The 115343-nt window shown below is 51.6% G+C and carries 102 protein-coding genes and 1 pseudogene (2 of these 103 cut by a window edge); 68 read left to right on the top strand and 35 right to left on the bottom strand.

Annotation, left to right across the window (positions count from 1 at the left end; all coding sequences use genetic code 11):
- Window positions 1-1229, bottom strand: the 5' portion of a protein-coding gene (locus F3J40_RS08015) for a hydantoinase/oxoprolinase family protein (RefSeq protein ID WP_167013514.1). It extends 874 nt beyond the left edge of the window; 1229 of the gene's 2103 nt are visible here — the first part of the coding sequence; it begins with the start codon at window positions 1227-1229; the stop codon falls past the left edge of the window.
- A 367-nt stretch (window positions 1230-1596) separates the two neighbouring features.
- Here F3J40_RS08015 and ydiJ point away from each other — a divergent pair, with 367 nt between their 5' ends.
- The 3 genes from ydiJ to F3J40_RS08030 all read left to right on the top strand — a co-directional run bounded on the left by ydiJ (window position 1597) and on the right by F3J40_RS08030 (window position 6314).
- Window positions 1597-4653, top strand: coding sequence for a D-2-hydroxyglutarate dehydrogenase YdiJ (ydiJ, locus tag F3J40_RS08020; RefSeq protein WP_167013516.1), 3057 nt, complete (start codon window positions 1597-1599; stop codon window positions 4651-4653).
- A 637-nt stretch (window positions 4654-5290) separates the two neighbouring features.
- Complete coding sequence (locus tag F3J40_RS08025; RefSeq protein ID WP_167013518.1) at window positions 5291-5890, top strand: hypothetical protein; 600 nt, start codon at window positions 5291-5293, stop codon at window positions 5888-5890.
- Between the two features lie 205 nt (window positions 5891-6095).
- Window positions 6096-6314, top strand: a complete 219-nt coding sequence (locus tag F3J40_RS08030) for a DUF7661 family protein (RefSeq protein WP_167013520.1) — start codon at window positions 6096-6098, stop codon at window positions 6312-6314.
- A 79-nt stretch (window positions 6315-6393) separates the two neighbouring features.
- Here F3J40_RS08030 and F3J40_RS08035 read toward each other — a convergent pair whose 3' ends face one another.
- From F3J40_RS08035 to F3J40_RS08045, 3 genes are all read right to left on the bottom strand, one after another.
- Entirely contained in the window at window positions 6394-6825 is a 432-nt protein-coding gene (locus tag F3J40_RS08035) for a GNAT family N-acetyltransferase (RefSeq protein ID WP_205297248.1), read from the bottom strand.
- A 166-nt stretch (window positions 6826-6991) separates the two neighbouring features.
- A complete protein-coding gene (locus tag F3J40_RS08040) occupies window positions 6992-7381 on the bottom strand; it encodes a YciI family protein (protein ID WP_369410927.1) in 390 nt (129 codons plus the stop codon).
- Window positions 7382-7598: 217 nt separating this feature from the next.
- A complete protein-coding gene (locus tag F3J40_RS08045) occupies window positions 7599-7814 on the bottom strand; it encodes a DUF6500 family protein (protein ID WP_167013833.1) in 216 nt (71 codons plus the stop codon).
- A 683-nt stretch (window positions 7815-8497) separates the two neighbouring features.
- On the opposite strand from F3J40_RS08045, the gene F3J40_RS08050 reads away from it, so the two are divergent.
- The 4 genes from F3J40_RS08050 (at window position 8498) to F3J40_RS08065 (ending at window position 14325) form a co-directional block, all read left to right on the top strand.
- Window positions 8498-9700, top strand: a complete 1203-nt coding sequence (locus F3J40_RS08050) for an AAA family ATPase (protein ID WP_017345980.1) — start codon at window positions 8498-8500, stop codon at window positions 9698-9700.
- Window positions 9701-9735: 35 nt separating this feature from the next.
- Window positions 9736-10671: a ParB family protein gene (locus tag F3J40_RS08055; RefSeq protein ID WP_167013834.1), complete on the top strand. Its 936-nt coding sequence runs from the start codon at window positions 9736-9738 to the stop codon at window positions 10669-10671.
- Between the two features lie 936 nt (window positions 10672-11607).
- Window positions 11608-12660 carry a RepB family plasmid replication initiator protein gene (locus F3J40_RS08060; protein ID WP_017345982.1) on the top strand — a complete coding sequence of 351 codons (1053 nt, stop codon included), beginning with the start codon at window positions 11608-11610 and terminating at the stop codon, window positions 12658-12660.
- 1032 nt (window positions 12661-13692) lie between these two features.
- On the top strand, window positions 13693-14325 hold the full coding sequence (locus F3J40_RS08065; protein ID WP_167013522.1) for an acyl-homoserine-lactone synthase: 633 nt from the start codon (window positions 13693-13695) through the stop codon (window positions 14323-14325).
- Here the strand turns inward: F3J40_RS08065 and F3J40_RS08070 are convergent.
- Window positions 14297-15046 (bottom strand): LuxR family transcriptional regulator, encoded by a 750-nt coding sequence (locus F3J40_RS08070; protein ID WP_167013524.1) that lies wholly within the window; start codon window positions 15044-15046, stop codon window positions 14297-14299. The genes F3J40_RS08065 and F3J40_RS08070 overlap by 29 nt on opposite strands.
- A 674-nt stretch (window positions 15047-15720) precedes the next feature.
- On the opposite strand from F3J40_RS08070, the gene F3J40_RS08075 reads away from it, so the two are divergent.
- Entirely contained in the window at window positions 15721-15993 is a 273-nt protein-coding gene (locus tag F3J40_RS08075) for a DUF905 family protein (protein ID WP_167013526.1), read from the top strand.
- A 48-nt stretch (window positions 15994-16041) separates the two neighbouring features.
- Here the strand turns inward: F3J40_RS08075 and F3J40_RS08080 are convergent, their stop codons facing one another.
- From F3J40_RS08080 to F3J40_RS08095, 4 genes are all read right to left on the bottom strand, one after another.
- Window positions 16042-17673 (bottom strand): GMC family oxidoreductase, encoded by a 1632-nt coding sequence (locus tag F3J40_RS08080; RefSeq protein ID WP_167013528.1) that lies wholly within the window; start codon window positions 17671-17673, stop codon window positions 16042-16044.
- Between the two features lie 17 nt (window positions 17674-17690).
- Window positions 17691-19115 carry a cytochrome c gene (locus F3J40_RS08085; protein WP_167013530.1) on the bottom strand — a complete coding sequence of 475 codons (1425 nt, stop codon included), beginning with the start codon at window positions 19113-19115 and terminating at the stop codon, window positions 17691-17693.
- 137 nt (window positions 19116-19252) lie between these two features.
- Window positions 19253-19819, bottom strand: coding sequence for a sorbitol dehydrogenase family protein (locus tag F3J40_RS08090; protein WP_167013532.1), 567 nt, complete (start codon window positions 19817-19819; stop codon window positions 19253-19255).
- A 414-nt stretch (window positions 19820-20233) separates the two neighbouring features.
- Window positions 20234-21160: a LysR family transcriptional regulator gene (locus F3J40_RS08095; protein ID WP_167013534.1), complete on the bottom strand. Its 927-nt coding sequence runs from the start codon at window positions 21158-21160 to the stop codon at window positions 20234-20236.
- 92 nt (window positions 21161-21252) lie between these two features.
- Between F3J40_RS08095 and F3J40_RS08100 the strand changes: the two genes are divergently transcribed.
- The gene (locus F3J40_RS08100) at window positions 21253-22074 is read left to right on the top strand and encodes an MBL fold metallo-hydrolase (RefSeq protein ID WP_167013536.1); all 822 of its coding nucleotides are present in this window, start codon (window positions 21253-21255) and stop codon (window positions 22072-22074) included.
- Window positions 22028-23419 (top strand): amidase, encoded by a 1392-nt coding sequence (locus tag F3J40_RS08105; RefSeq protein WP_240155339.1) that lies wholly within the window; start codon window positions 22028-22030, stop codon window positions 23417-23419. The genes F3J40_RS08100 and F3J40_RS08105 overlap by 47 nt, the downstream gene beginning before the upstream one ends.
- A 150-nt stretch (window positions 23420-23569) precedes the next feature.
- Here the strand turns inward: F3J40_RS08105 and F3J40_RS08110 are convergent, their stop codons facing one another.
- From F3J40_RS08110 to F3J40_RS08120, 3 genes are all read right to left on the bottom strand, one after another.
- Complete coding sequence (locus F3J40_RS08110; protein WP_167013538.1) at window positions 23570-23965, bottom strand: acyl-CoA thioesterase; 396 nt, start codon at window positions 23963-23965, stop codon at window positions 23570-23572.
- Between the two features lie 232 nt (window positions 23966-24197).
- Window positions 24198-24374 carry a hypothetical protein gene (locus tag F3J40_RS08115; protein ID WP_167013540.1) on the bottom strand — a complete coding sequence of 59 codons (177 nt, stop codon included), beginning with the start codon at window positions 24372-24374 and terminating at the stop codon, window positions 24198-24200.
- Window positions 24375-24492: 118 nt separating this feature from the next.
- Window positions 24493-25719 carry an RNA-guided endonuclease InsQ/TnpB family protein gene (locus tag F3J40_RS08120; protein WP_167013542.1) on the bottom strand — a complete coding sequence of 409 codons (1227 nt, stop codon included), beginning with the start codon at window positions 25717-25719 and terminating at the stop codon, window positions 24493-24495.
- A 380-nt stretch (window positions 25720-26099) separates the two neighbouring features.
- On the opposite strand from F3J40_RS08120, the gene F3J40_RS08125 reads away from it, so the two are divergent.
- A complete protein-coding gene (locus tag F3J40_RS08125; protein ID WP_240155341.1) occupies window positions 26100-26489 on the top strand; it encodes an undecaprenyl-diphosphatase in 390 nt (129 codons plus the stop codon).
- A gap of 60 nt (window positions 26490-26549) precedes the next feature.
- Here F3J40_RS08125 and F3J40_RS08130 read toward each other — a convergent pair whose 3' ends face one another.
- A complete protein-coding gene (locus F3J40_RS08130) occupies window positions 26550-26765 on the bottom strand; it encodes a YdgH/BhsA/McbA-like domain containing protein (protein WP_167013544.1) in 216 nt (71 codons plus the stop codon).
- 850 nt (window positions 26766-27615) lie between these two features.
- Here F3J40_RS08130 and F3J40_RS08135 point away from each other — a divergent pair.
- Window positions 27616-28356, top strand: a pseudogene (locus F3J40_RS08135) (carbonic anhydrase).
- A 349-nt stretch (window positions 28357-28705) separates the two neighbouring features.
- On the opposite strand, the gene F3J40_RS08140 reads toward F3J40_RS08135, so the two are convergent.
- From F3J40_RS08140 to F3J40_RS08150, 3 genes are all read right to left on the bottom strand, one after another.
- Window positions 28706-29098, bottom strand: a complete 393-nt coding sequence (locus F3J40_RS08140; RefSeq protein WP_167013546.1) for a putative quinol monooxygenase — start codon at window positions 29096-29098, stop codon at window positions 28706-28708.
- Between the two features lie 32 nt (window positions 29099-29130).
- Window positions 29131-29535, bottom strand: a complete 405-nt coding sequence (locus tag F3J40_RS08145) for a nuclear transport factor 2 family protein (protein ID WP_167013548.1) — start codon at window positions 29533-29535, stop codon at window positions 29131-29133.
- A gap of 129 nt (window positions 29536-29664) precedes the next feature.
- Window positions 29665-30582 carry a LysR family transcriptional regulator gene (locus F3J40_RS08150; protein ID WP_167013550.1) on the bottom strand — a complete coding sequence of 306 codons (918 nt, stop codon included), beginning with the start codon at window positions 30580-30582 and terminating at the stop codon, window positions 29665-29667.
- A 139-nt stretch (window positions 30583-30721) separates the two neighbouring features.
- Between F3J40_RS08150 and F3J40_RS08155 the strand changes: the two genes are divergently transcribed.
- The 3 genes from F3J40_RS08155 to F3J40_RS08165 all read left to right on the top strand — a co-directional run bounded on the left by F3J40_RS08155 (window position 30722) and on the right by F3J40_RS08165 (window position 32634).
- On the top strand, window positions 30722-31276 hold the full coding sequence (locus F3J40_RS08155) for a VOC family protein (protein WP_167013552.1): 555 nt from the start codon (window positions 30722-30724) through the stop codon (window positions 31274-31276).
- An 11-nt stretch (window positions 31277-31287) separates the two neighbouring features.
- Window positions 31288-31743 (top strand): nuclear transport factor 2 family protein, encoded by a 456-nt coding sequence (locus tag F3J40_RS08160; RefSeq protein ID WP_205297249.1) that lies wholly within the window; start codon window positions 31288-31290, stop codon window positions 31741-31743.
- A gap of 63 nt (window positions 31744-31806) precedes the next feature.
- Window positions 31807-32634, top strand: coding sequence for an alpha/beta fold hydrolase (locus F3J40_RS08165; RefSeq protein WP_167013554.1), 828 nt, complete (start codon window positions 31807-31809; stop codon window positions 32632-32634).
- Window positions 32635-32700: 66 nt separating this feature from the next.
- Here the strand turns inward: F3J40_RS08165 and cysS are convergent, their stop codons facing one another.
- Window positions 32701-34083, bottom strand: coding sequence for a cysteine--tRNA ligase (cysS, locus tag F3J40_RS08170; RefSeq protein WP_167013556.1), 1383 nt, complete (start codon window positions 34081-34083; stop codon window positions 32701-32703).
- Between the two features lie 65 nt (window positions 34084-34148).
- Between cysS and F3J40_RS08175 the strand changes: the two genes are divergently transcribed.
- The 4 genes from F3J40_RS08175 to F3J40_RS08190 all read left to right on the top strand — a co-directional run bounded on the left by F3J40_RS08175 (window position 34149) and on the right by F3J40_RS08190 (window position 36343).
- Window positions 34149-34568 (top strand): TraR/DksA C4-type zinc finger protein, encoded by a 420-nt coding sequence (locus F3J40_RS08175; protein ID WP_017346002.1) that lies wholly within the window; start codon window positions 34149-34151, stop codon window positions 34566-34568.
- A 359-nt stretch (window positions 34569-34927) separates the two neighbouring features.
- Complete coding sequence (locus F3J40_RS08180; protein ID WP_167013558.1) at window positions 34928-35179, top strand: DUF1427 family protein; 252 nt, start codon at window positions 34928-34930, stop codon at window positions 35177-35179.
- A gap of 2 nt (window positions 35180-35181) precedes the next feature.
- Window positions 35182-35427, top strand: a complete 246-nt coding sequence (locus tag F3J40_RS08185) for a DUF1427 family protein (protein ID WP_167013560.1) — start codon at window positions 35182-35184, stop codon at window positions 35425-35427.
- 265 nt (window positions 35428-35692) lie between these two features.
- Complete coding sequence (locus F3J40_RS08190; protein ID WP_167013562.1) at window positions 35693-36343, top strand: carboxymuconolactone decarboxylase family protein; 651 nt, start codon at window positions 35693-35695, stop codon at window positions 36341-36343.
- 68 nt (window positions 36344-36411) lie between these two features.
- Here the strand turns inward: F3J40_RS08190 and F3J40_RS08195 are convergent, their stop codons facing one another.
- From F3J40_RS08195 to F3J40_RS08210, 4 genes are all read right to left on the bottom strand, one after another.
- A complete protein-coding gene (locus F3J40_RS08195) occupies window positions 36412-37005 on the bottom strand; it encodes a MurR/RpiR family transcriptional regulator (RefSeq protein ID WP_167013564.1) in 594 nt (197 codons plus the stop codon).
- Between the two features lie 189 nt (window positions 37006-37194).
- A complete protein-coding gene (locus tag F3J40_RS08200) occupies window positions 37195-38535 on the bottom strand; it encodes a glycoside hydrolase family 28 protein (RefSeq protein ID WP_240155344.1) in 1341 nt (446 codons plus the stop codon).
- A 243-nt stretch (window positions 38536-38778) separates the two neighbouring features.
- Window positions 38779-39198, bottom strand: a complete 420-nt coding sequence (locus F3J40_RS08205; protein WP_255464847.1) for an aldo/keto reductase — start codon at window positions 39196-39198, stop codon at window positions 38779-38781.
- 90 nt (window positions 39199-39288) lie between these two features.
- Window positions 39289-40221, bottom strand: coding sequence for a LysR family transcriptional regulator (locus F3J40_RS08210; RefSeq protein WP_167013566.1), 933 nt, complete (start codon window positions 40219-40221; stop codon window positions 39289-39291).
- Window positions 40222-40320: 99 nt separating this feature from the next.
- On the opposite strand from F3J40_RS08210, the gene F3J40_RS08215 reads away from it, so the two are divergent.
- The gene (locus tag F3J40_RS08215; RefSeq protein WP_167013568.1) at window positions 40321-40755 is read left to right on the top strand and encodes a DMT family transporter; all 435 of its coding nucleotides are present in this window, start codon (window positions 40321-40323) and stop codon (window positions 40753-40755) included.
- A 9-nt stretch (window positions 40756-40764) separates the two neighbouring features.
- Window positions 40765-41256, top strand: coding sequence for a DMT family transporter (locus F3J40_RS08220; RefSeq protein WP_167013570.1), 492 nt, complete (start codon window positions 40765-40767; stop codon window positions 41254-41256).
- A 78-nt stretch (window positions 41257-41334) separates the two neighbouring features.
- On the opposite strand, the gene F3J40_RS08225 is transcribed toward F3J40_RS08220, so the two are convergent.
- Together F3J40_RS08225 and F3J40_RS08230 are read right to left on the bottom strand one after the other, a co-directional pair.
- On the bottom strand, window positions 41335-42711 hold the full coding sequence (locus tag F3J40_RS08225; protein ID WP_167013572.1) for an MmgE/PrpD family protein: 1377 nt from the start codon (window positions 42709-42711) through the stop codon (window positions 41335-41337).
- An 11-nt stretch (window positions 42712-42722) separates the two neighbouring features.
- On the bottom strand, window positions 42723-44234 hold the full coding sequence (locus F3J40_RS08230) for an MFS transporter (protein WP_167013574.1): 1512 nt from the start codon (window positions 44232-44234) through the stop codon (window positions 42723-42725).
- 167 nt (window positions 44235-44401) lie between these two features.
- Between F3J40_RS08230 and F3J40_RS08235 the strand changes: the two genes are divergently transcribed.
- Complete coding sequence (locus F3J40_RS08235) at window positions 44402-45040, top strand: TetR/AcrR family transcriptional regulator (RefSeq protein WP_017346016.1); 639 nt, start codon at window positions 44402-44404, stop codon at window positions 45038-45040.
- Here the strand turns inward: F3J40_RS08235 and F3J40_RS08240 are convergent.
- Both F3J40_RS08240 and F3J40_RS08245 read right to left on the bottom strand, forming a co-directional pair.
- Window positions 45007-46164, bottom strand: coding sequence for an ABC transporter substrate-binding protein (locus tag F3J40_RS08240; protein ID WP_205297250.1), 1158 nt, complete (start codon window positions 46162-46164; stop codon window positions 45007-45009). The genes F3J40_RS08235 and F3J40_RS08240 overlap by 34 nt on opposite strands.
- Window position 46165: 1 nt before the next feature.
- Window positions 46166-48205, bottom strand: coding sequence for a TonB-dependent siderophore receptor (locus F3J40_RS08245; protein WP_167013576.1), 2040 nt, complete (start codon window positions 48203-48205; stop codon window positions 46166-46168).
- 243 nt (window positions 48206-48448) lie between these two features.
- Between F3J40_RS08245 and F3J40_RS08250 the strand changes: the two genes are divergently transcribed.
- The 11 genes from F3J40_RS08250 (at window position 48449) to xylB (ending at window position 61421) form a co-directional block, all read left to right on the top strand.
- Complete coding sequence (locus tag F3J40_RS08250; RefSeq protein ID WP_167013578.1) at window positions 48449-48670, top strand: hypothetical protein; 222 nt, start codon at window positions 48449-48451, stop codon at window positions 48668-48670.
- 294 nt (window positions 48671-48964) lie between these two features.
- Entirely contained in the window at window positions 48965-50572 is a 1608-nt protein-coding gene (locus F3J40_RS08255) for an AMP-binding protein (RefSeq protein WP_167013580.1), read from the top strand.
- Complete coding sequence (locus F3J40_RS08260; RefSeq protein ID WP_167013582.1) at window positions 50572-51300, top strand: thioesterase II family protein; 729 nt, start codon at window positions 50572-50574, stop codon at window positions 51298-51300. Before F3J40_RS08255 ends, F3J40_RS08260 begins: the two co-directional genes overlap by 1 nt.
- A gap of 45 nt (window positions 51301-51345) precedes the next feature.
- Window positions 51346-52374 (top strand): pyridoxal-phosphate dependent enzyme, encoded by a 1029-nt coding sequence (locus F3J40_RS08265; protein ID WP_167013593.1) that lies wholly within the window; start codon window positions 51346-51348, stop codon window positions 52372-52374.
- 29 nt (window positions 52375-52403) lie between these two features.
- Entirely contained in the window at window positions 52404-52958 is a 555-nt protein-coding gene (locus F3J40_RS08270; protein WP_167013595.1) for an allene oxide cyclase barrel-like domain-containing protein, read from the top strand.
- A 41-nt stretch (window positions 52959-52999) separates the two neighbouring features.
- Entirely contained in the window at window positions 53000-54175 is a 1176-nt protein-coding gene (locus F3J40_RS08275) for an FAD-dependent oxidoreductase (protein WP_167013597.1), read from the top strand.
- A 15-nt stretch (window positions 54176-54190) separates the two neighbouring features.
- The gene (locus F3J40_RS08280; protein ID WP_240155346.1) at window positions 54191-57088 is read left to right on the top strand and encodes a beta-ketoacyl synthase N-terminal-like domain-containing protein; all 2898 of its coding nucleotides are present in this window, start codon (window positions 54191-54193) and stop codon (window positions 57086-57088) included.
- 14 nt (window positions 57089-57102) lie between these two features.
- Window positions 57103-58137, top strand: a complete 1035-nt coding sequence (locus tag F3J40_RS08285) for a Glu/Leu/Phe/Val dehydrogenase dimerization domain-containing protein (protein WP_167013599.1) — start codon at window positions 57103-57105, stop codon at window positions 58135-58137.
- A 50-nt stretch (window positions 58138-58187) separates the two neighbouring features.
- Window positions 58188-59288, top strand: a complete 1101-nt coding sequence (locus F3J40_RS08290) for a hypothetical protein (RefSeq protein WP_167013601.1) — start codon at window positions 58188-58190, stop codon at window positions 59286-59288.
- An 88-nt stretch (window positions 59289-59376) separates the two neighbouring features.
- Entirely contained in the window at window positions 59377-59772 is a 396-nt protein-coding gene (locus tag F3J40_RS08295; RefSeq protein WP_167013603.1) for an H-NS family histone-like protein, read from the top strand.
- A gap of 125 nt (window positions 59773-59897) precedes the next feature.
- Window positions 59898-61421, top strand: coding sequence for a xylulokinase (gene xylB / locus F3J40_RS08300; RefSeq protein WP_167013605.1), 1524 nt, complete (start codon window positions 59898-59900; stop codon window positions 61419-61421).
- Window positions 61422-61440: 19 nt separating this feature from the next.
- Here the strand turns inward: xylB and F3J40_RS08305 are convergent, their stop codons facing one another.
- Complete coding sequence (locus F3J40_RS08305) at window positions 61441-62220, bottom strand: DeoR/GlpR family DNA-binding transcription regulator (protein WP_167013607.1); 780 nt, start codon at window positions 62218-62220, stop codon at window positions 61441-61443.
- A gap of 297 nt (window positions 62221-62517) precedes the next feature.
- Between F3J40_RS08305 and gatZ the strand changes: the two genes are divergently transcribed.
- Genes gatZ through F3J40_RS08335 form a run of 6 tightly spaced genes read left to right on the top strand, consistent with a single transcriptional unit; the run spans window position 62518 to window position 67932 of the window.
- The gene (gene gatZ, locus F3J40_RS08310) at window positions 62518-63813 is read left to right on the top strand and encodes a tagatose-bisphosphate aldolase subunit GatZ (protein ID WP_167013609.1); all 1296 of its coding nucleotides are present in this window, start codon (window positions 62518-62520) and stop codon (window positions 63811-63813) included.
- The gene (gene gatA, locus F3J40_RS08315) at window positions 63806-64264 is read left to right on the top strand and encodes a PTS galactitol transporter subunit IIA (RefSeq protein WP_167013611.1); all 459 of its coding nucleotides are present in this window, start codon (window positions 63806-63808) and stop codon (window positions 64262-64264) included. Before gatZ ends, gatA begins: the two co-directional genes overlap by 8 nt.
- Before the next feature lie 33 nt (window positions 64265-64297).
- Window positions 64298-64582, top strand: coding sequence for a PTS galactitol transporter subunit IIB (gene gatB / locus F3J40_RS08320; protein WP_167013613.1), 285 nt, complete (start codon window positions 64298-64300; stop codon window positions 64580-64582).
- Window positions 64583-64586: 4 nt separating this feature from the next.
- Complete coding sequence (locus F3J40_RS08325; RefSeq protein WP_167013615.1) at window positions 64587-65969, top strand: PTS galactitol transporter subunit IIC; 1383 nt, start codon at window positions 64587-64589, stop codon at window positions 65967-65969.
- A gap of 41 nt (window positions 65970-66010) precedes the next feature.
- Complete coding sequence (gene gatD, locus F3J40_RS08330) at window positions 66011-67075, top strand: galactitol-1-phosphate 5-dehydrogenase (RefSeq protein ID WP_167013617.1); 1065 nt, start codon at window positions 66011-66013, stop codon at window positions 67073-67075.
- The gene (locus F3J40_RS08335) at window positions 67075-67932 is read left to right on the top strand and encodes a tagatose bisphosphate family class II aldolase (RefSeq protein ID WP_167013619.1); all 858 of its coding nucleotides are present in this window, start codon (window positions 67075-67077) and stop codon (window positions 67930-67932) included. Before gatD ends, F3J40_RS08335 begins: the two co-directional genes overlap by 1 nt.
- A gap of 111 nt (window positions 67933-68043) precedes the next feature.
- On the opposite strand, the gene F3J40_RS08340 is transcribed toward F3J40_RS08335, so the two are convergent.
- From F3J40_RS08340 to F3J40_RS08355, 4 genes are all read right to left on the bottom strand, one after another.
- Window positions 68044-68715: a PP2C family protein-serine/threonine phosphatase gene (locus tag F3J40_RS08340; RefSeq protein ID WP_167013621.1), complete on the bottom strand. Its 672-nt coding sequence runs from the start codon at window positions 68713-68715 to the stop codon at window positions 68044-68046.
- Window positions 68702-69589, bottom strand: a complete 888-nt coding sequence (locus F3J40_RS08345; RefSeq protein WP_167013623.1) for a nucleotidyl transferase AbiEii/AbiGii toxin family protein — start codon at window positions 69587-69589, stop codon at window positions 68702-68704. The genes F3J40_RS08340 and F3J40_RS08345 overlap by 14 nt, the downstream gene beginning before the upstream one ends.
- Window positions 69590-69603: 14 nt before the next feature.
- Entirely contained in the window at window positions 69604-70497 is an 894-nt protein-coding gene (locus F3J40_RS08350) for a type IV toxin-antitoxin system AbiEi family antitoxin domain-containing protein (protein WP_167013625.1), read from the bottom strand.
- A 320-nt stretch (window positions 70498-70817) separates the two neighbouring features.
- Complete coding sequence (locus F3J40_RS08355) at window positions 70818-71687, bottom strand: aldo/keto reductase (protein WP_167013627.1); 870 nt, start codon at window positions 71685-71687, stop codon at window positions 70818-70820.
- Window positions 71688-72344: 657 nt separating this feature from the next.
- Here F3J40_RS08355 and F3J40_RS08360 point away from each other — a divergent pair.
- The 12 genes from F3J40_RS08360 (at window position 72345) to F3J40_RS08415 (ending at window position 86899) form a co-directional block, all read left to right on the top strand.
- Window positions 72345-73664, top strand: coding sequence for an NAD(P)/FAD-dependent oxidoreductase (locus tag F3J40_RS08360; protein ID WP_167013629.1), 1320 nt, complete (start codon window positions 72345-72347; stop codon window positions 73662-73664).
- Between the two features lie 54 nt (window positions 73665-73718).
- Window positions 73719-75050 carry an MFS transporter gene (locus F3J40_RS08365; RefSeq protein ID WP_167013631.1) on the top strand — a complete coding sequence of 444 codons (1332 nt, stop codon included), beginning with the start codon at window positions 73719-73721 and terminating at the stop codon, window positions 75048-75050.
- 598 nt (window positions 75051-75648) lie between these two features.
- Entirely contained in the window at window positions 75649-76419 is a 771-nt protein-coding gene (locus F3J40_RS08370; protein WP_205297289.1) for a transporter substrate-binding domain-containing protein, read from the top strand.
- Window positions 76420-76544: 125 nt separating this feature from the next.
- Window positions 76545-77318: an amino acid ABC transporter ATP-binding protein gene (locus tag F3J40_RS08375; protein WP_167013844.1), complete on the top strand. Its 774-nt coding sequence runs from the start codon at window positions 76545-76547 to the stop codon at window positions 77316-77318.
- A gap of 12 nt (window positions 77319-77330) precedes the next feature.
- Entirely contained in the window at window positions 77331-78002 is a 672-nt protein-coding gene (locus tag F3J40_RS08380; protein WP_167013635.1) for an amino acid ABC transporter permease, read from the top strand.
- A 10-nt stretch (window positions 78003-78012) separates the two neighbouring features.
- Window positions 78013-78678 carry an amino acid ABC transporter permease gene (locus F3J40_RS08385; protein WP_167013637.1) on the top strand — a complete coding sequence of 222 codons (666 nt, stop codon included), beginning with the start codon at window positions 78013-78015 and terminating at the stop codon, window positions 78676-78678.
- Window positions 78679-78704: 26 nt separating this feature from the next.
- Window positions 78705-79583, top strand: a complete 879-nt coding sequence (locus tag F3J40_RS08390) for a dihydrodipicolinate synthase family protein (RefSeq protein ID WP_167013639.1) — start codon at window positions 78705-78707, stop codon at window positions 79581-79583.
- A 66-nt stretch (window positions 79584-79649) separates the two neighbouring features.
- The gene (locus tag F3J40_RS08395; RefSeq protein ID WP_167013641.1) at window positions 79650-80915 is read left to right on the top strand and encodes an NAD(P)/FAD-dependent oxidoreductase; all 1266 of its coding nucleotides are present in this window, start codon (window positions 79650-79652) and stop codon (window positions 80913-80915) included.
- The gene (locus F3J40_RS08400; RefSeq protein ID WP_167013643.1) at window positions 80912-82393 is read left to right on the top strand and encodes an aldehyde dehydrogenase family protein; all 1482 of its coding nucleotides are present in this window, start codon (window positions 80912-80914) and stop codon (window positions 82391-82393) included. The genes F3J40_RS08395 and F3J40_RS08400 overlap by 4 nt, the downstream gene beginning before the upstream one ends.
- Window positions 82394-82491: 98 nt before the next feature.
- Window positions 82492-83214 (top strand): GntR family transcriptional regulator, encoded by a 723-nt coding sequence (locus F3J40_RS08405; protein WP_205297251.1) that lies wholly within the window; start codon window positions 82492-82494, stop codon window positions 83212-83214.
- 153 nt (window positions 83215-83367) lie between these two features.
- The gene (locus tag F3J40_RS08410; protein WP_167013645.1) at window positions 83368-84120 is read left to right on the top strand and encodes an SDR family NAD(P)-dependent oxidoreductase; all 753 of its coding nucleotides are present in this window, start codon (window positions 83368-83370) and stop codon (window positions 84118-84120) included.
- 397 nt (window positions 84121-84517) lie between these two features.
- Window positions 84518-86899, top strand: coding sequence for a membrane-bound PQQ-dependent dehydrogenase, glucose/quinate/shikimate family (locus F3J40_RS08415; RefSeq protein WP_167013647.1), 2382 nt, complete (start codon window positions 84518-84520; stop codon window positions 86897-86899).
- Between the two features lie 182 nt (window positions 86900-87081).
- On the opposite strand, the gene F3J40_RS08420 is transcribed toward F3J40_RS08415, so the two are convergent.
- Entirely contained in the window at window positions 87082-88194 is a 1113-nt protein-coding gene (locus tag F3J40_RS08420; protein WP_167013649.1) for a nucleotide disphospho-sugar-binding domain-containing protein, read from the bottom strand.
- 570 nt (window positions 88195-88764) lie between these two features.
- Here F3J40_RS08420 and F3J40_RS08425 point away from each other — a divergent pair.
- The 13 genes from F3J40_RS08425 to F3J40_RS08485 all read left to right on the top strand — a co-directional run bounded on the left by F3J40_RS08425 (window position 88765) and on the right by F3J40_RS08485 (window position 100758).
- Window positions 88765-90264: an MchC protein gene (locus F3J40_RS08425; protein ID WP_240155351.1), complete on the top strand. Its 1500-nt coding sequence runs from the start codon at window positions 88765-88767 to the stop codon at window positions 90262-90264.
- Window positions 90264-90698: a toxin-activating lysine-acyltransferase gene (locus F3J40_RS08430; protein WP_167013651.1), complete on the top strand. Its 435-nt coding sequence runs from the start codon at window positions 90264-90266 to the stop codon at window positions 90696-90698. The genes F3J40_RS08425 and F3J40_RS08430 overlap by 1 nt, the downstream gene beginning before the upstream one ends.
- Window positions 90699-90772: 74 nt before the next feature.
- Entirely contained in the window at window positions 90773-92047 is a 1275-nt protein-coding gene (locus F3J40_RS08435) for an HlyD family secretion protein (protein ID WP_167013653.1), read from the top strand.
- Complete coding sequence (locus F3J40_RS08440; RefSeq protein ID WP_205297252.1) at window positions 92040-94139, top strand: peptidase domain-containing ABC transporter; 2100 nt, start codon at window positions 92040-92042, stop codon at window positions 94137-94139. Before F3J40_RS08435 ends, F3J40_RS08440 begins: the two co-directional genes overlap by 8 nt.
- A gap of 44 nt (window positions 94140-94183) precedes the next feature.
- Complete coding sequence (locus F3J40_RS08445) at window positions 94184-94366, top strand: hypothetical protein (protein ID WP_167013656.1); 183 nt, start codon at window positions 94184-94186, stop codon at window positions 94364-94366.
- Window positions 94367-94389: 23 nt separating this feature from the next.
- Window positions 94390-94701, top strand: coding sequence for a hypothetical protein (locus F3J40_RS08450; RefSeq protein ID WP_167013658.1), 312 nt, complete (start codon window positions 94390-94392; stop codon window positions 94699-94701).
- 127 nt (window positions 94702-94828) lie between these two features.
- Window positions 94829-95131, top strand: coding sequence for a hypothetical protein (locus F3J40_RS08455; RefSeq protein WP_205297253.1), 303 nt, complete (start codon window positions 94829-94831; stop codon window positions 95129-95131).
- A gap of 52 nt (window positions 95132-95183) precedes the next feature.
- Window positions 95184-95618: a hypothetical protein gene (locus tag F3J40_RS08460; RefSeq protein ID WP_167013660.1), complete on the top strand. Its 435-nt coding sequence runs from the start codon at window positions 95184-95186 to the stop codon at window positions 95616-95618.
- A gap of 475 nt (window positions 95619-96093) precedes the next feature.
- Entirely contained in the window at window positions 96094-97170 is a 1077-nt protein-coding gene (locus tag F3J40_RS08465; protein ID WP_167013662.1) for an ABC transporter ATP-binding protein, read from the top strand.
- Complete coding sequence (locus F3J40_RS08470; protein WP_167013664.1) at window positions 97163-97792, top strand: ABC transporter permease; 630 nt, start codon at window positions 97163-97165, stop codon at window positions 97790-97792. Before F3J40_RS08465 ends, F3J40_RS08470 begins: the two co-directional genes overlap by 8 nt.
- Window positions 97792-98460: an ABC transporter permease gene (locus F3J40_RS08475; RefSeq protein WP_167013666.1), complete on the top strand. Its 669-nt coding sequence runs from the start codon at window positions 97792-97794 to the stop codon at window positions 98458-98460. Before F3J40_RS08470 ends, F3J40_RS08475 begins: the two co-directional genes overlap by 1 nt.
- 41 nt (window positions 98461-98501) lie before the next feature.
- Window positions 98502-99401, top strand: a complete 900-nt coding sequence (locus tag F3J40_RS08480) for an ABC transporter substrate-binding protein (protein WP_370659859.1) — start codon at window positions 98502-98504, stop codon at window positions 99399-99401.
- A 46-nt stretch (window positions 99402-99447) separates the two neighbouring features.
- Window positions 99448-100758 carry an NtaA/DmoA family FMN-dependent monooxygenase gene (locus F3J40_RS08485; protein WP_167013668.1) on the top strand — a complete coding sequence of 437 codons (1311 nt, stop codon included), beginning with the start codon at window positions 99448-99450 and terminating at the stop codon, window positions 100756-100758.
- On the opposite strand, the gene F3J40_RS08490 is transcribed toward F3J40_RS08485, so the two are convergent.
- The 4 genes from F3J40_RS08490 to F3J40_RS08505 form a co-directional block, all read right to left on the bottom strand.
- The gene (locus tag F3J40_RS08490) at window positions 100682-101500 is read right to left on the bottom strand and encodes a phosphate/phosphite/phosphonate ABC transporter substrate-binding protein (RefSeq protein ID WP_167013670.1); all 819 of its coding nucleotides are present in this window, start codon (window positions 101498-101500) and stop codon (window positions 100682-100684) included. The two genes, F3J40_RS08485 and F3J40_RS08490, sit on opposite strands and share 77 nt — an antisense overlap.
- Entirely contained in the window at window positions 101497-102543 is a 1047-nt protein-coding gene (locus tag F3J40_RS08495) for a fatty acid desaturase (RefSeq protein ID WP_167013852.1), read from the bottom strand. Before F3J40_RS08495 ends, F3J40_RS08490 begins: the two co-directional genes overlap by 4 nt.
- 199 nt (window positions 102544-102742) lie before the next feature.
- Entirely contained in the window at window positions 102743-105682 is a 2940-nt protein-coding gene (locus F3J40_RS25280; RefSeq protein ID WP_167013672.1) for a salicylate synthase, read from the bottom strand.
- A 48-nt stretch (window positions 105683-105730) separates the two neighbouring features.
- Window positions 105731-107911, bottom strand: a complete 2181-nt coding sequence (locus F3J40_RS08505) for a TonB-dependent siderophore receptor (protein WP_167013674.1) — start codon at window positions 107909-107911, stop codon at window positions 105731-105733.
- Window positions 107912-108065: 154 nt separating this feature from the next.
- Between F3J40_RS08505 and F3J40_RS08510 the strand changes: the two genes are divergently transcribed.
- The 4 genes from F3J40_RS08510 to F3J40_RS08525 form a co-directional block, all read left to right on the top strand.
- Entirely contained in the window at window positions 108066-109610 is a 1545-nt protein-coding gene (locus F3J40_RS08510; RefSeq protein WP_167013676.1) for an ABC transporter substrate-binding protein, read from the top strand.
- A gap of 5 nt (window positions 109611-109615) precedes the next feature.
- Entirely contained in the window at window positions 109616-110572 is a 957-nt protein-coding gene (locus F3J40_RS08515; RefSeq protein WP_205297254.1) for an ABC transporter permease, read from the top strand.
- Window positions 110572-112962 (top strand): ABC transporter ATP-binding protein/permease, encoded by a 2391-nt coding sequence (locus tag F3J40_RS08520; protein WP_167013680.1) that lies wholly within the window; start codon window positions 110572-110574, stop codon window positions 112960-112962. Before F3J40_RS08515 ends, F3J40_RS08520 begins: the two co-directional genes overlap by 1 nt.
- 130 nt (window positions 112963-113092) lie before the next feature.
- Window positions 113093-115343, top strand: partial view of a non-ribosomal peptide synthetase gene (locus tag F3J40_RS08525; RefSeq protein ID WP_167013682.1) — the 5' end (the start) only. The gene runs 5195 nt beyond the window's last position; the window shows 2251 of its 7446 coding nt (coding positions 1-2251); it begins with the start codon at window positions 113093-113095; its stop codon lies beyond the right edge, outside the window.

A 115343-nucleotide genomic window follows, 5' to 3' on the forward strand; every position in this document is an offset into this window, starting at 1 on the left:
TCAGCCGCGGCAGTGCTTAACCTGATGGCTCCCCCGGCGAAGTTATCCGCATCCAGACGACCCAGGATTAAATCGGCATCCGTTACTGCTGGACGTTTACCGCCACGCTGATAACAAGCCGGCCCCGGCTCTGAAGCCGCACTTTCAGGCCCGACGCGGATCTGGTTCATGCTGTCGACGCTGGCTAACGAGCCACCACCGGCCCCGATCTCAACCATTTCGATTACCGGGATTGAAATTGGCATGCCGCTGCCCTTTTTAAAACGGTAGCTGCGGTCGACTTCAAATGTTTTTGCCGTCTTCGGGCGACCCTGCTCGATCAGACAGATTTTTGCGGTGGTACCACCCATATCAAACGAGATAACCGAATCGAGACTGAAACGGTTGGCAATATCAGCGGCAAACATGGCTCCGCCTGCCGGGCCAGATTCCATCAGACGTACCGGGAAGGCCGCAGCGTTCTGCACGCTGATGATGCCGCCGCCGGAGTGGATCATAAACACCGGGCAGGCGATCCCGGTCTCTTTCAGACGATCAACCAGCGAGTGAAGATAAGACTCCATGACCGGACGGACATAGGCGTTGGCGCAGACGGTGTTGAAACGCTCGTACTCGCGCATTTGCGGTGAAACTTCAGATGAAATGCTGACCGAGAGTGAGGGATTACGGCGCAGCAGGATATCGCGCACCCGAGCTTCATGTTCACCGTTCAGGTAGCTGTGCATAAAGCCAATTGCCACGCTGGTGTAACCGCCCTGCTCGATGACGCTGGCCAGCGTCTCTGCTTCATCCAGATCCAGTGCTTTCAGCACCTGACCTTTGGAACCCACACGTTCGTTCAGAGTGTAACGATCGGGACGCGCAATCAGCGGTTTAGGCAAGGTGATATTGAGATCGTACTGCTCAAAGCGGTTCTCAGTACGCATTTCTAATACGTCCCGGAAACCTTCTGTCGTAATAAAGGCGGTTTTAGCACCACGACGTTCAATCAGTGCGTTGGTTGCCAGCGTGGTGCCGTGGATCACCATGTCGATATCACTGAGGTGAATATCGGCATCTTTTACCACCGTCAGAATACCGTCCAGAATAGCCTGCTCGGGGGCTGAGTAATTGGTTAATAACTTCGTCGAGAAAATTTGCGTGCCAATTTCCAGCGCAATATCGGTGAAGGTTCCCCCAATATCGACCCCAATCCGCACCGCCTGCTTTGTATTATTACGTTCGATCATTTCTCATATCCAGTTTCATCAGACCAGCTGGTTAACAGCATGGTGAAGTATCGGTAAGTGCCAGCTCACACTCGGTTTGAGTCACTACGAAACTACATTGTCACATCCTTATAACATGAGATAAGATGTCTGACAACTGACGTCATGATAGGGTTTTCTTATCGATCACAGTTTTGCGAAAAAAAATTATTTTTCATTTAACAGCCTGATAAATCGTGTTTTTTATTCAATTCAGCATTATTCAAATTCCAACCCCGACTCTGAAACAGGTTGTGCCGCCGCTTCATACGGTTGAAATCCGGGTGCAAATACCGGGTGCAATCACGTGAGGTGTGATCTGCACTCCATTTAGGTGAGCAAATTAACAATGATTCCAGGACTTAATGACGTACCCGGCATTCCCCCTGAAACAAAGCGCTTTCTTGCGGAACTTCGCGTGCGGGGTTTTAGCGGTGATATTGCGGATCAATACAGTGACAGGCTGACTCTCGCCACGGATAACAGTATTTATCAGTGTTTGCCGGAAGCGTTATTATTCCCACGCCATAGCGCTGATATCGAATTACTGACCCGTGTGGCAGATGAGTCCTTCCCTACCATCACTTTCACGCCTCGCGGTGGAGGCACCGGCACCAACGGTCAGTCGCTCAACCATAATGTCATCGTTGATTTATCCCGCTATATGAATCACATCATCGAAATCAATATCGAAGAGAGGTGGGTGATCGCGCAGGCGGGCGTGGTGAAAGACCAGTTAAATGACTATCTCAAACCGTTTGGCTTCTTTTTTTCGCCTGAATTATCTACCAGTAACCGTGCCACCCTCGGAGGAATGATCAATACCGACGCTTCAGGCCAGGGATCGCTGGTCTATGGTAAAACCTCCGATCACGTCATCGGCATCTCCGCCGTGCTGGTGAATGGTGATGCGATTGAGACGGGCCCGATGTCAGCGGCAGAAGCCACCACGCGGGGAATGGCCAGCAGCCGCGAAGGCCATATTTATCGTACCGTGGTGGAGCGCTGTCGTACCCAACGCGCCCTGATCCTGGAAAAATTTCCCCAACTCAACCGCTTTCTGACCGGGTATGACCTGCGGCATGTGTATAACGATGACTTAACGGAGTTTAATCTCAGCCGTATTCTGGCCGGGTCCGAAGGCTCGCTGGCTTTGATCACCGCCGCAAAGCTCAATATCACCCCGATTCCGCAGGTCAGACGCCTGATTAACGTCAAGTATGATTCGTTTGATGCGGCGTTGCGCAATGCGACCTTCATGGTAGAGGCCAATGCGCTCTCTGTGGAAACTGTAGATTCGACCGTGCTGAATCTGGCGCGCGAAGATATTGTCTGGCACTCGGTGAGTGAATTGATCACTGATATTCCCGGCCAGCAGCTGCTCGGCCTCAATATGGTTGAGTTCGCCGGGGACGATAAAGAGGAGATTAATCAGCGTGTGGCAGTGATGTGCGAGCGTCTTAATCAGTTTATTACTGCCCAGCAGGCCGGGGTGATTGGCTGGCAACTCTGCACCGAAGTGGACGAAATCGAACGTATTTACGCCATGCGTAAAAAAGCCGTGGGTTTGCTCGGCAATGCCCGTGGACGTGGTAAGCCGGTGGCTTTTGTCGAAGATACCTGCGTACCACCGGAAAAACTGGCGGATTACATCGCAGAATTCAGGGCATTGCTCGACAGACATGAACTGCGTTATGGCATGTTTGGTCATGTGGACGCTGGCGTTTTACATGTCCGACCGGCACTGGATCTGACCGATCCCCGACACGAAATACTGCACAAACATATCTCTGATGAAGTCGTGGCGCTGACCGGGAAATATGGCGGGCTGCTCTGGGGCGAACACGGTAAAGGTTTCCGCGCCGAATACAGTCCGGAATTTTTCGGGCCTGAGCTGTATCAGGAACTCAGGGGCATTAAAACCGCTTTCGACCCGCTCAATCGTCTTAATCCCGGCAAGATATGCCCGCCACTCCAGACTGATGATCGCGCGATGTTTCGTGTCGATGCGGTAAAACGCGGGACTTACGATCGGCAGATCCCGGTGAACATCCGTACCGACTGGCGTGGGCCGTTAGAATGCAACGGCAATGGACTGTGTTTCAACTACGATACCTTTAGCCCGATGTGCCCTTCCTGGAAAATTACGCAAAATCGCCTTCACTCCCCGAAAGGCCGCGCCACAATGGTAAGAGAGTGGCTACGTCTGCTGGCGGAGAAAAACGTCGATCCGGCAACAGTGGAGACGTCCCGTCCGGGGTTTATGCTGCGCTTACACCACACGCTGGCCGCCAAAAGGGGGCGTTATGACTTTTCTCATGAGGTCAAAGCGGCGATGTCAGGCTGCCTCGCCTGTAAAGCGTGTTCCACCCAGTGTCCGGTAAAAATAGACGTTCCCGACTTCCGCTCACGCTTTTTACAGCTTTACCATACGCGCTATCTGCGCCCCCTGCGCGATCATATTGTCGCCGCAGTAGAGAGCTACACCCCGCTACTCGCCCGGATCCCGCGTTTGACCAACCTGTTCCTGCGCAGAAAACTCGTTCATCAGATAGTCAGTAAAACCACGGGAATGGTTGATCTCCCGCTGTTGTCCGTGCCGACATTAAAGCAGCGTGTCGCATCACATCCCACGGCACTGACGCCTGTAAACCGGCTGCTCCAGCTCGATGAACAGCAGAGAAAACAGTACGTGGTGTTGATTCAGGATCCTTTTACCAGTTTTTATGATGCGAAGGTGGTTGAAGATGCGGTTAAGCTGATTACGCATTTAGGTTTCCACCCGGTTATCCTGCCCTTCACGCCTAATGGCAAAGCGCAACATGTGAAAGGGTTTTTACAGCGTTTTGCTCACACCGCCGGCTTGACCTCGGAGCGTTTGAATCAGATTGCCCGGTTGAATATTCCGATGGTGGGCGTTGACCCAGCGCTGGTGCTCTGTTTTCGCGACGAATACCAACGAGTGCTGGGCGACCAGCGCGGCCATTTTACCGTGGCGCTGATGCATGAGTGGCTGCGCAGCGTGCCGTTTCAACCCGCCGTCGTGCAACCGAAATCCCCGCCATGGTATCTGTTTACCCACTGCACTGAAGCCACGGCGCTACCAGGATCGGCTCAGGAGTGGGCCGTGATATTCGCCCATTTTGGCGCACGGTTGGAAGCGGTAAACCTCGGGTGTTGCGGCATGGCCGGAACCTATGGCCATGAGCGGATTAACCTGGAAAACTCGCGCGGTATTTATTCGCTCTCCTGGCAACGCAAGCTGGAAAGTCTGCCTGCAGAGCGTTGTCTAAGCACCGGCTACTCCTGCCGCAGCCAGGTGAAGCGATTTGCTCACACCACGTTGCTTCATCCGCTACAGGCGCTGCTGGAAATTGTCGCCGCGCAGTCCGGGGGACAGGCGTAATTTTCCAAGCCATAAACGGTTTTCCCTGCCCCAATGAAGGGGGCATATCCACGCCCCCTCAGGCAACAGTGTTGGCAGTGTTGGCAGTGTTGGCAGTGTTGGCAGTGTTGGCAGTGTTGGCAGTGTTGGCAGTGTTGGCAGTGTTGGCAGTGAGTGAAAATAACGAAAACACACCAGACAAAATCACCCGCAACATCATGAACCGTATAGGGTTTTTATAAATTTTCAGGCTGAAAATCGCCAGATTTTCACATGAAAAGAGATATGAATCGTGAAAGAGTGTTGGGCGGTTCTGCTGGAGGACGATTGGCACCTGAGGAGTATGTCTGGATCCAAAGCCGTTACATATCCAGAATGCCCTTACTCGACACTCCCCACTCGACACTCCTCACTCCTCACTCCTCACTCCTCACTCCTCACTCCTCACTCCTCACTCCTCACTCCTCACTCCTCACTCCTCACTCCGGGTTTATCGCACCTGCCCGGTACAGGCAACCACTCAGTGAGAATTTGACGCGGGGAGTCTCAAGAGTGATGATGGTGTGTGTTCCAGGCACCGGTGATTTTACCGTGCAGAGCACGATGCAATTCTCGCAGAACGAAATGAGAAATGCGCTACACATTCAAGGAGAGAAGCATGCCGTTTTTAGGGTTTATCAGCGCGCAGGCCTGTCGACACTGGCAAGATGCATCACCGTTTTTACCGATATTCAGCTTTCATGAAAAACATCAATCAGCCCCACTCAACGCCCTACCCGAGTCAATTATTCACGCAGTGCAGACATTGGATATGCACGAAGACCCGCTGATTAAGCATTTACTGGCGCTGCGTCAACTACCGGATCGGCTACGCCGCAGAATAGCACCCGCCCCATCCTTTAGCCTGGACAGCTTTACTTTGCTGCATCAGGACAGCGACGAACTCTCTTTTGGGCTGGTTGGCCGCTTCTGGCAGTCAGCGCTGATGTTTCCCAAACCAGAGGATGCCCAACAATTTCTCCAGTTCGCTGACCCGAATGCTGCCAAGCTGGTGCTGCGTTTTAAGGTCATCACCGATTCCGCTGGAGAAACTCGCTTATGCACTGAAACCTTTGTCTACTGTCCCACACCGGGAGTAAAAGCACGCTTTAGCTGCTACTGGCTGCTTATACGCCCAGCCAGCGGTTGGATCAGACGCCGTACACTGCGTCTGGTACAGCGTAAGCTGGCAGTAGAGGTTTCATCACCAGAAACGTGATCGCTTCCTGCCCTACCCTAAATTTACGGCACCGTAAACCAGAGGTGAAAATCGATGGAAATTCGTGAAAACACACCAGAAGAAAACACCCATAACATAATGAATAATATGTATTTTTCTAAAATTTTCAGGCTTAAAATCGCCATTTTTTCACGTTGTTTTACCACAACATTCCAGTTACTCAGTTCCTGAGAGGGTGCCAATAATGCTGATCTATAACGTCTTTGGACGACATATTGGGATAAAACGTGAGGGTGAACGCTGGCTGGTCTTCCGTGCAGATCTGACGGAACGAAAATTTTCCCGGCTTTATGACATCGTTATTCCCGACGCGATGGCAGAGGAAGAGATACCAGGCTGGCTGGGCGATATTTTTCATGAGGCCGCAAGCGCGCGTCATCCTGATGTGGAACGCATCGAATAAGACATGTATACGTATCTGTCGGCAACGGCGATTTTACATCTTGTCTTTTAAAGCATGGCCGGATCGTTTTAATGTGTATTTACTTAAACTTCTCCAGAAGCAGGACCGGTTTATCATAAGTGGCATTACACCATTGATGTTTTTTACTTACGGCCTGAGGAACCTTGTCCATGTGACTCACAGCTTTAAATCCCATTGAACCATAAAAGCCTTCTAACTCAGCAAAAGGCAGGCAGTAAAGAACGGTGCTCTCAGCATTTCTGATAAGAAATTCCACTATTGTACGGGCGATTCCTAACCCCTCATTTCCCGGGAAAACGTAAATTCCACCGAGTTCGCTGCTATCAGCGTCTACTTTTGTGACTCTGCCTTGCCCAGCAATTCTCTCGCCACGATATGCCAAGACGATAAGCTCTCCTTTATTTGAAGGCACAAAACCGACTTCAGCGTAACTCTCGTTCACAGTTGCCATGTCGTTGGGCGTGGCTAATCGCAATAAAATTTCCATCATTAATCCTGTACGATATTTTTAACTTCAAGAATGAATATAAGGTCGTGAACAAGGGCTGCTTTAAAAATGTCAACGTGTGATATGGAGCTGTAGCAAAGATGCCCGTTCCTGGCACAGGGCGAACGGCTGATGGAGATGAGGCTCCGCTGTGAGCAAGGAACAGATATTAATCTTTAAGCATGTCCTCAAAGGCCAGGCTCCACGATAAAACCTCAACCGATGCTCGCAAGCCATAGACCCAAAAAGGGTCTTCAGAAAATATAGATAAAGCCTCTTCTTGATGCTTCGCCTTTACGATCCATAGCGCTCCGACGGGTTGATCGTTATGTTCTTCACGCAGTGAACCAGCTGCAAGGACTATTCCTTGTTTTTGCTTTAACCACTCTAGATGCGAATTGAGATATTGTTTTCTGACATTATATTCACCTGGGTGATCGGTGAACCTTATTGCGAAAAGCATTTCTCCTCCTTTAGCGGCATTATAGTTGGCGATCCCTGGAGGATAATAAGCATCGAATATGGCTTTTTGGTCAAGCGATAACATCCACTTTTGCACATAACAAATCTTGCCCCTGAACTGACACCTGTTAAGAGAGTACGCTTTCTCTGGAGTGATTGCCTGGTTTTGAACCTGAAAACAGAGAAAACCCACCAAGAAGAAATCCACATATCTATTTGAAATATATAATAAAAAATGAATTTTTCAGGCTGAAAAACACCATGTTTCGCATCCCTTTACGGTAATTGAACACGATTGCCCTGTGGGATGATGCCTACAGGTCTGAGATCAATGCTTTAATCTTTTCTGCTTTCTCGAAATGGTCTAGTTTCATATCCCTAATCCACCACTGGGCCACCTCCATCAACAACTCAGGATCGTCATTTTTGTTGGCAAAGAACGCATAAAAAGATAAGCCTACATTGCTGCCTTTTTGCCTGATTTTGGCTTCACAAATACGGATAATTTTTTCCTTCATTTCTGGCCGCAGATCATTTCCTTGTTGATAGAGGGATCGCTGGTTTCTGTTTACACTAAAGTTCGAGGTTATTTTTACACAGATATTCTCGTTATCAGCAGCTTCATAGCTTTCACGCTACCATCTCAATAGCTAAGGCTAATCTGAAATCGAAATAGCATAATCTTTTGCTTTGATATCCTCTCCGCCGAAGATATGAATGCTCCCGCAAAAATACCTGGTAAACTCATAAACTGCGTCATGCCGAGGGATAATACTTCTTCTCGCAAAGTATCGCCCGAATGATCTTATTTAGCGTTCCAGAGAAAATTTTCACAGTGTGTTTGTGACGTTGGAGTAGGGCAGGGGGTTAAAATCATGCACCCGACATTAAAAGCGTCGCCATGCATTTTTTCACTAACGGTGTGATCTGCATATTTTAAGGTGCTTTTTCAGACTTAAAATGGCTATACACACTTTTATCTGAAATTCCGATATTGGCATTTCTCTCAATAACTGCCAATATAGTGTTCAAAAACCACCCAACAAAAACAACCCTCATAACATATTGATTTTAAATCACTTTAGTAAAATCACTTTGTATCATCATCATCGATAATTCTTAAAAAAAGCCAGTTTTATGTATTTTTACCAAAAAACTGGCTTGTGGAGATTTTTTTAGTAAAATAACGGAAATCATTACTATTGAGGTGCTTATGAAGCGAGATTACGGTGATGTGTTTGATATCGCCAACCGGGCTAACGGAATGCTGCACGGTCTGAGCAGCCACATAGAGCAACAACGCCAGGAATTTAACCAGCAAGGCTACTACTACACCTTCACGCGTAATGCGGTGGCCAACCTGCCGTTGCTCAGTAAGCATGCTGTCGCTGCCGCCATCAGCGAGATGGAAGAGGGCGGTTATGAATTTGGCAGACGGCAAACGGGCAGCACCTCGCAATACGCCATGAGCATCCAAAACGTTGTCGATATTTACAAGCATCGAAAAGTGCCTAAGTATCGCGATAAGCATAAAGAACCGTTTGTTATCTTCGTGGTGAACCTGAAAGGTGGGGTCTCTAAAACGGTTACGACTGTTACCCTGGCACATGGTTTACGAGCCCATCCGGGTTTACTCCACAACGACCTGCGTATTCTGGTTATCGATCTCGACCCCCAGGCTTCAAGCACCATGTTCCTGAGTCATACAAACAGCGTGGGTTCTGTGCTGGAAACTGCTGCCCAGGCGATGCTCAATGACGTCAGCACTGAGCAACTGCGCGAACAGTTTGTGAAGCCAACCGTGATGCCCGGTGTCGATGTTATGCCTGCATCCATTGATGATGGCTTTGTTGCCAGTGACTGGGAGGCCTTAGTCGCGGAGAATCTGCCTGGCGTAGCGCCTTCAGAAGTCCTGCGTCGCAACGTGATTGATCGTCTGGCCGGTGACTATGATTTCATCTTCATCGATACCGGGCCGCATCTGGATGCGTTTATGTTGAACGCCATCGCTGCCAGCGATCTGCTCCTTACCCCAACACCACCTGCACAAGTCGATTTTCACTCGACCATGAAGTATCTGACACGCCTGCCTGAAATGCTCGAACGCATCGAGAATGAAGGCATTGAGCCGCGCCTGAAAGCAAATATCGGTTTCATGTCGAAGATGACCACCAAACATGACCATGTCACCTCCCACAGCTTCGCACGGGAAGTTTTCACCAAGTCGATGCTGGATGCGGTTCTGCCGCGTCTGGATGGCTTTGAACGCTGTGGCGAGTCATTCGATACCGTTATCAGCGCTAATCCCGCGTCTTATCCCGGCAGTGCTGATGCGCTCAGAAAGGCTAAGCAGGAAGCAGAGAACTTCTCACGCGCGGTTTTCGACCGAATTGAATATATCAGGAGTACCAAGTGACCGATCAAAAATCACTCAAGCGCATTGGCCGCACTATGGGGCAATCCCAGATGTCGAGCTTTATTAACAGCGGCAATCAGTCACGCGTTTTCACGTTAAAATCCGGAAGTACGGCAACGTTTGTTCGCCAACTGATCCCAAGTGGCGAAGTTGAAGCCCGCACGTTTGTTGATGCAAAAGTAAATGGCCGCGATCAGGCAGCATTAACCGAAGAATCGGTGAAAGACATCACGCGTACTATTGAACTGCAACAGTTCTTCCCGGCGATCGGGAGAGTGGTGGATGGGCGTATTGAGATCATGGACGGTTCACGTCGTCGTGCCGCCTGTCTGTACACACACACCGGCTTAGAAGTGCTGGTGACCGAAGATGACATTGATATCAGTGATGCCCGTCAACTGGCTGCTGATATCCAGACTGCAAAAGAACACAACCTACGTGAACTGGGACAACGTTTCCTGATGATGGAAGCGCAGGGCATGAATAAAACGGAAATTGCGAAGGCTGAAGGTATCTCGAACGCTAAGGTTACTCGTGCTTTTCAGGCTGCCTGGGTTCCGGCAGAGTTTATTGCGTTGATACCGGTGGTTTCCGATCTCAGCATCCCGGATTACAAACTCCTGCTTGATGTGGCAGAAGAGGCAAAGTGTGAGGGTGTTGGCCTTCAGGATCTTGTTGATCAGGTGAAAGTGCGGATTAGCGAAGATCAGGCCCTGAATAAGCTCGCTTCTGACGATCAGAAAACCCGGATTTTGTCATTTTTCACCACCGCTAAGAAGCAGTTAGTTAAACCTGCAAAGAACAAAAGCGTGATGACTGAAAAATTTGGCCATTTCACTGACCGTGCAGCTTACGCTAAGCGGAAAACCAACGTTGAAAAGCGCCATGTGCAGTATGAGTTCCATCGCTTGCCATCAGGCACGCTTGAAGAGATCGATGCGGCGATCAAAGCGATTCTGAGTAAAGCCTGATATTAACCTTCGTTTTTGAGATGGACGTGAATCTTGCGTCCATAATCATCACCTATCCTCCAGCTTAAAGCCCAATTCAATCTGTTACATACGGATTCAAACGCTCTCAAACGCCTTCTAAACGATTTTATAAAGAAATGCTAATCAGGGTTATCTGGATCCATAACGTCGCCAGAAAACGCATACAGACGTTTTATGAGGTGCTGTTCTGCATTTTTGACAGTAGCGAGAAGGGCTGTGACATTTTGATCAATGTTATACATCCAAAACGATCGTTATCAAGAAAGAGCAATGATCGCTGAATCACTGCATGGATTAAGGAAAATCACCGCTGATGCTGGCTTTCATTTTGATTTTTATCCCCTTTATCCACAGGCTCGATCCAATTACTCGATCATAATGAGATCCCACTGAGATCAAAGAAGATCCCGGATCGCTGTAAGCCTTGATATTACTGGCTTAAAAGGCTGTCAGTAACCGCTATGGTGAGTAGAGTAACCTCTATAGAGAGTGGAATAACCGATGAAATGAGTAAAACAACCGATGAAGAGAGCGCTCAATAACCGCTGTAGTGAGTAGAGTCGTCTGTCTTCTGTGGTTAACTCGCGAGCTTGTGGATAATTTTTCTTCAGATGAACAGGTTTAGTTGATGATTCTGGGTGAGTTTTCAGCAAATTTTATCCCCGTTATTCATTGCTTAGATCAAAAAACAGATCACTAAGAGATCAAATAAGTTCCTAACAGATCCCCGGCAGCGCTGAGGCCTTGTGACACAAGCCCTGAGAGGCGATCAGTAACCGCTATAGTGAGTAAACCAACCGCTATGGAGAGTAAATTAACCTCTATAGAGAGTAGTCTAACCGATGAAGTGAGTGCTAGTATCCGCTATAGAGAGTAAACGCGATACATCACTGTGTATAAACCGGATCCTCGAAAATGTCTGAAAATGAGATAAAAAACAACAAGGTAGTCGAAGCCTTTTCAGAAACTGATAAGCGAACAGGCGAACTGGTTGTACTTACCCCCAACCGAGATAACACCGTTCAGCCGGTCGCGTTAATGCGATTAGGCCTGTTTGTGCCCACGTTGAAATCCACCAATAACAGAAAAAATGAGACAACGGCGGTAACGGATGTCACCAACGAACTAAAACTTCTTTCTATAGTAAAATCAGAAGGTTATGAGAGAATTAAAATCATTGGCCAGCGGCTGGATATGGACAATGATTTCAAAACCTGGGTTGGGATCATTCATGCATTCGCTAAGTACAATGTGACCAATGACAAAGTCGTTTTGCCTTTTGTTGAGTTCGTAAAACTGTGTGGCATTCCTTCATCGCGATCCTCAGCCAAGCTAAGACAGCGGCTTGAAGCCTCGTTGATCCGTATCGCCTCTAATACCATTCAGTTTGGCACTGCCGACAAAGACGAACTCTACGTTACACACCTGGTGCAATCTGCGAAGTACAGCGTAAAAAAAGATACTGTTGAACTGCAGGCCGATCCCAAACTCTTTGAACTCTATCAATTTGATCGCAAGGTCTTGCTGCAACTGCGAGCCATCAACGCACTTGCGCGCAAGGAGTCTGCTCAGGCGCTCTACACGTTTATTGAAAGCCTGCCGCCTAACCCAGTGCCTATCTCCATGGCACGCCTCAGGCAGCGTTTAAACCTGACATCCCGCCCCATTACCCAGAACGCGACAGTGCGCCGCGCCATGGAGCAGCTAAAGGATATTGGCTACCTGGATTACACGGAATTGAAACGAGGTAACTCGGTGGTATTCCATATCCACTATCGTCGGCCAAAGCTTAAGCCCGCTGAGTTGCCACTTAAACTGCCTGATATTCTTGAGGATGAGCTGGAACTCGATGATCCGATCGAAACCAACGAGGTTGTCCCAGCCAGCGAGCCACAGGGTGAGATGGTGATGCTGTCAAAAGCGGAACTGAAGATCCTGGAAGAAATTCGCAAAGGTAAAGTGAAATAACCCTCGGTAACTCCCCTGATTAGATAACCGCTATAGAGAGTAACCACTCTCTATAGCGGTTATTCATCGCCATGGTCCTCTCCCGATCTGCTTCTGATACTGATTTTACGGGCATTTGTGACCTTGTAACCGCTATGGAGAGTAAGTGAGTACTCTCCATAGCGGTTATGCCCAAATCACGTATTTACCTTTCCCTGTTGCGGCTTCTCCCTACTTCTACATGGCTCCGGGCCCGGTGGAAGGGGAGGGCGCTCATGTCATGCCCTGTCGCTGTGGGCTTCGTGCGGATCATCTGGCAGTAACCACTATAGAGAGTAGCGATTTGCTCTCTATAGTGGTTATTAGAAAGAAGTGACGTTGTGACGTCTATTTGACTGATTTGCCTCGATATTAATAGATATTTGACGCGCGGTATGGGGTTTTTTGAGAGCCCCAGGTTACTTTTTATGTTTAATAAACATGAGTTTATGAGATTTAGTGGCATTGAGAGCACGTCAAGGGCTGCTATCCGCTGTAGACAGTAGCTGCTCTCTATAGTGGATAGTTCAGCTGAACTTTCTCAGGTGCGGAGTCACCATAAGAGGCTGAATCTGTGGGAACTGCGATCGCGATCGCACGAATAACCGCTATAGAGAGTAGATCTTTATCAGCCTGTACCGCCGGGCATGCGAAAGATCATCACTGGATCATGGATGCCAGGGATCTAACAACCACTATAGAGAGTAACTGCTCTCCATAGTGGTTGTCAGGGAGTATGCAAATAAGCTCCTTCTCGGATCCTTCCGGGCAGAGGTTCTGGTTGTGGCTGCCACGGCTGCTCTTCAAGGGAGATGGGCAACGCGATCCTGCAATCCCGGTTGCAGAAAGCATAATTCTCCAGTTTGTTTCCCCTTCAACGCTAATGATCTGCACTTGTCAGATTCTGCTCCACAGAAATTAATTAATTACCTTTAATAGTCTGAAAAAATTAATGAAAGTTTGTAATATTGGCAGGGTCATGACCGAGTGACGGTTTTTTTTTAGGAACAGTAAATGCTTGAACTTATAGATGTAAGCTACGAGGAACTTAAAACCACCCGCGCAACCGAACTCTACCGTCTGCGTAAGCAGACCTTCAGTGACCGGTTAGGCTGGGATGTGGTCTGCAGTCAGGGGATGGAGTCAGATGAATTCGATGTGCCTGGGACACGTTACATTTTGGGCATCTACGAAGGGCATCTGATTTGCAGCGTAAGATTTATTGCACTGTCCCAACCTAATATGATCACCCACACGTTCCGTGAGTGCTTCGATACCGTTGAACTGCCCGCGGGTGGGACGGAGTCAAGCCGCTTCTTTGTTGATAAAGAGCGCGCACGCAGCCTGCTAGGCAAGGACTACCCCGTCAGCCAGGCGCTGTTTCTCGCGATGGTTAACTGGGGCAGGAAGAATCATCACACCAACATTCATACAATAGTCAGCCGGGCTATGCTGAAGATTCTGCGTCGTTCGGGCTGGCAGATTGAGGTATTGAAAGAAGCTTACCTGACGGAAAAAGAGCGAATCTATCTGCTGGATCTGCCTGCCGGTAAGAAAGACCAGGAGCAGCTCGCCGGATCGGTATTGCAACATACCGGCTCGACGGAATCCGCTGCATTTACCTGGCCGCTGATGCTGCCGGTCTGATAAGGTCAAGTTCAACGCCCAGCCGGATTGCCTGTCGGGCGTTGCTGACACCGAGCTTAGAGACCACGTTTTTAATGTGGAACTTGACGGTGCTCACTGAGATCCCAGTGATGGCTGAGGTTTCAACATAGGTTTTTCCCATGCTGGCCCAGTAGAGCACTTCATTCTCTCTCAGGGTAAAGATGGCCGAGTTATCACTGTCGGCCTCTGGGCTCCACTTCTCCGTCATCGCTCCCGTGAGGCGATACATCTGCTCGTTGAAATCAATCAACTGGATTTGCAGCGCACCTTTTTCTGCCGCCAGTTTCTGCTCCAGGACATCAAGATCGGTTCCCTTAATAATCAGCGAAAGCAGCGCAAGATTGTTCATGTGGTCATGAAGCACGAAAGTGAACCCATTGACGATATCGTACTGTTTCGCCAGGGTGAAAATTTTGGTAAAGCGCAAATCAGACATCAACGTGATGTTTTCATCCCACGTAAAAGGTGAGGTCCTTTTAAACGCAGTGAGGATGACGGGATCGGTCAACTGAAAGTTGTTCTCGCGGTAGAGCCTGACCCATTCGTCAGGATAACTGGAAACAATAAGAACTTCTGAAGGATTTTTCTTATTTACGACGGTATACGCGTAATCCGGTGAACCATACGGCTGCAATTTTCGTTCGATATACGTTTGCAGCGTTTCTGAAATCATTCTATTTGCACAAAAAAAATCAAACATCGTCACTCCATAACCTGTTTTTTGCTCGTTTTGTGAGCAAACCTATACTTTAGTACAGGTGAGATAACACTTAAGAACAACTTACATATAAACCATCTCCGGGTACAATCATTTTCAGCTGTTAGAGCGGAAAAAGACCTGACCTTCCGGTCAGGTTGCTAAAACAGCTAACACCAGGGAATAACGGCCAGACGGTACACGAACTATAAAGTCACCGCTGGCCGTACTCACACATTAGCATTTTTGTTATATATCAGGCAAACGCCGGGTTAACAGGAATGCATCTCGCTTCAGCAGGACTCAGGGATGTACTGCGGTTGCGCTGACCTCTCGGTCAGGGAAGAGGGTAGCGATACGCATAAACTCTCCCCTCATATCTCCATTTTCTCTTTGGTATTCCCTGCTTACGCGAGTTACACCGGAATCCAGCAGCCTCTGTTGCAGCCATTACACCAGAAAGGGTGATGTGCGCGCACATCGTCTGCACGCTTCACCTTCGGGCCTTCACCAGGGAAACCGATCGATAAGCGTTGCTGCATAAGACCATGCTCGATTTACCTCGGATTCAACGCAGCATCAGTTGCAATGGACGACGCCAGACGCCGCCATTCGCCACCCTCTTTCAGACAGTGAGTTCCTGTCTAGCAGGACTCTGACCGGGAGCCGCTTAAAACATGAAAACTGTACCCGCCCTGCCAGAGGGTGAATTTACACGTGGACAGGCCAGAACCATCGCAGCAGCCTATCGCAACGTCACGGTAGAGAACGATCTAGATTTTCATTGTCAGTTGGTGATCCGCGATCGCAAGGGGAAGATCCTCTGGCGAACGTTCAATTTCGACGATCACGCCGGGTTTTGGGCCAACAAATACCTGCAACGTTACGGTGACCTGATTCGCCGAGAGGCCAGGAGCAGAAAAAAGCAGGTACTGGAGTCCATGAATTAGCGGCGAACTAACGGATAAGACGCCTGCAGTATGCAGGCGTTCAGGCTATCAAGCGTGTTGGTGATCGCTAATAATGCTATCGCAGGCTCGCAGGGAGAGCGCGACCATACTCAGCGTCGAATTCACCGTACCTGCTGCGGCCATGGCACCCCCCGAGGCGATATACAGGTTCTGGTGGTCGTGAGTACGCATCCACCCATCGACCACCGAGTCTTTCGCATCATGACCCATGATCGTGCCGCCCATAATATGGTTGTTAGGATTGAACCACGGCGTCATCTCAATTTCGGTTGCGCCAAACAGGCCGGCAATCGTCATCAGATGTTGACGGGAAAATACGGCGGACCGTCGCACATAGTCGCCCACATCATAAGTGACATGGGGGAAGGGAATACCTAACTTATCCTGTCGGGTTTTACTCAGGGTCAGTCGGTTATCCGGGTTCGCCAGTACGTCATGGTTGACATAAATATCCATGCCGCAGGCCGCACGACGACGAATTTCGGCATCCAGCTTCTTGCCTACCAGCCCCATTTGCAACGCTTTTACTCCGGCTTTATGGTTCTGAGAAGTGTTATTCATACCGATCTGAATAGCAGCATGCTCATGGCGGAAATCACCGTCACGGAAGTTGGTAATTGAACTCATCTGCACCGACCCGCCGCCGGTCCACACCGGTTCTGCCGACTGGAAACTCATCAGAATGCCGGGGTGATCCATCATATTACGGCCCACCTGATCGGAACTGTTAGCAATGCCGTTTGGATTACGATCGTTGGCAGCCAGCAGCAACAATTTTGGCGTCTCAATACCATTACCCGCCAGCACAAAGGTTTTTGCCGTCACTCGGTGTGAAACCTTATCGGGGTCATAATAGTGCATGGCCGTGATGTTATTTTTTTCATCGGTATCAATCCGATATACCACTGCGTTTTCGACGAATTTCGCCCCGGCTTTTTCTGCTTTCAATACGCTGTGAATGCCGTTGAACATCGCACCAATCGGGCAGATGGGCATACAGTTGTTGTTGCCGCAGCACTGCGGACGACCATCATAGGGCCGACTGTTACGCCCCTGGGGTACTGGCGTATTGATATAGCCACTTTGCGCTACCACTTCGGTAAAGCGGCGGTCTGCCGGGCCGTAGGGCATTGGCTCCATCGGAAAGGGTTTTTTGCGTGGTGCGACATATTTCAGGGACGTATCATTGGGTCCGTTGACGCCAATTAACACTTCAGCCCGATAGTAATAATCCTCCAGTTCATCGTAGGTGACTGCCCAGTCGCGGCCGACGCCGTAAGTACTTTTTAACTGCAGGTCAGCGGGCAGGAAACGCCAGCATGACGCTGCCCAGTGCCAGGTTGTGCCGCCAACCCCGCGCACCATACCTTGACGGAACGCTGAGGCATCCGGGCCTGACACTTCAGGATACGAATTATAGGGATTAAGCTGTGGGTGCATGGCCCAAGGTGCGGCAGGATAGGGGGTGGCATAGTCGGATTCGGCCTTGTTGACCGGCGGCATGCTGCGCCAGTTTTCGACCACTTCGCCACGTTCCCAACGCGGGCCCGCCTCCAGTACCAACACCGACAGCCCCGCTTCGGCCAGCTCTTTGGCAACAGTGCCCCCACAAATACCGGCACCTACCACCACAACGTCTGCGCTATATTGCTCTGACATAACAACCTCTAAAAATATTAATGATCCTGACGACGTTTACGTAACGCCCGGAGACTCAACAGCAGGACAATCAGGATCGCCACCACGCCAGCACCCAGGGTGGCAGGTGCGGCAATACGGGTCAGCAGTGGCTGATCCCCCCCTGTTCGCAGACTTTCTACCTGCTCAGGCGTCACTTGCAGCGCGGGGTTGCCGTACTGGTGAAAAACAAAGTTGCTCAGCGTGGCGATTTGCTGGTCCGATAATGACTGGACCTGGGAGCCAGGGCCGAAAGCGGGCATTAACACCTGTTTGCCGTTAACTTCTCGCTCCACACCAAACAAAATGGTCGACACCAGGTTGTTTGGACTGCTTCCGCCGGTAGCACTGTTATTGGTCAGTGAAGGGTAGAAGTGATCGGCACTTCCTTTACCGTCCGGCTGGTGACAACTAGAACAGGCCGTGTCATACAGCGTGGCTCCACTCAGGTTGTCGGGCAGATGGCTGCCCAGCGGTTGTGTGCTACGAATCTGGCTATCAACATTGGTATCGGTTCCATTTTTGTCGATACTTTTGTTGGGCTGGGCCTGCAATGAAGCGGGCAGGGCTTTCAGGTAGGTAATGATCGCATCAATATCGTCATCATGCAGATACTGCAAGCTGTTGGTGACGGCTTCTGCCATTGGGCCTGCGGCCTGCGCTTTTCCTGGCACATCACCGGTTTTCAGATACTGTTTCAACTGGTCTCGCGTCCAGTTGCCTAAATTATCTGCGGTTAAATTCGGCGCATACCAACTGCCCAGCGCTGCGCCTGTCAGGGCATCTTTGCCCTGCATCTGCGCCATCATCATATTGCGAGGCGTGTGGCATTCGCCGCAGTGCTCGAGGTTATCCACCAGATATTTACCCCGATTCCAGGCATCACTTTGCGAAGAATCAGGCTGGAAAGCACCGTTTTTCAAGAACAGCAGGTTCCATCCCCACATCATCTGTCGGATGTTAAACGGAAAACTCAGTGCCGTTTCAGGTGTAGCCCCCTCCTGGGGTTGCACGTCATGCATAAAGTAGAGATAGAGTGCATGCACGTCTTCATCGGAGAGTCCCGCATATGAGGCATAAGGCATGGCCGGATAGAGATGACCGCCATCGGCACGAATGCCGTGACGCACGGCTTGTTCGAACTGATGTTCGGTGTAATTGCCAATGCCAAACTGTTTCGATGGCGTGATGTTGGTGGAGTAAATAACGCCCATTGGGGAATGGATGGGGTAACCGCCGGCAAAGGTGCGTTTGGTCGCCGGATTGGTGTGGCAGGCCGCGCAGTCAGCGGCAATCGCCAGATATTCACCGCGCGCAATATCACTGTTTTGTACCTGCTTAACGCCCGGTGGGCTGACCGGGACTTCCTGAGCGGCAAACAGGGAAAAGGACGATAGCAAGCCGATACTCAGGGTGGTTGCCATCAAGTGCCTGGCTACCCTGTTGAGCGAAAAAGCAGGCGAGGGTTGTTGTCTCACATTAACTCCATTGCGTATTACGCGGAAAGTTACCGGTAACATTAAAAGGTAAAAAAAACCTGTAGGAATAGGTGTTATTACGCTCAGAACGTCAGCAGACGGTCGACAGGCGGCGGTTCACTGGTCCAGTAGTCCGGGCCGTTATGGGCATAGGTGGGGATCACCATGCCATCTCGTGGCACCTGATACATCAGCGCATTTTGATAGGCATAAACCCTGGCATGGTGGCTGTCATCGGTTACGCCGAGATACCAGCCGCGAATCACTGCCATCATCACATCGTGCAGTGGTTGTCCTTTGATCAGGGTATCCAGTGCTTCGACATCAGGCAGTTTATGCTGACCGATCAGATTTTGTAGAACATCCATCTGGCTGGAGAACCCGGCAGATTGCTGAGTAAATGCCGTCCATAACCGCTCACCTAAGGTGGTATCCAGGTTTTGATGGCCGGTCAGAAAGCGGGATAGCTTAAGAAACTGATTGAGGGTCGTCGCATCCGTTGGGGCGGGTTGTGCCGCTACAGCCGTTGTTGTGTTCAGCGATCCAAGGGCAAACGTTGCAACCACACTACCAGACTGACCAAAAAAACGCCGTCTGCTCACCCCTGTCTGCGTCAAGTCATTGGGCAGTAAATGATTATCTTTTTTCATGAGTCCTATTCTGTTGATATAAGTGAATGTAAATAGTCCGTCAAATCACGCAACAGGATGGTAACTGATAACTCACGATAAGTAAGGTTTTTATTGACGAGGATCACAAATTCATACATTTTGTATAATCTGCGCTTTGATAAGGTGGCAATGCAGACAACTGGCTGATTTATTGCATGATAGTGATTTTCCTCTGTTTCCGGCGCTGTAAATCTCAGTACCATGGGCTGACAGTTCGACTGCCGAAAGCCTGTACTTCGCGGTAAATACCCCTCTTTAGATGACTGTTATTGTTCGTAATAAAGTGCAGATTAATTTAACTTATCGGACCGCTCAGTGTGGTGGTCACAAGAGAATTATTGATGCGTCCATACTCCAACAGTTTGCACGCGACAGCCTCAGTAGAGGCGCGATTTATCGCGCTTTTTCTACTAATAGCGCACGCAGTCTGTCGCGCAGCCAGCGCTGAGCAGGATCATCGTGCTGCGCGTTGTGCCACAACAACGAAAGCTCATAGTCCGGCATATTGACGGGTACAGGGGCAGCTTGAAGGTTATAACGCGCACGCCATGAAGAAATCAGACCTTGCGGCACGGTGGCAAACAGCGGCAACTGCTTTAACAAGACCGGTAAGCTGGAAAAGTGTGGGGTCACGTAACGTACATGCCGGGTCTTTCCCAACCGTTGTAATTCATGATCCAGCGCACTTTCGCTGGCACCGCGATACGACACCAGCGCATGGTCGAAACGAACAAATTGCGCCAGCGTCAATTTATTCACCGCAATTTGCTGTGGGCTCCACAGTGTGCGGAACCCTGCTCGAACAATTTTTTCGCGCGTTAAATCTTGGCTAATTTCATCCCCGACGGTGACCACTACATCGGCCTGTTGCTGTTCCATCAACGGAATCGCATTCCAGGGATCGGCGGCGACCACTTTGACCTTACTGTTTGGTGCTGCAACAGCCAATTCTGTCAGCAGGTCTGGCATTAGCCACTGTTCCAGCCAATCGCTCATGCCAATGCGGAAGGTGCGGTTATCACTTTGTGGATCAAACGACATGGGCGAAAAGATCATCTGATGCAGATCCCGCATCAGTGGCGCAAATTGCTGTACCAACTGCTCTGCGCGTGGCGTGGGTGTCATGCCCTGTGACGTGCGGACAAACAGCCTATCGTTGAACATTTCACGCGCTCTTTTGAGTGCCGCACTGACCGCAGGTTGCCCAAGGTACAGCCGCTTTGCAGCTAGCGTCACACTACGCACCTCAAACATCACTAACAGCACGATAATGAGGTTGAGATCTACGCGCGAAAAATCATTTTCATTGATGGTTTTCATGATTTTAATCGATTTAATTAATTCAGATAGCATCAGTATAGTGGTTAACAACTTGTCGTCACCCGACAAACGCTAACTAATCTGGAGAGAAGATGAAAATTCGCGTAGGCGATTGCCTGGTTGAAAAAGTAGCAGAGCAAACGGCAGGCTTGCCTTACGGCGAGCTTTATCCGGCGCATCGGGCTGAAATGACGCATGATTTTGCTGCACAAACTGCGGAAGTCTCTATTCACAGTTGGGTGGTTCGCACAAGTGAAGATGTGGTGGTGATTGATACCGCTACGGGCAATGGGCGCAACCGCGATAACAAGCCTCTGTTCCATCAATTAAACACCCCTTATGCCAGCAATCTGGCACGCGCGGAGGTAGACCCTGAGGCGGTTACGCTCGTGCTTTTGACGCACATTCATACCGATCATGTTGGCTGGAACACGCATTGGCACAACGGTGAGTGGCAACCTATGTTTCCAAACGCGCGATATATCTGTTCGGCGAAAGAGTTAGAACAGTGCAGACAGAATCCTGCTGCACAGGAACTGTACCGCGACAGTATCTTGCCGCTGATTGAACGTGGTCAACTGGAGGTGATCAATGTCGGGGAATCTCCGCTGTTTGCTGGCGTATTGCGCTATATCACTACGCCGGGCCACAGTGTTGACCATGCTTCTATTGTACTGGAGAGCAACGGAGAATCAGCCATTTTTACCGGGGATTTGATGCATCATCCCGTGCAGTTTCAGTATCCCCATTGGAACTCCGTTTTTTGCGAGAATTTATCGCTCGCCACTGCTTCACGCCAACGGGTTATAGACTGGTGTAGGGAGCATCGGGCAATCTGGTTCAGTTCTCATTTCCACAGCAGCTCATATGGCCGTGTTACACACGGCGGCCAATGGATCTTCCTGGAGGCTTAACCGGATGCACTACGCTGACTATCTCACCGCGTCGCTCTTTGAGTTGCAATACGCACTCCAGCGCAGGGAGATCACCTCGCGTCAACTCACAGAGTATGCGCTACAACGTATTGCGGAGGTTGATCGACCGCGCTACAACGCGATAACGTGGTTATTTGCTGCAGAAGCCTTAGCAGCAGCAGACACGGTAGATGCACGCCGTCAGCGCGGAGAAACCGTTGGCTTACTGGCTGGTGTTCCCGTACTGATTAAAGACAACATTGACGTGAAAGGGTGGCCTACCAGCGCCGGTTCAGTGATGCTACGTGACGTTATCGCTAGCGAGGATGCGCCGTTAGTGACCACGCTGCGCAATCAGGGGGGCATTCTACTCGGGAAAACCGCTATGCATGAGTTAGCAGCAGGTATTACCGGTGCTTCTTCACTGACCGGGTATACGCACAACGCCTGGCGTGAAGGGCGATCGCCTGGCGGGTCGAGTAGTGGATCGGCGGTGGCCGTTGCCGCTGGATATGTGCCGCTCGCTATCGGCACGGATACCGCTGGCTCAGTGCGTATTCCTGCCGCATTTAATGGTTTGTTTGGCCTCCGCATGACAAAAGGGGCGCTCAGTAGCGAAGGGATTGTGCCACTTTCTCCCACGCAAGATATTCCAGGTCCTTTGGTGCGCAGTTCAGCCGACCTTCGGCTCGTCAGTGAAATATTGCGCGGCCAATGTTTCGCCGCTGAGGGTGAATCCCTGCGAGTTGGCCTATGGCAAGAGGGCTTTGCTGACGATGAGGCAGAGATAAACCAGGCCGTACAAGCGACAGTCAGCGTACTGGGATCTCAAATCGTAAGCTGGCCGCAGCTGGAGAACCTGGCTGCGGAAGCGAATATTATCGGCTATGAATTTGCTGATGCACTGGCCGAATTTTTAGCGGATAAGCCGCATGCGCAGTTTCACACCCTGCAAGCGATTGCTGCGTCTGGGCTTTATCATCCGCAGTTGGCGACGACTTTCAAGGCTCGCGCGATGCATCCCGGCATCACTAGCGAAAGCTATACGGTGGTACAACAACGCCAGCACGATCTTTATCAGCAGGTAGAAGCGATGTTCAGCCAGTACAACATCAATTTGCTGGCTTATCCGGTGGTGCGCCGTGCGCCTGTGCTGCACGGTGAAATGCAGGAGGGGAGTAATGCGTTAGTCTCTGCGGTGACGGGGGCACCTGCGATCAGTATTCCAGCAGGATTCAGTGATGATGGGATGCCGATTGGCCTGGAGTTATTGGCGTTGCGAGGGCGTGAGGACTTATTGTTACGGGCCGCCGAGGATATCCAAAAACGCCTCCAACAGGGATGATGTTCCTGTCAGTTGGCTGGGTGTATCAGGGGTGATGTCCAATAAAATATGTTTCAAGCACTTTGCTGCACACCGGGCGGGAATATGATGAAACTGGCTGTGATTTTGTGAAGCTCAAGACAACCAGTTTGGTTATTCAGTGCCGGATAATTAAGCGGTTAATGCCTCAAGTGCCTTGCGAACCGCATCGGGAACAACCGGTCTGCCGTTCGCCAGGCATGTGGCAACAAATACCGCTTCGGCATAGACGGTGTCGTTCACCAGGATTTGTTGAATAAAGTTAACCCGATTGCGTTTCTCGTTCGCCGCGAGAGCACAAGTAACGGTCACTTCATCGCCTTTCACAAGGCTTTTTCTGAAGCGCAAATTGTACTCGAGGATCATGTGCATACGGCCTTCAGCAAACTCTTGCTCCAAATCCAGACCTAAAGCTTCCTTCATATAGGCGTGACGTGTCCATTCCATGTAAAACGGATAGTAAAGTCCGTCGACGACGCCCTGAAAATCAATGTGTTGTTCATCTACGCTATAGATTTTTTTAAACATTACAAACCCTTAAAGTCATTTTGACGTGAAAAATGCGGTGTGGTTCGGCAAGCTGCTTGAACGGTACTACAGTTTTTCCGGCGTTGAAAAGCGCCTGTGTCTTGTCAGAGGATAAAAATGCGAAAAGCCCGTCACTGAGAAGGGGGGATACCTCTTTCGTATCGCGTCGGGCCAAATTCCGGCTTAAGCCTCTGTTAAGGTTTTATTAATCTTCTCCAGTCAGAATGCGGTTTTACTGTTTAACCTGACCGGAGATCGTCATCCTATGATGAATTCCCTGGAATCCCTCAATCAGCAAGGCTTTCTGCTGTTCAATGCCGTGCCCGGAACATCCGAGGGCTGGATAGCCTTCGCCACGTTTTGCGCGCAATATACCTTGCCCGTTATCCCATTGATCCTTCTGGGCCACTGGTTTCTTGGCGGAAAAACTGGCCACCGTCTCGCGTTGTCGGCGCTGGTGACAATTTTAGTGGCATTGACATCCTCCCCCACCTTCACGCTACGCGACTCAGGTGGGGAATTCCCGTTTACAGGGTGGCTACCTGATTACTCAGTCGCCGGGTTCCTGCTGCTGACGGCATTAGCGCACCGTTCACTTCACAGGCTAAAACAGCATGTCCTGCCGCTAAAATATTACGCGCGCCGTTTATATCCGCGTTCTCCTGGTAACCGCACGTAATACAAATAAAGCGCGATTGAGACTGACGGTTATCTTTATGCGTATGACCACAACAGGCGCACTTCTGGCTGGTATAAGCCGGGTTTATCGCTAACACCTGACCGCCCAACCATGACTGCTTATATTCAAGCTGGCGTCTTAACTCATACCAGCCCTGATCGAGTATTGAACGGTTTAAGCCTGATTTAGCGTTAACGTTACGCCCATGCTTTTCTTTCGTGCCTTTCGCTGACTTTGACATACTGGACACCTTCAAATCCTCAATCACTATCATCGCGTGGTTTTTGCTGATGGTTGTGGTGACTTTGTGAAGGTAGTCGCGTCTGATATTGGCGATATGCACGTGTAAGCGGGAAATTTTCGCCTTCTGTTTCTTCCAGTTCGCGCTGAATTTCACTTTCCTGGCCAGCTGGCGCTGTAACCGCGCCAGCTTCGCCTGGTTATTTTTAAAGCTGTTTACCGGCTCAAAGACCGTGCCGTCGGACAGCGTGGCCAGCTTGCTGATACCCGCATCCAGTCCGATAGCGGACGTTGACGGGTGTACGGGCATTTCGACCTCCGTTTCGACCTGAAACGAGATATACCAGCCGCCAGCGTGCTGGCTGACGGTCGCGTTTTTGATTTTGCCCACAACAGCACGAGACTGACGGAACTTCACCCAGCCTAGCCCGGACGGCAATTTAACGCGTTTGCGGTCAAGCTGGCAGTATTTGTCAAAGTTGACGAACCGGATGGAATCGTTGCCTTTGCTCTTGTGCTTAAAAACAGGCTTTTTAGCCGCCAGACGCTTATCAAAGCACCGTTTCCATGCCTCGTGCAGGTCTTTCAGTTTCTGCTGGAGGTTGTCGGTGTACGCTTCAGACAGGAACGCCAGCTCAGGCAACCCCTTCCACGCGGTCAGCATCTTATTCAGCGCAAAGGCGGTGGGCAGTTTTTGCCCGGCATCCAGCATACGCTGCGTTTCTGCCAGGCCATAATTCCAGATGAAACGCGCACAGCCGCACATCTGACGCAGTCGTTGCGCCTGTGCGTTCGTGGGTTCCAGCCGGTATTTAAACGCCTTTACGATAAGCATGTGCATGCAGTGCCCGGTAAACAAATGCTGGATAAATAACCATGTGTTTAATCTGAAGTCAAGCGTGCTGGAGGTTTTTAAAAAAACAGACATATCGGCTTTTTGCTGCATGTTCACCGCGTTTTTATCACGACATATCGTCGACTGGTTTTTGGGGACTGACACCTTACGCGCATCAGTTAGCGCGTGGCTGAAATGTGTGGTGACCTCGGGCCGGAACTGAAAGCATGTGATGGCGAGGCGGCTCATGAGGAGGAGCGACGCCTGAAGTTGTGATGAAGTCCTTTCAACACCCGCGAGGCTTGAGAATATTTGACGCTACCACGTCAATTCAAATTCCCCTCCCACCTCCTTCGGTGGGAGTACCCTTTGAGAAAAAGATGGGGTTGGGCTTTATCTGCTCGATGTTATGGCCGCATCCGCGTCCGTTTATGATTTCGCTGGGTCATACGTGGATTTATCATGCAGCGGACAACTCATTCCCCAGCGATCACGGGACGTTGTTCTTCAGTGCAGGGCTGTCACTGTTGCTGTCAGGCGCAAAAAGAAGTGGCATCTTCATACTGATACTCGCAGGCTTTGTTGCCTGGTCACGCGTGTTTCTTGGCGTGCATTTCCCCCTGGACATGGTGGGTGCTGCGCTGATGGCTGTGCTGGCTTGTGTGGTCGTCCGGCCGCTCTGGGCTCGCTGGGGAGATGCATTGACCACGCTCTGTGAAAGCCTCAGCATCCGTCTTTTCTCCTGGTTACCAGCCAGATTAACTCCCTAAAAGCGAAAAAGGCCGCCCCTGGGGGCGACCTCTTCCGGCACTTCCTTTTGCGACCATTCCTTATTTGTACAGCTCAGCGGTCATGTGTACGAAGTTGTTGTTGCTGGCTTCGGTAATTTTGTAGTGTTCACCGTTCTGTTTTGCCTGAGCGGCGATTTTGGCTTCCGCACCGTCCAGGGTAGAGGAGGTAACAGATACGCTCTGAGCAAAGGTTGCAGCAGACATCAGTGAAAGAGCGGCTACAGCGGCGATAGACATTGCTTTGATAGTTTTCATGGTCTTAATCCTTAGTGGGTATGGTTGAAAGCCTGTTTGCTTTCGATGTGATAATGATACCCATAGTTACTATTAGCAGATTAACAATAAATGCGGATATTGTTATCATGGTAACTATCACGGCGATAGGCGAAACTTTTCGCAAGGATGTTTTCCAGTTGAGAAGGCATCAGTGCGTGTGACACATGCCGTTCTTTTGGAAGGGAAGGGTGGAAATCGACGCGACTACGCTATAATCCTGCTTCCGGCATTCATCTTAGTTACAACACACGTTAGTCGTTCTACTAACTTTAGCCGGTTCCAGCAGTGATTTTGCCCCTCTCAGCCGAGACCTGCGCTGAATCATGACGGATCAAGCCCAATTCCACCCTGAAAGGCGGCCCGCGTGCCCCCGAAGGGGGCATTGGTATTGAGCAAAATTTATGCATGGTGTAACTATTTTAACCAGCTTCTGCATATGTTTTACCCAAAGCCAAGCCCTGTGATACAGCAAAGCGCCAGGCAGGGCGCTTATTAGCGCCGGTTGTTTCTCAAGTTCTTCAAGGAGCGCATCGTTCACCCTGCGAGAAAAACAAGACATCGACCATAGCGCATCTGGCTTCCATACAGGATTATCCAGGCTTAGGAGGCAATTTTACCTTTCTGCTGCTCGCTGTAAGAGCTCGAAATCAGCATGAGCCTCTGACCAAATTAAATGCAAATCAATAATGCTGCCGGTTAACAATAGTCCTGATACTCCCTTAACCAGCACTCAACAAGACAGATTCGTAGATCCTGACAAGCCTTTTATTAATTTTTTTAAATTTAGCATCACTTTAAACTTAAGTAATTCAATAACCAGGAGCAAATTTTGGAACAAAAACAATCAGCCCGGCTTTCACGCAGGGCAATACTAAAACGAACATTCGCTGTTTCTACACTTTCGGTCACCGGGTTGGGAGCCTTATCAGTACCCTCCCTGTCTTTTGCTGCGTCACTTAGTAAAGAAGAGCGTGACAGTATGACGCCGCAAGCTGTGATTGAACATTTTAAACAGGGCAACCTGCGCTTCCGGGAAAATAGACCGGCTAAACACGATTATCTGGCTCAGAAGCGCAACAGTATTACGGGTCAATATCCTGCAGCAGTGATCCTTAGCTGTATCGACTCACGTGTGCCGGCGGAAATTGTGCTGGATGCAGGGATTGGCGAGACGTTTAATTCCCGCGTAGCGGGTAATATCAGTAATCGCGATGTGCTGGGCAGTATGGAATTTGCCTGTGCTATTGCCGGTGCGAAAATTGTGCTGGTTATGGGGCATACCCGCTGTGGTGCAGTTCGAGGCGCTATTGATAATGCAGAGCTAGGTAACCTGACGGGCCTACTGAATGAAATTAAACCTGCGATTGAAAAAACAGAGTACAGCGGAGAACGTAAAGGAAGCAATTACGATTTTGTGGACGCAGTAGCCCGGAAAAATGTAGAGCTAACCATTGGAAATATTCGCAAAAACAGCCCGGTACTGAAATAACTCGAAGACCAGAAGAAAATTAAAATCGTTGGCGGTATGTATCACCTTATGGGTGGAAAGGTTGAGTTTTTCGAAGTATAACTAAAGCCGTGTGAATGCGAAAACAGCCAGCCTTATCTTAAGTCAATAGATCATTAAATTTTCTCCTGGATGCTAATGATTTTTTTAAGTAAACCTAAATAATCAGTCCGGTGAGACAGTTTTTATCATTATGACTTTTTACGGCTATTTACGCGTTCCACCAGTGACCAGGAGCAGACATATACTCACTGCGCTGTCAGGAGAGAACAAACCTTTGACATCCTCCTCGCCCTTTTGGAAGAGCCATTCATTCAGGGCGGGGAGAATGTCTAAAAGGAATATGCGACCCAGGGCAATCAATGCATGCACCCAGGCGCAAAAATATTTTTTAGCAGTGGAGCGAGCGGCGCTAGCCAGATACTTTCCCACGCGGGTCGTCAATATGCTGCTTCGCCACATCATAACGAATGCCTTCGCGATGTAAGATCCGCACCTGTTGCACCACGGTCGCCAACGCGGTTAAGAAGGTTTCTGAGTGCTCATGCCGTTCGTAGGCCTCAATATCTGCCCAGCCTTCAGACAGATGGAAAGCATCGGGGTTAACCAGATCTTGCGAGAAGGCATAAAACAGACAGCCTGGCAGTTGTTGGGCTGCCTGCATTTCCGGTTTCACGGCATTGATAAAGGTTTCACGATCATCAGGATGCACTCGATAGTAAGCACTCACTATGATTTCAGTGGGCTGTGTTTTATCGTGATCGCCTGCTGTTGAAATGCGTGCATCAAAGGTATTCAGACTCATGGTTTATCTCCAGAAAGGGAATAAAGGGAAGATCAGGCGGCGTGCTCGCCGTTAAAAGCGCGCCATGCGGCCAGCGTATCCAGGGATTCACGCAGCAGTTTTATTTTTCCGTCCTCAGCGACCAGACGGCCAGCATAGGTCTGTTTATAGACCCGGTCTGTCCCGACGAGAGGGGCTTCTACGCTGTACTCTCCGAAGGCCTGGGTTGGGGTGTCGATAAAAAACTGAATATTACGGAAGCGAAAATCAGGCACTTTCACCAGCAATCCGGTGATAAAGGCTTCGATTTCAGCAGGTCCCTGCACGCGGTGAGGCAGACCCAGTGTTGCCAGATAAGGCAGCTCCAGCACGCCATCGGTGGCGAAGAAGGCCGCGGCGGCTTTAGGTTCCTGGATATTGTCGAGATAGCTTTGCAGTAGCTGTATGGCGGTTTTCATCAGAATGCTCCTGTCATTGTCGGTGTCGGGCCGGTATCGGCGACATGAGACAACAATAGGGAAAATCAGGAGCACACAAAATAGCAAAGAATGAAACTCATCATTTCATTATTGTAATGGATGGCTTGATTACTGCGGCCAGCGCCATTCCGGATTGCCAAGATGTCTGGCAAAAAAGTCTGACAGCACTTTTACTTTTAACGGGCGACTCCGCGAGGTTGGCGTGACAAAGTAGAGGCCGCCCTGCGTCATCGACCACTCATTCAGCAGGTGGACCAGACGACCATCTTGCAGATACTCCGCAACCATAAACTCAGGCAGCTCTGCAATTCCAAGCCCTGCCAGCAGCGGCGGTATCAGCGCGTCAGAGTTTGTCACACGAAGCGGGCCACTAGGCACAATATCTTCATGTGCGCCAGACTGGTGAGTAAATCGCCATACCTGACTGCGCGCACGATAGGCATAGCTGAAACACTGCCGGGCCGAAAGCTCACGCGGATGCTCAGGCATCCCGTGCTCAGCAAGGTAAGCGGGAGAGGCAACCAGATACTGTGTGACGGAACATAACTTACGCGCCACCAGAGAGGAGTCCGGCAGTGCCGCAATACGTAATGCGGCATCAAAGCCTTCTGCAATCAGATCAACCGACGCATCTGACAGGTGTAAGTCGACACTGAGTTCGGGGAACTGGCGAATAATCTCTGGCATCAGCGGGGCAACCCAGCGTAAGCCAAACGACATCGGCACCGCTAAGCGCACCTGGCCGCGCGGCTGTACAGACAGTTCATGGGCTTCACTCTCTACTTCCTCCGCCTGGCGATACATTTCTGAGGCTTTGGCCGCCATACTTTGACCGAACTCGGTTAACGCAATCTGGCGTGAGGTGCGGTTAAACAGCCTTCCGCCCAGACGCTCCTCCAGACGGGCCACTGCGCGGGACACGGTAGGCACGGAAACGCCCATGACGCGGGCTGCCGCCGCAAAAGATCCTTCCTCTGCCACTTTCGCAAACATCGCGAGTCCTTCGAAATCGGGGAATTTTGTCATTTCAAATCTGCAATGATGAGTTTCAAATCATTCTATTTTGAAAATCACTTTCCGTCGATATGCTTCTTCCATCGCAACAACGCTGGCTGTCGCAAATAACACACAGCCATTTGCACATGGACATGACAGGACTATCGCTATGAAAAACCAACACATCGCTTCTGCACTTTTCGCTTCTTCACTGTTAGTGGGCGCAGTCAGCCTTTCCGCACCGGCCTTCAGTGCGACTCAGACACCGCTGGTCACCGTTGCTGGACTGGATCACGTAGGGATCAACGTGCCGGATCTGGACAAAGCCATCAGCTTCTTCCAGACGACTTTTGGTGCCCAACTCGCGTCAGACATTACCCCCGGCGCTATACCGGATGCGTGGAAAACGGCTTTTAACTGGCGCACCTCCAGTGAGCTAAAGCGTTTTGTCATGATGCGGCTGCCGAATGGCACCGGAGTAGAACTGTTCCAGTACCGCGGCGCGCAAATTAGCCATGAGCGCCCGCATCAGGATGATGATGCAGAAACGCATATCGCGCTGAGCACCAATGACGTCGCCACCAGTTATCAGGCCATCAAACAAGCGGGTCTGAAAACCCTGAATGAGCCGGTGACTAACGCCGATGGCACCCAATGGTTTTACTTCCTGACGCCTTGGGGTGCGCAGATTGAGCTGGTCGGTAAAGTGAAAACAGCGCAGTGAAAAGAGGCGATATGAACAAGCACATCACCCGAGGTTTACTCCTGGTAGCGCTGCTGACAGGCACCCATAACGTATTTGCGGAGAAAATCACCATGAGCGTGACAACCACTCAGGCAGCACCTGTGGGACTGCAACAGCTTATCGATCGCCACTTTGCCATCTGGAACAACACCGATGCCGCAGAACGGGCGAAGGCGTTCGCCGGGGTTTACACACCAGACTTTTTCGTCGCTGATCCCGGCGGCCTGAATGAAGGCATAGAGCAGGTTAATGCCACTATCAGTCACGTGCAGTCACAGCATCCGGGCTTCCGTTTTACCCCCGCACCGGTGGAGTGGAACCACGGCATAGCCCGTGTGACCTGGGGCTACGGCCCGAAGAAGAACCCGGTTCAGGTTCGGGGTGAGGATATTTTTACCGTCAGCCACGGCAAGCTTTCGAGCGCCCGGGTGTTCCTCAGCCAGTAACGTCGTCAGCGTTGAAGTCAGATAAGTATTCCCCCTAAAAACAGAATTAATGGAGATATCACCATGAGCTTTATTACCACATCAGACAGCACCCGCATCTTCTATAAAGACTGGGGCGATAAAAATGCCCAGCCGGTGATTTTTTCCCACGGTTGGCCGTTGAGTTCAGACGCCTGGGACGGCCAGATGCTGTTTCTGCTGCAACAGGGTTACCGTGTTATTGCCCACGATCGACGTGGACACGGCCGCTCTGATCAACCGGCGTATGGTAACGATATGGACACTTACGCGGATGATTTAGCAACACTGCTGAATGCGCTGGAGATCAAAAACGCGGTGCTGGTCGGGCACTCCACCGGGGGCGGCGAAGTGGCACGTTATATCGGACGTCATGGAACCGACCGTGTGGCAAATGCCGTGCTGGTGGGTGCCGTACCGCCAGTGATGGTGTCTACCGAACAGTGGCCAGGCGGCACCGATATCGCGGTCTTTGACGGCATTCGTCAGGGAGTAATTGAGAACCGTTCAGACTTCTACCTCAATCTGGCGATCCCGTTCTTTGGCATGAACCGTGAAGGCGTCGCAATTAACGAAGGGCTGCGCCAGAGTTTCTGGCAGCAAGGTATGGCCGGATCGATTGTCGGGCAGTACGCCTGTATCAAAGAGTTCTCGGAAGTGGATTACACCGAAGACCTGAAAAAAATCACCGTGCCTGCGTTGGTGATCCATGGCGATGACGATCAGATTGTGCCCCTCGGCCATTCCGGTGTTTTGTCTGCCAGCCTGATCCCGGAGGCCGAACTGAAGGTTTATCCCGGTGCGTCCCACGGTCTGGCTGCGACACATCAAAGCCAGCTGAATAATGACCTGCTGACATTTATTCAGCAGTAACAGTAAACAGAACCTGACGGCATGTTGCGTCAGGTTCCTGTTCACGTCCTCTCGCTACGAGAGCGGTTATTTAACCTTCCAGGATGTCCTGCCGTTTTGATCTTCCAGTTCTATGCCTTGTGCTTCAAGCCATGCCCGGATCTCATCTGCACGCTGCCACTCATGATTTTGACGAGCGTCCTCTCGTGCCTGCACCTGAGCTGTGATGTACTGCATTTTTGCCTCATCCCACCGGGGGTTTGATTGCAGGTAGCGTTCAGGTTCCTGATAAAGAAGTCCGAGCACCTGGCCCAGATGTTTAAGCGTGGTGGCAAGGGCGGCCGCTTCGTCGGGCTCCTCTTTTAATTTCTGATTAGCCACTCTGGCAAGGTCAAACATCACTGCTAACGCCCGTGGCGTATTAAAATCATCATCCATCGCCAGCCTGAACCGTTCTTCCCATGCGGCGTGATCGCGGGACTCAACGTCACTGGCAAAACAGCAGACAGAATAGAGGCGAGCCAGGGCAGCTCGGGCAGAATCCACATTATCCGGCGTAAAGTTCAGCGGCTTACGGTAGTGACCGGAGAGATAAAACAGCCGCAGGACTTCGCCGTTGTAGCGCTGGAGCATGTCGCGCAGGGTAAGAAAGTTATTCAGCGATTTCGACATCTTCTCCTGGTCAACAGTCACCATGCCGGTATGCAACCAGTAATTCACATAGGGGCCGTCATGTGCGCTGGTTGACTGGGCTATCTCATTTTCATGATGCGGAAAGATAAGATCGGCACCGCCACCGTGAATATCAAAATGCGTACCAAGGTGATGGCTGTTCATCGCAGAGCACTCAATGTGCCAGCCAGGCCGTCCCGCTCCCCAGGGCGAATCCCATGAGGGTTCACCCGGTTTCGCTGCTTTCCACAACACAAAATCAAGCGGGCTCTGTTTCTGCTGGTTAACGGCGATGCGCGCTCCGGCCATAAGATTTTCGATATTCTGCCCGGACAGCCTCCCGTAGTCTTTTGCTGACGCGGTAGAGAACATCACATCCTGCTCTTCGGTCAGATAGGCATGACCACGGGCGATTAACCGTTCGATCAGGCTGATTATCTCGGGAATATGCTCAGTGGGCTTGGGCTCAACATCGGGTGGCAAGATATTCAGCGCAGCGAAATCCCGATGCATTTCAGCCGTCATACGGGCGACAAGTTGCTGCCATGCTTCACCCGTTTGACTGGCGCGGTAGATAATTTTGTCGTCAATGTCAGTGATATTACGGACAAATTTGACGTTATAACCTGAATGTCGCAGGTAGCGCACGATGGTATCGAAAGCAACAAATGTGCGCCCATGACCCAGGTGACACAGGTCATACACGGTGACGCCACAAACATAGATCCCAATCTGGTCCGCGTTGATGGGAATAAATGCCTGTTTTTCCCCACCCAACGTGTTGGTTAGCTTAATCAATGAAACTGCCCTATATAATGTGTTATGTTATAACATATCAAATAAAATTTACCGGGGCCATTTCTATGACCAAACCCACCGTCGCTGAGCAGAAAAAAATCCTGTCGATGCCCGCTGAAGACTACATGAATGATGCACAATCCGACTTCTTTAACCGACTGCTACAGCACGAACGCAGTGAACTGATTGGCCATCTTGCCTATCTGCGTAGCCAGCTTGAGCGCAGCGAACAACACGGCGATGAAGCAGACAAAGCCATTCGGGAAGAAGAGCTGCGTTTACTGTTTCGGCAGATCGACCGTGAAACTCGACTGGTACCAAAATTCGATGCGGCTTTAAAGCGGATAAAGCAGGGCGAGTATGGCTTTTGTCGTGAAACAGGCGATCCGATTGGCCTCGCGCGTTTGTTGCTGCGGCCGACCGCTGAACTCTCGATTGATGCAAAAATTAAACAGGAACGCGTTGAAGCGCAATACCGAAAATAGAAGCTTTGAGCGTTCTGGGCTGGTTTTTTAGCGACCGATACGTAAACGCTTGAAAAACGCGCTGATTGGGTGAAAACGTTGTCAGACAGCGAAGTGGTAAAAGCCCTATCTGCGCGGTAAGGGTTAAAAACCAAAGCAGCGGGATGTTGGTCATAAAACCCGGCGAACGTCTAGCTATACATAAAGATAATAGTGCCAAAATGAAAAGGTTCTTACACTGCGGTCAGGAAGCTATGCACCGGAACAGCAGCACACGCGACGCAGGGTAAACCAGAATAACTGATGTTGCAGCGCTGCCAGATCATCGTTATTGACCAGCACGCCCAATTGGCGTGAGGGACGAAAAACAAGGAGGACCTGTGAGTCCTTTATTCATTTCTTTGGGCGCTGGCGCGCTGATTGGCCTGATCTACTCGCTGCTTAAAGTCCGCTCACCCGCGCCACCGGCGGTGGCGTTAGTGGGATTGCTCGGCATGGTTATTGGCAGCACTTTAGGGGGAAAGTGGTTTCACAGTGATACGCCGGTCCTGGTTCCGTCAAATAGCCAGACTCAGCCAGGTGCTGTAAAGCAATCCGCCTCACTCACTCTTAACGCGAAACAGGCAAACTGAACATGCTAAAAACGTACTCTGTCTCGTTGCTTGTCGGTCTACTCGCTGGCTGTATTTATGCGGTGATGGGTGTTAACTCGCCTGCACCGCCGGTGATTGCTCTGGTCGGGCTGACCGGCATGCAGATAGGTGAACATGCTATTCCGATGATTAAAAGGCTGGTTCAACGCCAGCCGGTGAACCTGCATTGGTTTCGTCATGAGTATCACCACAAAATCGGCGATGACCGTTCGTCTCCAGAGGAATGATCGGTGAAATTTTCACCTATATCTCGATAAATGCCAGCAAGGCTACTTACTGACGGCCGTTTCCTGGCTGGGAGTGTACAGATCATTACGGTCTCCTGTTGCGATTGTTGAGCTGTGCTCACAAGGCCATTCTCATTTCACCTGCTAATTCCCCCTTGTTTCGCGTTATACACTCAGGAATGCACGACCAGCATCCATCAGGTGTGGTGCATTCACCTCTATAGCGTATTTCTCTGAAGAACCTACCGATTCGGAACAGAAGACAATGACGGCATTTATGCAAAAACAAACCCATCCTTTAAATGAGCAACAAAAACATCTCGCCCTGATAGCTGCTTTCGCTGCGACAGGCGAGCTCCCTCATTTGGGCGCTGCATTGGAAAATGGCTTAGATTGTGGCCTGACCATCAGTGACTGCCGCGAAGTGCTGGTGCAGCTCTATGCCTATGCGGGTTTTCCGCGTAGCCTCAATGCACTGGGGATATTAATGAAAACCGTTGAGGCACGTCACCTGAACGGTAAAAGCGATCGGGAAGGCAGCCAGCCAGGTCCGATGCCATCCCCGCAAGAGATGCTAGCGGCGGGCACACAGAATCAGATTGCGCTGGTCGGAAGTCCGGTGAAAGGCGCTTTGTTTGATTTCGCACCGGCTGCCGATCAGTACCTCAAAGCGCACCTCTTCGGCGATATTTTTGCGCGAGATAATCTCGACTGGAAAAGTCGTGAACTTGCAACGGTAGGCGCGCTTGCGGCTTTGTCTGGCGTAGAACCCCAGCTCAAGGCGCATCTGGGGATCAGTATCAATGTGGGGCTGAGCGCTGACCAACTCCAGGAACTGGTGCCTTATTTTAAAGCCAGGGGCGCGGAAAAGGCCGCGCAGCGGCTTGAAAACGAGCTTAACACCTTAACCGCGTGACAGCGCTGATGGCCGTGCCGGGTGCATCGCACGGCCTTCAGGGACGGAGCAGGGCAGCAGGTTACCGATCAATCATGATCATGCCTTTTCTTGTGCGGACGATTAATCGCAGTATTGAGTTCATGCAAACGGTTGATGGTTTTTATCGGCACGGTCGGTTCTGTTGCCGCTAATGCGAGCACCAGCACTTCTAAGCAGATCATAGGCGTACCATGCACCGGGATCCGCTCCTCTGCCGCACTGCGCGGAATGAAAATTGTGCAGTCAGCATGGTGCGAAAACAGCGAGTTACGCGAGCCCGTAAGTAAAATGACCTGAACGCCAAAGCGGCGCGCTTCCTCCAGTACCGTTGTCCCTTCGCGATGCGGACTGCGCTGCACCATCATGATCAACACATCACCAGCACGCATATGAATCAGCTGTTCGCTCAAAGATGAACCGGTGCGGTTCAAAACATAGGCGGGTTTGCCGTAACGATTAAACAGACGGCTGACGTAATCAGCCAGCAGGGCTGACGCGCCAAGACCAAAAATAGCGATGCGCTCTGCGTGGTGTAGCATCCCGGTGGCGGCGGCTATCGCCTCTCGGTTGTCCTCATCGAACATCAAATCGCAGGTCATGCGATAGCTGTCCACCTTCAGATTCACCGTGAATAATGTCACTGATAAACGCTACTGGAGCGCAGCGGGCAGTGGTCAGCTTGCGGTAGGCATGCCGAGAACCTTCGTGCTTTCAACTTCATTCGCGTTTTGATCTCCGGACGGCACAAGGCTTGCCTTATCACGGGGCAAATTGGTCACGCCTGAACAGCCAAAGCGAAAGGGGCCGGAAAACACCGGCTCCGACCTTGGTCACTCTATCGCGTTGGCGGTTGTGAGATTGACGCCCGGACCTCTCGCCAGGGATGCCCCCGCAGACGCGTGAACCGTAACATAATTCAAGGCACCGCTGACATATCTGGCCTGAATGCCATGCAGGGAGGAGATCGAGACCGAATTTAGTTTGAGATCGCGCACTGGTGCTTCGGGTAAGCCCGATAAAATCATGGCATAGCGTGCGCCGGTCGCGGTGAGATCCGTCACTGAAACGCCGGAAATCAGCGGTGTGGTGGGGGTTATTTTCTCCGGTGGAATCGCTGAAACCAGCGAATTTCCGGCTGAGCCCGCCTGGCCGCTGTAGCTGTCCGTTATCAGCAGCGGCGTAGCGACATTGTGCATGCGCACATGACTGACATTGAAAGGGCCGATAAGACTGCCACGATCCCGGCCCGATTTGATCCGGATGCCGTTTTCCGCATCGATAAAGCTGACGCGTGACACCGACACGTTACCAATGCCATTGATGGTTTCACTGCCAATCGAGATGCCATGTCCCTTGCGCATAATGGAATCAGAAATAGTAATATCACCGGAGGACGCGTCCGCAGCGGCAACGATGCCAGATTTAATCGAGATATGGTCGTCACCGGTGGAGATATCCGCATGGGCAATGTGAATGTCAGCGGAAGAGACAATATCAATACCATCGGTGTTGGGCGAGTCGGGCGGGTTGGACACGGTCAGGTGGTTCACCTCGACGTTGTGGCTGTGGCGGATGACCAGATTCCACATGGGGGAGTTGGTCAGCTTCACGTTATCAATCTTAACAAACGCACTGTTATTCAACTCAAACAGCCAGGGACGCGGCATGCCATTGGCGATCGGCACATCTTTATACCGCGCAGTAAACGCTTCTGGATGGCCCGAACGAACCTGTTTACGCAACGACATGGCGTCTGGCCACCAGGTTTGCTGCCCGCTTCCATCAAGGGTGCCACCTCCGGTCACGGCAATGTCGTGGACGTTATTCGCCAGGATCAATGCTTCTCTGTTTTGGGCCGCCCTGCCAATGAAAGCCGCTACGAAAGCTTTTTGATCATCCACGGCCTGCAACACGCTTCCCTTGTCGATCACCAGATGGATGTGATTTTTCAACATGATCGGGCCGGAAAGCCAACGCCCCCCGCTGAGTATCACCCTACCGCCACCCTGCGCAGCACAGGTATCAATCGCCTGTTGGATCGCCGTGGTATTAAGGGTGTGCCCATCGGCTTTGCCGCCAAACTGTTCAGGATGGCACGTCAACTCGCTGGCCCAGCTACTCGCAGGGGAGCACATTAAAAGCATGATGATCGCCGGAAGTGTTTTTTGCATGGTCATCCACAGTTGGTTTTATGCTCAGGGAATATGCGCAATAGACGCACAGGTGAATCACTATCATGCCGATAAGTGATTGTTTTTATAAGGGATGATGTTTGATTTTGGCGCGTTAATTGTCAGAAGATGTTGCGCCAGGTTATAGCCGGTAAGCCTGTCGCTGAGACATACATCCCGTGCTTTTACTTTTTTCTGACATCACCCGTTGAGGCAGTTGGCATTCACTTTGTAGGGTAATCCTCAACGTTGAGATCGCATCCAGGCCTGTTTCACGTTTTTCGTTTGCGGCGTGTTTTGCGCCATCATCCCCGTCAGAGCGTGCGGCTGGTATGCTTCTTCCAGAAACAGGATTTCCTCCGGGCTCAGTTGAAGATTCACTGCGTTTACCGCGCCATCAACATGATCTTTTTTTGTGGCGCCGACAACAGGAGCCGTGACTTTTGTCAGCAGCCATGCGAGTGAGATTTCCGTCATGGACACCTGATGCCGTTCGGCAAGCTCGGCTACGCGCTCAATAATGACGCTATCCTGTTCTGCCGTGCTGTCATATTTCCCGCGAGCATAGTCATCTTCAGTGGCTCGCCGTGTCTGGCCTCCCATGCATCCCATGCAGATGCGCGATACAAGCAAGTCACTTTTACCGAGTCGGGTGTACTGCATCTTTATTCTTCCTCAGGTTTAGTCACTAACGGGATAAGCTACTCCTGTAGCCTTTCTCCGATGATAGTGCTCACCGCACAGACCCGTACCTTAAGTTTGCCAGTAAAGCGGCGAGCCAAACGCCTCAATATAATAGTCAATAACGGCCCTGACGTTCAGTGGAGGGTGTCGGACATTGGGATAGATTGCGGCGATATGCTGTGGCTCGGTTTTGATAGACATCTCCAGTTCGGGTAACAGCGCGATCAGTTCGCCGCTTTTCAGTCTCTCCCCAATTAGCCAGTCAGGAAACAGCACGATCCCCATTCCCCCGAGCGCGGCAATCAGCAGCGTTTCGGCATTGTTGGAGGACATCAAAGGAGAGACGTGAAAATGCACCCATTCTTCACCCGGACGCCGCAGCAACCAGCGGTTGGGGCCGGACGAACCGCGATAGACAAGACATTTGTGCCTCGTGAGATCTTCAGGCGATTCAAGGATGCCGTACCGGTGAAGATAAGCCGGTGACGCGGCAAGATGATAGAACTGCTGGCCAAACGCGCGTGCGTGAAAAGAGGAGTCCGTCAGAACACCAATTCGAAACATGACATCAGCGGGGTCCCGGTGCGGATCGATGTAATCATCCGTTAGCGTGAGCTCAAGGCTGAGCCGCGGATAGCGCTCAATAAGGCCAGGTAAGGCTGGCGCAACATGCCGCTGCCCAAAGAAGACCGGTGCGTTGATGCGAATCATGCCGGAGGGCTCAAGCGTTCTTTCATTCAGCTCGCGCCGCGCCTCTTCAAGACTTCCCGTCATGGCACGGGCATAGCGCACAAAGAGATGCCCGCTTTCCGTCGGAATGACCGCTCGGGTGTTGCGGTAAAAAAGCTGCTGACCCAGCGCGTCTTCAATCTGATGAATAATGCGCGAGACCTGGGAAGCGGATATGCCCTCCCGGCGGGCCACAATTGAGAAATTCTGTGTCTCATACACATCGGTAAAAATCATCAGGGCGCGGATGCTGATGTTTTCGGGTTCACTCATTGATGCATATCCTGCACAGGTGTTTATCTGATTATGGCATTTTTCTCATCCATGGTAAGGCGTAATCTTCGGCACCAAAACAACTGGAGACTGATTGTTATGCAACTGATACTCATTTTAATGGTCATTGCCGGAGGCATGGGACTGTCCGTAGAGGCAGGATTGCTCGGGCCACTGGGGGGCGAGGTCGGGGACTTGTGGGCCACTTTCAGCGTATTTGGTGTGGGCGCAGCGCTGACTTTTCTGTTAATGCTGTTTTTCAGCCCGCGTAACAGCCCGTCGTTCTTTGCTCAGCCTTCCTGGCAACTTATTGGCGGCGTACTGGGTCCGGTTTACGTCATCATTTTGACAGTGGCAACACCGGCAATCGGCATTGCCATGACCATGATCGGCATCCTGGCAGGCCAGGTCTTCAAAAGTTTGATCATCGATCACTTTGGGCTGCTGGGAACACCGCACAGGAAAATCGACAACAAACGCATCATCGCGCTGGTTTTTATCATTGCAGCGCTGTTTATGGTTGCACAGAGGTAAGGTAACGTTATGACAATTATCATGATTCTTCTCGCCGTGGTCGGCGGTGCCATGCTGAGTATTCAGGCGGCTATCAACGGTCAACTGGGCAGTAAGGTGGGCGTGTTTAAAAGTGCGTTTCTGACGTTTTCGGTTGGTGCGCTGGTAACGGGGTTGCTGATTTTCTTCTTTGAACCCAGACATGCCCTGACCCTGATGGATGTGCCTAAATGGCAGTTGCTGGGCGCGATGTTTGGCGTACCGTATATCGTGATTATGGTGCTGGCCGTACAACGTATCGGTGCTGCGGTTGCCACCGTAGCCGTGATCTTTGGCCAGCTCACCATGAGCATGTTGATCGATAATTTCGGCTGGCTGGGCAATCCGCCCATTCCGTTTTCCGTGAGCCGTCTCGGTGCCATCGTCTGCCTGGGGATTGCACTCTTCTTTATTTATTCAAGCAGTAAGTCTAAGGCTGCACCGTCTGAGAAAACCCTGCGCCAGCCAGCGGTCAGCGAATAAGGTTTGCCCGTCTTGAGGAGTGCCGGAAGCGTGCCCGGCACTTCATCGCTGCCAGCCGGGCAGAGGTTGTTAGGTTATTCACCTGAGCACGTGAAGCAACGGCATCACGGAAGGTGCTTCGGCAAATTGCTCAATGTGTTGCAGTACCACGTTTGCGTTTTCCCGGAAAGTTGTGCAGGGGGATAGCTGGCAGCAAATCATAAATTTATCGCGAATTTCCTGCATGTTAGCCGCATTCTCTGGCCATCCTCGGCCATAGGCTGAGGCGAGAGTAAGCTCATCTCCGTCCGCTGCCCACAAGGTCAGTTCAAAGCGGTCAAACCTGTCAAAAGCCGCAACTTCCTCAATTTCTATGCGTTGAGCAAACGCAATGACCAGGGGATCTTGTGCTGCCACCGCGCTGAACTCGTTTGGCGTAGCACGACCTCTGAGCAAAGCATTAGCAATGATATAACGGGCACTGAACTGTGCATCGATTTCGGGAGTCAGGCTTGGGCTGTAAGACGAGCCACACACCATGCGCATCGTTGGAGACGCTTTCAGCCTTAAACGGGTTCGTGGATCAAGCCGGTATTTTTCAGGTACAGGAGTGTTAAGCAGCGTATCCGTCATTGCCAGCAAAATACTGCAATGCGGATAGAGTTTAAAACAGGTGGCTTCTTCCCCAAGAAAATCGACGCCAAGACGTTGAGTCAGGATATTGAGATCGGGTTTTCCCGGCGCATATAAATTGAAAAAACCATTTTCACCGCACAATACCCGGCGTGGTCCACTGATGCCTTCCTGAGCAAGCATGGCTGCTTCGAGGGCATGGCGAGCAACCAACCCCTGACCAAAGCGGACGGCGAGGGTTTTATCCTGATAGTGCTGGAAAGTGCCAATGCCGTAATCAAATGCCAATCCCACGGCATCACGAAATTGCTGCAAATTCAGTTTTAACAATCTTGCGGCAATCACGACACCTGAAAATAGCCCAAGAATATTAGAGTCAAACCCTCGGTAGAAAAAACCATTTGCCTGTGCTGCCAGGTTGATTCGCTGACCAAAATCCTGGGCTACAGCCAGGGCGGCCAGTGTTTCTAATCCTGAGGCTGCGCTGAGTTCAGCTGCTGCCAGGGCCACGGGAATATCCGATGAACCCGGATGCCAGCCAGGTGACAATACATCGCAAAAATCGAGTGCGCGTGCACGCACTGCATTAACAAAGGCGGCCTGAGGCGCGGCGAGTTTTTCCTGACTGCCCAACACATGTGCTTCGCCACATCCACTCCAGCGACGGGCAAGTTTAAGCGCAGCGTTGACGCCACTCTCCTTATAACCTGCTGCCATACACCCCAAATTATCCAGCAAGCGCTTGGTCTGAAACCCCAACACTTCGGGAGGGATCATGCAGGCATCAACGCGTGAAGCAAAGGCGATCAATTCTTCAATCGGATCATGTTCTGGCTGAGACATAAAAACTCCTGTTATTTACGCGACAAAGCTGCTGATTCCTGGGTTAACTGAAAACGTGGATGAAGCATGACCCCTAGCCAGAGCGTCATCGCCAGGCTGACCACACCGGCCCAAAGCATCGCGATGGAAAAACCGCTCGCCACCGCAGCGTGAGTCAGTTCCACTAGTTGCGGTACGCCAGCGGTGAAGGTATGTTCTGCGATCGCACTGCGGGCAATGCTGCTGGCGTGCAGAATATTTTGGCTGCTCAATTGTGCGTTCAAAGACTGCTCTGCATGAAGACTCATGAGGGTGCCGAGGAGGGCAATGCCCACAGTCATTCCTGTCTGACGCACGGCATTCATGGTTGCAGAGGCCATACCGGATCGTTGGGCAGGAACACTTCTCATCACCAGTGCACTGGTTGCCGGCATACCCAGCCCCATGCCGATCCCCAGCAGAGCCAGGAATAATGCAGTATGCAGGTATGCGCTTTCTGCCTGAAGTTGAGCCAGAAGTAACAACCCAACCCCAATGAGACCATAACCCGCAATCGCCAGTGCGTTGACGCTGAAGCGGGCGGTTAACCGACCAAATGACGTTGCCGCCAACGCCATGGCGATAAATTCCGGTGCCATACGCCATCCTGTCTCCAGCGGGCTCCAGCCCTGGGCCTGCTGGAGAAAGAGCGAAACAAAAAACACGCTGCTATACGATGAAAAACCCAGCACGGCAGAAGCCAGGTTATAACCGGCAAAATTAGACTGGCGGAAAAGGTGGAGTGGAAGCAGAGGGCGTGAGACTTTTCTCTCAACGGCAATAAACAGGAGAAATGTCACCAGTGCAGCAAGCAATGACCAACGTGCTTCGGGGCTCTGCCATCCCTGATCTCCTGCCGAAATAAGGCCAAACGTTAAAGCCCCTAGCCAGAGAATGCTCAGTATCTGCCCGATGGGATCCAACGCCGCATGGTCCGGATGCGCGCTCTCCTTGAGGCCAATCGCCCCGAGCACCAGCGCGACGATCCCAATAGGGATATTGATCATAAAAATGCTGGGCCAGCCTGCTGTGTGTACCAGGACCCCTCCCAGGATTGGCCCGACCACCAGAGATAAGGCGTTGACTGAAGACCAAATGCCGATGACGCGAACCCGCTGCTGCTCATCCGGAAAAGCATGCGCCAGCAGTGATAAAGCGCCGGGAATCACGGCAGCGCCAGCGATACCTTGAATGATTCTCCCTGCAAGCAGCCCTTCCAGTGAGGTGGATAAGGCGCAGAGCAACGAGCCTGCGGTAAAGAGCGCGACGCCACAGAGCCAGATACGTTTGCGACCAAACCGGTCTCCAAGTGGTCCTGATGAGAGGATCAAGGCTGAAAGGCAAAGCGCATAAGCATCAACCACCCACTGTAGCCCCGACATGGTGGTATTGAGTGATGAGAGCAGGGTGGGCAGCGCCACATTGACAATGCTGATATCCAGTGAAGCCATAAATGTGCCAAGGCAAATCGCAGTCACTAACGCTACGCGGTGAAATTTCTGCATGAAAACCCCTGTGATAAGAATACCGTGTTATTGAGAATGTTTATCAACATAGATCACGACTGACCGTCGGTCAATTGTTATGTATATTTATGTATGCCTGAATGGGGCGTCTGGTCAATGGGAATAACATTCGCTACGATGACCACAAAATCCGGAAGGGAGATGAGATGAACAGCACCGAAAAACCGAACAAATCACAGCCTCGCACAAAACCTGCTGAGGTTCGCCTGGACGAATTAATGGATGCAGCACAGCAGCTATTTATTGATAAAGGCTTTGAAGCGACGACGGTCAGTGACATTGTGCGTGATGCCAATGTCGCGAAGGGGACGTTCTACCATTACTTTACTTCGAAGAATGAAATGCTTGCTGCTTTACGTGAGCGTTTCACCCAGCATTTTATTGCAAGTATTCAAAAAGCGGTCGATACGTTTCCTGTGGAGGACAGTGTTGCGCGGTTAAAAGCCTGGTGTGATGCCGGTGTAAAGGCCTATATCGATGGCAGGCTGCTGCATGATGCGTTATATCACGATCATCATCACCCAACGCGAGGGAATCAGGATCGTAATGCGGTACTCGATCAGGTGCTGCATATTCTGGAGGAGGGAGTCCGTATCGGCTCCTGGACGCTGGAGAATCCAAGGCTCACCGCGATACTGATGTATCACGGCATGCATGGTGCAGTGGATGACATTCTGGCAGATGAAACCAAAAGCAGCGCCACGCTGGGTGGGGATCTTGCCCGGCAGTTTATGCATCTTTTAGGCTGCCTTCAGGTTGATTCCGTATCCAGAGAGACCCAGTAACCCGGTTCCCAGGGAACGGGCAGGAAACGGGCAAAGAGCTCGGAAAAGGTGTGATCGGCAGAGATATCGTTGAACAGATGTGGATGAAACCACTTTGCCAGTTGCAAGACAGCAATAAAACTGAACGGGTGATCGTAGAAAGGGTGCCAGATTGCATACACTTTACGCTTTTTAGCGGCGCTCAACGTTCGGTATGCAGGCCTTTGCATTAATCTCTCAAGCTTCTCCTTTGCCAGCGCCAGGTCTGCATTGGGCCCCAGATTAACCCAGTTTCCATTTGGCGAGTATTGCGACCAGTTGCTGCCCGTTACCAAAATTTTGTCGGGATTTGAAGCGATAATCTGCTCGGGGCTTAGCGCCCCGTAAGTATTATGAATGATACTCGCGGCAAGATTGTTTCCCCCTGCAGCTGTCACTAGTTCGCCAAAGTTCGCATTTCCCCATGAGAGGCAGCATTCATCGTACAATCCCGCTGCCCGCTCCATTAAAACGCGAGGCAACAGAGGATGCTCCTGCATAAGGCGTTGAGTAATTATGCCCAGATGATAGTCGCGATACTGATTTAACAACGCGGCACGTTCGGTCTGGTCAAATAGTTGCCCCATCAACGTAATACTGCGAGCGGTGTTGGCCATGAGATGAATACTCATATCGACATAGGCGATCGGTATGTTGGCGGCGTTGAGTTTTGCTGCCAGGCCGCTGGTTTCAACCATTGAACGCGTGTTGAGGTTTAGCACCATAATATCGGGGCGCAGACCAATCAGCTTCTCAAGATTAAACTGTAACTGCTGAATGCCGCTAAAGGTGGGCAACCGCGCCAGTTCCGGGAAGTAACGGCAGTAAAGATGATAGCTATCCAGATCTGCTGTGCGGAAATTATCACGCCATCCTATCAATTTTTCTAATGGGTTTTCGCGACACAGTGCTGCCACGGTATAGAAAAGATTGCCTTCGCCTAAAAAAATACGCGCTGGTCTGTGCTTTAGCGTGACCTTCCTGCCTGCAACATCCTCAAAAATGAATGGCGCAGTAACCTGAGATAACGCCTGGCTCACAGGCATCAGGGCGGCACCGCCTAACGCCAGTGCCTTGTGTATGAATCCTCTGCGTTGGTGATTCATGTTAAAAATTCCAACTGACAGAACCCAAAATGCTGCGTTCAGCACCGATACTACAATAGGGGGCACTGGTACAGCTGGAGACCCACGACTTGTTCATGACATTGGTGACAGTCAGACCCAGCTCGAGATTCCATAACTGGGGATCCCAGTGCCCCGGAGAATAGCGCACCGAGAGATCACCCAACCAGTTAGCCGGAACCTTAAAGGTATTGTTACTGTCTCCCCAACTTGCGCCTAGATAACGAACCCCACCCCCCAATAGCAATCCCTGAAGTGGGCCACGGTTGAAGCGGTAATCCACCCAGAGTGAGGCGTTTTGTGCCGGGACGCCGACGGGATGTTTACCCAGTGTACTATCCGTCGCCGAGGTGACCACGTTGTTAACCCATGCATAAGAGGCCAGCAAACTGAGACTTTCAGTCATCATCGCCCGGCCTTCAATTTCAATACCCCGGGATCTGACGGCGCCAGTCTGGGTGTAATAGCTAGGATTGAGCGGATCAACGGTATTCACATCACGCTGAGTTAATTGATAGAGCGCGATGCTGCCAATAAGTGCGCTACCCTCGGGTTGAAATTTCATGCCGGTTTCGTACTGGACTGCTCGGGTAGGTTTGAACGGCTGACCACTGGCATTGGTACCGGTTAACGGAGAGAAAGAGGAAGAGGTACTTACCCAAGGTGACAACCCGTTAGAGAAGGGATAAGTGACCCCTGCCCGGTAGCTCCATGCTCTGTCATCGGTGTCCATGCGGGTATGGGAGAGCCGGTTGAGAGTGTGAATCTGTGACCAGTCATGGCGCCCACCCAAAAGGAGATGCCAGTTTTGCCAGATAAGCTCATCTTGAGCATAAACTCCGGTTTGATTCAGGTGTTGGGTGGTGGCGGTACTTGGCGTCAGAACCGGCGTAAAGTTTGGGCGGTAATTGGCAGAGTAGGGATTAAAGGTCACGGTTTGTGACACCCAGAGATTCTTATCCAGTTTTGCCAGTTGATAATCAAGGCCAGTTAAAACACGATGCTCAACCGGTCCGGTATGGAACACGTCAGAGAGTTGGTTATCCATAGCCAGACTCTCCGCTGTACTCGGTGCATCCTGATATTGTGCCGTTAGCTGTGACAGGTCGGCAGTGGCTGCGCGGGTGAAGTCGCGACGCACCGCAGAGTTAACATAGGAATAGCGTAGGTTCTGTTTTAGTGTCATACCGTTATTGAAAGTATGTGAAAACAGCGATGTCACATCGTACTGGGTACGGGAAGAGTGCTCATGGTCAGGATTACTGTAGTTTTTATCGGTATCAATACGGCCATAGGGATTGGGCAGCAATCCGAGCATTTGCGCTGGCAGCGTATTGTAATAACCAGAACGGGGTTCCCGCAGATAGTGCATAAGTAACGTCCAGCGGGTTTTTTCATCCGGCTGGAAGGTGATGGAGGGGGCGAGATAGAGCCGTTTCTGCCGGGTATCTTCAATTTGCGAGCCTTGGGTTCCGGCCAAAGCATCAAACCGATACAACCAGCGCTCATCATCAGTCAGTGCGCCGGTCGAGTCCAGGCTAAGAGAGGTGGTTTGGTGATTACCCGCTTCAAACTTAAGCTGGTTCGAGGCTACAGTCGACGGACGTCGTGAAACCATGTCGATAATACCCCCTGCACCGCTCTGCCCATAGAGCATAGAAGAGGGGCCATGCAGGACCTCCACACGTTCTAATCCCCAGGTTTCAATCTGTGGGCTCCATATTCCGCTATTACCCAACACTTTTAAGCCATCGAGATAGCTATCGGCATCAAACCCACGAATGCGCGCAAAGTCTACATTACTGGCGAAGGCCCCAAACCTCTCCACGGCGACGCCGGAGTTATAGCGTAATGCCTGACTCAACGTCGTGGCATTTTGCACATCCATCTGGTCTCGCTTAACCACAGAAACAAACTGCGGCGTGTTTTTAAGCGCGGTAGGTGATTTGGTAGCGACTTCTGCTTCCGTAGCAACATAGCCCGTAGATGTTGCTGCGGCACTATTTTCAGATCCGTTAACCATAAGCGTCTCTTCATTAGCAAAGACACGCGGAGAATATGAAAGTGAGGTAGCCAAAAACAACATTATGGTGCCGGACCCAGCCGTGATTAGAGAAAATTTAGCGTTCATACCCCGTCCAAATAATAAAGTTTTATTAATGTTTATTTGTTTGCGTTCCGTTAAGAATTAAGGCGAAAATACGCTCCGACCGACCATCGGTCAATGTAAATAATTATCAATACCATTTTTTGACGGGGACATGAAATGACATTTGAACGCTTTATCGCCTTACTCGTCCAGGTTGGCATTCCGGAAGAAATTCTGAATGACGCAGATGAAAGCTGGCAGATAAGACATGATCTTGCGCTGACTTCCGCAGAAACAGTGGCACTTCAGGCAAAAATCGAGCATCTGGCCCCTCTCGGTTTTTCGCTATGGGGTGCAGAAGATTACTCACTAGGCGAAATAATTTCTTTGCTGCGATAGCGCCTGTTCTCGCCATGATTAGGCGATTGATTAACAACATCTATTTTTGATAATACGTCTCATTTAAACAAAATTCGCGAAAAAAATTAACGATTAAGCAATTGACTGTCGGTCAGTCATGTTGTTAAGTGTGCCGGGCAATCTAATTAATACAGGTAAGTAATCTGTTCCACTCGCGGCTGGAGTGCAGCAAAACAGGGTAGGGTGCCGTATTCGTTTCGGCCTGATACCGAAGGGGTTTTAATCAAAATCCTCTCAGTGTTTTGAGATGGATTAGAGCATGAGGGCGTGCATATGCCAGACTTCAGCGCATCATTGAATCAAAACTTGCTGCAGGGATTGACGGCGTTTAGTCTTCGCCCTGCTTTGCATGACCAGAATGAGACACTCACTTTTGCACAGCTTGCAGATCGGGTTGCTTCATGCAGTCATCGACTCAGGCTTCGGGGGGTCAACAAAGGGGATCGCGTCGCTTTACAACTCCGTAATAGCCAACAGGCGGTGATCTTAATGCTTTCAGCATTGATGATTGGCGCCATACCCGTTCCCATTTTGCCCTCTTACCGGGAAAAAGAGCTTCTCCATATTCTGCAAATGACCCAACCCAAAGTGCTTGCCCTTTATCGTAGCAGCCGCCGTTACAGTCCTATGGCCTCGCTACAGTCCTTTGAACAGCAAGGCATTCATGTCGACATTGTCCTGGTGGAAGACCTTGAGGATCAGAAAAGGCAAACGCGTTATCTGAACCTTCAGCAATTTTGTTCCCCCATGGAGACGCCCCCGGCACAACATCTTGAGCCCATGTCATCCGACGACACGGCAATGATGTTGTTGTCGAGTGGAACGACCGGATTACCCAAAGCGATTGCGCGTAAAAACGGTGGCTACACCTATATGATTCAGTGCGGGTGTGACATTTTTGGTCTTAACAGCCAGTCTGTCTATTTTGCCGTTATGCCTGTTTCTCACGGCTTCGTCATCAATTGCCCTGGTATACTGGGAACACTCAGCCGTGGTGGCGCGGTTGTGCTGGCGGATCAGCCGACAGCGGCACATGCATTAAACGAAGTTGCGCGCTGCGGTGTTACACACACGACGCTGGTCCCGGCGCTGTTGGCACAATGGGCTGAAGTACAGCAAACCGCGCCTCGCGCTATTGACTCGTTATGGCATGTTCAGGTTGGTGGCGCTCGAGTGGCACCTGAACTTGCTGCATCGGCTAGCGCAACCCTCGGCATCAAACTGCAACAGTGTTACGGCATGAGTGAGGGGCTACTCTGCTTCAATGCGATAGATGAAGTTGACAGCATACGCTTCCAGTCGCAGGGAAAACCGCTGAGCCCAGAAGATGAAGTGCGTATCGTCGACGATCGTGGCCAGCCGGTTGCCATTGGACAAAGCGGTGAATTGATCACTCGCGGCCCATACACCATCACCGGGTATTTTCAAAACCCTAAGGCTGACCTGGCTGCATTCACGCCAGAAGGGTTCTACCGAACCGGCGATCTGGCACATGTTGATGCTGAAGGCAATGTGTACATTGATGGGCGCGTCAATGATTCGATTAATCGCGGGGGTGAGAAATTTTCTCCCAACGAAATTGAAGAACTCGCCCTGCATCATCCCGACATCCAGCATGTCGCCTGTGTAGGGGCGGCTGATGCTTTATATGGTGAAGTTGCCTGCTTATTTGTGGTCACGGATCGGCAGGACATCACATTGGGTGAGTTGCGCCGCTATCTTGCCGAGCAGGGATTGGCATCATTCAAAATTCCGGAAAAATTGATATTGCTTGAAGCCATCCCAATGAAAGGCATTGGCAAAATCGATCGGCTTACACTGCGTGCTATGGTGGCAGAAACATCCAGTGATATCGCTGATGTCGTCACAGGGCGGGAATAATGATGATGCACTCTTCTTCCAGCTTTAATGCCGCCATTATTCGATATAGCCGATACACCGGTGCGCCCATCAGACAGCAGTTGGTTGTTTTTCCCCATGCCGGTGGTACTGCCAGCTTCTATAAAGGTTGGCGCGAACAATTACCGGATGACTGTGACCTTTTTGTCGTGCGTTATCCAGGCCGCGATGAACGTCACGCAGAAAATCCCTGGCAAGATGCACAGCAGGCAATCGAAGCATGCTGTCGGGGATTACAAGAGATGCTGGGTATTGCCCCAGTAACCTTATTCGGTCATAGCATGGGGGCGATTCTCGCATTACAGACCGCACTGGCTTTGAGAACCTCGCGTTTCCGCTTGCAGAAGGTCGTGATCTCTTCACAACGAATCCCGGCTTCATTACTGAATCTTCAACATGAGCCTCAGAGGCAATCACTGCTGTCGGCGATACTTCGCCAGGACAGTGGAATGGCGTTGGATGAGCTCACTCGGCCGACGGTTGAAAAAAATATTTTGCAGGATCTGACGCTGCTCGGCCAGTTAGCGGCATTGCCCGTGGACGACATCAGGCTACATGTCATCGGTGGAAATGATGACCCTCTGGTGAGTGACTCAGATCTAAAAGCCTGGACTGCTATATCAACGTCAGCGCAGGTATCGCTCAGGGCCGGTGGGCATTTCTATTTTCAGCAAAACACGAATGACTTTTTGCGCCAACTTATACAGTAATACTGATCTCATTCCTTCCATTGCTATTCAGATAAGGAGTTTGTGATGAACTTTGAACTGTTTAATCCTCAGACAGCTGCACCAGATACAGAAAAAGCGTTTACGTTATTTCCACAGCTGAAAAAATTTTATGCAAAGCTAGGAAAAACCCCTCTGATACCTGTTCCCAGCCCCAAAGGCGGTGCAACCATCTTAGCCAAGTATGAGTTTCAAAATCCTTTTGGCTCAGTAAAAGATCGCACTGCTTTTGGCCTCTTTTGTGATGCCATCAATCAGCATGACTTTAAGCAAGGTGAATTAAAACTGCTCGATTCATCGGGTGGAAACATGGCAAAGGCACTGGCGAAACTGGGCAATATGTGTGGCATTGCTGTACAGGTTGTTATTCCTGACTCTTCTTCCGAACAGTTGATTGATACCTTAAAAAGTGACAATGCACAGGTCACTTTAGTGGACCGTAACCAGTTTCTGCTCGGTGTTATTGCACGAAGCCAGCAAATTGCCCGCGATGACACCCGCTGGACGCTGCTGTCGCAACATCTGAACTTAGTTAATACGGCCGTACATCAGTATCAGACCGGGGAAGAAATTCGTTATCAACTCAACGGCACACAGGCTGATGGCTGGGTTTCTGCCGTGGGAACCGGTGGAACACTTTCGGGCGTTTATGCTGCTCTGTTACGTGATAACAAACACCTTGTTGTCTGGGGAAGCACCCCGGCCGAGTTGCCTTACGGAACCCTTGACGCGCCTAACGGTAATGCAAAGTTCGCGGGTGCCGGTGGACTCGGGTTCGGCTTCCGCCAGCCTTTTATCGATCGTCTAATGCCGCAAAACCTGCCTTTTAATCCTGTCACTTATGCTGAAGCCTTGAGCGCGATGTTCGAGTTTTGGCAGATGACAGGGGTGAAAATCGGTGCATCTTCCGCTGCTAACTGGAAAACTGCGTGGAAAATGGCAGAAACAATGGAACCAGGAAAGCAGATTGTCACGTTATTTGCTGACGCTGGCAGCGATGCAGAAAGAGAAAAAGGTCAAATCTGGTTTAAACAAACAGAAAGTATTGAGGCATAACTTCACATCCTCCTCTTAAGGGAAATGAAATGGAAATCATCCAAGGCAATAATAATGTTTTGTCAGAGTTAATTTCGCTTGCAAATTGGGTGCGAGAAGAAATTGAAAAAGGGACTGGCATTCATGATATTGAGCGTAATCTTGCTGTAAATAAAAAGTACGAAAATGCCACTATTGTTAATGTTACTGAAATGGCCAATATTAATTTTAATGCTAAAACAAAATCTGGCCCAACGGTGGGTGATGCGAATTCACATGTCGATCAGTTTATCGATGAGAATGGAAATCAAGTAGGCAGCATGACGGGGAGTGGTTGGAAAATCGCAGCACTGCCTGATAATAGCGTTGTATCTTATTATCACGAAACGGCTGAAACTGCGGTAGGGCGCATTGAAACCTCGGGTATCTGGAACTCCAGCGCCATCTGGGCATCGCAATGGCAATCCTTATTGGCCGTTGGGGTAAGTGGCGATGTTATGGGGAAGATCGGTATACGCCAGCTTTTTCAGGAGATACCACGCGAAAAATACCGCACCCTGATTGTTCTGGTTCCGCTGAATCAAATTAAGTCACTCCTTCAATAAAATCTGGCGCTGTTTTTATTTAAAACTCATATGGGGTAGGTATGCACACGAATCAACAATGGGATCTCATTATTATTGGTGCGGGCCCAGTAGGATTATCAACAGCATGGAATTATGCGAAAAACAATCCAGATAATAAGGTGTTAGTTCTGGATAAATATACTTTGCTTACGCAACTTGCAGGTACCAGTGGAGAGGAACGCCATTGGCGGTTGCAATATAGCGAACTTGATATTTTCCGTCTGACACTGGAGGCGGACAAACTGTGGCAGGATTTGGAGAAACAGGCCGATCGGAAGTTGATTCATCGCACCGGGAGCTTGTGGTTTGGTGATGCCGATGTCTGGACCAATGAAGGTCAGATCACACAGACCATGAAATCTATGGATGAAATGTCCTTGCCCTATGAACGCCTGAATATGGCAACGATTGAGCAGCGTTATGGTTTTACACATTTCGACCCTAACTATGAGGGTTTTCTGCAAAAAGATGGCGGTGTCATTGATGTAAAAGGCACCTTGTCTACTCTGTATTCCCTCGCCAATGACCTTAATGTGACGTTTCAGTTTGGTGAGAACGTCACAGCCATAGAGCCTGATTCAGAAGGGGTGAGTGTCTTTAGCGCGGAGCAGCGTTACCGTGCGCGTAAGGTGCTTATTGCCAGCGGACCAGGAAGCAAAGCACTGGTCGCGCAACTGGATATTGACCTGGCGCTTTCAACTTATGAAATGGCATGTATCAGCATGCTACGGAGTCAGCGCACCGGGGCTAACGATCCTTTCTGGTTTGCTTTCCAGCAGCCGATAGAAACAGACAGTAACCTGTTCTACGGCTTCCCACCTAATCCGTGGTCTGTTAATGGCTTTGACCGTCTTGGTACGGATTTTGAAGTGGATCCGATTACCGACACCCACAAACCGGACTTTCGTGCTAATCCCCAACACGTCGATCGCGCGATAGAGTTTGCCCGACGTCATATGCCGTTCCTGAACCCCGACCGTGAATGTTTCTCCAGCAGTTGTCTTGCTGTGTTGCCTGATAACCCCGAGCGACTGTTTTATCTCGATACCGCCAAAGGACGCTGCCACGGCGGCGAAAACGTGGTGATTTCAGCCGGCGGCTGGGCCTTTAAGTTTACACCTTTGCTGGGGCAAGTCTGCGCGGACTTATTAAATGATAAAACGCCGCGCTGGGATATCAGTGCTCTGCGTTTTTAAGTCGGGGAATCGATTATGCAACGGCAAATGAGTGCAAATCATCAGATAGCCCTGGTGGGGATGGCATGTCGCTTTCCGGGCGCGCAGGACATTGATACCTACTGGCACAACCTGATTAACGGTGTTGAATCACTCGCGGCCCTGGATAAACGCCCTGAGGAGGCTGGCTACATTCCGGTTGCTGCACCGCTCACGCAGGATATCGCGCGTTTCGATGCCGGATTCTTCGGCTTAAGTGCCCGTGATGCTGCCTTAATGGATCCGCAGCAACGACTCTTTCTTGAGTGTGCCTGGCATGCACTGGAGAGCGCAGGCGTTACTCCCGGTAAGCTTACTGATACTGCTTTATTTGCCGGATGCAGCAGTTCGGAGTATCTGCGCCAGTGTGCTAATGATGCACGTTTTCGCGATTTGGCTCCCTCTGCGTTTGAACAGCAGATCACCAATGATAAAGATTATTTGAGTAGCCGAATAGCCTGGCACCTGGGGCTGGAGGGGCAAGCGGTCAATGTTCAGGCTGCATGCGCCACGTCGCTGGTGGCGGTGGCGGAAGCGGTATATGCCCTTCGTAGTGGTCGTTGCCGTCTGGCAATGGCTGGCGCATGCACTTTGCGCTTTCCCCAGGATGAAGGTTATGTGAGCCAACAGGGTATGGTCTTTTCAACAGATGGACACTGTAGACCATTCTCAGCGGAAGCCAGCGGAACGGTATTTGGCAGTGGGGTTGGTGTTGTTGTCATGAAACGCCTGGAAGACGCTCTCGCTGATGGTGATGAAGTGATTGCCGTTATAGAGGGGGTTGCCGTCAATAACGACGGTGCTGACAAGGTCAGTTTTACCACCACCAGCCTCTCTGGACAACAGAGGCTTCTACGGGAAGCCCTAACAGATGCGGCTATGACGCCGACATCATTACGGGCCATTGAAGCCCATGGCACGGGAACCCTCGCGGGTGATCCTATCGAGTTTTCCGCCCTCGAAAGCGTGTTTCGGGAGTACACCGATAAAACACAGTTTTGTACTTTAGGGGCGGTTAAAGCCAATGTGGGCCATCTTGAGACCGCAGCCGGTATGGCGGGATTTATCAAGGCGGCCTTGCAAATCAAATATGGCTGGTTAACGCCACAAATTAATGTTGAAACACTCAATCCAACGGTGGGATGGCAGGGCAGCCCGTTTGAAATCATTAAAACGGCGGAGCCCTGGCCGGAGGAGGATGCACGCCGTGCGATTGGCGTGAGTGCATTTGGTATTGGGGGAACAAATGCACATGTCATTCTTTCCCGGCCAGCCAAAGGTGAGAACGCTAAAACTGCTGCAATCCAGCGCTCACTCTTCAGCCGGGTGATTCCTGTTTCAGCGCGTTCTGAATCAGCGTTGTACCGACTGTTAGGGTACTACAAAAAAATGCCAGTCAGTCACAAGGGCGGTTCTCTGGCGTGGAGTGCCCAAACAGGGAGGATGCCGATGCGCTATCGCTGTACGTTGACACCAGGGAGTGATGGAACCCTGGAAATACATGACACGATCACCGATATCGGCCGGGGTCGACTGAATGTGGTCTTCCAGTTTCCGGGGCAGGGTAGCCAGTTCATTGGTATGGCCAGAGAGCTCATGAATGATGACCCTGTATTTAATCAGCGGTTGCAGCACAAGATTGCGGTTCTGCGTGAGCACGTGCAGCTTGATATTACAGCGATGTTTGATTCAGCCGGTGATGCAGATTTGCTTAATAATACAGCGCTGACACAGCCAACATTGGTGGCAGTGGAAATTGCGTTGGCTGAGCTGCTGATGCACTACGGTGTCATGCCCGACATGGTCATTGGACATAGTGTCGGGGAGATTGCTGCAGCCTGGGCGGCGGGTGCGTTTGATAGCGAACAGGCTGTGATTTTCGCGGCGAAGCGCGGTGCGTTAATGGCCGGATTAGACAGTGGCAGAATGCTGGCGGTGGAACTGAGTGAAGCTGAGTGCCAGTGTTGGCTGAGTAGTGACGTCGCACTTGCCGCCGTTAACAGTGACAATAGCTGTGTATTGTCTGGTAGTCATACAGCAATCGCTGACTGTGAAAAACGTATTCGCCGAGCCGGCATTCGTTGTAAAGGATTACCGGTGTCTCATGCATTTCACTCGTCGATGATGGAGCCTGTTCTCGCGAGCCTGCGTGATTGTGTTCCGGACATTATCTCCTCAGATCGTGTTCAGCCTGTGCGTTTTATCTCTGCACTGCGTGCCCAGGAAATCTCAGATCTGCACCAACTTGATGCTGACTATTGGTCAAACCATGCACGTAATGCCGTGCATTATCATCAGGCGTTGCAGCAGATTCCGGAAAGGGGGAAAACACTGTTTATTGAGGTTGGCCCCGGATCAACCCTGACCTCGCTGGTAACTCAGCTGCGCCAAAGCCACGCAAAAACGACAACCGTGCGTACCTTGCGTCGGCGTGATGATGTGCAAAGTGAAGGGGCGTTGTGGGTGCAGGCATTACAAAAGATCTGGCGCGCAGGTGTGGATATTCTCTGGGCGCGTCTCTGGGACCAGCCAGGACAACGTATCGCACTCCCGCTCTATCCGTTCGACCCGGAATACTGGTGGATGGGCGATCGTATCTTGCCCAAGCCCTCCAGCACCAAAACTGAGCCCCCCTCGACATCCAAACTGGACCCTCTAGCGGTCCGTATAAATCAGATCTGGCTGGACATCACGGGTGCCGCCGCGCTCTCCATGCATCAGGATTTTTATGATGCAGGCGGCCACTCCCTAATGGCCTTACGCCTGTTAGCTGTGCTGGAAAAGCAATTTGGCGTTGCCGTCAGTATGTCCGATTTTTTACAGCAGCCGACCCCATCAGGGATTCAGCGTTGTCTGCAAAATTCTGGCGTTGTTGAGCAAAATCTCACTCATTAACAGGATGAAAGATCATGGCAGGAAATAACGTATCAGTGAATGATAAGCAATATATTGTCGAGACCGTGCAGTTTGATCGCCAGACGTCGTTTACTTTGGCTTGCTCTCCACAGATGAAACTTTTACCTGCCAATGGTGGCATTCGTTGGCGGCAATATAGTTCACGCCAGCACCAGGAAGCGGAAGCTGTGATGCTGGCGCAGCGCATGTCACTGAAGCACGGTTTGTACAACACGGGGTTCAGCGGCGGTAAGATCGTCGTGAACAGTCCACTTATGCCGTCACAACAACCTGAGGTTATCGCTGCGATCGGTGAGTTGCTCAATCGCTACAATGGCACGATGTATACGGGTTGCGATATCAACACCAGTAATGCCGATATGGATAATCTGCGTCAGCACACCTCCTGGATCCTGAATGCTATGGATAGCCCACAAGTTGATACCTCCATTGCAACCGGTTTCGGCGTCTGGAGTTCCATTCGCAAAATCATTGCGCTTCGCCTGCAACATGAGGCACCAGTGGTTATCGCAATTCATGGGATGGGCAAAGTGGGTGCAGAAGTCGCCCGGCAGTGTATGGCATATGGTTGTACAGTGGTTGGATATGATATCAATCCCGATGCAAAATACCCGCATGGTGTTACCCGCGTGAATGAGCAGCAACTGTTTGCTATGCCGAGTCATATCCTGTGTATCGCTTCGCTTTCAGGCATTCTTAACGCTGAGAATGTTTCCCAGATAAATACCCAATGGGTAGTGAGCAGTGCGAATTCACCGTTCAATAGCCTGAATGCCGAAAAACTGCTCACGGCCAGGGATATTCATTATCTTCCTGACTATGTGAGTAATGCAGGTGCAGTCATCTGTGACAGCGTCGAGATGGCCTTCACTGAGCGCTATAACCAAATGAGCCAGGATCAGGTTAATGCCTACGTACATTCGGTGATTGGAGCCAAAACAGAAGAGCTTCTTAATCGTTCTCAACTGCTCAATTGTGATGTGAGTTCACTGCTCCACCCCCTGTCTTCAGTGCTGACCGCAGCCTGATATTCCTCTGGGCTGCCTGTGCAGCCCTTGTTCTTCAATAAGTTACTATTATGCTGACTATCATTAATAAAGATGCCCTTAGAGCAAAAGTTGAGGCTGAATCAGGCGGGCAGCGAACTGTGCTGTATACCCGCAGCGGCCAGCCTAGCTATATGTTTGTGGTCCCTGCTTTTTCGATGGAAGCAGTGGCTACAGGATTGGGAAAACAGCGGCATCCTGCCTTCACGGTAAAAGAGAAAGCGATCGCGGAGTTTTTTTACGGTTGCTATCCAGGCAGTATTCATAATGGCGAGTTACTTAGCCTTCCGCATCAGCGGCCCGCCAGCCAAGGTAGCCTCACCGCCTTTCAGCAATCAGTTAAAAAAAATGGTCGAGGCTGGCACCTGAGCACCAATGCTGAATGGTGTGCGCTGATGTTTCTTTGCCGTTACTCCGGTTATGCGGAAGTCGGCAATACAGATTATGGCTGCTCCCATGCCGAGCCAGCCCAAAAGGGCCTGCGTATTTCTGGCAACACAGGGGAGAACAGCGGCAACCCCGTTACGCTGACGGCTTCCGGTCCTGTTGAATGGCATCATGACGGCACATTATCAGGGATTAGCGATCTCTGCGGTAATCTGTGGGAGTGGCAAACCGGTGCTCGTCTGCACAATGGTGAAATTCAGATTATAAAAGATAATGATGCAGCAACTGATTTAGCACATGCTGAGTGGTGGGCGATTGACCTGGAGAGTGGCGCGTTACTGCCTCCCGGCAGCCCCGCAACGGCTAAGTATGATTCCCCGGCTGCACTGTGTCTGGGTAACGCGGGTACGCCAATATTAAGCCAGGACATCATTAATTTTAATGGGGAATGGGGTGATAACCGGAATACTTCCGGGCTTTTGGATGGGCCGTTCAACAACATCGTTCCTGCTCAAGGAAAGCCGGTTGCTACCCTGTTGCAAATTCTTGGCTTTTTCCCCTGGCACCGGGAGCCCGATGGGGATCAGGCTTACTTACGAAATTATGGCCAGCGAGCGCTCTTGCGAGGAGGGGCATGGTACTCCGGGAATGTTGCCGGGATGCGCACGTTGTGCTTGAGCCATGGCAGCAACCATGCGAGCGAAACCGTAGGCGCTCGGCCTGTTTGGTATTCGCCAGTGGGTTAACAAACTTGAATTTAGTAATTGTCTGCGTTTACACTCCCCGGCCACAAAAAAGATACACCTGTATAAATTTACACCCCATGAGGTAAAAATGAGCGACAAACTGAAAACTCTGAACAATATCCGTACTATTCGTGCTCAGGCGCGTGCATTCGCGCTGCCAGAGTTAGAAGAGATGCTGGAAAAGTTCAGCGTCGTTGTTTCAGAACGTCGTGAAGCAGAATCTGCCAATATCAGTGCAATTCGTGAGCGTAATGAACAAATCGAAACATACCGTATCCTGCTTTTGCAGGACGGTATTGCTCCAGAGGAGCTGGTGACCACAGTGTCTGAAAAACCGGTTAAGGCACGCAAAGCGCGTCCCGCTAAATACCAGTTTGTGAACGAGCAGGGTGAACTTCGCACGTGGACAGGCCAGGGCCGCACGCCAGGTCACCTTCAGGCACAACTCAACGCAGGGAAATCTCTGGCCGATTTTCTGATCTGATCGAATGCCACAATAAAAAACCGCCTTTTGGCGGTTTCATATCGCTAACAAAGTTCTGGCTGCAAGGCCGGAACTTTGATCCAATAAGGTCAGTGCAATCTGAAATAATACTGGCCGGAGAAGCGATGTTTCTGGGAATTGATTGTGGGACACAGGGCACCAAGGTGCTGTTGTGGGATGTGGAAAATCAGCAGGTGCTGGCGACCAGTTTTCACGCCCACCCGCTGCTGAACGAAAGACCCGGCCAGAAAGAGCAGCATCCCACTGACTGGCTCAATGCCATGCGGGCAGGGGTGCGGGATGTAATGGAAAAAACCGCTGTTGGTCGCGATAAAATCCTCGGTATCGGGGTCTCAGCACAGCAGCATGGACTGGTGATTCTCGACCAGAATGACAGGGTGATCCGCCCGGCGAAACTGTGGTGTGATACGGAAAGCACGGCCGGGTTAAAGCGATTTCTACACGACTATCAGTCCATGTATGGGCACCGCCTGAGTGCTGACATTGGTATCCCGGTCCCGGTGGCGTTTACCCTTGGCAAGCTGCTGTGGGTGAAGCAGCATGAATCCGCACATTTCGCCCGTATCGACAAAGTGATGCTGCCACATGACTACCTCAATTATTTCCTCACTGGCAATTTTCGAACCGAGCCGGGCGATGCCTCCGGAACCGGTTATTTCGATACCCGGCTGAAAACCTGGCACACCCCGGTCCTGGCATTGATTGACCCTACCCTGCATTCAAAGTTACCCGAAGTTATTGCCTCCCATCAGGCGCAGGGTTTTCTCCGTGTGGAGGCCGCAGCCTATCTGGGGCTTTCAGCGGACATTGTGGTGTCCAGTGGCGGCGGCGATAACATGATGTCAGCCATAGGCACGGGCAATATCGCGCCCGGCCGGGTGACGATGAGTCTGGGCACATCAGGGACCTTATCCACCTGCCAGCCCGAACAGATCGATTGCAGCGGATTTGAGGATATCAATACTTTCTGTTCCTCGACCGGAGCGTGGCTGCCGCTTATCAGCACAATGAACGTGACCAATTCCATCAACACCTACAGACAGCTGATGGATATCGACATTAAAGATTTCGACAACACCCTGATGGCGAGCCAACCCGGCGCGGAAGGGCTGTTTTCTTTTCCGTGGTTGAACGGTGCGCGATTACCCAATCTGCCTGGGGCGCGTGGAGAAATCTCGGGGATGACAATGGCAAACTTTACCAAACCGCACCTGTTACGCTCGGTGGTCGAGGGGGTGACGTTTAATCTCTGCAAAGGCATTGAGATTTTCAATGCCAGAGGACTGATGTTCGACAGCGTCACGATTATTGGCGGCGGCGCAAACAGCAGAGCCTGGTGCGGAATGATTGCCGATATCACCGGGCTCACCGTAACCAGACCGGCGGTACCCGACGCGGCAGCATTGGGAGCAGCTATTCAGGCGCACTGGTGTTTTCGCAACAGTGCGTCTCATGCCGAAACGGTTCCCCTGCCACCGTTATTGCCTGAATGGCTTACCTCTGAACAGGGTGAGACGATCGCGCCTGATCCTGCGATCAGCGAGCGATACCGGCAGATCTATCAGAACTATCACGCTGAGGTGGATAAACGCAAAGCGCGCTATCTGGATGAAAGCCCCTCTGAGTAGACCGGGGTTAGCGGCACACTCATGCCACAATCACGGTCTTACCTTTTTTCCTCAGTTCTGCCAGCGCCTCAGCAGGCGCATCTTCATCGGTGATCACCGTATGAATTTTGTCGAGCGCAAGGACCTGATTAAAGCCTTTCCGGCCAAACTTGGAGGAGTCTGTCAGGACAATGACCTGCCTGGAGGCGGCAGCCATCACCGCACTGACAGCAAACCCCTCATTAAAGGTCGTGATCCCATTTTCGACGTCTAATCCATCCGCCCCCACGAACATCAGATTGGCCGAAACGTCGCGTAATGCCAGTTCGGCAATACTGCCGTGCAGCGAGGCGGTCTTATGGCGCACGGTGCCCCCACAGACCACCAGAATGATGTCTTTGTTGTTAGACAGGATGGTGGCGGCGGGCAGGCTATTGGTGATCACCGTGATGTTTTGTCGCTCGGCCAGGACTTCAGCTAACAGCTTGGTGGTGCTGCCGCTGTCGAGAATCACGGTATCCCCTTCGTTCACCAGTTTGGCCGCTGCTATGGCAATGCGCTGTTTGGGATCAGCGGCTAACTGATAACGTTCATTGAGGCTGACTTCAGCATGGGCTGTGGTGGCGTCGTGAGCCGAAGGCTCAATGCTGGCGGCACCGCCGTGAAAGCGGGTGACCAGCCCCCGCTCTTCCAGCAGCCGGATATCTGCCCGTACCGTCACTTCCGTCACGCCTAATTCGGCAGAGATGTCAGTCACCAGCCGACTGCCGGTGCTGTTGACCATATCAACAATCCTGTTTCTGCGTTCAAACGCGTTCATAAACCATCCTCTTAGCTGAAAGCCAATCCTAAAACGAAAGGATAAGAAAGTAAAACGGCAATATTGAAAGCAGGAGGATTCATAGCGCGTTTCTGCGGAGAATACAATTTAACACCATGTTTTATAACTAAAATAACTTATTGAAGCTTTCGTTTTAGCTATTGAGCACAAGCAATGAAAACGAAAAATAAAGAAATAATACGAAAATATATAGATCATGATCACATAAATAAAAGAAAGGAATTGTGCTAAAAACGAAAGGTTTTGATGGTGATAAGCACACTTTCGGAGGACACAATGAAAAAAATCATCCAGCAGCACAAAGACGGTCTTGATTGTGGTATCTGCTCAGTCTGTTCCGCGCATCCACTGGTTATTGAAGCCGCACTGCGCCTTGACCTGCATACCCCGCGACAGGTTCTGATCGAGGCAACATCCAATCAGGTCAATCAGTTTGGCGGTTATACCGGTATGACGCCGGAGGATTTTCGTGACTACGTGCTGGATATCGCCGCACGCGTTGGCTTCCCTCCTGAACGCCTGATTCTCGGTGGCGATCACCTTGGACCCAACGTCTGGCAAGGTGAGACGGCAGAGCAGGCGATGGAAAAGTCCCGCGTACTGATCGCGGCCTATGTGAAAGCAGGCTTCAGTAAAATTCACCTCGATGCTTCGATGTCCTGTGCCGATGATCCGGTTCCGCTGTCGCCGGACGTGGTCGCCCAGCGCGCCGCAGAACTGTGCCGCGTGGCGGAAGAAACAGCGACAGCGGAACAAAAAACCGCGCTGACCTACATCATCGGCACCGAAGTGCCAGTACCGGGTGGCGAAGCACACGCGATCAACGAGGTACACGTTACCCGCCCACAAGATGCTGCCCACACGCTGGATGTACACCACAAAGCGTTTCGTGCCGCCGGGTTAGATGACGCGATTGGCCGCATTATCGGACTGGTGGTGCAGCCAGGGGTGGAGTTTGATCACAGCAGCGTGATTCACTACGCCCCTGCTGAAGCGCGCGAACTCAGCGCATTTATTGAATCAACGCCGGTGGTGTATGAAGCCCACTCGACCGACTATCAAACCCGCACGGCCTATCGCGCGCTGGTGAAAGATCATTTCGCCATTCTGAAAGTCGGTCCGGCGCTGACCTTTGCGCTGCGCGAGGCCATCTTTGCGTTAGCCGAAATCGAAAAAACTCTGGTGGCACCTGAAAAGCAGAGCCAGATCCTCGCGGTCATCGATCAGGTGATGCTGAACGAACCGGGTTACTGGAAAAAGTACTATCGCCCGGCGTACTCCGACTCGCTGGTGGACATTCACTATAGCCTCTCAGACCGCATCCGCTACTACTGGCCGAATGCGCGTATTGTCAGTGCCTTCGACACGCTGATTGCCAACCTTAACGGCGTTGAACTGCCGCTCGGTCTGTTGAGCCAGTATCTGCCTAAACAGTTCGATCGCGTGCTAAATGGCAGCATCAGCGCGGATCCCCACACCCTCATCATCGACAAGATTCAGGACGTCCTGCGTGACTACGCCTTCGGTTGTGAACCTGAACTGAACCTGCATAAAGAGGTAAGCCATGCATAACTACCGCCTTCTCGTCTCTTCCGGCCTGAGCTTTATGGATGCTGACGAGGTGCTGAAGCATATCGGTCAGAAAATGGTGCGCGATGGCATTTGTCGCGACAGTTACCCGGCTGCGTTGCTTGAACGTGAAGTCGCCTATCCAACCGGTATTGCGCTGGATGGGCACGCCGTCGCGATTCCGCACTGTGATGCGTCACACGCTATTGAACCGGCGATTTATCTGATCCGTCCCGCCTCGCCCGTGCAGTTTCAGCAGGCGGACGATGACGGCACGATTGGCGCTGAGCTGATTATTGCGCTGGTCGTCACTCATCCTGAACAGCAGCTGAATCTGCTCAAGGCGCTGTTTGGTCAACTGCAACAGCCTGAATTTATTGAGAGTCTGTTAAGTGCGCCTGAGAGCGAACTGGCCGACTGCTTTACCCACCGCCTGCTCGCACCGGCGGCCTGACAACAACACCTCATCCTGCACCCGGAGAAAAGCATGAAACGTAAAGTGATTGTCGCCTGTGGCGGCGCTGTTGCCACCTCAACCATGGCAGCAGAGGAAATCAAAGATCTCTGTGAAGAGAACAGCATTACCGTCGAAATCGTGCAGTGCCGCGTTAACGAGATCGAAACCTACATGGATGGCGTGGACCTGATCTGCACCACGGCCCGCGTTGACCGCCAGTTTGGTGATATCCCGGTGGTGCACGGCATGCCGTTCATCTCAGGCGTGGGTATTGACGCGTTGCGGAACAAAATCCTGACCGTCCTTCAGGGGTAAGCTTATGTTTACTGAAATCATGCGTTACATCCTCGATCTCGGCCCGACAGTGATGCTGCCGATCGTGATCATTATTTTCTCCGTCTGCCTCGGGATGAAAGTGGGCGATGCCTTTAAGTCTGGTCTGTTTATCGGCATCGGGTTTGTCGGCATTGGGCTGGTGATTGGGCTGATGCTTGACTCTATCGGACCTGCTGCGAAAGCCATGGCGGCGAATTTCGAAATCGGTCTGGACGTGGTCGATGTGGGCTGGCCGGGTTCATCACCGATGACATGGGCGTCTCAGATAGCGCTGGTGGCTATTCCCATCGCCATCGGGGTGAACATCCTGATGCTGGTCACCCGCATAACGCGGGTGGTGAATGTCGATATCTGGAATATCTGGCACATGACCTTCACCGGCGCGATGCTGCATCTGGCAACCGGGTCTTACTGGCTGGGCATTCTGGGCGTGGTACTGCATGCTGCCTTTGCGTACAAACTGGGTGACTGGTTTGCGCGCGATACCAAAAACTACTTCGATCTCGACGGCATCGCCGTACCGCACGGTTCTTCCGCTTATATGGGGCCAGTGGCTGTCCTGGTGGACGTTATCATTGATAAGATCCCGGGTCTGAAGCGTATTCACTTCAGTGCCGATGATGTGCAGAAGCGTTTCGGTGCCTTTGGTGAGCCAGTAACTGTCGGCTTCATCATGGGGATCGTGATCGGCCTGCTGGCGGGCTACGACGCAAAAGGCATACTGCAACTGGCGGTGAAAACCGGCGCAGTGATGTTGCTGATGCCGCGTGTGATCAAACCCATTATGGATGGCCTTAACCCGATTGCGAAACAGGCGCGTAAACGCCTACAGGCAAAATTCGGTGGTCAGGAATTCCTGATTGGCCTCGATCCGGCGCTGCTGCTGGGCCACACCTCGGTGGTCTCCGCCAGCCTGATTTTTATCCCACTGACCATTCTGATTGCCGTGTTGGTACCGGGCAACCGTGTGCTGCCGTTCGGCGACCTGGCCACCATTGGCTTCTTTGTAGCCATGGCCGTTGCCGTACACCGGGGCAATCTGTTCCGCACCCTGATCTCCGGCATCATCATCATGGGCATGACGCTGTGGATTGCCACCCAGACTATCGGGTTGCATACCCAGCTTGCAGCCAACGCTGGCGCACTTAAGGCCGGAAGCCAGGTGGCATCGATGGATCAGGGAGGATCACCTGTGACTTATCTCCTTATCCAGTTCCTGACCTGGCAGAACATTACCGCGTTGGTGGTGATTGGCACGGTTTATCTGCTGGGCGTGGCGCTGACGTGGCGCCGGGCGCGTCAGGCAATGCAGCCGCAGCCAGAGCCAGATAACACCCTTTCTCAAAGTAATTCTTTAGCGAAATAACCCACGGGGGCGAGTCCCCCGTACTTCCCGGAGTTTACCTCATGAAATCTGTCGTGATACACGCCGGAGGCAGCGTTACGGTTGAAGAACAGCCGTTGCCTCAGATTGAAGCCAGAGATGACGTGTTGGTGCAGGTTAGCTGTTCTGGCCTCTGCGGTTCAGATATTCCGCGCATCTTTCACGCAGGCGCACATTTTTATCCCATCACCCTGGGACACGAGTTCTGCGGTCGGGTAGTGGAAACCGGTACGGGCGTCAGTGACCTTGACGCTGGCGATTTGGTCTCCTGCGTACCGCTGCAACCCTGCTTTGACTGTGAAGAGTGCCACCGTCAGCTCTGGTCACAGTGCCGAAATTACCGCTTCATTGGTTCGCGCAGTGATGGCGGTAACCGGGAGTACATCGTGGTACCACGCCAGAACCTGTTTCGCCTTCCGGCCAATACCTCTCCCGTTGAAGGCGCGTTCTTTGAACCGATGACGGTCAGCCTGCATACCATTGAGCTGGCAGGTGGTTGCCGCGATAAAGAGGTGATTATCGTTGGCGCGGGCACCATCGGCCTGCTGGCAATGCTGTGTGCCAAAGCGCTGGGCGCGCGCTCGGTGACCGCCATTGATATCAACCCTGAACGACTGGCGCTGTCCCAGCGTCTGGGGGCGGATTACGTGTTTAACAGCGCAGAAATGAGCGCAAGCGACATCCGCAGTGAAATGAGCCATCGCCGCTTTGACCAGCTGATCCTGGAAACCGCTGGGGCACCGCAGACCGTAGAACTCAGCATCCAGATTGCCGGGCCGCAGGCGCAACTGGGGCTGATTGGCACCCTGCACAAAGATCTCAACCTGAGCAGCGCCACCTTTGGTCAGATCCTGCGTAAAGAGCTGAAGGTGCTGGGCAGCTGGATGAACTACTCCGGGGCATGGCCGGGCGTGGAGTGGGCACAGGCGACTCGGTTGTTTGAAACTGGAAAGATCGATCTCTCCGCATTAATCGCCGTACAGGGCGACGCCGACGTTTATGCCGGTGCTGTCGCCGATCTGAACGGGAAACCCATGAGCGGCAAAATCATGCTCGACTTCTCATCGCATATGGAAGGACAGGCCTAATGTATCTCGTCTCTAATCGCGCCATGCTAATCAAGGCGCAGCAGGGCGGTTATGCCGTGCCTGCGTTTAACGTACACAACCTCGAAACCGTGCAGGTGATCGCGGAAACGGCGGCGGAGCTGGGTTCACCGGTGATCATGGCGGGCACCACGGGCACCTATAAATATGCCGGACTGGGCTATCTGGTGGCGATCTGTGAACAGGCGGCACTGAAGTACAATTTGCCCATCGCGCTGCACCTCGATCACCATGAAGAGCTGGCGGATATCGAAACCAAAGTAAAGGCGGGCGTGCGCTCGGTGATGATTGATGCCTCACACTTCGCCTTTGAGCAGAATATTGAAAAAGTGGTGCAGGCCGTGAATCTCTGCCACCGCTACGATGCCAGCGTTGAAGCCGAACTGGGACGTCTCGGTGGTCAGGAAGACGACATCGTAGTGGATGCAAAGGACAGCTTCTTTACTGACCCCCTAAAGGCAGCAGAATACGTGCAGCGCACCGGTATTGATTCTCTGGCCGTCGCCATCGGCTCGGCGCACGGCATGTATCAGGGAGAACCGAAGCTGGATTTTGCACGGCTGGCGCAAATTCGCGAGCGAGTGTCTATTCCGCTGGTGCTGCATGGCGCATCGGGCATTCCTGAAGCGATGTTGCGGCAATCCATTGAGCTGGGCATCTGCAAAGTGAATGTGGCGACAGAACTTAAAATCGCCTTCTCCGATGCGGTGAAAGCCTTTTTCGGAGAGCATCCACACGCCAACGATCCGCGCGAGTATATGGAGCCGGGTAAGCGGGCGATGAAGCACATTGTGCAGGAGAAAATTCGCATGTGCGGCAGTGAAGGCAAGCTCAGGTAACAGGGCGCACAAGAGGGATATCGCATCGGTGAAATCACTGCGCCGATGCGATTACGCTGTTTTTCGCCGCATACGATCCTGGAGGATAAAGCGTCCACAACCTGTTACAGGTTAGTCTGAATTTTTGTACCGCAGCAGCGTGACGGTGAGATTATCAATGGCATCGCGCAGGCTCCGACAGTGTTCATGGAGCGTAGTGGTGGAGGTGATAGCGTATATGTGATCCTCATCAAACTGGCTCCAGAAGCCGTCCGTGCACATCAGCATATGTTCCCCTTCCTCAAGCGGTGCACTTTGCCACTCCAGTGAGTGAGTCGATCCTGAACCGACACTTGCCCATCTGGTGAGGCGATTGCGCAGTGGATGATGGCGCAGGGACTTTGAGGAACAAAACCCCCTGGCCGCATAGCGCTCAGCGAGAGAATGATCCCGGGTTCTGATGCGACGGGATTGCCAGTAAATTCGGGTATCTCCAAGGGTAGCAAACCGATACTCACTGTCGTCAGAAACTACGAACGCTACACTTGCTTTACCCGGATAGCCTGTTTCTGAAACCAAAAATGCAGATATTTCTCGGCAGACAGCATCTGCAATATATCCAGAATCGCTCAGGCTTCTGACGCGGGCTGTCAACCAGTCAACATAATGAGGGCGGGCGGTGCATTGAGAAAAACCATCTGCCATCACAAACAGCCTACACCGTCCGGTTTCCACCACCTGGAATCGATCAAGCTGCTCTTCTCGATTGCCCTTAAGACAGATATGGCCGTCACAACTCAGCATGCTGCCATCCCACTACCATATTCCATGGTAATGAACGATAAAACGCTGCAATTGCATCGAATGCGGTATCAAAATCCGGCAACTCCCCAGCAACTTCGCTTCTCAGCAGCGCATATTCCTGTAATGAACGAGCTCGAATGTCCTTCCGATCAAGCGTGCCCGGATGAACAAAACCCGTCTCCAGTCGGCCCGCGGATTTATCCAGCAGGCTGGTGAGGATGAGCAGGCGATCCTGATCATCAACGTCAACTGATCCCAGCAGTAGGTTGAGATCATAAATGTCCTGTCTGCGCGAGCGATTCCTGACCACTTGCTGCATGACTGAACGGATTTTTTCAGCAACCAGATCAGTGAAGCTGTAGGCAAGAAGGTCGTTATCGTCTGCAAGCGTAATATGGTCCACAGCAAGACTATGCTCGTTCAGACTGTAATCAATCTTTACCGTATGGGGCGACTGGCCTTCGCGCAGGCGTCGCATTTCACCGTCATTGTTGTTTCTGCCATAACCAATTCTGAGCAAAAAAGCCGGGAAAGTGGCATTTTCAGCATCGCGCGGCTGAATATTGAGGCTCTGCACTGAACAAGTAACCTGGTAAGGAAGCTCAGCTGATGCAACCTGAAGAGCTTCGTTCAGCTCATTGCGAAATGTGTCTTTGTCGATCTCTGCCAGACGCATGCTGGTTGAAAAATCGATATCTTCCGTAAACCGAGAACTTCGGTAACGGATTCCCAGGAGGATCCCGCCTTTCATGATCATCTTTGGCTGCAGATATTCACTTTCTGCGATTGCCTGCAAGACAATATGCACAGCCTGCCGGAAGGTTACCCTGTCCGCTGGTGCCTCTGCGACCCATTCCTCAATTGCATATTCCATGATTTTTTTCCGGGTCAGTTATTTATAGAGATACACCATACTTCGGAGAACACATTCTTGTAAGGGTTAGACGAGACTAGCCTTCTACTCCCCCCCCGCTGCACGGTCGCTTTCCATTTATCGATTGTGCGGTGAGAGAGCCCGCAGACTTCTTCGAGAATGTAACCGGTACGCGCTTTATCTATACCTGTCCCCTCTTTCTCTACGGTATTGACGATGACCGGCAGATGTTCGGCTGCTCTTTCGCGGAACACATCTTCCACATGAGTGTAGCCTCCGCAATGCTCGGGATTTCTGAGCATATCCAGGAATGTTTCGCCCAGATTGGTGACTCGGATTCCGCCAGAACCATGAAGCTCAGGGCGAAACCGGTATTTATTTTTGGTGTGCTGGAGAATCGTTTTCCCGTCAATTTTACCCTTGGGGGTAAAACTCCGCGGCAGCAGTGGCGTCTGATTTTTCAAATCAGGTAAGCGTTCGTGCAGGGAGGCTTGGTATAGCTTCCTTGCTGCTGTCAGTGGTGCCTGAGTCACGTGAAGCACGTGCGGGATCCTGTCTGTCAGACCATGCCATTCCATTGCTGACAGGTAGGACAGATGAGAGTAAGGCGTAATATCGCAAATCTGCTGTTGTGCGGTAGCTGCATCACGATTACTAATCTGCCAGACATATCCGTCGATTGCTGGCAGGAGTATACCCTGTTCGAGCATGTCGCTCAGCGCTTCATTAAGAATGCGCCCCTCAGGTTCTGCTGACTGAATTTTACCTATGGGGAGATCGCCGAAGGATTTGTCGCGATATAGCGTGTAAATATACTCGTAAAATTCATGCAGCGCGATGACGGGCTTCGGGTGCTGGTTAAGCAGCATGAGACGTATAGATTCACGCAGCGAAATGGTTTTAATCATGTGTCACCTGTCAGCGTATAAGTCCTTAGGACTTATACGCTGACAGATGTCATTTGTCAAATTGAACGGCTTATTGTAACTCCGTAGACCCACTGTATTACAAAGGATACTGAATTTTTATTGACAATATGCAGCTATGCAACATAAAATGTCCTAAGGACATTTTATGTTGCATAGTTAGTGAGGTTTTTTCTTTTTCGCATTGATGGTCATTCTATACGGGGCAGAACAGGCATGCTTTTCTCGCCATTCTCTGTACATTAATTGCACAGAGAAGTATGTCAAATAGCAAGTGGTAAAAGTAATAAATCCCTGGCCGTTTAGTCGTGGATTTTCACACCCAGACAACCACGAACAAATTCAGGTTTGAAATGTTTCACTGATTCGCCCACGTAGCCTACATCGAGTGAATTGATTTGCTCCATCTCTTCATCAGTCAAAGAGAAATCCCAGATAGCCATGTTCTCTTCGATACGTCTGGCGTTTGTGGACTTTGGAATGACGGTCACACCGCGTTGTAAGTTCCAGCGCAGGATAATCTGAGCAACAGATTTTTTATGGTGGCCAGCAATCGCCTGCAGGATCTCATTATCAAACGGGTTATGTCTCCCGCCGCCTAAAGGTGCCCAGGCTTCGGGTTGAACGTTGTAGTACTTCATGGTTTCAATCGCGTCAGGCTGAGCGAAATAGGGATGTAATTCGACCTGATTCACCATTGGTTTAATTCTGACGGTTTCACAAAAGTTTGCCAGTACGTGAGGATAGAAGTTAGACACACCAATCGCTTTCAGCTTACCGGCATCGTAAGCCTCTTCTAACGCTCGCCAGGCGCTGAAATAATCCCGCATTGCCTGATGCAGTAAATAGAGATCAAAATAGGCTAATCCTGATTTCTGTAATGATGCTTCAATCCCTTGTTTGGCCGAGTCACTATTGGCCATGTCCTGCACCCACAACTTTGAAGTAATAAATAATTCTTCGCGGGTACACAAGCCAGCCGCAATAGCTTCACGCACAGCATCACCCACCGCATCCTCATTCCCATAGACGGCGGCGGTGTCGATCAGACGATAGCCAGTACGGATCGCATTCAAGACAGACTGCTTGCACTCTTCTTTATCAGTGACCTGAAAAACGCCAAAACCCGCCATTGGCATTTTTACGTTGTTACTTAAGAGGACATATTCCACGATTCTACATCTCCACTTGGCTAAAGCATCGATCTTAAGGTGTGCAGTCAGACAAAATAACCCGGTTATCGTCGATTGCACCTATGAGAGAAAGTCATGAATCTCAGTGGCAATTTCTGCCAGATGACGCTGATTTCAGCGTAAGGAACGCACGTTTTACGCTGTTAAGAAAACGTTATTTCAGCCCCGTCGATGTGGTTTTTGCGTCTATTTCTGCCTAGGCGCGTTGAAATTACATTAAACAACCTCGTTACATTTACGAAATCCTTACATTTGTCTTCCACCTGGTGCTTACGCACGCAATAAAAATATAAAATCAATTAAATCAGTACATTGATTGATATGACTACTAAAAACTTACCCGTTTTCTCGATGGGTTTTTGACTGATCAACATGCTTTTTTGAGAGTGATAATCATTACGAGATTAGCGCTTGAACAATTGGTTTACATTTTTATACGTGACGTATACATCGTGTATACATATGATATTCCAATCCGTAGTGAGCACTAACGTCACAAAGGTGGCTTCTTGAGCAAGATGCCAGGACATAAAAAAAAATACGTTTTGCGCTGTTTTTTAGGCATTTAATGCGCATTTTCAATACTGAAAAACTTAATCCCCAACACCATAAGTGGAATGTAACTGGAGTATCACCATGAAAAAAATATCGGCATTACCTGCAGATGACGCACTGCCGGGTTGGTATCACACGAGCCGTGCTCGCACGCCAAAACCGGCTCACATTGGTCAAAAAAAATGCCGCTGGGCGATCATCGGGGCAGGGCTGACAGGGCTAGCCGCTGCACGGCAAATGGCACTGAATTTTCCTGATGACGAGATCGTGTTAATTGAAGCTCAGGAAGTGGGTTTTGGATCTGCGGGACGTAATGCCGGTTTTGCGATCGATGTGCCACATGATATTGGGGCTAAGGATTATATTGGCGACGTAAAAACAGCAAAATTAATTCTAAAGCTGAATACACTGGGACAGAACTACCTTAAAGACTTGATTAAGACACATGACATTCAATGCCAGATGTCGGAATCGGTTAAATATCAAGCAGCGGTAGGGCAGCCGGGGATCGACATACTGGAAGCCTATCGTTCTGGATTAGAAAAAATTGGCAGAGAAACACAGATGATCTCTGGTAAAGATCTGCCTGAACACTTAGGAACATCTTACTATAAACAGGCACTTTTCATTCCTGGCACTTTATTGCTGCAGCCTTCCGCTTTAGTTAAGGGATTGGCTGATACTCTGCCTGCAAATGTGACTTTATATGAATACACACCGATTAAAGCCATAAATTATGGCGATAAGGTCACGTTGATTCATGACAATGGCTCAATCACAACGGATAACCTGATTCTCGCTAATAATGGTTTTGCATCGGAATTTGGCTTCCTTGAAAGGAAGCTGTTACCGACCTTCCTCTATGGCAGCCTGTCACGAGAATTGACCCAGGAAGAGCAGCAGCGTCTGGGAGGGAAACCTGTCTGGGGCGTAATTCCTGCACATCCATTTGGCAGCACAATAAGACGTACTGTTGATAACAGAATTCTTGTACGTAACAGCTTTACCTTCCATGGTAATGGCCGACCGGGTCAGGCTGAGTTGCAGAAATTTGTTGAAAATCATCGCAAATCCTTCCAGCGTCGCTTCCCAATGTTGCCTGACGTCAACTTTGAATACACCTGGAGCGGGGCCATCTGCCTTTCAGAAAACCACGAAGGTTTCTTTGGCAAGCTGGCACCCAACGTCTACGGCGCACTTTGCTGTAACGGCCTTGGTATCACTCGCGGTACGGCTACGGGTGTATTACTCGCAGATATGCTCGCAGGTAAAAAGAGTGATCTGACCGATTTCCTGCTCGCGTCACCGGGTCCAAACAAAACGCCGCCAGAACCTTTCTTGTCCATTGGGGTGAATTCAGTGCTGAAATGGGGCCAGTTCCGCGCGGGTCTCGAGGTATAAGGCATTTTCTGGCGTATAAGCAGCAAAGTTCAAAGAAATAAATAAGGTAAAATTATGGATCGGGCAAAGCCTGTATTAATTGATGATGTTGAAATAAACCGCTTTCACCAGTTTCTGACCGCACGTACAGGTGGCGGGTGGATAATGGTCGGATATATTTTGAGTATCATTGGCGTAGCGACATTATCCATGTCGGCAAAACTAGGTTTGAGCGGATTGTGGCAAGGCATGGTCGCGGCCATGGCATTACTCGGTGTATTCTGCGGCGGTTTTCTCGGTGGATGGTTGACTGACAAACTGGGGCGTCAGAAACTTTTTTATGCATCACCTGCGGTAATATTCCTCTGTTCAATCGCCATGTATTGGGTGAATGGTGGCATGTCGCTGTCCTTACTGCGACTGATTTCAGGCCTGGCTGTAGGGATTGAATATACCGCCGCCGGTTCACTGCTGACTGAATTCATTCCGCAAAAAAGCCGAGGGTCGCGCTTATCGCTTCTGACGGTTTTATGGTTCTTAGGCGCAGCGCTGGCCTATATTGTCGGCAATGCTTTACTGAACGATGCAAACGGTGATGCCTGGCGAAATGTGATGGCCAGCCCCGCCGTGATTGCTGGTTTATTATTCTTCTTCCGACTTGGTACACCTGAATCACCGCGCTGGTTGCTGAGTAAAGGGCGCAGACAAGAAGCAGAAAAAATCATCAAGCAGGTCTATGGTGCTAATTTCTCTTTGAAAAACATCGCAGAAGATAAATCTTCAGGTAAAGCGATGACACTGGGTGACGCTTTACGTGCAGGCTATGGTAAGCGCATTTTCTTTGTCGTGATGTTCTGGGCTTGTGCCGTCATCCCCGTCTTTGCCGTGTATGCTTTTGTGCCGAAATTATTCCAGGCGCTCCATTTAACGGGCAACCTTGCGGCCTGGGGCTCAATGGGTATCACGCTGATCCTGGTACTTGGCTGTATCGCTGCCACCTGGTTAATTAACTACATTGGCCGACGGACGTTAATCATCCATAGCTTCTTATGGTCAGGTATCGCTTTACTGGCGTTAGGCCTTTTACCTGATGCAGCAGGATGGATCGTTCTGTCACTGTTCGGCGTTTATGCACTGTTTATCGGTGGGGCTCAGGTGCTGGAATTTGTTTATCCAAATGAACTTTTCCCGACTGAAATCAGAGCTTCTGCGGTAGGTATGGGTGCCTCGCTTGCTGCGCTGAGTAGCGCTGTAGGCACTTGGCTTGTGCCTATTTCATTGCAGTCATTTGGCATTGGCACCACGATGCTCGCGGCAGCCGTCATCACGCTGCTTGGGCTTCTGATCTCTCTGGTCCTTGCGCCAGAAACGAAATCAATGAGCTTGCAGGAAGCCGCTCAGCTCTAAAGTCAGTAGTAAAGTGCCTCTGTACTTGCAGAGGCACTTTTAATCTGACACTGACGCATGACGACTTTTTCCTCCAACGGGTCTATTCAGAGTTTCCAGTCAATTATGAGTTAATTAAATCCACATTAACTCAACCTAACTTATCAAAAAACTCACCTATCACAGGTGCCAGTTTCTGATGCCGGAGGCTGGCTTTTCGTCTGTAATTGAACGGGTGGGTGATAGCAAGCTGATGTCTGCTGTATTCCCTGCCCGGCTAAGTTTCAAGAGTAAGGTCTCAGCCGAAAGGCTTGTTTAGCGCCATCCCGGAAAAATATCCCAACGCCGCTCCCGTTAACGTGCTTTTTTGACGGCGATCACATGCACTTGTCGATCGCCGTCAAAGTTTGATCATAAGCAAACCATATTGGTTGACTTTGTTAATTTCATGCTTCTATTCTCCTTGATATCAATGAATACAACCATGCATACAATAATGAGCATCGAATGATCCAGAATTTCCTGTTAGCAACATCAACGTTTTGATGAGGTCACTATGGTTAGCATAAATGCCCCTGCGGTTAAGCGGTTATCATGTTGTTTGTTATTGGGCTTCACGATGGTGGTGTCACCCCTTACCGCCTCAGCAGCAGATAATTTCTGGCAAAACATTCAACAAAAAGGGGTGCTGCGTTGCGGAGCGGCCACAGCAGCGCCCTATGTCATGAGGGACCCTAAAACTCAGCAATACAGTGGCTATTTTTCAGAACTCTGTCGTGACTTTGGTCAGAATGTATTGAAAGTGAAAGTGCAATTTGTTGATGCCAGTTGGGACACGCTGGTGGCTGGATTACAAAGTGACAAGTGGGACCTCGCGATGGGATTGAACCAGACACCAGAGCGCGCCCTGGCCGTCGGGTTTTCTGTCCCTGTGCAGGATTATCAAATCTCATTTCTGATTAATAAACAGAATCCTAAAGTAAACGCCTTAGGCAATAAGCTTGCCGATTTTGACAAAGAAGGGATCACTTTTGCCGTCATGTCCGGTACCGCACAGGATAGGGCGATCACTGCGGCCATTAAACAGGGAAAAATCATGCGACTGCCTGGAAATGATGAAAGCCGTATGGCGTTGATGGCCAGACGCGCTGATGTGCTGGTAGATGCCAGTGACACTAATCATCTATTTGCTCTCGCTAACCCCGACTGGGCGGCAGAAGTGTTGCCATCACCTGCTCTTGCAAAACAGGGGGTTTCATTCGCTTTACCACGCTCTGTCTCTGAAGCCGACAGGGATGTCCTTAACATTTACCTGACGCAACGTCGCGCTACGGGTGAAATTGATCAGTGGGTAAATAAAGCCTCACAAGAAGCAAACGCCGCTAAGTAAGGTAAGTCAATACACTCATTAAATAAACCCAGTGCATTAGCGCACGCAGTGGAGGAAAACCCATGAACGCCTCAAGTCATTTGGCCACGGCACTCACTCGCGTCAATCATGAGCAGCCTGTATTAATGAATGAGTTTAACAAGGGAGACTTTATTCATTTAAAAAAGGTCTGCAAATCTTATGGTGAACTTAAGGTTATGGATAATTTCGACCTGAGTATGCGTAATGATGATCGTCTGGTTATTATCGGCCCCAGCGGTAGTGGTAAAAGTTCTCTATTGCGTGTGTTAATGGGCCTTGAGGGAATACAGAGCGGCGAAATTCACTTTCAAAAAAATGACTATATTGTCGGCGATAAGCAAAAAGAAGCCAAAATTCTCGACAGAAATATCCAGAAGAAAATTGGCATGGTGTTTCAGCATTACACGCTTTTTCCTCATCTTTCTATTTTAAGCAATCTCATTCTGGCACCGGTCAAAGTCCACAATATGGGTAAAGCGGAGGCCACGGAAAAAGCACGTGCCTTATTGGCGCGCTTTGGTCTGGAGGGCAAGATCAACGCATGGCCGAGCCAGCTCTCAGGGGGCCAGAAGCAGCGAGTCGCGATAGCGCGAGCGCTTATGCTGGAGCCTGAATTGATGTTGTTTGATGAAGTGACCTCCGCGCTGGACCCTGAAATGGTGACTGAAGTACAGAATGTCATGATGCAACTGGCGAATCAGAAAATGGCGATGATTATCGTGACACATGATATGCATTTCGCCCGAAACATTGCCTCACGCGTCGTCTTCTGCGCTAACGGGAAAATAGTTGAACAGGGAAATCCCGAAAAACTCTTTACTTGTCCCAGAGAAACACGCACGCGTGAGTTTCTGGAAAAAGTATTGCACCTGAATTAAAGGGGGCGGTAAATGCATTATCAATTCAACTTTAATTTTCTTAACGGCAATTTGGGCGCTTTATGGGATGGGTTGAAAGTGACGCTTGAACTCTCCCTGATGGCAAATGCACTGGGCCTGACGTTGGGTTTTTTATTATGCATGATGGCAATGAGTTCGATTTCTATCATTCGTTGGCCAACCAAACTTTTTATTGAGTTTTTTCGCTGCACGCCGGTATTACTGCAAATTGTCTGGTTTTATTATTGTGTCCCGATGATGTTCAATCTGTTTCTTGACCCGATTTACATGGGTTTCCTCGCGCTGGGATTAAACCTGGCGGCATTTAATGCAGAAGCCTATCGCGCTGGCGTACAGGCGGTGCCGCGTGAGCATCACGATGCGGGTATTGCACTGGGGCTGAACAAGGTGCAGCAAACCCTGTATGTGGTGTTACCGCAGGCAGTTCGCAGCGCACTACCGGTGCTGATGACCAACGGCATCGCCATTTTGCAGCAAACCGCGCTGGTCGCCATCGTGGCCATCTCTGACCTGATGTATGTCGGCAAGAATATCGCGACTGAAACCTATCGCCCGCTGGAAACCTATTCACTGATCGCGCTGATTTACTTCGCGCTCTCACTGCCGATTTCACAACTGGTTGGATGGGTTGAACGCCGCCAGGACGCGGCCACCGCACGCTGAGGATTGCATCATGACACTTGATTTCACCCAGGTCTTCTCTTACTGGCAGGTGCTGCTACAGGGATTAGGTCTTACGCTGGCTTTCACACTGAGTTGTGCCGTGTTGGGCATTATGGCGGGCTTTATTATCAGCTTGCTGCGCATGTCTCCGGTGGCCCCATTGCGCTGGTTGATCACGCTATACGTCGAATTCTTTCGTGGAACGCCGCTGCTAATCCAGTTGTTCTGGGTGTTTTTCTGCTTACCGGTGGTGTTCCACATCGATATTGCGCCATGGCTGTGCGTCACCCTATCGCTGGTGATGTATATGGCGGCGATCACCAGCGAGACCTTTCGTGGATCGCTGAAATCGATTGCGGGTGAGCAGCATGATGCCTGTATAGCCCTGAGCCTGACGCCGACCACCAAAATTCTGTATGTCATCTTTCCCCAGGCGTTGCTACGCGCAATCCCCACGCTGCTTTCCAATGTGGTCAGCCTGTTTAAAGAGAGCGCGCTGATCTCATCGGTGGGCGTGGCCGACCTGATGTTTGTCGGCCAGAACATTTCCAACAGTACCGCACGGCCGGTGGAATTTCTCACCGCTGTCGCCGTGATCTATTTCGTTGTGGCATTCCCCTTAACACGCCTGGTGGGTGTTGTTGAATCACGTTTGTTACGACGTTATGCCCTTTGATAACTGACTCCACAGGAGGAGTAATAATGAAATTGAACGGTATTTTACCCGCGCTGGTAACCCCATTTAATGCTGCTAATGACGTTGATCACGATCAGCTGGCCAATATTCTGGAGTATCAACTGAAGGCGGGCGTCAGTGGGTTTGTGCCCCTGGGATCAACAGGAGAATATTACGCGCTGACCAATGAAGAACGCCGCCAGGTGTTAAAAACGGTGAAGGCCGTCGTCGGTGAACGCGGCACGTTGATTGCCGGCGCTAACGGCTCCTGTACGCGTGAAGTGCTGGAACAGGTGAAACAGACTGTCGATGCGGGTTACCACAATCTGCTGATTGCGCCGCCTTACTATGCATTGCCTTCGCAGGAAGAATTGATCGGCCATTATCAGGTCATTCTGAATGAATTCAGCGACATCAACCTGGTGCTGTATAACTATCCGGTGCGCACCAACGTGGAAGTCGGGTTTAGCGTGCTGGATGCATTTAAAGATCATCCCCGTGTGATCGGCATTAAAGAGAGCAGCGGCAGCGTGCTTCGTGCTGTGGAAATTGGTAACAGCTATAAAGACAACTACCAGCTCTCTTGTGGCTCCGATGATGTCGCCTTTGACTTCTTTATGTGGGGCGCCAGCAGCTGGATCTGTGGTCCAGCCAACTGCTTCCCCGATCAGATTTGCGAATTCTATCGTAAGTTCAGCAGCGGCGATCTGACCGGTGCGCAAAACGTCATGCGCTCGCTGTTCCCGGTCATGGCGAGCATGGAAGAGGGGAAATTTATTCAGAAAGTAAAATATGGCTGTGAACTGGCAGGGTTTAAACCCGGCAATGCGCGCATGCCTTTACAGCCGCTAACGACCGAAGAGAAAGCCACGTTCCGCAAAATCTTCGAAGCGTCTCAGGTTTAAATCAATTGGCGACGCGGGCTGGCGAATCTGCGATATTCACCAGCCGCTTTTTAGAGTGAAGAATAAATGGTGAAACAGCAGCAGTCAGTGGTGATTGGTGGGGGTATTGTCGGCGTCTGTTGTGCCCTTTACCTGCAAAAGGAAGGGCATCAGGTTTGGTTAATCGACCCGGCTGCGCCTGGCGACAGCACCGCGAAATGGAGCTGCGGCCAGATGGCGGTCAGTGAGATCATCCCTTTATCTAAGCCAGGTATTTTGAAGCGTATCCCAGGCTGGATGCTTGATCAGACAGGGCCGCTGGCACTTCGCCCCGCAGCCATACCGGCGATACTGCCGTGGTTTTTGCGCTTCGTGGCCAATGCACGTCACAGCCGCATCGAGTCGATTGCACAGGCGATGGCATCGCTGACGCATCAGGTCTACCCCGATTTCGCCTCTTTGCTGGCCCTTTGTCCTGACAAAACGCTGCTGGGGCAGCGTCCAGTGATTGAGGTTTTCGATACGCCTCGCGGATTGGCTGCTGAACGTGAACATCTCGAACTGCGTGAACAGTTAGGCTTTCGTGCAGAAACACTGGGTGCGGATGACATCGCCGCACTGGAACCGGCGCTGGCGGGGAAATTTTCTCATGGCGTTCTGTTTCCTGACTGGTGCGCAGTAAGTGACACCAAAGGGTTCATTGCCGCATTAACTGATGCCTTTGTGCAGCAAGGCGGCACGCGTATTGATTCCGAGGCCGATCGCATTCTTGAAGCGAATGGCCTGGCGAACGGCGTGCTGCTACGCGATGGCCGTAGCTTGCCTGCCGATCATGTTGTGGTTGCGGCGGGTACCGGCTCGCGTCGTTTCTTTTCCACGCTCGGTGTGCGTGTCCCGCTCACCGGTATTTCAGGCTACCAGGCGCTGCTGCCGCAACCGGAAGTCGAGTTTCGTCATTCCGTCATTTACGCCGATGGGGGATTCTGCTTTACACCCATGACGCGCGGTTTGCAGATTGGTGGCACCATTGAGTTTGCGGGTGCCGATGCCAAACCCAATTTCAAGCGCGCGGAAATTATCCTGCAAAAAGCACGTAAACTGCTGCCCCAGCTTAATGACACGGCGAAAGAGTTTGGGGTGGGGCATCGCCCGTTCTTGCCGGATACTAAACCGATTATTGACCGTTCGCGGCGACTGAGTAATGTCTTAATGGCTTTCGGACACGGGCAACTTGGCTTAACGCTGGGTGCGACAACGGGTCGTCTTATCGCCGACCTTGCGGTACAGCGACCGACTGCGCAGGACATCACGCCGTTCAGCGCCTACCGCTTTATGGAAGGAGATCGTACATGAGTGCTACAACGCAACTGTTCATCAATGGGCAATGGGTTAACCCGCGTAAAGGCGAGAACTTCGCCACTATTGATCCTGACAGCGAAAAAGAAATTGCCCGGATTGCCGCAGCAACGCGAGAAGATGTTGACCTCGCCGTGCAAGCAGCACGCAACGCTTTTGATAACGGCGGCTGGCCGGAGCTGAGTGGTAAGGCGCGTGCAGGCTATTTACGCCGCATCGCCAGTTTGATCCGCGAAAAGCAGCAGATGCTGGCGGAACTGGAAGTCCGGGATAACGGAAAGCCGTTACCAGAGGCACTGTGGGACATTGGTGATACCGCTTATTGTTTTGATTTTTACGCAGATTTAGCAGAGAAGCTGGACAACCAACGCGAGCAAGCGGTGGCACTGACCGATGATCGCTTTAGCAGCCTGGCCCGCAAGGAGCCGATTGGCGTCTGCGGGGCGATCATTCCGTGGAATTTCCCGATGCTGATGGCGGCATGGAAAGTGGCCCCTGCGTTGGCGGCTGGCTGCACTGTGGTATTGAAACCTTCCGAAGTGACACCCCTCACCGCATTACAGTTGGCAGACATCGCCCATCAGGCGGAGTTACCGGCTGGCGTGTTGAATGTGATTACGGGTTTAGGTCACGAGGCAGGCTCAGCGCTGACCGAACATCCTGACGTTGATAAGCTGGCTTTCACCGGCAGCGTGCCCACGGGCCGTAAAATTATGCAGGTTGCCGCGACAGAGATTAAAAATGTCAGCCTGGAACTCGGTGGTAAGTCAGCTTTTATCCTCTTTGACGACAGCGACATCGAAAAAGCGGTGGAGTGGATCCTGTTTGGCATTTTCTGGAACAAAGGTGAAGTCTGCTCAGCCACGTCGCGCGTGCTGGTTCAGCGCAATCTCTATCAGCCTTTGATGAAGCGTCTGGTTGAAGAAGCCGAGAAGATTAAAATCGGTAATGGCATGGATGAGGGCGTCCTGCTCGGGCCGCTGGTCAATGAAGCACAGTATAAAAAAGTGCAGAGCGCGATTGCGCAGGGCATTGAACAGGGCGCTACGCTGTTGAGCGGTGGCAAACGCCCCCAGGGCCACGACAAAGGCTACTACCTACAGCCCACCATCTTCACCGAAATGACGGAGGAAAGTGAACTGTGGCGCGAAGAAATCTTTGGCCCGGTCGTCTGCGTTCGTGCCTTTGATGAGGAAGCCGAAGCGATTGCCTCCGCGAATCGATCGCGCTTTGGCCTTGCTGCCGCCGTGATGTCCGAAGATCTTGAGCGCGCCGAACGCGTAGCGCGTAAGCTTCGCGCAGGCATCGTCTGGATCAACTGTTCACAACCCACCTTCACCGAAGCACCCTGGGGCGGCTACAAACAGAGCGGTATTGGCCGGGAATTGGGGGAGTGGGGTCTCAACAACTACCTCGAAACAAAACAAATCACGCGTTATGACAGCGATGAGCCCTGGGGTTGGTACCTTAAATAAGCGAAAACTGCATGCGCTAAGTGATACCAGGGAACCGGCGTTGTTCTGAACGGCTTGCACCGCTAACATGCCAGTATGACTTTCAGCCAGAGACGTGAATGATGAGCATAAAAAAAGAGAAAGAAGAGAAAGAAGAGGGCACCGGGCGTCGTCATGGCGGACGTTATATTTATGAAGAACTGCGCCGACAGATCCTGACACTGCAACTGAAATATGGTGAGCCGTTAGATGAGATATCACTGGCCACTGCTTTTGGCTTATCACGCTCGCCCGTGCGTGATGCCATGGCACGCCTGGTGAGTGAAGGTCTGGTGACGATTTTGCCCAATCGCACAGCCATCGTGACGCCGTTTGAGATTGAAGAGTTTCCCAACTACATCACGGCGTTAGATCTGGTGCAGCGGGCGGTCACGCGACTGGCTGCACTTCATCGCAATGAGGAAGATATCCGCCATATTGAAGCCGCGAATGAAGCCTACATGGAAATGGTCTACAAAGGCGACTTCAGTACGATGACCGAACGCAATAAAGAGTTCCACCTGGCGATCGCAAAGGCCGCTCGCAATGGCTATTTGGCAACGTATTACGACAAGTTGCTCTCGGAAGGCCAGCGGATGCAGCACTTACAGTTTGATTTTATGACTCGCCAGGATGCGCCTTCAAAATTAGGTCGCGATCATGATGACTTAATTGCCGCGATTAAATCAGGTGATGCGGAAAATGCGGATAAAATGGCACATGAACATACCATGTTATTCCAGAGTCGATTCCTGTCATTTATGCAGGGGAATCTTTTGAAGGACATGGCACTTAACTATTAATTCCTTTGTTAGCTTTATAAGCCGGAGTATGACTATTCCGGCTTGAGTATCCCTACGCCTGAATTCAGGATTAATAAATAAGAGACATCTTATCTATGTGGGTCACTGCTGGAAATGCGTGGCGCGCAAACTGTTGCTTAATAAGGAGAGGCTATGAGTCTGTTGTCAGGTAAAACCGTGCTGGTTACGGGTGCAACAAAAGGCATCGGCAGCGAAATTGTTAAAGCGCTACACGCTGAAGGCGCAAACGTCATTGGACACTTTGGCCGGGATAACGCCAGCGCCGAGCAGATGCTGGCACGCTATCCTGAACGCCTTGATATGATTCAGGCAGATTTAGCGAGAGCTGATGGCGCAGCGACATTGTGGCGTCACGCTTTAGAAGTAGCAAACAATATTGATGTGCTGGTGAATAACGCCGGGATCTATGTTGCTTCGCCACTGAATCGGGATGAGGCGTGGCAACAAGGCTGGCAGGCCAATTTGCAGGTGAATTTACAAGCGCCGGCAGATTTATGCCGCTTCGCTATCGAGCATTACACTGAGCGCGGCGGCGGCATTATCATCAATATGGCCAGCCGATCATCACATCGCGGTGACGGTCCTGAGCACCTGGCTTATGGTGCGGCGAAAGGCGGTTTATTAGCGCTGACCAAAGGTATCGCACGAGGATATGGTGACAGAAACGTGCTGGCCTATGCGCTGGCACCGGGTTGGGTGCGCACTGCAATGGCTGAAGATCATATTGCCAGCGTAGGGGAAGCGGCAGTGACCGCTAATCTGCCACTGCGCGAAGTAACACCCCCCTCAGATGTTGCCGCCATGGTCAGTTTTCTTGCCAGCGGGCGCTGCCGCCATGCTACAGGTTCAACCATTGATATCACCGGCGCAGACTATGTTCGTTAGCCTGGTCCCTTCACGTTAATGCCAGTGAGATGAATCAGTTAAATGTGACGCCGATCACACTGATTCATCGTTTTTCGCATAATTTAAATTTATGTAAATTCAACTTGTTGACTTTGTTAACAACTGCGCACTATGCTTTCTCGCCATCTTGTATACATGATTGCATTCAATGATGGTTTTTTGGCAAACATTGCGTTCAACTGAGTCACGAGTAAATGAAGATGTAATTTTTTAAAAGGTCGTTAGCCCACTTAAAAGGTCATTCTTTCCTGATTCATCAGGAAGGCAGGGTGAGTGTTTCTTAAATAAAAGTATTTATTCCTTTTAATTCACTGGCCGGGATTTCGGTCGGATGCAATGTGTGCATTATATTTTCAAATCTGATGGGAAATAATTTATGGATGTAACGAATCCGGGGAAGGCTGCTCAGTTCTGGGTTAAACTGGTTGGTATTGTCACCGCCCTTGCTGGCGTTTATTTCGTTGGTGGAGGTGCCTGGCTGGCCTGGCTGGGTGGTAGCTGGTACTTTGTTGTTGCCGGGCTGCTTTTATTAATCAGTGGCGTATTACTCACCCGAAAACGTTTATCAGGTGCAGTATTTTATGGCATAGCGTTTGTATTCAGCGTTATTTGGTCTCTGTGGGATGTGGGCCTGCAATTCTGGCCGCTATTTTCCCGCCTTTTTGCACCTGCGGCTGGCGCTGTATTGATTGCATTTACAGTACCGCTCTTAACGAAAGAGCGCGGTGCGCGCCTTTTTTCCGTGACTATTGGCGTCTTGCTTGCGGTTGCGGTGGTTTCTTCCTTTATCAGTTCCTTCCAGCCGAAAGGCATCATCCGTAACGCCGATGTTCAGTCTAAAGCAGATGAGGCGCATGACGTTGCCCCCAACTCTGGACCAAAAGACTGGCAAGCCTGGGCGGGGGATACGAAAGGCTCACGTTTTTCTACCTTGAGTGACATCACGCCAGACAACGTGAAAGATCTGAAAGTTGCCTGGACTGCCCATACGGGTGAGGCAGTGGTGCCAGATAAAGGCGATGCTGAAGATCAGAATACGCCATTACAGGTAGGCGATAGTCTGTTTGTTTGTACGGCATATACCTCACTGATTTCTTACGACATTGATAGCGGTAAGGAAAAGTGGCGCTATACCGCGGGACGCGGTAATTCGACTTACCAGCGCTGCCGTGGGATTGGCTATTTCGATGCAACCCGTGCGAAAAACGTTGTAGAACCGGGCAAATCGCTGGATACCACCGTGAGCCCGCAACGTCTGTTCTTCCCAACCGGTGACGGTCGTCTGGTGGCGATTGATGCTCACACGGGTAAACCGGCAGCCAATTTTGGTGACAACGGCATTGTCGATCTGAAAATCGGCATGGGTGAAGTGAAGCCTGGCTATTATCAGCAATCCTCAGCGCCGCTGGTGGCCGGTAATGTTGTGATTGTCGGTGGCCGTGTCATCGATAACTTCGAAACCAATGAACCACCGGGTGTTGTGCGCGCTTATGACGCGGTAACCGGTAAACTGGTATGGGCCTGGGATCCGGGTAATCCAGCGGTCACGCGTGAACCGCTGTCGCCAGAAGGCTACACGCGCGGTACGCCAAACGTCTGGGTGGGAATGTCCTACGATGCTGACCTTGGCATGGTATATCTTCCAACCGGTAACGCAACGCCTGATTTCTTTGGTGGCGAGCGTCGTGAAGGCGATGAAAAGTACAGTTCTTCGATTGTCGCGGTAAACGTATCAACAGGCCGTCCAGTCTGGAACTTCCAGACTGTGCATCATGATATCTGGGACTTTGATGCCACTGGCACGCCGCTGCTGTATGACATCAAAAATGATGATGGGTCGGTCACCCCCGCGCTGGCAGAGACCTCGAAAACCGGCATGATTTATCTGCTCGATCGCCGTAATGGTAAACCCGTTGCGCCGATTGAAGAGCGTCCGGTGCCGCAGGGTAACCTGCCGGGAGAGCGCTATTCTCCAACTCAGCCTTACTCATCAATGCCGGGCATTGGCAATGAAACGCTGAAAGAGTCGGATATGTGGGGCGCAACGCCGTTCGATCAGCTAATGTGCCGCATTCGCTTTAAATCGAGCCGTTACGAAGGCATCTTCACGCCACCGGGTCTGGATATGGCGCTTCAGTATCCTGGCTCACTGGGCGGGATTAACTGGGGTGGTGTTTCCGTTGATCCAACCACTAACCTGATGTTTGTTAATGACTTACGTCTTGGTCTGTATTACAAGATGGTCGCCGCCAAAGACATCCCACCAGGCCAGGGCACCAGTGAAGGCATGGGGTGGATTGTGCAAAAAGGACTGCCGTATGGTTCATTGCGCGAGCGTCTGATGTCTCCACTGGGTGTTCCATGCCAGGCGCCGCCTTTTGGAACGATGTCCGCTATCGACCTGAAGACGCAGAAACTGGTCTGGCAGATCCCCGTGGGTACCGTGCAGGATACCGGACCTCTGGGCATTCCGGTTGGACTGCAAATGCCGCTGGGTATGCCAACGCTTGGCCCATCCCTGGCGACGCGCTCAGGCTTACTGTTCTTTGCGGGTACTCAGGATTTCTATCTGCGCGCCTTTAACAGCCATACAGGGGCTGAAGTGTGGAAATCTCGCCTACCCGTAGGCAGCCAAAGTGGCCCAATCACTTATCGCTCTGAGAAAACCGGTAAGCAATATGTGGTGATTTTCGCCGGTGGATCGCCTCATTCGGCAGAACGCGGCGATGACATTATTGCTTACGCGCTGCCTGAGTAACTGAATAGATAAAATGTCTAAGCCGATGTCTTGATGACATCGGCTTTTTTTATCATCTCAGCTTTGCGGTTCTGAGTTGAGATCCTGCGCTATCTGTAAACAGAATTTCGGAATGATATTCACACCCTGAGCGGATAGTGTATCGATGAATAAATCATTCCCACCATGATCGATGCAGATGATTAAAATCTGCCTACATTGAGTTTATCGCTCAAATGTTGTACTACCTGAGCGGGAGTGGGTTGCCTGGACATTTCCTCAGCCACTTCTGCCGCAGATTTTTTTAGCAGGGGGTTTTGCAAAAATAGCCGCATCAACTCTGTTGATAGTCCATTCGGACCAGGCATAATTCCACATCCGCGATCAACTACAGCCCTGGCATTGACCGGACGATCGGCTCCGACGCCAAAAATAATTTGAGGTATTCCCGCATGCAATGCGGTCAGCGTATTTCCTGCCCCACCGTGGTGAATAAACCCGTCGGCTCCGCTTAAAAACATCCCCATGGAGATCCAGTCAACCAAACGCACATTTTCTGGTAGGGAACGTAATTCAGCACGCGCGTTGTTTGAAATATGCAAAACAATCTCAGCATCAATCTCACTGGCAGAATCCATCACCCACGCAATTAAATCCAGACCATCAACCATCGGTTTAACCGTTCCAAGACTGACAAGGATACGTTTACGACAGGGATCTTTTTGCCACCATGCCTCACTGACTGCTCCGCCATTGTAGGGTACATACTGCATCGGGATGACAGGCTCACCACTGTTTTGCAAAAGGGTCATGCTCGGGGGGGTGACGTCGATCCACGCAAAATCACGAGCAGGCGCTTTAATGGCATGTCTGGCATAGGCACCTTGCATCGTGCGGTTCATGCCACGAGTGTGACGAGGGGTATGCGCAAATCCCACCGTTTGCATGACTGCAGGAATACTAAATTTAGCCGCAAGCATCGGCCCTATGGGAGCGAGGGGAGGATAGATAATCAAATCAGGCTGCCAGGCAGCGGTAAACTCAACCAGCAGGTCAGCCATTTCATCACTGAAGAATGAAAAATTTCCTGTAATTTCTTGTTGTTTACGCTTTTCTGCACGTGAACGATATTCTGCTTCTGAATCAAGTTCAGGGGCTGCATCAAAGGCCATTAGACCAGCCTCTGCAACCTGACGTGCAAATCGACCTGCACTAGCAACAATGACTTCATGACCTGAAATGCGAAAAGCTTGTGCAAATGAAATAACTGGAAAGAGTAATCCAAAAAGAGGGGGTCCGATAAACAGCACGCGCATGAGAAATCCTTTCTCCTGTTAAAACTATAGCATCGAGGCCAGGGGTATTTTTAATTGACCATTCATAACTATTCAATCATGAAACAAGCAAAGTTTTTTATGACAAGAACCTATAAGCCGTCATTTTTATCCTCGCCACCATAGTGACTGAAGACTATAGAATCAAGAAAAATAACAGTTCGATATTTAGCATGCAAAAAATCAATTAATACAAATGATAATTAAAAACAAGGGTATTACCTTTGCATTTTATTTTAAGTTGTTATTTTTTGTTTCAAAATGGAATAAAATAAATCCCATTGACTCAGTAATGACATTTTGTTACGTTGTTTGGAAAATGATAAGCGTTATCATTACACTATTTACAAAAAATGTTCATCCCTATTATTGAGAAATTATCAGCGTGACTGAGCTTAAATATGTCGAAAAGTGAGTTGCCATTTCGGTGTTTCATTTTTGGGATGAACAAGTTGAGCAGCATCATGAAAGGTGAAAGTGGATATCACCTGTAAACTTATGAGTGCTGTTGAAAAATGACAGGGATCTTCAATATTAACCACGGAGCGGTTTATGTTAAGCACCAAAATTCTTCAGGAAAAACTCGCTGCTAACCTCATTCCTTTTCTTGCCCACAAAGTAAATACAAGTTTGTTATGGTCTGGGCCTGAAACAGAAAGTATTGCTGCTATGCAGGATGCATGTAGTTACATGATCCAGCCAGGGAGTCCAGCAGTGAGTAGAGTTTTTCTTGCGGAGAGATATGGTGGCAGGGGACTGCAACGCAATGGCGGGGGGGCCCGTTGTGGCATATTCGGTGAATATCAGGTTAAAGGTATTGGCGCAAATCCTTTAGTCGGCAAAGGCACCAGTTGGCAGCATGCCAATGGCACGCTCGGCGTGACCGAAGCCATTTACGAAGCTATTTGGGGCGAAATCCTCGATGAGGTGTTGCCGTTTGGCGCAGTTAAAGTACAGGCCATTCTTCTTACCGATCGCTATATTCATGATGCCCCAGAAGATATTACACTTTCTGACCGCCGAGCCTTACTCGTCCGAAGTCCGGCCATTCGTCCAGCCCACTTCGAGCGCGCACCCTATTTTAGGCCTAAAGAAGAATTCTCAGGACAACTGATGCACGATGCCCGTCGGGTTCGTGCTGTCATCAGCCATTTGCCTCTCTGCTTACCACAACCTGAATGCGGCTACAGCCCTGAGGCGAAGAATTCTCCTCAAGTGCAGTGTATCGAAGGACTCTGTGAGTTGGCACGCCGCCTGGCCTGGCAGTTGGCCTATTGCCGCACACGGTTTCTGAAAATCACCACATCGCCCTCAAATGTGGCTATTGATGGTCGCCTGCTAGACTTTAATGGTCTTGGGTGTCTTTTTCCCACAGATAATGTTTATGATTTTGGTTATCAGCTTCGGCTGAAAGAGATGATGAAAGAGCCTGCGATAGTGCGCAAAGGACTCACTGACCTCACGGTATATCTTGGCAAATATCTATATGGGGTGGACTTTAGCCTCCATGCATCACAACAAATTCAGAAAATGTTTGTGCAGACTTTCGAGCTGGCCTGCCTGCACGGCTATCTGTCACTGCTGGGGATTGATTTTGATGAGACGGTATCACTGAATACTGCACCAGAGGCTTTCAAAGATCTGGTCACGCGTTTTCTTCAACTTCTGGCATATCAACGCCATCATTTTTGTGACAGAACATCTGAAGAACAAAGCCCGGCACTGCTGGAGCGGGTCGTGCTCCAGTTATATGGGGAGATACAAGATAGAAAACTGCAAAATAATCGCGGCTTTCAGCAGCTTCAGCGCTGCTTACTCGTTGTTCGCCCGTTTATCAAGAAGAGCGACAGTGAGTTAGCACATCTGGGACTTCTGCGACTGCAACCGCGTCCCAACTTGCACAAGCTTCAGATGTTCAGTGAGATTAACCAACTGTTAGCGCGCTATGTGCATGATGAACCCGCCTTGTATAAGGCGCTTTCAAACATGGTGGCAGATAAGAAGGCGTTTGCCCGTGATGCCTTAGGGACTATTGCGACAAAGAGGTTCTAATGGAATATATTCACGAGTTATGTGATGGCAAGGACGAGTGGTCAACTCACGAAAAGATTGGGTTTGCCGTAAGCTGTATGCTGAAACATCGCAATTACAGTTTATATCCTGTATTAAGCATTCAGCGCTGGACTGAATACGCCATCAATCATCACCAGATAAAATTCTTTTTTGATGGTCACAATCAGCCATTGGGTTACATCACCTGGGCATATCTGGAAGCAGACACTGAATTAAGGATGCTCAATGATGAAAAATTCAACCTACACCCCTCTGAGTGGAATGAGGGAGGAAGGATCTGGCTGCTTGATTTCTGTTGCGCCCCCGGCTATTCCCTGGAAGTCATCAAAAAGTTAAAAAGAATACGTCCCTGGGGAGAAGGTCAGGTGCGTTGGGTTAGCAGAAGAAATCAATCAATAAAAGTGTTCTCCTGACTGAATGTTTAAGTAAATCGTGTATAAATTCGTCTACATTTCATCAAAATAACTTTTATAAAGGAAAAAAAGCTTTGTTTCGTAAGGATGCGATCAAACACAAAAATCGGCACTGGCGCGGCCGGGCACTTCTGCTTCCTGGCATCCCCCTGTGGCCGATCGTGGCAGGATGTCTGCTCTTTATTACTGCGTTCCTGACATTCATTACACTTGGAAATTATACCCGTAGGGTCAATGTCGGCGGCGAAGTCACTACATGGCCGCGTGCCGTTCATATTTATTCTGATGTCCAGGGTGTTGTTGTGAAGCAGTATGTTCACGACCAGCAGCAAATCAAAAAGGGCGAGCCGCTTTATCAGATTGATGTCAGTAAGAGCACGCAGGATGGTGTCGTCAGCGTTAATAAGCGCAGTGCTATTGAAAGTGAGATTGTGCGCATTGACGATATCATTGCGAGATTAAAAGAAAGTAAAAAAGTCACGCTGGCAACGCTGGAAAAACAGCGCCAACAATACAGTGAAGCTTACAGTCGCTCATCAGAGATTGTTAAAAATGCGCAGGTAGGCATCAATATTATGAAAGCTAACATGGAGAGTTACCGTAACTACCAGACCAAAGGTCTCATCACAAAAGATCAGCTGGCTTACCAGACAGAAATTTACTATCAGCAACAGAACAGCCTGTTGGGGCTGACTGGCCAGAATGATCAAAATGCATTGCAGATGACCACCACTGAAAGTCAGATCCAGACGCAAGCCGCTGACTTCGATAATCGTATCTATCAAACCGAACTGCAACGTTATGATCTTCAAAAAGAGCTGCTTGATGCTGACGTTGGCGGAACCAATATCGTCAGAGCGCTCTCGGATGGCCGGGTAGACTCGATGAGTGTGACCGTCGGGCAGATGGTGAGTGCGGGCGATAGCCTGTTACAGCTGATTCCAAAGAATATTCAACACTATTATCTGGTGTTGTGGGTGCCCAATGATGTTGTTCCCTATTTGATGCTCGGTGACAAAGTCAATCTAAGCTATGCCGCCTTTCCTGCGGCAAAATTCGGTCAATTTTCCGCAAAAATTACGGCGATTAGCAGTGCACCTGCATCAACACAAGAGATGATGACCTATCCTGGTGCCCCAAAAATCACACCGGATTCACCGGGCCCCTGGTACAAAGTCGTGGTGACACCGGAAAAACAGTCGATTTCATACGATGGAAAATCCATGCCGCTTGAAAATGGCATGAAGGCTGAAAGTACCCTGTTTCTGGAAAAGAGAAGGATCTACCAATGGATGCTTTCTCCTTTCTACGATATGAAGCACAGTGCAACGGGGGCAGTCGATGCGTGAGAACCGCTTCCGTCATCTTATTGATCAATTAGACATGCGCTGGCGTAAACAAACGCCGGTGGTACATCAGACCGAATCCTCAGAATGTGGTCTGGCTTGTCTGGCAATGGTGTGTGGTCATTACGGAAAGAATATTGACCTGATCGCACTACGACAGCAGTTTAATCTATCCGCGAGGGGCAGTTCACTCTCCGGCCTTACTTCGGTTGCGGAACAGTTGGGAATGGCTACCCGTGCACTTTCTCTGGAGCTTGAAGAGGTCAGCGCCTTAAAAGCCCCCAGTATTTTGCACTGGGGATTTAACCATTTTGTGGTACTGGTGGGTGTTAAAAACAATAAATTTATTTTGCATGATCCTGCCCGGGGGAGGCGTGTGGTGGGTATGGAAGAATTTTCCGCCCATTTCACCGGCGTGGCTCTGGAGGCCTGGCCCGGCAGTGAATTTATTGTGGAGACGACGAAAACCAGGATCAAACTCCATACGCTCATCAATAGCATCTATGGCATCAACACGACCCTGGCAAAAATTTTCTTCCTGTCAGTGGTCATTGAAGCCATTAACCTGGTGATGCCAATTGGGACACAGCTCGTCATGGACCATGCAATACCGGCGGCGGATCGGGGATTACTGACATTAATCTGTGCCGGATTGATGTTTTTTATTTTTTTGCGAGCGGCAACGGGGACATTACGTGCCTGGACATCATTAGTGATGGGCGCGTTGATCAATGTCCAGTGGCAGTCAGGATTATTTAATCACCTCCTCAAGCTGCCACTGACCTATTTTGACCGGCGTAAACTGGGCGATATTCAGTCGCGTTTTAGTTCACTGGATGCACTACGAACCACCTTCACGACCAGCGTGGTTGGGGCGATGATGGATGGCATCATGGTAGTAGGGCTGGTGGTGATGCTGGTGTTGTACGGGGGTAATCTCACCTGGGTGGTGCTTGGCTTCACAGCAATCTACGTGCTAATGCGCCTGTTCACTTACCGCTACTATCGCCAGTTATCAGAACAAAGACTGGTGCGTGAAGCTCGAGCCAGCTCCTACTTCATGGAAACTTTGTATGGCATTGCCACCGTCAAGGTTCAGGGTATGGGCGAGCGCAGAGGAGCACACTGGCTCAATCTCAAAATAGATGCCATTAACACCAGCATTAAGCTCAACAAAATGGATCTGTTATTTGGTGGCATCAATACGTTTGTTGCTACCTGCGATCAAATCGCCATTCTATGGCTGGGCACCAGTCTTATCATGGACAATCATTTAACCATCGGCATGTTTGTCGCTTTTGGATCGTTTCGAGGGCAATTTTCCGACCGCGTGGCTTCACTGACAAACTTTGTGTTGCAGCTACGTATGATGAGCCTGCATAACGAGCGTATCGCGGATATTGCGCTGCACGAGCGTGAAGAACAAAAGACCAGCCTTATTGTTCCCGGCGTGAGGAAGCCTGCTGCCCTGGAAACGATTTCTATAGATTACAGCTATGACAGCCAGTCGGAACCCGTACTACGCAACATTAATATCTCCGTATCACCGGGGGAGAGCGTGGCTATCGTCGGGGCTTCAGGCTCAGGTAAAAGCACTCTGATAAAAGTCTTATCCGGGTTATTTGAGCCTACTTCAGGCAAGGTGATGGTTAACGGTGTTGATATCCGGAAATTGGGTTTAAACAATTATCAACAAATGATCGCCTGCGTAATGCAGGATGACAGGCTTTTTTCAGGATCGATACGCGAGAATATCTGCGGTTTTACAGACAATGTCGATGAAGCATGGATGATTGAGTGCGCACAGGCCGGTTATATTCATGACGTTATTATCAAGATGCCGATGGGCTATGAAACGTTGATTGGCGAACTAGGCGAAGGTCTTTCAGGTGGACAGAAACAGCGTGTTTTTATTGCCCGCGCATTGTACAGGCGACCAACAATTTTATTTATGGATGAAGCCACAAGCTCACTGGATATGGACAGTGAACGCTCTGTCAATGGTGCGATAAAGAACATGAATATAACAAGAATCATCGTGGCTCATCGGGAAAAAACTTTGAAGGCTGTTGATAGATTGATCTACTTGAATTAATCATCATCAATTCACCCATGTATTAACAAGGACGGAAGTGGAAAATGAAGAAGCTATCTTTTTATTTTTTGCGTTTCATAGAAAAAACGGGTCCATTCTATTTTATTTTGTCATTCGTTTTCTATCTTTCTGGTTTTTTTGATGAAAAAGTACTAGGTATGATAGTAGTTTGTTCTATCGTCGGTATTATTATGGTTGTTACCGATGAATTAAAAAAAAGAAAGTGATGACTTAACATGGAGATATAGTTATGAGAGAAATATCAATTACGGATATGGAATCAGTTTACGGTGCATCGAGTCAAGGGGAACTGGTTGCTGGCGCGGTAGGTTCATATGTTGGGGGTACAGTTGGTGAAGATGTTGGGGGTGCAATAGGAGGCAATGCTGGTCGAGCTATCGGAGGATATGTAGGGAAAACACTGTATGATAATATAGGATCAGGCTATACCGTAGCTTCACCTATTACTGAAGGATTAGGATCATTTGATGCTAATTATAATTCATCCTTAGGTGATAGTGGCTGGTCACAAAGTAACGATGGGGTTAGTAATGGACAGTAGAAAATAAATATTTAATCTAAATATACACAATGATTAATAGTGATAGTTATTATCATCTGTTGATTAATGTGATTTTTTGTTGTCATTCTGTGTGGAATTTTTAAAACACTAATCAATAAGGAAGATTATGCGTAATTTAACTACAGACCAGATGCGAATGATCAGCGGTGCTGCTGATATTGTTGGGGCAGCTCAAGCCGCTGGTTCGGGCATAGGAGGCACTGCGGGCGCCATTGCGGGCGGTGAAGAGGGGGCCTTAATTGGTTTGGGGTTTGGCGGAGCTGCTGGGTCAATTATTGGAGGAGGAATTGGTGCAACCGTAGGATTTTTGGGTGGAGATGCTATAGGTACTGCTATCTCTGCCGGTATTGATTCTATCAGCAGTTATTTTGGTGATGATTCATCGTCATCTTCTTCATCGGGCTCTTGATTTTATTATATTGGAGCAGCTTTCGCTGCTCTTGATACCAAGGAGAACTACAATGTTTTTCAAATACAGAATTAAACGATTGAACCTGCTTGATCAATGGCGCATGGATAAATATCATATATTATTTAGCATTTTTGTTTCACTTGTTTTCACAGCGATGATTCTATGGGTATTTCCTCTTTTCGCCCATGGGAATACCATAGATGGCCTGATCGGAATGCTCTGCGGGTTATCTATCAACAGCTGGATGACCTGTGTTAGCCGCCTTTATATTAATACGCCAATGGATGTAGGTAATATAATCGATCTTCTTGAAGAGAGAAAGTACAAAAAAAATGCGCAGGGAGACTACGAATTAAGTGTCAAAAAATTCCTGGAATTTAAACCCCAGTGTATTTCTATAAAAGAACACGATGACGCACTGGTGCTCACTGGGCCCTATAACATATTGAAAAATATAACCAAAATTCTCAAAATTAAAAAATAATATAAAGTGACGGCTATATTCCTTATGTAATCTTATTTTTCCTCGAAGAGTCGTCAGCCTCGCAGGTCTTGAATGTACATCTTCAAGACTTCAGGCTGCGCGCCACCGCATGAGCATACAACGTCGCAGCGCGACCAAAGTACCGGCTAACTGTACGCGACCCGCAAATCCAGAAACGCGTACGTAGCCGCCGATTCGTGAAGGCTTTCAGGCTGTCCACCTACTTTGATGGCTGCACCGTCACACGCTTTCAGTTTAGCCCCGAAATCACCGCACATTTTACAGAAACCCAATTGATTCAACAGAACCTTTACCTCAGTGAATATAAGCTATATTTATTATTTCGATTTCCGGATGTTGAATTTGTGATGAAGATCAGCCATGCCATAGTGTTGGCAGGGAAATTCTAAACAAGAGAGTGTGAGCCTGCCGAAATGCATGTGACCGCGCAATACCGAAGAAATGCTGAGGCATTATGATTCGACTGGAAAATATCACCAAGACCTATCCCGGCAATGCCCGACATGCTATCAAATCGTTGAATATAAACATCAATCAGGGAGAAATCTGCACCTTTGTCGGCCCAAGCGGCTGCGGAAAAACCACCACCCTGCGGATGATTAATCGCCTTGATATTCCTGACGAGGGCGAAGTCTACATTCAGGGCGAAGCGCTCTCGACGGCAGATATTATTCAGGTACGCCGTCAAATCGGCTTTGTGATGCAAAGTCCGGCGCTGTTTCCCCATCGCACGGTGGCGGAAAATATTGCCACCGTACCGCGACTGCTGAAATGGGATAAGCACGCCATCAGCCGCCGCATTGACGAGCTGGTGGCGCTGATGTCGCTGGACCCGCTGCTGCTAAAACGTTATCCCCATCAGCTCTCCGGTGGCCAGCAGAGCCGCGTCTCGATTGCTCGCGCGCTGGCCGCCGATCCACCGATCCTGCTGATGGACGAACCCTTCGCGGCCATCGATCCGGTGGTACGGGTAAAGCTGCAGGAAGAGCTGCTGGCGTTACAGGCCCGCCTGCATAAAACGATTATCCTGGTCACCCACGACATTAACGAAGCCATTCGCCTCGGTGACCGCATCGCCATCTTCCAGGAAGGCGGCATTCTCGCGCAATTGGACACCCCGGACCAGATCCTGTCGCACCCGGCCAGTGATTTCGTGCAGAACTTTATCGGGCCGGAGCCGGCGCTCAAGCGTCTGGCTCGGCTGCGCGTCGGTGATCTGCCTCGCCATGACGTGGCGCTGATTGCTGCTGACGGACAGCGGCTCTCCACCGACTTTCCCCTGTTGACCGTGCAACATCCGCTTATGGTTGATAGCGATCGCCGCCCGCTACGCTGGCAGGGCGGTGTTGATACGGTGTCGCCACGGCTGGTGCGCGACGAACAGTCGCTGCTGCACGCCTACAACGATCTGCTCAACGCGCCACAGGGGGTGCTGATAAGGGTCAGCGAAGATGGCCGCTACGCGGGCTCGGTCGACAGCGGACTGTTGAGTGCCGCGCTGCAAAACCTACAGGGTGGCCGACATGATTGAGTGGCACTGGATCGCCGACAACGCCGCCATGATTGTTCAGCTGTTTCTGGAACATTTGCAAATGGTGCTGCTGTCGCTCACGCTCGGTACGCTGTTAACGGCGCTGATGCTGCTGATCTGCACTCACTGGCCGTCTTTCGCCGGGCCGCTGATTTCGGTGAGCAGCGTGCTGTTTACTATCCCCTCGCTGGCGATGTTTATTCTGCTGCTGCCGTGGACCGGGTTGAGCGTCACCACCGCGGTGATCGGCCTGACGCTCTATTCTCTCCTGATCCTGATGCGCAACGTGCTGGCGGGGATGCAAAATCTGCCACCGGATATTCTCGAATCGGCGCGCGCACTGGGGTACACCCGCTTTAGGCGATTTACTGACATTGAAATCTTCCTGATCCTGCCGTCGCTGTTTGCCGGGCTGCGGATTGCCTCAGTGACGCTGGTCGGGCTGGTGATTGTCACCGCGCTGATTGGCCAGGGCGGGCTGGGGCAGCTAATGATCGTCGGCTTTAACCAAGACTTCCTGACGCCCATCCTGACCAGCCTGGCACTGAGCTTGCTGCTGTCACTGATGCTTGACCTGCTGATTACCCGTATCGGCTATCGTTTAACCCGGTGGACGCGCTAATGACGATAATTATGGATACCTGGCACTGGTTCCTGCAGGGCACACACTGGAGCGGCGATCTCGGCATCTGGCATCGGCTGGTGCAACATCTCTACTACGTGCTGGTCAGCCTGGCGATTGCTGCGCTTATCGCCCAGCCGTTGGGCATCCTGTTTGGCTACCTGCAGCGCGGCGCATTTCTGGCGATCAACCTGTTCAATATCGGTCAGGCCTTCCCGTCGCTGGGCATTATTTTACTGTGCATCATGCTGTTTGGCTTCAATGATGTGCCGGTGTTTATCGCCCTGGTCGCGCTGGCAATTCCACCGATGCTGACTAACACCTACGTCGGCATCAGCCAGGCTGACAGAACCCTGCACGATGCTGCGAAAGCAATGGGCATGACCCCGCTGCAGGCATTGCTGAAGGTACGTATTCCGCTCGCGATGCCGCTGATTTTTGCCGGTATCCGCACCTCGCTGTTACAGCTGATCGCCACTGCGGTGGTGGCCGCCTATGCCGGACTCGATGGTCTCGGCCGCTTTTTGATTGATGGCCTCGGCCAGCGTGATTTCCCGCAGGTCATTGCCGGATCGCTGGTGGTTTCGCTGCTGGCCGTTGGCTGTGAGTTACTGATGTCGTTGATTGCCCGGCGCTGGTTTGCCTTTACGCCGCTCGCCGCCCGTTAACTCCCCGCGTAGTTGCTACGCACGATGAATAAGAGAACATGATGATGATGAAACAATGGTGGTTTGCAAAACGTAAATTAACCCAGGCAACGCTGGTGGCAATGGGGTTGAGCGCGATGTCGTTGTCTGCCCTCGCTGAGACCGTTACCGTCGGAGGGGCCAACTTCTCTGAGCAGACTGTGTTGGCCAATATCTATGCCTCGGCGCTGCAGCAGCAGGGGATTGAGGTTAAAACCCGGCTTAATCTCGGTAACCGCGAAATCATCCTTCCGGCGCTGAAAGCTGGCGAGCTGGACGTGGTACCGGAATACCTCGGGGCGCTGTTAAACCATTATCACCCAGATACCAAGGTGACTACCCAACAGGAAGTCACTCACGAACTGACCACCACCTTGCCAGCGGACTTTGCCTTACTGAACGCGGCGGAGGCGAGTTCGATTACCGCCTGGGCAGTGAGCGCAGAGACGGCGAAAAAGTATCAGCTGAAAACGCTGTCTGACCTGGCGAAAGTGGCACCGCAACTGGTGGTCGGTGGCCCACCGGAAGTGGCAACCCGAGCGCTCGGGCTGCCGGGGCTGGAGCGGGTCTACGGTATCAAGTTTAAGGCTTTCAGGTCGCTGGATATGGGTGGGCCGCTCAGCCGACTGGCGCTTAACTCGGGAAAAATTGACGTAGCGACGGTGGTCTCGACCCAGGGCGATCTGTCGAAAGAGAAGTGGGTGGTGTTGGAAGATGATAAACATGAGCAACCCGCACAGAACGTGGTGCCGCTGGTGCATAAAGGCACGGTATCAGCGAAAGCCGAGCAGGTGCTTAATCAAGTGTCAGCGCGCCTGACCACCGCCGATCTCATTGAGCTCAATAAGGCGGTCGACGTCGAGCATCAAGACCCGGCTAAGGTCGCCGAGCAGTGGGTTAAAACCAACCTGAAGGCCAATTAATTCAGAGGCGTCCGACAGCGGACGCCATGCTTAGCGAGCGATCAGCATGACCCAACCCACGGCTATTTTTAATCTGTTCTTCTTCAATCCTCAGGGCGATTACCGCTTCTCCTGGCGGCACCCGCAGTCCCCCGGTAGGGAGATTTTCACTCTGAAGTTCTATGCCACACTGGCGCGCCGCGCTGAAGAGGCGGTGATGGATAATATTTTCATCGCCGATCATGTGGCGGTGTGGGATACGGTGCCCAGCGGTATTCCGCATTATGCGAACCTGCGGCTGGAGCCGATCACCCTGTTAGCGGCGCTGGCCGCGGTGACTGATCACATCGGCCTGATGGCCACTGCCTCGACCTCCTATAACGAGCCGTACAATCTGGCGCGCTACTTTGCATCGCTGGATTTTCTCAGTGAGGGACGGGCCAGCTGGAACGTGGTCACTTCCTGGCTGCCGGAAGAGGCCGCCAACTATGGACGCGAAACGCTGCCAGCGCACGGCGAGCGCTATGAGCGCGCCGCTGAATTTATCGATGTCGTGCGCAAGCTATGGGATTCATGGGAAGAGGAGGCGGTGCTGTTAGACAAGCAGAGCGGTGACTTCGCCGATCCGCAGCGGGTGCATCCGTTGCACCATCAGGGTAAATTCTTCAAGGTGCGCGGCCCGCTGAATCTGCCACGACCGCCGCAGGGACACCCGGTGATAGTGCAGGCTGGCTCTTCAGAAGCCGGCAAGCAGCTCGCCGCCAGCCAGGCGGATATGCATTTTGTATTTATGAGCGATATCGCCAAAGGGATTGCCTACCGCGCGGATATGAACCGTCGTCTGCGGGCGCTGGGGCGGGACCCCGGCTATTTCAAAATCCTTGGCGGCGTGCTGCCGGTGGTGGTGAACAGCGCGGCAGAAAAGGCTGAACGACAGGCGTTGGTGACGTCGCTGATGAACGACCAGATGGCGCTGGATCTGCTCGGCACCTATCTGCAAATGGACCTCAGCGGCACCGATCCCCACGCACCGCTGCCGCCGCTACCCGAGGAAGACCATTTTGACGGTATACGCACCGCGCTGCAGATCATCCGCGGCTATGATGCTGGTTTAACGGTGCTGGAGCTGGGTCGACTGCTGCTGCAAAGCTCGGACAGCTGGCTGGTCATCGGCACCGCCGAAGAAGTCGCCGAAACGCTGATCGCCGCCTTCAGCGCCGGGGCTGTGGACGGTTACAACCTGATGTTCCCCTTCCTGCCGCTGGATTTTGATAACTTTGTTGCGCAGGTCGCTCCGCTGCTTAAAGCGCGAGGTGTGATGAAGACGGCTTATCAGCCGGGAACGCTGCGGCAGAAGTTGGGGCTACCAGCACGCTGACCGGCTGATAATCTTCGCGGTTTGTTGCGGTGAAGCCACAAATCAGCAACCGTGCGCAGACCTCCCGCCACTGCGGTTCGCTGACCAGCCGGGCCAGCGCCTGCCGCAATTTTCGCAGCGTGGCGACTGAGGTGCCACTGGCAGTAATCAGCGGCAGACCGGGCAGTTCAGCGGTGTAACCAATCGTCGTAAGTCCCTGCAACAATGTCGGCTGGTGGCGGCTAAATAGCGCCCAACTGACTGCGTCGATCGCTGCCACGTCGGCCACGTTATCCTGGAGGGCCAGCAATGACTGGCGATGGCCACCGCTGAACAACAGCGATGAGAAGAAACGACCGTTTTGCTGCAGCGCGGCTATTTCTGCGCGCAGAGTATGGAAGCCGGACAACGAATCCTCGCTATTGCACACCACACGCCTGCCCGCAAAATCAACCAGCCGTTTAGCAGCGTCGGCCTCCCGCACCACCAGCCTGCTGCGATAGCGGTAGCCGCTGCACCCCTGAGCGTCGTAATGGAAAGTGCCAACCACTTGCGCTTCAGGCAGCAGCGCGCACAACGGATAGCCACAGGTCTGGCTAAGCAGCAAAGACGGCGCCTTCCAGTGCGCCAGCCGATCGCTGGGCTCAGCGTAATGCCAGCCATCAATCCCTCCCTGTTCCAGCAGCTGGCGCAGCGCGTCCACCAGCAGACGCGTATCCGCAGGCTGCACATCATACATAGGGAGAGACAGCAGTTGAGTCATGGTGATGCTCCAGCCTCAGAGGCAACGTCGGTGACTGGCGTTTTTTCAGGATGCTGCTGCGACTGCAGAGGCCTGGTGTCCGGGCGTCCGTCGGGGAACCACGGATTGATTTCGACCTTTATCGGCCTGGTAAGATGCTGGCGCATCAGCTCACCGTACCCTTTAACGAAAAAACCCTGATTGCGCCGCAGATACGCCGCTTTACCGGCACGATACACCACCGGCAACCCGTACCAGGGAATGCGCGGCAGGTCGTGATGTACCGCATGATAATTCAGATTAAGAAACAGCAGTCGCCAGAACAGCCCGGCCTCGTTAATCACCGAACGGGCTTCTGGGGCCTCTTCCGCCCGATGTTCGAGGAACGAGCGCACTGAGGTCATCGCCAGCATCGGTCCGGTCACCCCGAACAGATACCACCCCAGAGGGAAGTCATAAACGTGCAGCCAGCCGATTACCGGCAGCAGCAGGATGAAATGTACCAGCCACATCACGATGGCGGGGCGATCCCCCTGTATAAATGAATGCCAGATGTTGGCCAGCGCCCAGAACATTGTCAGCAGCGGGGCCAGCAGGAAGCGGCCGGGAAAGGTGTTGCGCAGGCGCACCAGTTGACGCTGCACACCGTTAAAATGCGCCCAGCGGCGGCGGGTAAAGTAGTAGCTTTCCGGGTCAGTCTCCGGCACGGTCAGGTCTTCATCAATATGGTGGGTCAGATGAAGATCGCGATAGGCACCATAAGGGTACCAGACCGAGAATGGCAGCATGCCGAACAGCTGATTCAGGCGTGCGAATCGGGTCGGATGGCCGTGGATTAACTCGTGCTGCAAGGACATATACCAGGTGGTTAGCCAGATAAGCAACAGCGTGGATGGCAGCAGCCCGAGGGTTTGCCACCAGGCAACCGTAACAACCCAGCCGCCGTAAATGACGACGATCAGCAGCCAGGTGGGCAGTTCGCTGCGCCACAGCCAACTGGCCGACAGCCGGGCAATCAGCTCCCGTTGTTCCTGATCTAAATAGACCGACGTTTTTCCAGTCATTAAGCCAACCGATGTCATGATACCCATCGGCAGAATGTTACCCGCTGTACCCTGCGGCACAAATGCGATTACCTGCTATTAGCAGAACAGGAATGGTATTGTAAGTGTCCCTGTAAAACGGACCCGCGTCTTTCTCTTCCTATCTGTATTGGTGATGATTAAAGGGCCATAACAGCCCTTCATCATCCCTTTGCGCTATTTAGCTGGGAATAATAAAACGGCTCACCGACTGTAGTTTTTCGATGGTTTCTTCCAGTTCTCTCTCTGGTATTGATTGGTCAATAATCCCTGCACCCGCCTGTAACGCAACACCCTGTTCCAGTTGATATAGCGAACGGAGCACCAGCGCAGCATCCATTTCACCCAGGCTGTTGAGGGTGAACACGCTGCCGCTGTAGGCACCGCGTGCAGCAGGTTCCAGCCGTTCAATCGCTTCAATCGCGGGTCGTTTTGGGATACCTGAGGCCGTTACGGCCGGGAACAGAGCCGCAAATGCATCCCAGGGCGTTAATGCTTCCTGCAACTGCCCGCGAACGCGAGATGCCAGATGCTGTACGCTACCTCGCCGCGATACGTTCATAAAATCACTCACGTGCGTTGAACCGTCAACGCACAAGGGGGTTAGCTCTTCAACGGCCAACTTCACCGATACCGCATGTTCGGCGATCTCTTTGGTATCGTTGGTAAGCACTTCACGCAGCCTCAGATTTTCGGCCTCATTGTGTGTCAGCGCGCGCGTGCCTGCCAGCGGCTGTGTGCTGACTGCGCCAGTGGGTGAAACCTCAACCACCGTCTCAGGGCTGAAGCCGACAAATCTTTCACCGTTTAACCTGACCGCGAACGATCGCGCGGGTGTATTATTGCGGCGACCAAGATGGTAGCTCGCCAGCAGATCAACCGGCTCAGTCAGCGTAATGCGGCGTGAAAGAATGATTTTTTGATAGGTTCCGCGCTGGATCTCCTCTACCGCACAACCTACCCGCTGGCAGTAGTCATGGGCGTCCTGCGCACGAATGCGATGCGCAATAGCAGCCTGCCAGTCCGCATTTGGCGCTGGGATCTCAGCAGTACGATCCGCTTCCCTGACGCGCGCCAGCAGCTGCTGCAATTCCACTGGATTGGATGCGGTAAGCTGGGCGGTTCCTCTGCTTAGTTTGAGGGTGACGCGCGGAATCACCAGCGTGATTAATGCTGTGGTTTCAGGCAGCGTATGCAACGCAACGTTATGAATTAATCGCGCGAGCTCAAAGTGGCTAATGCCGCAGGCTTGCCACTGACCAGAGGGCAACGCCTGAAGCGCACGTTGCAGATTCTCCTGCCAGCTTCCTTCCTGCCAGCTTTTCATCGGGCTATTGGGCTGAGTCAGTTCAGCTCGATCTTTAAACAGCACGATCTGCGCCTGGCTTCCGATGCCGATATCCCAGCTTTCATCACGCTCATAGGCGATGTAATTGTCCATTTCGTGCTGAAGAAGATGGTAGAGGATATCAAGCGGCTCGGCCTGCACCTCCAGCGAGTGGCTAGCTTCAGCTCGGGATGGCGTCTGTTGCGCCATCTTTGCCAACTGGCGTTTATCAATTTTACCGACTGCGGTTAACGGCCAGCTTTTCACCGGGAACAGTTGGTCCGGCAGCTTATGATCACTCAGACCCGATTGTTGCAGGAACCCGCGCAATGTTGCCAGCGTAAGTGTTGCATCACCCTGGAAGCAGGCGCAGATCCGTTCTCCCAGACGTTCGTCGGGAATGCCGATCACCACACAGCTGCTCACTTCAGGATGACTCACAATCAGTGACTCAATCTCTGCACAACCTATTTTTTCACCGGCCCGGTTAATCTGCTCTTTGATTCTGCCAGCAACAATGATATTGCCCGCTGAGGTAAGCTGCACAATATCGCCAGAGCGATAAAAGCGATTGGGCGTAAACGCGTGGAGGTTCTGCGTATCCGCACGATAGTAACCGCCAATGGTGTAGGGGCCCTTCGTCAGCAGTTCACCCGCTTCCCCCGGCTCCACGGGCAACCCGGTGGCATCAACCACCTGCAGCTGGTCCGCATCAGAAATGGGGCTACCCTGGGTATGCAAAATAACATCATCCGTATCATCAAGCCGCGTGCAGCAAATCAGCCCTTCAGCCATGCCGAAAACCTGCTGGAGTTGGCAGCCAAACGCGGGTTTCACTTTCGCTGCCAGTGAAGTTTCAAGGCGTGCACCGCCAACCTGAATGAGCTGTAAGCTGGAGAGATCGCTATCGTCCCATGCCCGGCACTCCAGCCAGAGTGTGACCAGCGGGGGCACCAGCGCGGTAAAGGTCACTTTTTCCTGCTCGATTAGCGGAAAAATTTCGTCGCAGCCCGAAGTTTGCGCCAGCACCACTTTTCCGCCTGACAGCAACGTGCCCAGCACGCCGGGGCAGGAAAGGGTAAAGTTGTGCGCCACGGCCAGCGTGGCAAGATAGACGCTTTGCGGCGTAAGCTGGCAAATTTCTGCCATGCGGCGGGCGTTATAGTGGTAATCCGCATGAGTGCGTGGGATCAGTTTCGGCGTGCCGGTGCTGCCGCCGGAGAGCAGCAATAAAGCAATATCTTCCGCATGTGGCAGCCGGAATTGCTGCGGTTCGGCCTGAAACGATGCCATCGGGGAATCTGTATTTTCGTGGGCGCTGATTTGCCAGCACTGCATAGCAGGATGTCGGGTTGAGATATCCTGCGCCAGTGCCTGATAGTCATTGCCCAGATAACGTTCAGGGTAGAGCCAGGCAACCGGTTCTGCCAGCGTGCATAATGCATCAATGTCCGCGGCTTTTTGGCCGGGCATCGCCAGAATCGGACGGGCTCCAATCCGGAACAGCGCAAACAGGGTGGCAACAAGCTCAATACTGTTAGGCAGTTGCAGCAGGACGTTATCACCCATGCGAATGTGACGGCAGGCGAGGCCTGCAGCCAGCCTGTCCGCCAATGCATCCAGTTCGGCGTAGCTCAGGCGGCGTGTTCCCGCAACCAGCGCGATCTGGTCAGGTTGCTGTGTCGCCCAGTCACGTAACTGTTGGCCCAATGGCCTATCGGTCCAGTAACCCTGCTGACGATAGTGCTCACGCTCACTATCACTCCAGGCACTGTAACGTTGGCGTTCATTCATGGTGTTCTCCTTGCCGAAATGAATTACCGGCGTTAGCCGGTAAGAAAATCAAAAGTCCCAGCTAAATTTGGCAATGACCTGGCGACCTGCGCCCCAGAAGCAGCCGGTGTCTGTGGAATAGCAGCCAGCAACCACTTTGCGGTTCAGCAGATTTTGCGCGGTAAGTTGTAGCTTGCCGCCGCGCAGAGAAGGATCGAGCTTGCCAAGTTCATAGCGGATTGAAGCATCCATCAGGCCGTAGCCCCCGGTGTGGAACGTGTTATCCAGCGTGCCGCCTTGAGTGCCGCCGCTGAACCTCCCTCCCACCGCCAGCCCCAGGCCTTCAACAGTTGTTCCCGCAGGTGCTTGCCAGTCGAGCCACAGTGCGCCAAAAGTGCGCGGTACCCGTAGCGGCGTTTGACCCGCATGGCCTTCGGTATCCTGCGTGTATTTAACCTGCTGCAAGGTGTAGCTGCCGATGACGCTAATCTGGCGGGTCACCGCGCCGCGTGCTTCCAGCTCTAACCCCCGCGCACGAATTTTGCCGCCCTGGGTCTGATATGTGGAATCTACCGGATCGGTGCTCAGGCTTTTATCCTGCGTCAGGTTATACAGTGCGGCGGAGAGCAGGGTGGTGGAGCCCGGAGGCTGATACTTGACGCCAGCCTCATAGAGCTCTCCACGGCTGGGTTTAAACGGTTTTTGTTCACGAGAAAGACCGGCGACCGGCTGGAAAGATTGTGCCCACGTGACGTAAGGCGAGATGCCATTACTGAACAGGTAGTTCAGACCAACCCGACCCGTGGTTGCCTGGTCATGCTGCTCGTAGTTTTGGCCATAGAGAAAATCTTTGTTAATGATTTTGCTCCAGTCATGCCGCACGCCCAGGGTGGTACGCCACTGTTGCCAGGCGATTTGATCCTGAACATAAACGCCGGTTTGTGTTGATGAGACGCGGCTGTTCTGCCACCACGCGGTCGGACCGTACTCTGCGACACCATAGTGAGGATGATAAATATCCAGTGCAGAAACCGTACCGCTGCCATAGTCAGCATGGCCTCGTAGGTGATCAACGCTAACACCGGTCAACAGCTCATGGCTTAACATGCCAGTGTCAAAAAAACCGTGTAGCTGATTATCAACATTCAGCGTGTTGTAATGCTCGTCAGAAACGGCAGTATTACGGCTGATGGTCTGCTGGTCTTCATTCAACCCGGACATCACCACCGCATCATAATTTGAGGTTTCGCCAAAGTATCGGCCTTTTAAAACGGTTGACCAGTCTTCACTGAAGCTGTGGGTGTAGCTATACCCCACGGTAGACTGCTTGCGGCTAAAGGTATTGTGACCAGGCTCACCGGGGTAAGCATCCAGCGGCAGTTTGCCATTGGGATTTGAGAAGACCGTCCCTGACGCAGGCAGTGAGGTAATGGCACCTAAATCGGGATCGTACTGAAAGCGGGAATAGAGCGTCAGGCTGTTGTTGTCGTCAGGATTAAAGGTCACTGAGGGGGCCAGTGCATAGCCTTTGAGTCTGGTCCCTTGCTGCATGCCATCAGCGAGATGTCCGGTAGCCACAAAACGGTACAACACGCTGCCGCTGTCGTTGACTGCGCCGCCGAAATCCAGCCCCACACGCCCGTAGTTACGGCTTCCACCTTCCACTTCAATATGTCGAACGGTTTCTCGCGTTGGCAGCTTACTGGTTAAAGCAATGACCCCACCAGGGTTGGACAAGCCGTACAACACCGAAGCCGGGCCACGCAACACATCGATCTGCTCCAGCAGAAAAGGATCAACCTGCTGTACACCAAACAGCAGGCCATTCGTATTGCGTAAGCCATCCTGGAACACATCGGAGTAGCCGGTATCACTGTAGTTGAAACCGCGCAGGGTGAACTGATCAAATGCGGTTACCCCTCCCCACTGTTCGGCCGCTACCCCAGGCGTATAGCGCAGTGCTTCATTCAAGCTTCGCGTATTTTGATCGTTCATCTGTTGACGGGTAATCACCGAAACCGATTGTGGCGTCTCCACCAGTGGCGTGGTGGTTTTTGTTGCACTGCTGCTTTCACCAGCAGAGAGCTGACTACCGTATGAAGTCGGGTCCTGGGCGGTGACGGTGAGTGTTGGACTGTTCTGCTGTGCCCAGGCGCTCTGCAACGCGAGGGTCAGAAGGGAAAGTGAAAGAGCGGTAGCCGCGCGCTGCGTGGTTTTTTTTCCTGCCAGATATGTCGTGCTGCGTTCCATAGCAATCCTCTGCCAAATCCTGAATGAAATTTTTTCTTAATGTTTTTTTTGAGAATGATTATCAATAGCGCTGATAATAATGTAATGATATAACATATGGTATGATCATTAATGAAGCGTTAATTTAAGGATTTCGTTAAGGGAGCAGCAGGGAATGAACCAGGGTTTAACCAGAAGAACACTGATAAAAATGGTGGGTATTGGTGCGGGAATCGCACTGATCAATGGCTTTTCACCGTTGGTATGGGCAAATGAAACCTCTCCGCAGCGCGGTGGAGTACTGCGCGCGGCCTTTGCTGGTTCGAGCAGTGACTCCACCAACGTCCTGCACTCTACCAACAGTAATGTCGACTATGTGCGTGCACGTCTGATATGGGATTCATTAGCGGAAATAGATAATCAGCGTATCGTCTGGCGTCTGATGGAGTCCGCTGAACCAAACAACGATGCCACGCGCTGGACGCTCAACCTGCGCAAGGGCGTGACCTTTAGCGATGGGCGCAAGCTCACCAGTAAAGATGTGATGTTTAGCCTGCGAACCTGGCTCAGCCAGCCGGGTAGCCAGAGTGGTTGGCTGAAGCCGCTAGACCTTGCAGCCTCCCGTATCGACGACGATCACCAGCTGACGCTGCAACTGCATCAACCCGTGGGCTCCTTTGATCTGCTGCTGGCACAGTCGATTTTTATTTTCCCGGAAAACACGCAGGATTTTACCGCGGCCATCGGTAGCGGGCCCTATACCTTGCAGAGCTGGTCACAGGACAAAAGCGTATTACAGGCGCGTCGTGATTACTGGGATGCCGACAATGGTGGCCCGTGGCTGGATGAAATTCAGCTTTACGCCATCAGCGAAAGTGCAGCGCGTCTGAACGGTCTGAAAGCGGGGCAGTTTGACTATGTTGGTGGTATGGCGCTGCTGACCGCGCGGGCTGAGCAAAATAACCCGGCGATGAAATTGTGGCACTCAGCCAGCGCGGAAATGAGCAATCTGGCGCTGAGCATGAACCTCAGCAAAGCACCGTTTAACCGTCCCGAGGTGGTGGAGGCGCTGAAATACGCCATCGACCGCGAAGCGATGGTCCGTGCGGTCACCATGGGCCTGGGTGAAGTGGCAAACGATGCGCTGGGAGCCGGACAACCCTGGTTCAGTGCGGATTTACCGCTACGCCATTACGATCCACAACATGCGCAATCACTACTGAAAAAAGCCGGCCTCACCTCCACTCGTATCGCGCTTCGCACCAGCGACTATGAGTATGGCACCGCCGAAAGCGCCACCTTGCTGCTACGACAGGCAAAAGCTGCGGGTTTCGATCTCCAGCTCAATCGTGTCCCCGCGGCGGATTACTACAGTGATTTTAATCTGCTGCTGAACACGCCGCTGCAAACCAATCTCTATCGACCGATGCCGCTGCCGGTGGCCCTGCCGTTTTACTATGGCTCGGCAGCCCCGTGGCCGTTCACCGGCCCTGCTACCCCTCAGCTCGACAAACTGATGAGCGCCATGCAGGCTGCACGGGGTGACGCTTTACGTCAGCGGGTGGCTGATGTGCAGCATTACCTGTGGCAACAGGGCGGAGATGCCATTTTTGCCCGCATCCCCTCTGTGGCAGCCTCTGCGCCTGGGGTCTTTGGCGTCAAAGCGGCGGGATTCTTCGACTATCCGCTGCTGCGCGATGCCTGGCTACGTCCGGCATGAGGGGAATGCCACGCTTAGCACGCCTGCTCAGGTGCAGCGTGCAGGCCATTTTCACACTGTGGCTGCTGTCAGCCATCATTTTCAGCGCGATGTCTCTGGTGAAAGGTGATGCTGTCACGCAGCAGTTATCCGGTACTGCCAGCCGCGAACAGATCAGCGCATTACGCACGCAACTGGGGCTGGATCAGCCGCTGGTGCGGCGCTATCTGCACTGGGTCAGTGGTGTATTACGGGGTGACTGGGGAAACAGCTATGTGAGCGGTCGTCCGGTCAGTAAGCTGTTATGGGAGCGCGGGCAGTTCTCGCTGGCCCTGGGGGCCACGGCCAGCATACTGTTGGTGATTATCGCCATTACGGCGGGCGTGTATTGTGGTCTGCATCCGGGAAGCCTTACCGACAGGTTGATCAGCACACTCTCCGTGGGAATGGTGGCGCTGCCGGAATTCGTGACAGGCACGTTACTGGTGGTCGTTTTCGCCTTAACGCTGCACTGGCTACCGGCTTTATCTCTGATCTCACCCACAGCGTCGCTCTGGTCACAGTGGTCGCTGTTTGTCCTCCCCGTCTTAACATTGCTTAGCGTCTCGCTGGCGCAAAACATCAAACTGATCCGCCTTGGTGTGATTCAGGCTTCACATTCCTCCGCCTGTGAGTGCGCGCGGCTGAATGGCGTGAGCGAACCACGTGTGGTGCTGCACTGGATCATCCCACCTGCGCTGGGGCACTGCATGCCGGTGTTGATGCGCTATATCACCTACCTGTTTGGCGGTGCGTTAATTGCCGAAACGCTGTTTGGCTGGCCTGGCCTGGCGGCCGCGCTGCTCAATGCAACGCTATCGCGCGATACCCCAGTGGTGATGGGGATTGCAATGGTGATTTGCACATTGACTGTCCTGCTGAACTTACTGGCGGATGTTCTGACTTCATTGCTGCACCCCGCCGCCCGGCCGGAGGTGGCCTGATGCGTAAAGCGCAATTTATCGGGCTGGCGCTCTTTTTGCTGGTCGCACTGATCACCCTGGTTGGCCCCTTATTGGCGGCGTATGCGCCGGATGAGATACGCGATATGCCGTTTGCCAGCCCAGGCAAGGCCGACTGGGCCGGTACGGATTATCTGGGCGCGGATATCCTCAGTCGCGTGCTCAGCGGCGGACAACGGCTGCTGTCACTGGCTTGCCTGAGTGTGGTGCTGGCCTGGTTTATCGGCGGGGTGGCAGGCATGTTAGCGGCGCTACAGGGGCGATGGCTTGATCGCCTGCTGCTCATGATGGCGGATGTGCTGCTGAGCATACCGGGGTTACTGTTGCTGACTCTGGTGGTCACTGTAGGTGGGCGCGGCTATCCGGCGGCGGTCATCGCGACGATTCTGGTGATGCTACCGGATATTTTTCGCCTGGTGCGCGCAGCAACATTGCAACAGCTTCAGCAGGACTACATCAATGTGGCGCGCTGTCGTGGGGAATCCGTGGGATCGCTTCTCTGCCGGGAGATTGCACCCAACCTTCTGCCGCTCTTCAGCGCCGATCTCGGGATTCGCTTGCTGGGGGCGATGTTCATTCTCGCCACCGCCAGTTTCCTTGGTCTGGCGGCCCAGTCCCCGCAAGCGGACTGGGGGCTGATGATCATGGAAAATCGCCAGGGGTTGACGTTTCAACCCTGGGGGACGCTGGCTCCGGTGATCGCGATATTGTTGCTGTTAATTCCGCTTAACCTGACGCTGGACAGGCTGTTTATTCCCGCGCGGCGGCCAAAAAAAACCGCCCTACAGCCAGCGCCAGGGCAGCGTTGTGCTGACGACTGCGTGCTGGAGTTGCAGCAGTTCAGTTTACGTATCCGGGAAAAAACGCTGCTTCACCCACTTTCGTTACAGCTAAAACCGGGGGAGATTGTTGCCCTGGTTGGCACGTCGGGCAGCGGTAAAAGTACCCTGTTACGTGCGGCCTTAGGGCACTATCCCGATACCACCACCGGGATATCCGGTGAGGTATGGCTGGCGAGACAGTCACTGTCAGCCCTGAACGATCGGCGTTTGAGGCGGTTACGTGCTCAGCATGTGGGTTTTGTGCCGCAGGATCCACGTCTGAGTCTGTTGCCATCGCAAACGCTGGGCGCTTACTTACGGCTTATCGCTGCGGGCCGTGGCATCCCGGTGATCGAGCGGGATCGTCAAATCGCGTGCCATTTTCAACAGCTCGGGTTACCGGATGATGCGGCGTTTTTACGGCGCTATCCACATCAGGTTTCTGGTGGGCAGCGACAACGCGTGATGGTGGTCGCGGCAATGCTCGGTTATCCCGCCTTGGTATTGATGGATGAGCCGACCAGTGCGCTGGACGGAATCAGTACTCAGTCATTGATGCGATGGGTTGCCGCGACAGCGCGGGAGCATAAGATGAGCGTCTTGTTTGTGGCCCACGATCTGCCTCAGGCCAGTCAGATAGCCGATAAAATTCTGGTAATGGCGCAGGGTCAGCTGGTTGAGCAACAGCCAACGCCAGCCTTCTTGCACCAACCACTCAGTCGGGCAGGGCAGCGGCTGCTTGGCGCCTGGCAGCTTTGCACTTCTGCGCAACAGGTTGAGCAGGAACCGTCGATTATCATGCATGCGGATAAGCTGAGTGCGCGTTATGGAGGCCGCACTGTGGTAACGCCTGTGCAGTTTTCTTTGCGACGTGGTGCAACGCTGACCATTGCTGGGCCATCGGGTAGCGGCAAAACCACGCTGCTACGTACGCTGGCCGGATTACATGTCGACGCTGAGGGAATGTTGCATCTGCAAGGCGAGCGGCTTCCGCTTCCGCTTCATCAACGCAGCAGGCTGCACAAAAAGCAGCTGCAATACGTAGCACAAAATCCCGCCAGCTCATTGAATCCTTTCTATCGTGTGCGCTCGCTGTTACAGCGGCCCCTCTATTTTTGCCAGCCAAATCTCAACCGGCTACAGCGCGAACGGCGCATGCTGGAGGTGTTGCAGCAGGTGGGGCTTGAGGGTCAGGTGCTTGATTGCAAGGCATCGACCCTTTCGGGCGGCCAGCAGCAGCGGGTGGCGTTAGCGCGCGCGTTGATTGCACGTCCCGATATTCTGCTGTGCGATGAAGTGACCAGCGCGGTAGATGGCCCGACACGAATGGCGCTATTACAGCTGCTGCAACGCTTGCAGCGAGAGCAAGGGATTACGTTGCTGATGGTCACCCACGATCTCATGCTGCCAACACAGTTGGGTGGGCAACTGATGGTGATTGACCAGGGACAGGTGGTTGAACAGGGCCGTACAGTCGATCTGCTGGCCAACCCCGCGCACCCCATCACGCGCAAGTTGGTGGATACCGCACGGGTGACGGCTTCTCTGTGAAAATGATTCTCATTTATGCTTGAATAATGTAACGTTATAACATACTAATATTTGCGTTAATTTGTCAGGACGGTGCTGCAACAAACGTTCTGAATAGTTTTGCGATGTAATAAAGGGAAGGATTAAACCAATGGCAACACCCCTTCAGCACAAGATTTTCACCGACATTTCCCCCTTTCTCCCTGATATGCCCAACCCGTTGCCGGATAACTGCGATCTTATCGGTCTGGGACTCGACTCACTGGCGATGATGAAGCTTGCGGCGATGTGGCGGCGTCAGGGACATGACGTTTCGTTTGCCCGTCTCATTGAACAGCCCCGCCTTGATGCCTGGCTGGAGATGCTGACGCAGCCCACCAGACACGTCAGTCAGCCCGTTTCTTCGCCGCTACTGGACCTGCATGAAAACGATCCTTTCCCACTGGCGCTGATGCAACATGCTTATTGGGTGGGGCGTGATGACAGCCAACATCTGGGGGGCGTAGCAGCACACTTCTACCATGAATTCGATCTGCCACAGATTGATGCTGCCCGGCTGGAGAATGCGGTACAGCAGCTTCTGTCACGGCACGGGATGTTGCGCGTGACCGTTCTGGAAGAGGGACAACAGCAGGTGATGGCTCAGGCGCGCTGGCCGGGGCTAAAAACCTACGACTTACGCCATGAAACCGGTGAAACTGCACGCCTTCGGCTGGAGGCGATCCGCGCCGCACTGTCACATCGTCAACTGAATATTGAGCAAGGCGAAGTATTTGATGTGCGGCTGACGTACCAGCCTGAAGCCCTGGGTGGTGGCTGCCGCCTGCATTTTAATCTCGATATGATTGCAGCGGATGCGATGAGCCTGCGCGTCCTGTTAGACGATTTGGCAACGCTTTATCTGGAGCCAGAACAGCCGCTCGCCCCGTTGGATCTCTCTTTCCGCCAGTATCAGCAGCTACGCCATGCCTGGCTACAGGAACCGCAACAGCAGGCGCGTTACGCCCAGGACAAACAGTGGTGGCTGTCACGCCTCGCGGATTTACCGGGCGCGCCGATGTTACCCAGCGTGGGGATGAACACCCACAGTACACATCAGACGGTGGTTCGTCGCCACCGTTGGTTTGATGCTCACGCCCGCCAACAGCTGGAAGCCCGTGCGCGTGAACATCAGCTGACCTTGCCAATGATGATTGCCGCTGCTTTTGCGGAAGTGCTGACCCAGTTCAGTGACGAAGAGGACTTTATTCTTAACCTGCCGCTGTTTAACCGCGAGTCGCTGCACGCCAGCGTATCGGCGCTGGTGGGGGATTTCACTTCGTCAGTACTGCTGGCGTGGCAGGGTAGCCAACCGGGCAGTTTCCTCGAGCGTGCGCAGCGCCTGCAACAGCAGTTCCGCCAGGATGCGGCACATGCATTTTTCTCTGGTGTAGAAGTGTTACGTGAAGCGGCACGCGTCAGAGGTCAGCAGCAGTTTGCGCCGGTGGTCTTTACCAGCGCTTTGGGTCTTGGCGAACTGTTCAGCGAGCGTGTTCAGCAGGCCTTTGGACAACCAGGCTGGATTGTCTCACAGGGACCGCAGGTGTGGCTGGATGCGCAAGTTACCGAGCTAAATCACGGTATTCTGGTGAACTGGGACGCACGAGAAGCCAGTTTCCCGGCTGGCATGCTTGATTTGATGTTCGATCAATTTATTGGTCTGCTTGAAGCCCTCATTGCCAGCGAACAGGCCTGGCAACAGCCGGTACGCAGTGCGTTACCTCCTGCACAACAGGCCGTGCGGCAGCGCGCGAACGCCACCGATGCGCCCTTACCTGAAAGCTGTTTGCACAGTGCCTTTTTCCACCTTGCGCAGCAAAATCCGGAAGCGCCCGCGTTATTTGGCGCACACCAGACCCTCACTTATGGCGAGGTGGCTGAACGCGCACGCCGCCTGGCGACACATCTGCACAATCTGGGTGTACAGCCCGGCGAGCCAGTAGCAATCGCGCTGCCCAAAGGGCCCGAGCAGATTATTGCAGTGCTGGGCGTGCTGGCCAGCGGTGCGGCCTGGCTACCGCTCAACCACCAGCAACCGGAGCAGCGCATCAAGGCCATCCTGCAAAATGCTGGCGTGAAACAGGTGATCACTCAACTGCCTGATGAAGATTCACTGCTTCCCCTCGCGGAGGTGGTTTACGGCGATCCGCAGCATCTGGCTTACGTTATCTATACCTCTGGCTCAACCGGCACGCCAAAAGGGGTGGAGATTAGCCATCTGGCAGCAAAAAACACCATCGACGATCTTAACCGCCGTTATCCGCTGCGCGATCGCATGCGCACGCTGGCGGTGTCGGCACTGAGCTTTGACCTTGCGGTATACGATATTTTCGCGCCACTGTCGGTGGGCGGGGCGGTGGTGT

Origin of the sequence: Candidatus Pantoea multigeneris, assembly GCF_011752615.1 — a bacterium.
GTDB lineage: Bacteria > Pseudomonadota > Gammaproteobacteria > Enterobacterales > Enterobacteriaceae > Pantoea > Pantoea multigeneris.

Coding starts and splice junctions, on each gene's coding strand:
- F3J40_RS08365 (WP_167013631.1), top strand. CDS start 73,719: ATGGATCGGGCAAAGCCTGTATTAATTGATGATGTTGAAATAAACCGC.
- F3J40_RS08295 (WP_167013603.1), top strand. CDS start 59,377: ATGAGCGACAAACTGAAAACTCTGAACAATATCCGTACTATTCGTGCT.
- F3J40_RS08185 (WP_167013560.1), top strand. CDS start 35,182: ATGCTAAAAACGTACTCTGTCTCGTTGCTTGTCGGTCTACTCGCTGGC.
- F3J40_RS08145 (WP_167013548.1), bottom strand. CDS start 29,535: ATGAAAACCGCCATACAGCTACTGCAAAGCTATCTCGACAATATCCAG.
- gatZ (WP_167013609.1), top strand. CDS start 62,518: ATGAAAAAAATCATCCAGCAGCACAAAGACGGTCTTGATTGTGGTATC.
- F3J40_RS08275 (WP_167013597.1), top strand. CDS start 53,000: ATGCACACGAATCAACAATGGGATCTCATTATTATTGGTGCGGGCCCA.
- F3J40_RS08165 (WP_167013554.1), top strand. CDS start 31,807: ATGAGCTTTATTACCACATCAGACAGCACCCGCATCTTCTATAAAGAC.
- F3J40_RS08460 (WP_167013660.1), top strand. CDS start 95,184: ATGTTTTTCAAATACAGAATTAAACGATTGAACCTGCTTGATCAATGG.
- F3J40_RS08140 (WP_167013546.1), bottom strand. CDS start 29,098: ATGAGTCTGAATACCTTTGATGCACGCATTTCAACAGCAGGCGATCAC.
- F3J40_RS08480 (WP_370659859.1), top strand. CDS start 98,502: ATGATGATGAAACAATGGTGGTTTGCAAAACGTAAATTAACCCAGGCA.
- F3J40_RS08255 (WP_167013580.1), top strand. CDS start 48,965: ATGCCAGACTTCAGCGCATCATTGAATCAAAACTTGCTGCAGGGATTG.
- F3J40_RS08305 (WP_167013607.1), bottom strand. CDS start 62,220: ATGAACGCGTTTGAACGCAGAAACAGGATTGTTGATATGGTCAACAGC.
- F3J40_RS08100 (WP_167013536.1), top strand. CDS start 21,253: ATGAAAATTCGCGTAGGCGATTGCCTGGTTGAAAAAGTAGCAGAGCAA.
- F3J40_RS08510 (WP_167013676.1), top strand. CDS start 108,066: ATGAACCAGGGTTTAACCAGAAGAACACTGATAAAAATGGTGGGTATT.
- F3J40_RS08230 (WP_167013574.1), bottom strand. CDS start 44,234: ATGCAGAAATTTCACCGCGTAGCGTTAGTGACTGCGATTTGCCTTGGC.
- F3J40_RS08205 (WP_255464847.1), bottom strand. CDS start 39,198: ATGCAGTACACCCGACTCGGTAAAAGTGACTTGCTTGTATCGCGCATC.
- F3J40_RS08515 (WP_205297254.1), top strand. CDS start 109,616: ATGCCACGCTTAGCACGCCTGCTCAGGTGCAGCGTGCAGGCCATTTTC.
- F3J40_RS08400 (WP_167013643.1), top strand. CDS start 80,912: ATGAGTGCTACAACGCAACTGTTCATCAATGGGCAATGGGTTAACCCG.
- F3J40_RS08335 (WP_167013619.1), top strand. CDS start 67,075: ATGTATCTCGTCTCTAATCGCGCCATGCTAATCAAGGCGCAGCAGGGC.
- F3J40_RS08285 (WP_167013599.1), top strand. CDS start 57,103: ATGGCAGGAAATAACGTATCAGTGAATGATAAGCAATATATTGTCGAG.
- F3J40_RS08425 (WP_240155351.1), top strand. CDS start 88,765: ATGTTAAGCACCAAAATTCTTCAGGAAAAACTCGCTGCTAACCTCATT.
- F3J40_RS08125 (WP_240155341.1), top strand. CDS start 26,100: ATGGGGTTGGGCTTTATCTGCTCGATGTTATGGCCGCATCCGCGTCCG.
- F3J40_RS08395 (WP_167013641.1), top strand. CDS start 79,650: ATGGTGAAACAGCAGCAGTCAGTGGTGATTGGTGGGGGTATTGTCGGC.
- F3J40_RS08380 (WP_167013635.1), top strand. CDS start 77,331: ATGCATTATCAATTCAACTTTAATTTTCTTAACGGCAATTTGGGCGCT.
- F3J40_RS08240 (WP_205297250.1), bottom strand. CDS start 46,164: ATGAATCACCAACGCAGAGGATTCATACACAAGGCACTGGCGTTAGGC.
- F3J40_RS08375 (WP_167013844.1), top strand. CDS start 76,545: ATGAATGAGTTTAACAAGGGAGACTTTATTCATTTAAAAAAGGTCTGC.
- F3J40_RS08030 (WP_167013520.1), top strand. CDS start 6,096: ATGCTGATCTATAACGTCTTTGGACGACATATTGGGATAAAACGTGAG.
- F3J40_RS08490 (WP_167013670.1), bottom strand. CDS start 101,500: ATGACTCAACTGCTGTCTCTCCCTATGTATGATGTGCAGCCTGCGGAT.
- gatA (WP_167013611.1), top strand. CDS start 63,806: ATGCATAACTACCGCCTTCTCGTCTCTTCCGGCCTGAGCTTTATGGAT.
- F3J40_RS08025 (WP_167013518.1), top strand. CDS start 5,291: ATGCCGTTTTTAGGGTTTATCAGCGCGCAGGCCTGTCGACACTGGCAA.
- F3J40_RS08495 (WP_167013852.1), bottom strand. CDS start 102,543: ATGACTGGAAAAACGTCGGTCTATTTAGATCAGGAACAACGGGAGCTG.
- F3J40_RS08360 (WP_167013629.1), top strand. CDS start 72,345: ATGAAAAAAATATCGGCATTACCTGCAGATGACGCACTGCCGGGTTGG.
- gatD (WP_167013617.1), top strand. CDS start 66,011: ATGAAATCTGTCGTGATACACGCCGGAGGCAGCGTTACGGTTGAAGAA.
- F3J40_RS08200 (WP_240155344.1), bottom strand. CDS start 38,535: ATGCAAAAAACACTTCCGGCGATCATCATGCTTTTAATGTGCTCCCCT.
- xylB (WP_167013605.1), top strand. CDS start 59,898: ATGTTTCTGGGAATTGATTGTGGGACACAGGGCACCAAGGTGCTGTTG.
- F3J40_RS08155 (WP_167013552.1), top strand. CDS start 30,722: ATGAAAAACCAACACATCGCTTCTGCACTTTTCGCTTCTTCACTGTTA.
- F3J40_RS08270 (WP_167013595.1), top strand. CDS start 52,404: ATGGAAATCATCCAAGGCAATAATAATGTTTTGTCAGAGTTAATTTCG.
- ydiJ (WP_167013516.1), top strand. CDS start 1,597: ATGATTCCAGGACTTAATGACGTACCCGGCATTCCCCCTGAAACAAAG.
- F3J40_RS08410 (WP_167013645.1), top strand. CDS start 83,368: ATGAGTCTGTTGTCAGGTAAAACCGTGCTGGTTACGGGTGCAACAAAA.
- F3J40_RS08440 (WP_205297252.1), top strand. CDS start 92,040: ATGCGTGAGAACCGCTTCCGTCATCTTATTGATCAATTAGACATGCGC.
- F3J40_RS08035 (WP_205297248.1), bottom strand. CDS start 6,825: ATGATGGAAATTTTATTGCGATTAGCCACGCCCAACGACATGGCAACT.
- F3J40_RS08505 (WP_167013674.1), bottom strand. CDS start 107,911: ATGGAACGCAGCACGACATATCTGGCAGGAAAAAAAACCACGCAGCGC.
- F3J40_RS08220 (WP_167013570.1), top strand. CDS start 40,765: ATGACAATTATCATGATTCTTCTCGCCGTGGTCGGCGGTGCCATGCTG.
- F3J40_RS08055 (WP_167013834.1), top strand. CDS start 9,736: ATGGGGCAATCCCAGATGTCGAGCTTTATTAACAGCGGCAATCAGTCA.
- F3J40_RS08405 (WP_205297251.1), top strand. CDS start 82,492: ATGATGAGCATAAAAAAAGAGAAAGAAGAGAAAGAAGAGGGCACCGGG.
- F3J40_RS08245 (WP_167013576.1), bottom strand. CDS start 48,205: ATGGTTAACGGATCTGAAAATAGTGCCGCAGCAACATCTACGGGCTAT.
- F3J40_RS08465 (WP_167013662.1), top strand. CDS start 96,094: ATGATTCGACTGGAAAATATCACCAAGACCTATCCCGGCAATGCCCGA.
- F3J40_RS08225 (WP_167013572.1), bottom strand. CDS start 42,711: ATGTCTCAGCCAGAACATGATCCGATTGAAGAATTGATCGCCTTTGCT.
- F3J40_RS08520 (WP_167013680.1), top strand. CDS start 110,572: ATGCGTAAAGCGCAATTTATCGGGCTGGCGCTCTTTTTGCTGGTCGCA.
- F3J40_RS08060 (WP_017345982.1), top strand. CDS start 11,608: ATGTCTGAAAATGAGATAAAAAACAACAAGGTAGTCGAAGCCTTTTCA.
- F3J40_RS08075 (WP_167013526.1), top strand. CDS start 15,721: ATGAAAACTGTACCCGCCCTGCCAGAGGGTGAATTTACACGTGGACAG.
- F3J40_RS08345 (WP_167013623.1), bottom strand. CDS start 69,589: ATGGAATATGCAATTGAGGAATGGGTCGCAGAGGCACCAGCGGACAGG.
- gatB (WP_167013613.1), top strand. CDS start 64,298: ATGAAACGTAAAGTGATTGTCGCCTGTGGCGGCGCTGTTGCCACCTCA.
- F3J40_RS08070 (WP_167013524.1), bottom strand. CDS start 15,046: ATGTTTGATTTTTTTTGTGCAAATAGAATGATTTCAGAAACGCTGCAA.
- F3J40_RS25280 (WP_167013672.1), bottom strand. CDS start 105,682: ATGAATGAACGCCAACGTTACAGTGCCTGGAGTGATAGTGAGCGTGAG.
- F3J40_RS08485 (WP_167013668.1), top strand. CDS start 99,448: ATGACCCAACCCACGGCTATTTTTAATCTGTTCTTCTTCAATCCTCAG.
- F3J40_RS08450 (WP_167013658.1), top strand. CDS start 94,390: ATGAGAGAAATATCAATTACGGATATGGAATCAGTTTACGGTGCATCG.
- F3J40_RS08050 (WP_017345980.1), top strand. CDS start 8,498: ATGAAGCGAGATTACGGTGATGTGTTTGATATCGCCAACCGGGCTAAC.
- F3J40_RS08415 (WP_167013647.1), top strand. CDS start 84,518: ATGGATGTAACGAATCCGGGGAAGGCTGCTCAGTTCTGGGTTAAACTG.
- F3J40_RS08290 (WP_167013601.1), top strand. CDS start 58,188: ATGCTGACTATCATTAATAAAGATGCCCTTAGAGCAAAAGTTGAGGCT.
- F3J40_RS08160 (WP_205297249.1), top strand. CDS start 31,288: ATGAACAAGCACATCACCCGAGGTTTACTCCTGGTAGCGCTGCTGACA.
- F3J40_RS08265 (WP_167013593.1), top strand. CDS start 51,346: ATGAACTTTGAACTGTTTAATCCTCAGACAGCTGCACCAGATACAGAA.
- F3J40_RS08475 (WP_167013666.1), top strand. CDS start 97,792: ATGACGATAATTATGGATACCTGGCACTGGTTCCTGCAGGGCACACAC.
- F3J40_RS08085 (WP_167013530.1), bottom strand. CDS start 19,115: ATGGCAACCACCCTGAGTATCGGCTTGCTATCGTCCTTTTCCCTGTTT.
- F3J40_RS08260 (WP_167013582.1), top strand. CDS start 50,572: ATGATGATGCACTCTTCTTCCAGCTTTAATGCCGCCATTATTCGATAT.
- F3J40_RS08210 (WP_167013566.1), bottom strand. CDS start 40,221: ATGAGTGAACCCGAAAACATCAGCATCCGCGCCCTGATGATTTTTACC.
- F3J40_RS08130 (WP_167013544.1), bottom strand. CDS start 26,765: ATGAAAACTATCAAAGCAATGTCTATCGCCGCTGTAGCCGCTCTTTCA.
- F3J40_RS08455 (WP_205297253.1), top strand. CDS start 94,829: ATGCGTAATTTAACTACAGACCAGATGCGAATGATCAGCGGTGCTGCT.
- F3J40_RS08340 (WP_167013621.1), bottom strand. CDS start 68,715: ATGCTGAGTTGTGACGGCCATATCTGTCTTAAGGGCAATCGAGAAGAG.
- F3J40_RS08350 (WP_167013625.1), bottom strand. CDS start 70,497: ATGATTAAAACCATTTCGCTGCGTGAATCTATACGTCTCATGCTGCTT.
- F3J40_RS08390 (WP_167013639.1), top strand. CDS start 78,705: ATGAAATTGAACGGTATTTTACCCGCGCTGGTAACCCCATTTAATGCT.
- F3J40_RS08445 (WP_167013656.1), top strand. CDS start 94,184: ATGAAGAAGCTATCTTTTTATTTTTTGCGTTTCATAGAAAAAACGGGT.
- F3J40_RS08120 (WP_167013542.1), bottom strand. CDS start 25,719: ATGCTTATCGTAAAGGCGTTTAAATACCGGCTGGAACCCACGAACGCA.
- F3J40_RS08090 (WP_167013532.1), bottom strand. CDS start 19,819: ATGAAAAAAGATAATCATTTACTGCCCAATGACTTGACGCAGACAGGG.
- F3J40_RS08080 (WP_167013528.1), bottom strand. CDS start 17,673: ATGTCAGAGCAATATAGCGCAGACGTTGTGGTGGTAGGTGCCGGTATT.
- F3J40_RS08095 (WP_167013534.1), bottom strand. CDS start 21,160: ATGAAAACCATCAATGAAAATGATTTTTCGCGCGTAGATCTCAACCTC.
- F3J40_RS08110 (WP_167013538.1), bottom strand. CDS start 23,965: ATGTTTAAAAAAATCTATAGCGTAGATGAACAACACATTGATTTTCAG.
- F3J40_RS08105 (WP_240155339.1), top strand. CDS start 22,028: ATGGCCGTGTTACACACGGCGGCCAATGGATCTTCCTGGAGGCTTAAC.
- F3J40_RS08150 (WP_167013550.1), bottom strand. CDS start 30,582: ATGACAAAATTCCCCGATTTCGAAGGACTCGCGATGTTTGCGAAAGTG.
- F3J40_RS08430 (WP_167013651.1), top strand. CDS start 90,264: ATGGAATATATTCACGAGTTATGTGATGGCAAGGACGAGTGGTCAACT.
- F3J40_RS08250 (WP_167013578.1), top strand. CDS start 48,449: ATGACATTTGAACGCTTTATCGCCTTACTCGTCCAGGTTGGCATTCCG.
- F3J40_RS08235 (WP_017346016.1), top strand. CDS start 44,402: ATGAACAGCACCGAAAAACCGAACAAATCACAGCCTCGCACAAAACCT.
- F3J40_RS08470 (WP_167013664.1), top strand. CDS start 97,163: ATGATTGAGTGGCACTGGATCGCCGACAACGCCGCCATGATTGTTCAG.
- F3J40_RS08325 (WP_167013615.1), top strand. CDS start 64,587: ATGTTTACTGAAATCATGCGTTACATCCTCGATCTCGGCCCGACAGTG.
- F3J40_RS08280 (WP_240155346.1), top strand. CDS start 54,191: ATGCAACGGCAAATGAGTGCAAATCATCAGATAGCCCTGGTGGGGATG.
- F3J40_RS08065 (WP_167013522.1), top strand. CDS start 13,693: ATGCTTGAACTTATAGATGTAAGCTACGAGGAACTTAAAACCACCCGC.
- F3J40_RS08215 (WP_167013568.1), top strand. CDS start 40,321: ATGCAACTGATACTCATTTTAATGGTCATTGCCGGAGGCATGGGACTG.
- F3J40_RS08370 (WP_205297289.1), top strand. CDS start 75,649: ATGGTGGTGTCACCCCTTACCGCCTCAGCAGCAGATAATTTCTGGCAA.
- F3J40_RS08175 (WP_017346002.1), top strand. CDS start 34,149: ATGACCAAACCCACCGTCGCTGAGCAGAAAAAAATCCTGTCGATGCCC.
- F3J40_RS08420 (WP_167013649.1), bottom strand. CDS start 88,194: ATGCGCGTGCTGTTTATCGGACCCCCTCTTTTTGGATTACTCTTTCCA.
- F3J40_RS08190 (WP_167013562.1), top strand. CDS start 35,693: ATGACGGCATTTATGCAAAAACAAACCCATCCTTTAAATGAGCAACAA.
- F3J40_RS08385 (WP_167013637.1), top strand. CDS start 78,013: ATGACACTTGATTTCACCCAGGTCTTCTCTTACTGGCAGGTGCTGCTA.